The sequence below is a fragment of the Microbulbifer sp. SE14 genome (assembly GCF_059834885.1).
Genome location: NZ_JCBAJA010000016.1, coordinates 1 through 108,418, shown reverse-complemented (window position 1 = coordinate 108,418; position 108,418 = coordinate 1). Strand labels below are relative to the sequence as shown.

The window sequence follows — 108,418 nt, the reverse complement described above, 5'->3', positions numbered from 1 at the left end:
TGCCCTCACGCAGCGCCTTGACAGCGGCATCCATATCGAACGTAGGTTTGGTCATGAGTCATCTCTTTTTTGCGTATGGTAAAGAAATGACACAGAATTCTGAACACTACCTACAATGATGACAATTTTGACGATTACGAAAATGGATACTATTTCAAACGCAGAGAGACGGAACAGTTGACCATCGGTGGCGGTTATCACTGGCTGTGGCCGTCCGGTTGGAGTGTCACCGCCAGTGCAGGGCTGCAGTATCGACGGGATAGCTACAGAAATAACTACGCTCCTTGGCGTTATGGGCCGGGCGCTATGGATAAAGAGACGGTAGAGCTGGTCTTGGGGCTTGCGGGAGGATACGCCTTCTAATTGTATTGAAAGATCGCGATCAACGTCCGCCATCAAGGAAGCGCCAATACATAGAATGTTACCGGAATATGCAGGCCTCCGCCTCGTCATCGTAGCGGCCACCGGCATCCAGGCAGCGGTCGACCTGCCAGAACTCCGCGTATTGCATCCGCACCAGCAGCAGCGCGCCCAGGGCTATCAGCACCAGTCCGGCCAGGGTGGCCTTGCTGCTCCATCGCAGGCGGGCAAAGATCAACAGCAGCAGGCCGGCGGGGATCAGCAGTATGCCCGCCAGGACCAGCAGGTGTTCGAGAAGTGATTCGATCATCCCAATGGGTATAGCACCCACCGGCGTAGACGGGCTTACTACGGCAGAGGCCGGGTGCGCCCGCGGTCGTCTATGGCCACGAACACGAACTCGCCCTCGGTGACCTTCGCCTGCTCGCCGGAGTCCACTCGGGTCAGCCAGACCTCCACCATGGTGCGGATGGAGGAGCGGCCCACTTCGAGGGCCTCGGCGTAGCAGCTGACGGTGGAGCCTACCGGTACCGGGCGCAGAAACACCATGCTGCCCACCGCGACGGTGGTGACGCGGCCGCGGGCGATACTCTGGGCCAGGATGGCGCCGGCCAAGTCCATCTGCGACATCAGCCAGCCGGCGAATACGTCTCCCTGGGGGTTGGTGTCCCGGGGCATGGTCTGGGTCTGCAGGGTCAGGGTGCCTGTGGGCTGGGGGTTCTCATCGAGTGCGGACATCGACTGCTCACGAATTGTTAGATTTATTGGCTTCCGCGGCATTGCGGGTGGCGCATTCTAGCACAATCTGGCCAGCTTTTAGCCAGTCGCCGAATGCAAAAATCCGGCTCAGTCGATGATCTGTTCGAGCAGCTGGTCCCAGTCGATCGCGATGCCGGGCAGCTGGATTGTCTCCGTCCGGCCCTGTAGCTCACTGATGTGCGGGCGGCCGTAGCGCCCGTCTTCCAGCCGGTAGATGGCCAGTGTTTTGTCGGTGGGGTGCACCAGCCAAACTTCCGGCACGCCGGCGCGTTCGTAGGCGGTCAGTTTGCGGGTCTGGTCGTAGCCGGCGGTGCCGGGAGAGAGGATCTCGACTATCCAGTCGGGGGCGCCGCGCAGGCCTTTTTCATCCACTTTGTCCCTGTTGCAGATTACCAGCAGGTCCGGCTGCACCACCGTGTCCACCAGCTCGTCCGCCTCGTCTCCCTTGGGCAGGCGCACGTCGAAAGGAGCAATGTAGACACGGCAGGGTTTGTCCTCCAGAGCGCTGCGCACCTGAAAGAGCATTTCCACAATGAATTCCTGATAGAGCGGAGCGGGCGCAGGCGACATTGCCTCGGGCGAAGACAGCAGATACGCGACTCCATCGATCAGCTCATAGCGCACGTCATCCGGCCAGGTCAGGTAGTCGGCGTAGGTGTGATATTCGTTGTCGCGCCGTTGCAGGGCCATGAATACACCTCCGGTGCGGGTATCACCTAAAGCCTAAGGGCGCCCCGCCCCTAAGACAAGCGCTCCGGCAGCCAGGTCGCCAGCTCCGGCCACAGCGCCAGGGCGCAGAGCAGCAGCAGCTGTATCGCGATAAAGGGCACCACCCCGCGGTAGATGGCCCCGGTGGCCACCTCCTCCGGCGCCACGCCGCGCAGGTAGAAGAGCGCGAAGCCGAAGGGTGGCGTCAGGAAGGAAGTCTGCAGGTTGATCGCGATCATGATGCCGAGCCACACCGGGTCCAGGCCCATGGCCAGCAGCACCGGGCCGACGATGGGCACCACGACGAAGGTGATCTCGATAAAGTCGAGGATAAAGCCGAGCAGGAAGATCACCACCATCACCAGCAGGGTCGCGCCGACCACGCCGCCGGGCAGGCTGTGGAAGATGCCGGTCACCAGCTCCTCGCCGTCGTAGCCGCGGAATACCAGTGAAAACAGCGAGGCGCCGATCAGTATCGCGAACACCATGGCGGTGACCTGCAGGGTGCTGCGCCCCACCTCGCCGGCGCGGGCCCAGTTCAGGGCGCCGCGGCTGTAGGCCAGAATGCCGGCACCCAGGGCGCCGACTGCCGCCGCCTCGGTGGGTGTGGCGGCGCCACTGATGATCGAGCCCAGCACCAGCAGCATCAGGGCGATCGGCGGCAGCAGGCTCTTCAGGGTCTCCCCCAGATCCACGGATTGGCTGTCGCCGGCCGGTGCCGCGGCCGGCTCGCGCCGGGCGACGAACAGCAGGTAGACGATATAGGCGGCTACCAGCAGCAGGCCGGGCACAATCGCGCCGATAAACAGGTCGCCGACGCTGACCGGCTGCGGGTTGAAGATGCCAGCGGACAGCTGCGCCTGCTGGTAGGCGTTGGAAAGGGTGTCGCCGAGCAGCACCAGGGCGATGGACGGCGGGATTATCTGCCCCAGGGTGCCGGTTGCGCAGATGGTGCCGGTGGCGAGCCTGGGGGAATAGCCGCGCTTGAGCATGGTGGGCAGGGACATCAGCCCCATGGTCACCACCGTGGCGCCGACGATTCCGGTGCTGGCGGCCAGCAGTGCGCCGACCACCACCACGGATACCGCCATGCCCGCGGGTACCCGCGCGAAGACCCTGGCCAGGTTGACCAGCAGCTCCTCGGCGATGCGCGCCCGCTCCAGCATCACACCCATCAGCACGAACAGCGGCACCGCCATCAGGGTGCCGTTCTGCATGATGCCCCAGAGTCGGTCGGGAAAGGCGCGCAGCAGCTCCGGGTCGAAAATGCCGGACACTATGCCGAGACCCGCCGCCAGCAGCGCCGTGCCGCCGAGGGTGAAGGCCACCGGGTAGCCGAACATCAGCGCCGCGCAGACAGCGGCGAACATCAGCAGCGGAATCAGCTCCATCACGCGCTGGCCTCCTCTATCTCGGGGCGGGAGGCCGCGGCGGGCGTCGCCGGTGGCATACCGTCAGCCGGCTCCATCATCAGCTGCGCCAGGGCGCGTAATATTTGGGCCAGGCCGGCCAGGGCCAGGGTCAGGGCGGAAAGCGGAATCAGGCTCTTCAGCAGGAAGACCCCGGGCAGGCCGCCGGCGCTGGAGCTGGACTCCAGCACCGCCCAGCTGCTTGCGGCGAACTGCCAGCTGCCCATCAGGATGAAGGCGCACACGGGCAGCAGGAACACCAGGGTGCCCACGGCGTTGACCCAGGCCTTGCCGCGCGCGCCCATACGGCGGTAGAAGACATCCACACGCACATGGGCATCCGTGAGCAGCGCATAGGCCAGGCCCAACATAAAGGCGGCGCCGTGCAGGTAGACGACAGCGTCCTGCAGGGCCACCGAGCCGCCGCTGAAACCGTAGCGCAGTATCACCACGGCGCTCTGCAGCAATACCATCGCCAGGGTGAACCAGCCGAGCAGCCGGCCGGCACCGCTGGCCAGCCGGTCTAGGGCGCGCGCGCCCCGGAGCAGTAGGGACATGGGGAGATCTCTCAGTACATCTTATTCTTGTCAGTCAAAGCCTACCGCCTCGGCGGATCCGGCGCCAGCTGTGCAATCCTGCGATTTGTAACCTTTTTGTCATCTTTCATTCATAGAATCGTCACCCGTTGTTCCTAGCATCGCCGCGTGAAACAAATACACACACTGGAGTTATCCATGAACAAACGCCCCGTTGCCAAGAAAATAGTGGCCACGTCCCTGGCGGCACTGACCATCGCCGCATCCCAGGTGGCCCTGGCGGCCCGCGATCATATCAGCATCGTCGGCTCTTCCACCGTATACCCCTTTACCACCACCGTGGCCGAACGCTTCAGCCGCGTGACCCAGTTCAAGACTCCGGTGGTGGAATCCACCGGCACCGGCGGTGGCATGAAGCTGTTCTGCCAGGGCGTGGGCGAGAGCACCGCCGACATCACCGGCGCCTCCCGCCGTATCAAGCAGTCCGAGCTGGACATGTGTAAAGACAACGGCGTCGAAGTGGTGGAAGTGCAGGTCGGCTACGACGGCATTGTGCTGGCCAACGCCAAGAGCGCCGAACCCTTCGAGCTCTCCCGCAAGGACATCTTCCTGGCCCTGGCCAAGGAAGTGCCCAACCCGGACGGCTCCCAGACCCTGGTTGAGAACCCCTACAAGACCTGGAAGGACGTGAACCCGGCCCTGCCCGCGCACAAGATCGAAGTGCTGGGCCCGCCCCCGACCTCCGGTACCCGCGACGCCTTTGCCGAACTGGCGATGGAGGGCGGCTGCAAGACCTTTGATTGGATCGCGGCCAAGAAGAAGCAAGACAAGAGCGCCTACAAGGCGATCTGCCACAACATCCGTGAAGACGGCGCCTATGTGGAAGCCGGCGAGAACGATAACCTGATCGTGAACAAGCTGGCGGCCAACCCGAATGCCCTGGGCATCTTCGGCTTCAGCTTCCTGGACCAGAACGCCGATAAGGTGCAGGGCTCCCTGATCGAAGGCAAAGAGCCGACCTTCGACTCCATCGCCGACCAGAGCTACCCGGTGTCCCGCCCGCTGTTCATCTACGTGAAGAAGGCCCACGCCGACGTGGTTCCGGGCATCAAGCAGTTCCTGGCCGAGTTCACCAGCGAGCGCGCCTGGGGCGAGGACGGCTACCTGGCTGACAAGGGCATGATTCCGCTGCCCGCCGCCAAGCGCCAGCAGGTGGCCACGGATGTGCGCAAGATGAACGCGCTCTCCAACCTGGCGAAAAAATAAGTCGGGAACAAGACGTAAATGGATTTACCGGCCAAGCCCGAGAGGGCTTGGCCTTTTTATGTATCTGCCGTTTCAGAGCGGCCATGCAAACGCAATAAAAAGTCCGGATAATGCCGGCAAACTCATTGTTTGAGCGAATCGATGCAAACCCCGACCCTGTTCGCCCTGCTGTTGCTGCTCATTCTGGTAGCCTACGGTACCGGCTTCAGCCGCGCACTGGCGGCGGCCCGCAGCCGCGGCGGCATGCGCAACCTGTCCTCGCTGCCCAGTTATTACGGGCTGCACACGGCGCTCTGGTGCGGCCTGCCGGCGCTGCTGCTGCTGGGCGCCTGGCTCGCCTTCGACGATGCGATCATCCGCGCGCTGGTGATGAACGGCATCGCTGACAAGCCGGACACCATCGCCGGACAGAACCTGCTCTACGCGCAGATCCAGAACCTGGCCGCCGGCCACCTGTTCGGCGAGGCGCCGCCGGAGGTGCAGGCCGCCGCCGAGCGCCTGAGCAACCTGCAGAGCGGCTCGCGTAACCTGCAGGCGGCGCTGAGCCTGATCCTCGCCACCGGCCTGGGCGCCTTTGCGGCGCTGCGCTTCTCGCCGGAACTGCGCGCGCGGGAGAAGGTGGAAAAGGTATTGCGCGGCGTGCTGATCACCTGTGCCTGCGCGGCCATCTTCACCACCATTGGCATACTGCTGTCGGTGCTGTTCGAGTCCCTGCGCTTCTTCCAGTCGGTGCCGATTACCGAATTCCTGTTCGGCCTGCACTGGAGTCCGCAGATGGCTCTGCGTGCCGACCAGGTGGGTTCCAGCGGCGCCTTCGGTGCCGTGCCCCTGTTTACCGGCACCCTGATGGTGTCGGCGATAGCGATGTTCGTGGCGGTGCCGGTGGGCCTGATGTCGGCCATCTACCTGGCCGAATACGCCAGTAAACGGGTGCGCGCCCTGGCCAAGCCGGTCATCGAAATTCTCGCCGGTGTCCCCACGGTCGTTTATGGCTTCTTCGCCGCCCTGACGGTGGCGCCCTTCATCCGCGACCTGGCGAATGCCATGGGCCTGCAGGCCTCCAGCGAGAGCGCCCTGGCCGCGGGTCTGGTGATGGGCATCATGATTATTCCGTTCGTGTCGTCCCTGTCCGACGACGTGATCAACGCGGTGCCCCAGTCCCTGCGCGACGGCGCCCTGGGCCTCGGCTCCACCCGTTCGGAGACGGTGCGCAAGGTGGTCATTCCCGCCGCCCTGCCCGGCATCGTCGGCGGCGTGCTGCTGGCGGTGTCCCGCGCGATCGGCGAGACGATGATCGTGGTGATGGCCGCCGGCCTGGCCGCCAACCTGACCGCCAACCCGCTGGAATCCGTTACCACGGTGACGGTGCAGATAGTCACCCTGCTGGTAGGGGACCAGGAGTTCGACAGCCCCAAAACCCTGGCCGCCTTCGCCCTGGGCCTGATGCTGTTCCTGTCCACCCTGGTACTGAACTTTATCGCCCTGCACGTAGTGAAAAAATACCGGGAACAGTATGACTGATTCGACCCAAAGCAATCTGACGCAGGAGCAGGTGCGCGAGCGCATAGCGCAGCGCCTCGCCAGCCGCCACCGCAAGGAAAAACTCTTCCGCGGCATGGGCATCGCCAGTATCGCCTTCGGCGTGCTCGCGGTGGTGGTGCTGTTCACCGACATCATCTCCAAGGGCAGCGGCGCTTTCGTACAGAGCGCGATCGAATTGCGCGTGCACTACGACCAGCAGGTGCTGGGCATCGACAAGGTGGACGGCGAGAGCCTGGCCTGGGCCAATTTCGATGGCGTGATCCGCGAGGCGCTGCAGCAGCGTTTCCCCGAAGTGAGCGGGCGCCGGGACAAGCGCGAACTCTACAGCCTGGTCTCCACCGGGGCGCCCTTCACCCTGCGCGATCGCCTGGCGGCCAATCCGGAACTGCTCGGCAAGACCGAGACAGTCTGGCTGGCCGCCGACGACGATGTGGATACCTTCGTCAAGAGTCTGGACGACTCCAAGGAGGGCTTCCGCGGCCGCACCTCGGAGCAGAAGGCCGGCTGGATACAGCAGCTGCTGGGCAGCGGCGAACTGAAGAAGCGCTTCAACAGTACCTTCTTCACCAACGGCGACTCCCGCGAACCGGAGCAGGCCGGCATCCGCGCCGCACTGATGGGCTCCCTGTTCACCCTGCTGGTGACCCTGGCGCTGTCCTTCCCCATCGGCGTGGCCGCGGCCATCTATCTCGAGGAGTATGCGCCCAAGAACCGCTGGACCGACCTGATCGAGGTGAACATCAACAACCTCGCCGCTGTGCCGTCCATCGTCTTCGGCCTGCTGGGCCTGGCGATCTTCATCAACTTCTTCGAACTGCCGCGCTCGGCGCCGCTGGTCGGTGGCCTGGTGCTGACGCTGATGACACTGCCCACCATCATCATCTCCAGCCGCGCCGCGCTGAAGGCGGTGCCGCCGTCCATCCGCGAGGCGGCCATGGGCATGGGCGCCTCGCGCATGCAGGTGGTCTTCCACCATGTGCTGCCGCTGGCCATGCCCGGCATGCTCACCGGCGCCATCATCGGCATGGCCCAGGCCCTGGGCGAGACGGCGCCGCTGCTGATGATCGGCATGGTGGCCTTTATCGTCGACGTGCCCGGCGGCATCACCGATCCGGCCACGGTACTGCCGGTACAGATTTTCCTCTGGGCCGACAGCCCCGAGCGCGCCTTCGTCGAGCGCACCTCCGCCGCGATCATGGTGCTGCTGAGCTTCCTGATCGTAATGAATACCAGCGCTGTGCTGCTGCGCAAGAAACTCGAGCGCCGCTGGTAGCGGCCGGTGCTAAGATAACGGGATTGTTTATGAACACCATGACCCTGGACGCCGCCGGGCAGGCCGAGCCGGCAAAACCCGAATCAGTGGAAAGAAAAGCTGTGGATACCCGGACCAAGGTGCGCGAAACCGTCGGCAAGCCGCTGTGCGACGACGCCAAGCTGCGCATGCGCAACGTCAATGTCTTCTACGGCGAGACCCAGGCGATCCACGATGTCAGCCTGGATATCGGCCGCAACGAGGTGGTGGCGATGATCGGCCCGTCCGGCTGCGGCAAGTCCACCTTCCTGCGCTGCCTGAACCGCATGAACGACACCATCGAGGGCTGCCGCGTCGAGGGCGAACTGACCCTGGACGACGAACCCATCTACGGCCCCAGGGTGGATGTGGTGCCGCTGCGCGCGCGGGTGGGCATGGTGTTCCAGAAGCCGAACCCCTTCCCCAAATCCATCTACGACAACGTCGCCTACGGCCCCAAGATCCACGGCATCGCCAGCCGCCGCGCGGAACTGGACGAGATCGTCGAGAACAGCCTGCGCCGCGCCGGCCTGTGGAACGAAGTGAAGGACCGCCTCGACAAGCCGGGCACCGGCCTCTCCGGCGGCCAGCAGCAGCGCCTGTGCATCGCCCGCGCCATCGCCGTCAGCCCCGAGGTGATCCTGATGGACGAGCCCTGCTCGGCCCTGGACCCCATCGCCACTGCGCGCATCGAGGAGCTGATCGACGAGCTGCGCGAGAACTACACTATTGCGATAGTGACCCACTCGATGCAGCAGGCCGCGCGGGTCAGCCAGCGCACCGCCTACTTCCACCTGGGCCACCTGGTGGAGGTGAACGATACCGAGACGGTATTTACCAACCCGCAACACGAATTGACCGAGGCCTATATCACCGGCCGTTTCGGCTGATTTAGAGGGAGACCATTATGGAAATGCATTTCGATCAACACATCTCCCGTCAATTCAACGAGGACCTGGAAAGCATCAAGACGGAGATGCTGGAAATGGGCGGCATGGTCGCCCGCCAGGTGGCCGACGCCGTGGACGCCCTGTCCAATGCCGACAGCGAGCTGGCGGAAAAGGTGCTGCGCGTCGAGGAGGAGATAGACCGGCGCGAGATGGCGCTGGACGAGCACGCCACCCTGATCATTGCCAAACGCCAGCCTGCCGCCTCGGACCTGCGCATGGTATTGTCGGTCACCCGTATCGCCCGCGACCTGGAGCGCATCGGCGACGAGGCCAGCAAGATCGCCAAGATGGCCATAGCGCTTACCGACGAGGGCACCGCGCCGCGGGGCTACACCGAGATTCGCCATATAGCCAATGCCGTGCGCAAGATGCTCAACGACTCCCTCGACGCCTACACCCGCTTCGATGTCGAATCGGCGATGGACACCCTGGCAGAGGACGAACAGGTGGATATGGACTACCGCACCGCGGTGCGCGAGCTGATCACCTATATGATGGAAGACCCGCGCAGCATCTCCCGCGTGATCAACGTCCTCTGGACCCTGCGCTCCCTGGAGCGCATCGGTGACCACGCGAAGAATATCTGCGAGCAGGTGGTCTACCTGGTAGAGGGCGCCGATATCCGCCACGGCCACGAGGACAAGCTGAAAAAGGCCTGATAATTTTCGGGACTCGGGACTCGGGACTCGGGACTCGGGACTCGGGACTCGCTGTAGGAGCCTGCTTGCAGGCGAATTAAAATGGCCGCGCTACGCGGCCATTTTTTATGGGAGAAGGCGCATGAAATATATCTTCGAGGTTCGCGTCAAAGAGGGCCACACCGCCGAGGAATACGCTAGAGCCTGGGTGCGCGCCTCCGAACTGATCCAGCGGGCCCCGGGAGCCTGCGGCACCGAACTGCGCCGCAAGATCGGCGACCCCAACACCCTGATCGCCATCGCCAGCTGGGAAAGCAAGGCGCACCGGGATGCGATGGAGACACAGCACGATTCAAAAATCGACGAGATCATCCGCAGCGCCGCGCCCTTCGTCGAAGTGCGCCCTATCGGAGAGTTCGAGGAGCCGGAGTGGGTGGTTACACCGCCGGCCGGGAAATGAAAGCGGTCGATAACAAGTAAACTGGGGCACCGTAACTGCAAGCCCGGCAATTCAACGCGGTTTTGCGACCTGCGTCTCGGTTGCGACGCGCCCGAGTCTACAGTTTGTAAACTGCAGCAGCTAGAATCCCCCCTTCGCTAAAAACAATCCAATAAACGGTGGAGTTCTTATGAAAAAGTTGCTTTTGCTCTTGGGGTTGGCAGGTCTTCTCGGCGGTTGTGCAGCAAATCCGCCGGTATCCGAACTGCGCCAGGGCGTTCAAAATGTCGTATTCGTTCAGAATGGCACAGAGCCGGTACGCTATTCCACCGGTGTTATCGACACCTCAAGCTTCTGGGCCAACTACGGCGGTGGAATGAACGGCCTCATGTGGGATGCCATAGCCGCAAAGGAACAGAAAAAACAACTGAGTAAAGCGGAACAGAACGCGCTGATGGTCAAATCCCTGTACGGCGAGCACGATCTGGCGCCGACCGTCTACCGGGAAATCATGCCGAAACTCGCTCAGGCCTGGGGCCAGCCCTACGATCCGGTCGAACTGGTGGTGCTGGACAAAGAACTGGCCGTTGTGGAAGAGGGCCAGCTGAAAAACTTCAAGACCGATGCCGACCTGGTACTGATGCTGGAAGTGAACAATATCAACCTCACCGAGCGGTTTTCCATGGGAGGCGCCTTCGCTGCCGGTTTGACCATGGGCACCAACACCAAGTCCCTGACCACCGAAGCCAGCGTGGTGATGCGCGCTTTCAAGCCGTCGCAAACCAGTCCCGGCAGCTACGAGATGGCCTGGGAGCGGGCCTGTGGCCCGAACTACACCACCATGAAGACCTCCTACACCATGGAGGAACTGCAGGAAAAGCCGGCCCTGATGCAGGAGGTTCTCGACGAGGCCAAGGCCCAGGCCGTCGAGGGATGTACTAATATGCTGGCAAGTCTGGAGTAGCATTGTGAGCATCGAGAACAGGCCCCGCTCGGGGCCTTTTCTTTTTGTGCACACACTTTCTTGCCAGTTCATTTACCGTTCAGGAAAAATCATTACAATGCGCGGCTCCTGTTGGAAACAAGGTAAAACAAGGAAATTGTGATGAAATTCAAATTTGCCGCCCTGCCCCTGATGGTCTTCGCCGCTTCCGCCGCCGCGGAGCAATACACCTCCATCTCAGAGGCCAACTACACCAATACCGAATATTCTTCCACCGATACCGATCAATTCGATATTGGCACCACTTATTTCTTTGCTCCCAAGGAAAGCCTGGGCCCGCTGAAGGAATTTGAATACATCAACAAGGTAACCAACATATCTGCCGGTTACAGCTACCTGGATTTCGAAGGCGGTGACGCAGATGTCCTGGCCGTCGGCGGCGAATACTTCACGGCCAGTGGCTTTGTTTTCGGAGGTTCCTATTCCGATGCCAGTTTTGAATCTGAGTTTCAATCGGAAGATTCGGACAGCCACACCCTGTCAGCGGGCTACCTGTTCACCCCGGACTTCCTCGCCCAGGTGCACCGTGTGAAGGCCGAAGGTGGCGATGCCGTTTATCTTGCGGACCTTCGCTACAACCATCGCCTGAGCGGCAACGACTATATCGGATTCAACTTCGTCGCCGACGACGAATTCGACAGCCGCACCCTGTCTTCCAAGCTCTTCAAGGACCTGGGCGGTGACACCTGGTTTGTAGCCGATGCCAGCTATACCAGCAACGATGACTTTGAAAATGCCTGGGACATCGGTGCCGAGTACTACTTCAGCAAGGAGACTTCCGTTTTCGCCGATTACAACAAGGCCGAAACCTTCGAGCTGGGTGTATCCCACTTCTTCAACCGCAATGTCGCCGGCAAGCTGGCCTACAGCACCAACAGCGATACCGACGTTGATGCCTTCCAACTGGGCGTAACCGTTCAGCTCTGATCGCCGGCTTCCGTCGGAAACAAAAAGGGCCGCATCGCGCGGTCCTTTTTTGTTTTTGCTGTTGCGCTATCCCCTGTTGCTCAGCGCCTGCATCCGCGCCTGCGCCTTGCTGCCGATATCCCCGCCGGCACTGGCCGCGGTCTGGTAGTGGCTGTAGGCATTTTTCACATTGCCCTGTTTTTCGTACACCTGGCCCAGGTAGTAGTGGGCGTGGGGCGTCTCCAGGTAGCGCAGGGAGCGGTTCAGGTCCCGCTCCGCGGCGGTGTAGTCATTGAGCTGGGCGCTGATCATGCCGCGCTTGAGCCAGTTGGAGAACAGGCCCGGGTTCTTCTGTACCGCGCGGTCGTAGGCGGTGTGTGCACTCCGGTACTGCTTCTTGTGGGCGAGCAGGTCGCCCTCCAGCGCGTAGAAGGCCGCCTCCTGGGGTTGCTGCTTCTGTGCCTGACGCGCAAGGACCAGGGCGCGGTCGTATTGCTTGTCGTTGATGGCCGCCATGGCGTCGTCGTAGCTCTTGTAGGCGTCGGCGTCGCGTTTCAGCTGCCCTATGGCCTTCTGGTAGGCGGCGCGGTTGGTGGCTCCGCCCTTCGGCAGCTGTCGGGCGTGTTCGATATTCGCATCCACCCGCGCCTGGGACGGCGGGTGGCTGGCGAAGAGTGCCTGCAGGCCGCCGGCCTGCCTGCCCTTGGACAGCTCGACAAACTTGCGCTGCAGCCGCACCGCGCCCTGGGGATCGTAGCCGGCGGCGGCCATATATTTCATGCCGTACCGGTCCGACTCCAGTTCGTTGCTGCGCCCGTAGCGGGCGATATAGGCGGAGCCGCCCAGCTGGCCGCCGAGGGTCACCAGGTCGCCGTAGGCGGTCTCCCTGGTGGCGGCGCCGAGCACGGCCAGGCCGGCGCCCAGCACCTGCTGTTGGGACATGGCGGCGGCGGCGTGGCGCGCGGCGGCGTGGACTATCTCGTGGCCGAGCACTGCGGCCAGTTCCGCCTCGTCCTCCAGCAGTACCAGCAGGCCGCGGTTGACCGCTATCTTGCCGCCGGGCAAGGCCCAGGCATTGGGTACCGAGTTGTTCAGCACCACGAACTCGTAGGGCAGCTGCGGCTGGTCGGATACCTTTGCCAGCTTCTGGCCGACCCGGTTCACATAGGTCTGCAGTGCCGGATCTATGACGTACTGGCCGCCCTGCTGCTGCTGGTTGATCGGGTACTGCTGCTCGCCCAGCGCCAGTTCCTGGCCCGGCGACATCAGCGACAGCTCCTTCTCGCCGGTGACCGGGTTGACCGCGCAGCCGGCCAGCAGTGATGCGGCCAGAGCGGCTGTGGCTGCGGTGAATTTGAGTGCGCGCGAGATCATCGCCTCCTCCCTGTATACTATTCGGTTTTACAGCGATCCATTTTACACGGTCCGGGAAGCAAGGTTATGACGACACTGCAGGTTATCGAGTTGTTCGCCGGTATCGACCCCGACGGCGAGCCGGTGGTGGAGCGGCTGCAGGTGCGCGTCAACGAGGACAACAGCTGCCAGCTGGTGCGCTCTCCGGCCTTTATCAAGGGCATTGCCAGCGGCGACACCATCAAAGTAGACAGGGACAAGCAGCAGTTCGAGCTGGTCAGGCGCTCCGGCAACCTGGCGATCCGCGTCTTCTGTCGCGGCGACAGCACGGCCCTGTCCGACCAGCTGACACCGCAGCTGGAGAAGCTCGGTGGCGAGCTGGACATGGAGAGCCCGCGCCTGCTGGTCTACTCGATCCACGTCAGCTGCGGCTTCGACAAGATCGAGGAAATCCTCAACAGCGCCTGCGATGGCGCCAACAGTGTCTGGTACTACGGCAATGTCTACGACCCCCAGGACGGCCAGACGCCACTGAACTGGTGGCAGGACATCCTTAAGCCGGAATAAGTTCAAGTCCGAGTAGCTATTTCAACTAAGGAATCCGATGTTAATCGTTATCTCCCCGGCCAAGACCCTCGACTACGAGAGCGATATTCCATCCCTCGAAACCACCCAGCCGGACTTCCTGAAGGAATCCGCGGCGCTGATCAAGGAGTTGCGGGAGCTGAGCCCGCAGCAGATCTCCAGCCTGATGAAGATCTCCGACAAGCTGGGCGCGCTGAACTACGACCGTTTCCAGCAGTGGAAGCGCCCCTTTACCGGGAAGAACGCCCGCCCCGCCCTGCTCGCCTTCAAGGGCGACGTCTACACGGGTCTCGAGGCGGAGACCATGGGCAAGCGGGATTTCAATTACGCGCAGAAGCACCTGCGCATGCTGTCCGGCCTCTACGGCCTGCTGCGACCGCTGGACCTGATGCAGCCCTACCGGTTGGAAATGGGCACCAAATTCGAAAATAGCCGCGGCAAAAACCTGTACGACTTCTGGGGCGACAGAATCACCAAAGCGCTGAATGAGCAGCTGCGCAGCCTCAAGAGCAGGGAGCTGGTCAACCTGGCCTCCAACGAGTACTTCAAGTCGGTGCGGCCCGACGTGCTGGATGCGGACATCATCACCCCGCACTTCAAGGACCTGAAGAACGGCCAGTACAAGATGATCAGCTTCTTCGCCAAGAAGGCCCGCGGCATGATGAGCCGCTGGGCCATCGACAATCGGGTGAAGAAGGCCGAAGCACTGAAAGGCTTCGACGTGGCCGGCTATGTATTCAATGCCGAGATGTCCAGGGGCACCGACTGGGTCTTTACCCGCGACGAGGCGCAGTGATGGAGCTTCCTGACGCGCCGTCCTGCGCGCACAACCGCGAACCGATACTGGAGCAGCTGCGCCGCCTGCTGACGGACAGCCGCCAGGTGCTGGAAATCGGCAGCGGCACCGGCCAGCACGCGGTCTACTTCGCGCCCAGGCTGCCGCACTTGACCTGGCAGACCTCCGACCGCGCGGAAAACCTGCCGGGTATCCGCGCGTGGCTCGAGGCGGAGCCGGCGGACAACCTGCCGCAGCCGCTGGAACTGGACGTGAACGGCGACTGGCCGCGGATCGGCGTCGACACTATTTTTACCGCTAACACCCTGCACATCATGTCTGCGGACTCGGTGCGGCAGTTCTTTGACAGGTTGCCCCGGGTTTTGCAGCCGGGTGGGCTGTTGCTAGTCTACGGACCGGTGAAAATCGGCGGCGAATACATAGGCCCGACCAATGCGGACTTCGACCTGTGGCTGAAGGGGCGCGATCCCGCAAGCGGCATCCGCGACCTGGAGTGGTTGGACGAACTGGCACTCGCCGCCGGCCTGGCGCGCGAGGAACTGAATTACCTGCCGGCCAACAACCAGCTGCTGGTCTGGCGCAAAACAGAAAAGGGGAGCTGAAATGCCCGAGTGGTTTGAAACGACTGTCGTCATCGCCTTTGCCATAGCGGCGGTATTTTTCTTTGCCAAGTACCGCGAGACGGCCGCCGCGTTGCACGAGAGCGAGCGCATGAAGAAACGCCTCTCCAACGATCTGGATCGCTACCGCGACATGCCGCGGCTGCGGGCCCTGCGCGATGCCCTCGTGAGCGTCGATGCCCTGCCGGTGGACGACGAGGGCCACGAGCACCTGCTGCTGCGCGACGGCGACCTGCAGCTGCACCACCTGACCCTGCGCCGCCAGTGCAATGCGGTGGGGGAGGGGGAAAAGGTCACCTATACGAAAGACGGTGAGGAAGTGGTGCTGGAGGAGTTGCAGTAACACTCCGCCGTAAACAGTAGGAGCGGCCGTTGGCCGCGATTGGATTCCAGAGGGGGCTGAAAGATCGATCGCGGCCATCGGCCGCTCCTACATTGGGTTCCCGGGTCTCGGGAACCTTCAGGCGGCGGTCACCGATCCCAGCTTCCGCGTCGGGAAGTGCAGGGTAAAGGTGCTGCCACGCCCCGGCGTGCTGTCGACGCTCATCTCGGCGCTGTGGCGCAACAGCACGTGCTTGACGATGGCGAGGCCCAGTCCGGTGCCGCCGCTGTCGCGGGAGCGGCCGGCGTCGACGCGGTAGAAGCGCTCCGTCAGGCGCGGGATATGGATGGGGTCTATGCCGATACCGCTGTCCCTGACCGAGAAATGCCCCCCTTTCCCATCCACCCACCAGCGCAGTTGCACGGGCCCGCCGGCGGGGCTGTATTTTACCGCGTTCAGCACCAGGTTGGCGAAGGCGCTGTGCAGCTCGGTGGCATCGCCGGTGATGGTCGCGTCCTGTTCGCAGTCGACACTGATCTCGTGGCGCCCGCCGCTGAAGCTGCGGGCCTCCCGCGCCACCCGCTCCATCAGCTCACTTACCGGCACCCGCTCGCGGCCGCTGTCCCGCTCCGAAGTCTCCAGGCGCGCGAGCAGCAGCAGGTCGTTCACCAGGGTCGTCATGCGCGCGGTCTGCTCGCCCATCTGCGCCAGCGGCCGCCGCCAGCTCTGCGGCGCCTGGCCGCTGCCCTCCAAGGTCTCCAGGTAGCCGGCGATCACCGTCAGCGGCGTGCGCAGTTCGTGGGACACATTGGCGACGAAGTCGCGGCGCATCTGCTCCAGGTTGTGCAGGCGGGTGATGTCGCGGACGATCACCAGAGCCTCGTCCTGGCCGTAGCGGGTCACCTCCAGCTGCAGGATGCGCGCGTCGTTACCCGGGGCCGGCAGAGTCAGGGGCCCGCGCGCGTCCCGGCGGTGCATATAGCTGACGAAACCGGGATCGCGCACGAAATTGACCAGCGGCTGGCCGGCGTCGCCGGGCTGCAGCCCCAGTAGTTCACCGGCAGCGGGGTTCCACCAGGCCAGGTTGCCGTCGTCCTCAAGCGCCACTATGCCCTCGCGCAGCGCGCTGGTGCTGTCCTGCACGCGGCGCAGCATCGCGTGCAGCTTCTGCTTCTCGCGCCGGTGGCGGCGCTGCAGGCGATAGAAGTCGTCGGAGATTTCGCCCCAGATGCCAAAGGCGGTGGGGGCGGGGCCGCGGCGGCCGTTGGCCAGCCAGCGGTTGAAGCGGCTCTGCTGCCAGAGTACCCAGCCCAGGTAGACCGCCAGGGCGACGGCCAGGGACAGCAGCCAGTGCCCGCTGGCGAAGCCGAAGATGGTGCAGCCGAGGGCGATCACCAGGAAGCGCGAGAACTCGCCGATACTGCGATCCAGCATAGAGGTGCCGTTCTAGTTTGTAGATGAATAGCACTAAGTTAAGCTGCCGAAGCCTCCGAGTTGGCACGATGCAAGGCCCTGCTGCCGGTGGCCGCCCGGCAAATATTTACCGATGAGGTTTTTTGTCGGGCGGCCACCGGCAGCAGGGCCGATCGGAGTCTTTCACCTGTCGGCACTCGCGGCCTAGCTTAGTGTGTTCAGTTTGTGGACAAGTGCGAATTTGCGCGAAATCTTACACTTTTTCCGCGGTCTGCACAGAAAAGCGGTAGCCGGTGCCGCGCACCGTCTGGATATAGCGGTCGTGGCCGTCCACGGCCAGCGCCTTGCGCAGGCGGCGGATATGCACGTCCACGGTGCGCTCCTCCACATAGACATTGCCGCCCCAGACGTGGTCCAGGAGTTGGGTGCGGGTATAGGCGCGCTCCTGATGGGAGAGGAAGAAGGTCAGCAGTCGGAACTCGGTCGGCCCCATATCTACCGCCTGGCCGTTGATTGTGACCCGGTGGCTGAGGGGGTCCAGCACCAGGCCACCGGCGGTCAGCGGCTCCTCCGGCGCGGCGGGGCCGGCGCGGCGCAACACGGCCTTCAGGCGCGCGACCAGTTCCCGCGGAGAGAAGGGCTTGGTGATATAGTCGTCGGCGCCCGTCTCCAGGCCCTTGATCTTGTGGTCCTCCTCGCCCTTGGCGGTGAGCATGATGATCGGCAGGGCCGAGGTCAATTCATCGCGCTTCAGACGGCGGGCCAGTTCCACGCCGGATACGTCCGGCAGCATCCAGTCCAGCAGTATCAGGTCGGGCTTCTCGTCGATGACCAGGGCGTGGGCCTCCTGGGCGTTCTCCGCTTCGATAACGCGGTAGTCCGCCATCTCCAGCGCCACCCGCAGCATATCGCGCACCGGGGCCTCGTCGTCGACTATCAGGATCGTCTTGCTTTGCATCTGCCTGCCATATCCGCCAGATTCTTTCTGTTTATGGCCGAGGATTTAACGGCATTTTCGTTACAAATATATGACGGGTGTAAAGCGATCCCCAGCATGGTGCGCTAAACGAGCAGGAAGTGGAAGAAAATTCCCGAAAATATCGCCGCACCGACCCAATTGTTACTCAGGAAGGCGCGAAAGCAGGCATCTCTTTCCCTATCCCGCACCAGCCACTGCTGGTATGCAAACAGGGCTGCGGCGGCGGCAAGGCCGGCATGGAAGGCAGTGCCCAACTCGAAACGCTGGCCCACCAGCAGCAGCGCAAACAGCACCATCAGCTGCAGGGCGCCGGTCATGGCCCTGTCCAGCTCGCCGAACAGCACGGCGGTGGACTTGACCCCTATCCTGAGGTCGTCGTCCCGGTCCACCATCGCGTAGAAGGTGTCGTAGGCGACGGTCCACAGCAGATTGGCCGTGTACAGCAGCCAGGCCAGGGGCGGCACCTCACCGGTGGCGGCGAAGGCCATCGGGATGCCCATGCTGAAGGCGGCCCCCAGCACCACCTGTGGCAGGTGGGTGTAGCGCTTGGCGAACGGATAGCAGAAGGCCAGCGCCACCGCCGGCAGCGACAGCAGTACCGTCAGTCTGTTGGTGGTCAGCACCAGCGCAAAGGCGACCAGGCTGAGCCCCGCGAAGAGCGCCAGGGCGCCGCGCGGCGTGACACTGCCAACGGCCAGCGGGCGCGCTGCGGTGCGCTTCACATGGCCGTCGATATGGCGGTCGGCGTAGTCGTTGACGGCGCAGCCGGCGGCGCGCATCAGCAGTACGCCGAGGGTGAAGACCGCAAACAGGTGCAGACCCGGCCAGCCGCCGGCGGCCAGCCACAGGGCGGACCAGGTGGGCCACAGCAGCAACAGCGAACCTATGGGTCTGTCCAGGCGCGCCAGCTGCCAGTAGGGCAGTGCGGCGGGCCAGCGCTGGGATAGTTGTTGGCTGATCACGGCAAACTCTCTTTATATTCTCTCTGCTTGTTCTGTCTCGGCGGCTGCAGTTTTCACCTGCGGCCCCTGCGCGGGGCGGAAAGCACTGAGGAAGGTCTCGGCCACCAGCAGCGGCTTGTCCCGCAGCCAGAAAGTGGAGCGGCGCCCCCAGGCGCTGTCGCCCTCCCCGGCCAGTTGGCCCAGCTGGCAGCGCGGATTGCGGCTCTGCTGGTTCAGCACTATAGGTCCGCGGCGGATATCCGGCTCGCTGAACAGCAGTTCCCCCAGTGGGCGGCTGTCGAGGCTGCGCAAATAGCGGGACCTGCCCTGCAGGCAGCGCTCCGGCAGCACGCTGCGGGCGTAGACCCAGGGCCGGCCGCAGCCGTACAGCAACACCTCCCGCACCAGTGCGCGGCTGCGGTCGCGCAAGTCCAGCGCGCGCCGCTCCTCCAGCCGCGGCTGCTGCCAGCGCTGGCTCAGCACCTGTACGCGAAAGTCGCCACCGGACAGTTGCTTCAGCGCCGCGGTCAGCGAGCCGGGGTGCAGCAGCCAGGGCAGCAGCGCCGGCGGCGGCTGCCGGTGCAGGGATTCCAGTGGCTGGGCCAGCCAGTCGCCATTCGGCTCGAAAGGCGATTCAAAGGGAGATTGGTACAACTGCAACTCCGCGATTTTGCAAAGGGGCATTGTAAATGCGGAATGCGGAATGCGGAATTGGGGGTTGCTCATTCCGCATTCCGCATTCCGCACTCATCATTTGATATAGTGCTCGGCTGCTTTATAACAACGAAACCGAAGAGAGTCTGTCCATGGGTCTCACCACCAGAATCCTGATCGCAATGCTGGCCGGCATTGTCGTCGGTGTACTGTTCAACTTCCTCAATACCAGCCAGCTGCTCGGCAGCGGCGTCACCGGTGCCATCAACAGCTACCTGACCGGGGGGCTGTTCGATATCGCCGGCCGCATCTTTATCGCCTCGCTCAAATTGATGGTGGTGCCGCTGGTGCTGGTGTCGCTGGTGTGCGGCGCCTGCGCCCTGTCCGAAGGGCACCGCATGGGCCCGCTGGCCGGCAAGACACTGGTTCTGTACCTGTTCACCACCGCCGCTGCCATCACCCTGGCCCTGTGCATGGCGCTGATCATCCAGCCGGGTGTGGGTGTGGACGTGGCTCCCGGTGGTGCCTTCGAGCCGAAGGAGTCGCCGCCCCTGTCCGATGTGCTGGTGAACATATTTCCCACCAACCCGGTGGCCGCGATGGCCCAGGGGAATATGCTGCAGATCATCGTGTTTGCGCTGTTGATGGGCTATGCGATTTCCCGCTGCGGCGAGCCGGGCCGGCGCGTTGCCAGTTTCTTCAATGACCTCAACGAAGTCATCCTGCGCATGGTGGGTGTGCTGATGGTCTTCGCTCCCTACGGCGTCTTCGCGCTGCTGGCCAAGACCTTTGCGGAACTGGGTGTGGAATTCATCCTGGACCTGGGCGTGTACTTCCTGGTGGTGCTGGGCACCTTGCTGCTGCACGCCTTCGGCGTCTACTCGCTGCTGCTGAAGCTGCTGTCCGGTCTCAATCCGGTGGAGTTGTTCAAGAAGATGCGCCCGGCGCAGGTGTTCGCCTTCAGCACCGCCTCCTCCGCGGCCACCCTGCCGGTGACCCTGTCCACGGTGGAAAAGCGCTTGGGCGTGGACAACAAGGTGGCGGCCTTCACCATTCCCCTGGGGGCCACCATCAATATGGACGGCACCGCGATCATGCAAGGGGTGGCCACGGCCTTTATTGCGCAGATGTATGGCATAGAGATAGGCCTGGCGGGTTACCTGACCGTGATACTGACCGCGACCCTGGCCTCCGTCGGCACCGCCGGCGTGCCCGGGGTGGGCCTGATCATGCTGGCGATGGTGCTGCAGCAGGTGGGCCTGCCGCTGGAGGGCATCGCCATTGTGATGGGGGTGGACCGGCTGCTGGATATGGTGCGCACCGCGGTCAACATCACCGGCGATGCAGTAGTGAGCACCATCGTCGCCAGGAGCGAGGGTGCCCTGTCTGAGGAGACATTCAACGACCGCAATTACAACAGCGTCGCCGACGGCGGCGGTGCGGTGAGCCCCCAGTAGCGGGCAACTACAGGGGGCGCTTTGCGCCCCGGCTCAACCGGACAGCAGATCCCGCAGTTCGTCGGCCTCCAGGTCGTCCTCAATTTCCTCGACAATCTCCTCCACCATCTGCGACAGCGCCAGCTTGATGGCCTCCTCGGTACTGTCCTCGGTCGCGCCGCCATTTTTCGGCGACATGACCCGGTATTTTTCCCGGATCCTGAATTTGGCGATATCCAGTCTCTGTTCGCGCAGCGGGCGCTCGGCAAAGCTCTTCAGCTGGTAGCGGAAGCTGCCGGACAGTTCCACCGTGCCCCGCTCCAGGTCGTAATCGTCCCCGGTCTGCAGGTCGCTGAGGTGCTTGATTACGGTCAGGTCCAGCGCGCTGTGCAGGGACAGCAGGCCCTCTCTTTCCACCAGTGGCACTTCCTCCTCGACGAAAAACGCCCGCAACCGGGAGTAGAGTTCATCGTGCAGGTGCTGCTGGTACTTGCGCAGCGCGGCATCCTTCATCGAACTCAGGCTGCCGCCTTCGCCTGCCTGGGCCAGCAGCAGTGCCAGGTTGGCGCTGTTGACCGGCATGGGCACGTCGAGGTGGATCTCGGCGGGGGCAATAGTGAGGCTGGGGCTCTGGCCATCGGCCAATCCCGGGAAACCGTCCTGGGCGGCGGCGGAGAAAGAAAAGTTCAGCAGGCCGGCCAGCGCCAGTGCGCGGGCAGTCAATCTCATCATCGGACTCTCCCTGAGTTTTATTTTTATACCGGGCGAATCGATTTCGCTCCGCAATGCCTTCTAAGGCAGCCTAAGGCTGCCACTACCCTGGAGAGAGAGCAAAATATTTGATGATTTTGGCGCCATTTTTACGCTTCTGTGACTCTCTGTATTGAAAGGTCGGGGGCTTTCCTGTCGCCCTATTCCGGGGCCGCCATTTCGCGCAGCCGGTCCGCCTCCAGCTGGTCCTCGACGCGATCCAGCAGCCGCTGCACCATTTCCGCCAGCGCCCGCTCTATCGCGGCATCGGTGCTGTCCTCGGCCTCGCCGCCGTCGCGGGGGGTCTTCACCCGGTACTTTTCCCGCACGCGCAGGTCGGCGATATCTAAGCGCTGGCCCTGCAGGATTGTGCCGGCGGTGTTCTTCAGCTGGTAGTGGAAGTCGCCGGACAGCTCCAGTGTGCCCCGCTCCATCTCGAAGCTGCCGGAGGATTTCAGGTCGGTGAGCTGTTTGCTGACGGAGATATCGAGAAAGCTGTGCAGGGTCAGGAAGCCATCCCGCTGCACCAGTGGCACTTCCTCGTCGACAAAGAATTCCTGCAGGCGGTCGTGCCATTCCCGTTGCAGTCGGGAATTGAACTTGCGCGCCGCCTCCTCCTTGAGCGCGCTGAGGCTGTTGCCGCTGCCCGCCTGGGCCAGCAACAGGGCCAAGTCGTTGCCCTGTACCGGCGTGGGCACATCCACGGCGATTTCCGCCGGCGCCAGGGTCAGGCTGGGATTTTTTTCGTTGCCGCCAAAGCCGAGGAAGCCACCCTGGGCATAAACGGCGCTGTCCGCGGAAAAGAACAGAAAACCGGCAATGAGCAGTCTGCGCAGTAATCGGTATTGCACGAGGCTCTCCCTGAGATCTCTCATCGTTATCGCTGTTTTACTCGAAACGTGAGTTTGAGTACTGGCGTTTTTATTTTTATCGGGTCGATGATATCAGGCTGCCATTGGAGCGGGTACAGCGCAAAAGTTTTGGTGACTGGAAGGGGGGGTGGTTTTGAGTCGGGACCTGCGGGTCGGCGGTGAAAGGCGTTGATGCGATAGCTGGCTGCACGGTGTGAGGGCCTGTCACTGGAGGCCATTTGGCAAATGTTTACCGATGAGGTTTTTTGGCCAAATGGCCACCAGTGGCAGGGCCGCTCGAAGCCCTGGCAGCAGGTCAGGCCTCGGCGAAGCGCGGCTTGTTCTGCAGCCAGCGCCGGATCAGCTGGCGGCGCTGGTCGTCGGTCAGTTTCGGGGAGGCGGCGATCCGCTGTACCTGGGGCAGCAGCTGCGCGTCCCGCTGCAGGTCGGCGATGCGGTGCTGTATCTCGCCGGTCTGGCGGGTGCCGAGTATCTCGCCGGGACCGCGCAGGCGCAGGTCCTCCTCGGCGATGGCAAAGCCGTCGCTGTGCTGCCTCAGCGCTTGCAGGCGCGCGCGGCCGTTCTGGGATAGGGGCGTGCCGTACAGCAGCACGCAGTGGCTGGCGATGGAGCCGCGGCCGACGCGGCCGCGCAGCTGGTGCAGCTGCGCCAGGCCCAGGCGCTCCGGGTTCTCGATAATCATCAGGCTGGCGTTGGGTACGTCCACGCCCACCTCGATCACCGTGGTGGCCACCAGCAGGTCCACCTCCCCGGCCTTGAAGGCGTCCATGACCCGCTCCTTCTGCTCCGGCTTCAGCCGCCCGTGCACCAGCGCCACGCGCACGCCGTCCAGGGCCTCGGCCAGCTCGCTGGCGGTGACCTCGGCGGCCTGGGCCTGCAGGCTCTCGGACTCTTCGATCAGGGTGCAGACCCAGTAGGCCTGGCGGCCCTCGGCCACGGATGCCGCCACCCGTTCCACCACCTGGTCGCGGCGCTCGTTGGAGATGGCCACCGTGTTGATCGGCTGGCGCCCCGGGGGCAGTTCGTCGATCACCGAGCAGTCCAGGTCGGCGAAGGCGGACATGGCCAGGGTGCGCGGAATCGGCGTCGCGGTCATGATCAGCTGGTGCGGCTGCAAGCGGCCTGACAGACCGCTGGCGGCGCCCTTCTCGCGCAGCTCCAGGCGCTGGCGCACGCCGAAGCGGTGCTGCTCGTCGATAATCACCAGGGCCAGGTTGTGGAATACCACTTCAGGCTGGAAGAGTGCGTGAGTGCCCACTATCAGTTGCGCCTCGCCGCTGGCTATCGCCGCCAGTTGGGCGCGGCGCTCGGCGGCCCTGAGACTGCCGGTCAGCTGGGCGACGCCGATACTCAGCGGCTCCAGCCAGCCGCTGAAATTGCGCCTGTGCTGTTCGGCGAGAATCTCGGTGGGGGCCATCACCGCCACCTGGGCGCCGGCGCCTATGGCCTTCAGGGCCGCCATGGCCGCCACCAGCGTCTTGCCGGCGCCCACATCCCCCTGCAGCAGCCGCATCATCGGGCGGCTCTGGGCCAGGTCTCCGGCAATCTCCGCGCAGACCCGCTGCTGGGCGCCGGTGAGCGAAAACGGCAGCCGGGCGAGGAAGTCCCGCTCCAGGGCTCCGTTGGCCGGCAGCGGCAGTGCGGAGACGGCGGCGCTGCTGCGCCGCAGTTCCAGCAGGCTCAGGTGATGGGCCAGCAGTTCCTCCAGTGCCAGTCGCTGCTGGGCCGGGTGCACCCCCTCCGCCAATTGGGCCAAGTCGGCACCGGCCGGGGGCGAATGCAGATACTGCAGCGCACCTTTCAGTGGGTAGCGCATAGACACCGGCAGGAGTTCCGCCGGCAGTAGCTCTGGTAAGGGTAGCGCGACGCCGCCGCTGTCGAGCATGGCCAGCGCCTGCTGCACCAGGCCGCGCAGGCGCAGTTGGGTGACGCCCTCGGTGAGTGGGTAGACAGGGGTCAGCGTGTCCGGCCTCTCCTGCGTCTCGGCGCCGACGATTTCGGTCTCAGGGTGGTATAGCTCCAGGCCGGCGGCACCGCGGCGCGCCTCGCCGAAGCAGCGCAGGCGCACGCCGCGGGCGAAGCGGTTTTTCTGTGCGGCGGTGAAGTGGAAATAGCGCAGGGAGATGGTGCCGCTGCCGTCCTGCAGTTTGACCATCAGGCTGCGGCGGCGGCCGAAGACCACATCGGCGGCGCGTACCTCGCCCTCGATCACCGCGTCCACACCGGGCATCAGCGCGGCGATGGGTGTAATCCGCGTGCGGTCCTGATAGCGCAGTGGCAGGTGGAACAGCAGGTCCTGCACGGTGGCGATATGCAGCCTGGCCAGCACCTGGGCGAACTTGTCTCCCACGCCCTTGAGCGCGGTGATCGGTGTCTCGGCAAGGTTGTTTACCCGTCGCTCTGTGGGCACTGGTCTCTCTTCCTCACTCCATTGGCGCTGGCCTGGGTGCCCCCAAGTCAGCGCTCCGATTGACCCCGCTGCCGGTGGCCTTCCTGTTTCTGTTTATTCCTCGCTCAATTGGCACTGGCCTATGGCTTCGCGCAGTATGTCGATGGCCCGGTGGCGCGGGAAGCTGGCGCGCCAGGCCAGGGCCACGGTGCGTTGCGGGCTGGGCGGCGCGAAGGGGCGGGTTTCCAGCAGTCCGCTGGCGTACTGGGACGCGGTGGCGGCGGACAGGGGCAGCACGGTGATGCCGAGGCCGGAGGCCACCATATGCCGCAGCGTTTCGAGGGAGCTGCCATCGGCGGCAGTGCGGATATGACCATTGCCCGCCTCCCGCTCGATCGACTGCTGCAGTTGTGGGCAGGCTTCCAATACCTGGTCGCGGAAGCAGTGGCCCTCGCCGAGCAGCAGCACATTGTCCCGGGACAGCTGCTCGGGGGTGATAAATTCCTCCGCCGCCAGCGGGTGGTCGGACGGCATCAGCACCACGAAGGGCTCGTCGTAGAGCGGCTGGGTCACCACGTCCGGCTCGGTGAAGGGCAGCGCTATGATGATCGCATCCAGCTCCCCCTTGCGCAGCCGCTGGCGCAGCGTGGCTGTGTAGCCCTCCTCCACATAGAGCGGCATGTCCGGAGCCAGTTTCTGCAGCTGGGGGATAAAGTGCGGGAACAGGTAGGGGCCTATGGTAAAGATGGCGCCCACCGACAGCGGGCTGGCCAACTGGTCCTTGCCGGCGCTGGCGATATCCTTGATCGCTGCGGACTGCTCAAGCACCAGCTGCGCCTGGGCGACGATGCGCTCCCCCAGCGGTGTCGCCTGAACCCGGGTCTTGGAGCGTTCGAACAGCGCAACGCCCAGTTCTTTCTCCAGCTTCTTGACCGCGATCGACAGGGTCGGCTGGCTGACGAAACAGCGCTCGGCGGCGCGGCCGAAATGCTGCTCCTGGGCCAGGGTCACTATGTAGCGCAATTCATTGAGAGTCATGGCATAGACAATTAGCTGCTTGCAGGTAATAGCAATTATTCATAAATAATAGCCGCTGGCCAACGGCGAAATGTGACTGGGGATATTCACGGTGTCGATTAGAAAATTTTGCTATTTGCGGGACTGATTCGGCGATAAAGGCGCATTTTTTTGCTATATGTGTAGGGACACATCGACTGGAGTATCGCCATGGGCATTCTCTCCTGGATCATTCTCGGGCTTATCGCCGGCGTGCTGGCGAAATGGATCATGCCGGGTCCGGACCCCGGCGGCTGGATAGTGACTATCGTGATCGGCATAGTGGGGGCCTTTATCGGCGGCTGGCTGGGCTCCCTGGTGGGTATCGGCGGACCGGTAACCGGTTTTGCCCTTGGGGACATAGTGACCGCCACCGTCGGTGCCATCATATTGCTGTTCATCTATCGCATGCTCAAGCGGCGCAGTCACTAGGTAGATGGTTTTCTCAGTGCCGGTCCGGGTTCCGGATCGGCACTTGTAAATCACAATACCCGCGTGGAAAAAGCGGGATTACTTTTTTCGCAGAAGTCGCCAAGCCGCGGACTATACTGACGGGGCTTTTTCTTGGGGTAAGGACAGCTCTGCGGGGTTACATAGGACAACAATAGGGGAATATGGCAGGGGGGCGCTGGACCGGCCCGCATCCCTGCCCGGACTGTTATGGAACAAGAAAAACTTTGGATTTTCGGCTGCGGCGATCTCGGCGCTCGCCTGGCACTGCAGCTGAACCGGCAGGAGTACGCAGTTTACGGGGTGCGCCGCAATCCGCTGGTGGCCCTGGCGAGCAAGCGCCGCGCGGATGTGGTCAACTGGCGCCGCGGCGACGCCACAAAAAAGGAAGACATAGAGCGGCTGCTGGCCGACGGCGCCGATGTAGTGCTGGCCACCTTCACTCCCGACGAACACACCCAGAGTGGCTACCACCGCGCTTATATCGATACCGCCACCGCGCTGGCCGAGGCCCTGCCCCACCTTCCGCGCCCACCGCGCCTGCTGATCTGGGTCTCCTCGACCCGCGTCTACGGCCAGTGTGGCGACTCGTTTCTCGACGAGCAGACCCCGGCCATTCCCAGCGGATTCCAGGGCGATATCCTGCTGGCGGCGGAGGAGATCATCCGCCGCGCCGTGCCCACCACCTGCGTGGTGCGCTTCGCCGGCATCTACGGCCCGGGGCGCGACCGGCTGCTGTCCCAGGTGCGCGCCGGCCGCTGCGCGCCGCCGCAGCCGCCGCAGTTCAGCAACCGCATCCACGTGGACGACGCTATCGGTTTCCTGATTCACCTGATGGAGAAACACAAGCGGGGCTGGTCGCCGGAAACGCTCTATATCGGCGCCGACTGTATGCCGGTACCCATGTACGAACTGCAGCAGTGGCTGGTCAAGGCCATGGGCTACACCAGTGCCCACCTTCGCGAGATTGTCGAGACCAGCGAGCGCCGCTCGAAGAAACTCAGCAATAAGCGCATGCTGGAGAGCGGCTACGAGATGAAATACCCGGACTACAAGACCGGTTACAGCGCCCTGCTGGAGTCGGAAGGCTGAGAGCCAGGCCTTCCGACGACAATGACCGACCGCACCTTCTGGCAAACCCCCAGGGCCGGCAATATCGCCAGGCTCAGCCAAAAAAGCGAACCGCTGGGCCCCCTGCCCGCCGGTCGCGTGCGCGTCGAAGTGGCGGCGGTGGGGCTCAATTTCGCCGATATCTTTGCCCTCACCGGGCTCTACTCCGCCACACCGAGCGGTGCCTTTACTCCCGGCCTGGAGTTCGCCGGCAGGGTGCTGGAAACCGCTGACGACACGGGTTTTGCTCCGGGGGACAGGGTGATGGGGGTGACCCGCTTCGGCGGCTACGCCTCGGCCATCGACAGTGAACCCGACTACCTGATCCCCCTCCCCGCTGGCTGGGACTTCGCCCAGGGCGCGGCCTGGCCCGCCCAGACCCTGACCGCCTGGTATGCACTGACGCGACTCGGTGCCCTGCAACCGGGCCGGAGAGTCCTGGTCCACAGCGCCGCCGGCGGTGTGGGGCTGCAGGCGATGAAGCTGACCCGGGCGCTGGGCGGCACGCCAGTGGGAACCGTCGGCAGTGAAGACAAAGTAGAGCTGCTGGGCGAGTTGGGATTCGGCGAGGTGCTGGTTCGGGAAAGGGATTTTGCCCGGCAGTTGCGGCGCGAGGGGCTGCACTTCGACCTGGTCCTGGATGCGATCGGCGGCAGTGTGCAGAAAGCCAGCTTCGATGCGCTCAATCCGATGGGGCGGCTGGTGGTGTTCGGTGCGGCCGAATTCACCCCGCAGGGAAACCGCCCCAATTACCTGAAGGCGGCCTGGCGCTACCTGCGCCGTCCCCGCTACGACGTGATGGACATGATCAGCAGCAACCGCTCGGTGCTGGCCTTCAACCTGATCTGGCTGTGGGAACAGAAGGTCGAGATGAAAGCGCTGCTGGCCGAGTTGGAAAGGGTTCCGCTGCCGCCACCGCTGGTGGGGCACCGCTTTGCGTTCGGCGAGGCCCACGCCGCCCTGGATCTGCTGCGTTCGGGGCGGTCAGTGGGCAAGGTGGTGTTGGAGATGCGGAATCATTCCGCATTCAGATGACCATTACCCCTTCCGCCTCAAACAGCGCCCCCTTGGGCAGCTCCTTCACACCCACCGCCGCGCGCGCCGGATAGGGCTGCTGGAAGAATTCCGCCATCACTTCGTTGACGGTGGCGAAGTCGCTGAGGTCGGTCAGGTAGAGGTTCAGCTTGACGATATGTCCAAGGGAGCCGTTGGCCGCCTCGCACACCGCCTGCAGGTTGGTGAACACCTGGCGCGCCTGGGCGGCGAAGTCGCCGGGGACTATTTCCATGCTCTGCGGATCCAGCGGAATCTGCCCGGACAGGTAGACGGTGTTGTCGACCTTGACCGCCTGGGAATAGCTGCCGATAGCGGCCGGGGCCTTGTCGGTCTTGATCACGGCGCGGTTGGGCATGGGGTGCTCCAAAATACTTTCCAGAAAAAGAAAGCGGGGGAATATATCGCGGTTTGCCGGGAATTGGGAGTGCGTAGGTTGGGGTGAGCTCCGCGAACCCCAACCTACGCTTGAGAGTCCCGAGTCCCGAGTCCCGAGTCCCGTCTTTACGGCCTGGCGATACGAATCACCGACGGCAGGTTGCGCAGCCGCTTCATCACCCGTGCCAGGTGCACGCGGTTGCTGACTTCCAGGGTCATGGCGATGACGCTGTTGTGGGCGTCCTTCTCGTCCACGTGGATCTGCTCGATGCTGGCGCCCTCCTCGGTGATGCGGGTGGCCAGCCGCGCGATGATGCCGCGCTCGGATTCCACCTCCACGCGCACGTCGCCGAGGAATTCCCCCTTCACGTCCGGCGACCAGTTCACCAGCATGATGTTTTCCGGGTGCTCGCGGAATTCGATGGTGTTGCGGCAGGTATCCCGGTGCACCACCACGCCCTTGCCGGAGCTGATGTGGCCGATGATGGTGTCGCCGGGGATCGGGCGACAGCAGCGGGCGAAGCTGATCAGCATGCCCTCCTGGGCGTCGATGGTCAGCGGCGAGGAAATGTGACTGGCCTCGGCCTCCTCACTGCCGGCAGGCGCCAGCAGCTTGGCCGCGGAAAAGGCCACCTTGTTGCCCAGGCCTATCTCCTCCAGCAGCTTCTCCAGGGTCGCGCACTTGGTCTCGCGCAGGCCGTGCTGCAGCTGCTCCTCGGTCAGGTCGTCGAGGCGCGTGTTGAACTTGCCCAGGGCCTTGTCCAGCAGGCGCCGGCCCAGGGCCACGGAATCGTGGTGGCGCTGGTGCTTGAGGAAGTGGCGTATGGCGCTGCGCGCCTTGGCGGTGACGACGAAATTGAGCCAGTTGGGATTCGGCTGCGCGTTCTTGCGCGTCAGTATCTCCACCTTCTGCCCGCTCTCCAGCGGCTGCGACAGGGGCGCCAGGCGCTGGTTGATGCGCACGGCGACGCAGGAGTTGCCGATATCCGTGTGCACCGAGTAGGCGAAGTCCACCGCGGTGGCGCCTGCGGGCAGGTCGACGATCTCGCCCTTGGGGGTGAAGACGTAGACCTCGTCCGGGAAGAGATCGATCTTCACGTTCTCGATGAATTCCAGTGAGTCGCCGGCGCGCTGCTGCATCTCCAGCAGGCCCTGCACCCAGCGGCGCGCGCGCACCTGGCTGGTGCCGCCGGTGTTGATCACCTCGTCGCCGGAGGCCTTGTACAGCCAGTGGGCGGCGATGCCGCTGTTGGCCATCTCGTCCATTTCCTTGGTGCGCACCTGCACCTCGATGGGCACGCCGTGCATGCCCAGCAGCACCGTGTGCAGCGACTGGTAGCCGTTGGATTTTGGGATGGCGATATAGTCCTTGAACTCGCTGATCACCGGCTTGTACAGGTTGTGCATCACTCCCAATACCCGGTAGCAGGCGTCCACGCTGTCGACGATGATGCGAAAGGCGTAGACGTCCATGATCTCCTTGAAGGATTTTTTTTTGGCGCGCATCTTTTGGTAGATGCTGTACAGATGCTTTTCGCGGCCGATCACCAGCGCGTCTATGCCCTCCCGCTGCAGGCGCAGTTCGATGGCATTCTGGATTTTTTCCAGCAGCTCCTTGCGGTTGCCGCGCGCCGCTACCAAAGCCGCGCGCAGGCGGCTGGCGCGCAGGGGGTAGATGGCAAAGAAGGCGCGGTCCTCGAACTCGATGCGCACGTCGTTCATGCCCAGGCGGTTGGCGATGGGCGCGTAGATCTCCAGGGTCTCGCGGGCGATGCGCGCGCGCTTCTGCGGCTTCAGTGCGCCCAGGGTGCGCATGTTGTGCAAGCGGTCGGCGAGTTTGACCAGTATCACGCGGATATCCCGCGCCATGGCCAGGGCCATCTTCTGGAAGTTCTCCGCCTGCTTCTCCGCCGGGCTGTCGGTCTCGAACTGGGTCAGCTTGGAGACGCCGTCCACCAGGTCCGCCACCTCGTCGCCGAACTGTTCCGCCAGCGCCGGTTTGGGGATGCCGGTGTCCTCGATCACGTCGTGGAGCATGGCCGCGGCCAGGCTCTGGTGATCCATATGCATACCGGCCAGTATGGTGGCGACCGCCAGCGGGTGGGTGATATAGGGTTCGCCGGAGCGGCGCTGCTGGCCGTCGTGGGCCTGCTCCGCGTAGAAATAGGCGCGGCGGACAATCTGGATCTGGTCGGTGGGCAGGTACGACGAGAGGCGGTGGGCCAGACTATCGATGGTGTGCAAAGCCGCGCGCGCCTCTCAGTAAATGCAGTCGGTGGAAGGGATAGGTCAGATATCCTGCTCGGACAGGTAGGCCGGTGCGGCCATGGACTGCGCCGGAGCCCGCTCCTCTTCCGGCTCGTCGAGGATGCTGGCGTCCACCAGGCCTTCCTCGATCTCGCGCAGGGCGATGACCGTGGGCTTGTCGTTCTCCTCCGCTACCAGCGGGTCCCTGCCGCCGGTGGCGATCTGGCGGGCGCGCTTGCTGCCCACGATAACGAGTTCGAAGCGGTTGTCGACGTGTTCGAGGCAATCTTCAACGGTGATACGTGCCATAAACTTTCGGTTCCATTAACAGTGCATAGGGTGCCCGGTGGGGCGAATTCGGTACGGGGGACCGGCTATTTTACCGGACCGCGGAGTGTACGCAAATCGATCAATCGGCTCAATGGCGCAACAAGCGGTTCAGTGGCGTAAAAGGGCCTGCAACAGCTCGCCGTGGCGCTCCTGCTGGTGCTTCAGGCGGCTCCGCTGGGCGCTGACGATGGCGCGCAGTTCATACAGCGCCTGGTCGAAGTTGTCGTTGATCACCAGGTAGTCCGCTTCCACATAGTGGGACATCTCGTCGATGGCCTGTTCCATGCGCCTGTCGATCACGCTCTGTTCGTCCTGGCCGCGACCGGTCAAACGCTCGCGCAGGGCCTGCTGGGACGGCGGCAGTATGAAGATGCCCTGCGTCTCCGGCAGCAGCCGGCGCACTTGGCCGGCGCCCTGCCAGTCGATCTCGAGGATCACATCGCGGCCAGCCGCCAGTGTCTCCCGGACCCACTCCTTGGAGGTGCCGTAGTAGTTGTCGAATACCTGCGCGTGCTCGAGGAAGGCGTTCCTGTTCAGCATTTCCACGAACTCGTCGCGGCTGACGAAATGGTAGTTGACCCCGTCCTGCTCGCCCGGGCGCATGGGTCTGGTGGTGTGGGACACGGAAACTGTTACCTGGCTGTCGCTGTCCACCAGCGCCTTTACCAGGCTGGTCTTCCCCGCGCCGGAGGGCGCGGACACGGTAAAGAGGGTTCCTGTTTGCACGACTGATCCTGCTGTTCCTATATCTGGCGGGCAAAGCGGGCATTATAACGGAAGCAGCTGGATAAGGCGGGCAAAAGGCTGAACCCCGGCCGGGTTGGGGGGGAGTGTTGGGATTTTTCAGGGACACGGTACTGCATTGTATGCCCCTGAGCCCGGCCGGGATCGCCCGGCAGAAGCTTCCCCGATCACCACCTACCCCCTGTGATCGGGTTCAACTTCCTGTTGCTAATCGCTAACGAGGGCGACTGTATCCTCTTTGTTGGTAAAAGCCAACCACCACCATGCGAGCGCGCTGAGCAATATATAGCCGGACAGAACGGCGGAAAGCGCCGTCGGCAACAGGGGAGCGAGCGGGATCAGCCCCCCCAGGCGTACCAGTTCTGCGGCACCGGCCAGGCGGTGGCCGTCGAGGATGCGGCCGTTGACGATCAACCCGAATGACAGCAGTAGTACCGCGATCAGCTGCTGCGAGTAATCCATCGTCTGCGCGTACCAGAGCAGCGCCAGGGTCGCGGCGGAGTAGCACAGGTGCTGCACCAGCGCGTAAATGCGCCTGCCGCGGCCAATCTGCGGATCGAAGCGTTGGAAGTCGTCCAGGTCGCAGGAGGGTACCGGCATGGCCGCTTCCGCGTCCGCCGGGCGGTAGCCGGTGCGGCGGAACCAGAGGGTGAGCTTGTCCCACCAGCTCTTCGTGTACCAGGCGTCCAGGGCCATGCGCTTGTAGTGCTGCAGGTTGGCCGCCAGTGGATCGAAACTGTTCAGCGGCTTGCGCACCCCGTAGATGCAGGGCTCCTCTTCCAGTTCCTCCTGGTAGCTGCCGAACAGCCGGTCCCAGATGATCAGGACACCACCGTAGTTCCTGTCCACGTAAACCCTGTTCTGGGCGTGGTGTACCCGGTGGTTGGAGGGGGTGACGAAAATCCACTCCATCCAGCGTACTTTGGGGAACTTCTGCGTGTGCACCCAGAACTGGTAGATCAAGTCGATGGCGCCTGCGGTGATCATCAGTTCCGGCGGCATGCCGATCAGCAGCAGCGGCATATAGAAGATCCAGCCGATCGGCGGGCCGCCCGCCGGCTGGCGCAGGGCCGTTGTCAGGTTGTAGTCCTCGCTCTGGTGATGCACCAGGTGATCGGCCCAGAAGAGATTGACCTCATGGGCGAAGCGGTGCTTCCAGTAGTAGCAGAAGTCGTAGGCCACCACCGCCAGCAGCAGGTGCCAGCCGCTGTCCGGCGACCAGTTGAAACCCACCACTTCATAGTAGGGCGTGAGAAATTCGTAGACCGGGATATAGATCAACAGCCCCACACCCGCGCGCACCAGGCCGGAAAGGCGGCTCAGTATGCCTGCGCTGAGGCTGCCGATCGCGTCGTTCAGCCGGTACAGGCCCCAGCCGCGCCAGCGGTCCAGTGCCAGTTCCACCAGCACGGCGATCAGGAAGAAGGGAATGGCCAGGGTGACGAGACTCACGGGTACCTCTTTAATATTGTTATCAGGTCGAATTCTGGCCACTTTGCCACAGACCTCCGGTGGCGCCCAGGCGCCGAAGGGCCTGATTTTAAAATCCGTTAGCAGTTTTTGTTCCGCGCATAAAAAAGGGGCGGCCGATTGGCCGCCCCTTGTGTCTGCTGCAGGCAGTTACTGGCTCTGCGCATCCAGGGTCACGCCCGAATAGGCGTCGTAGCCGTAGATACTGATATACCAGGTGCCCTCGGAGGGGTTGCTGAAACTGCAGCTCTCGTCATTGCCCCACTTGTAGGGACGGCAGTCGTAGCTGCTGGACGTCGGCTCAGCGCCGTAGCGCACGTACAGGTCACCGTCGCCACTGCCGCCGGACATCTGCACATCCAGGGAGGACATGCCGGCGTTCACCTCCAGGGTGAAGTGTTGCCAGGAGCCCTGGCTGCCGGACAGGTCTGTCTCGGTCCAGCCGGTGGCTCCGCTGCCGCCGCCGCTCTCGTCGTAGCTGCCCACCAGGCTGACGCCGGAGAAGCTGCTGTAGGCGCGCACCATCACATAGTAGGTGCCCTCCTGTACATTGGAGATGCTGCAGGTCTCCTCATTGCCGTTCAGGTAGGGACGGCAGTCGTAGCTGGAGGTGGTGGGGGCGGAGCCGAACTTCACATACAGGTCGGCGTCGCCGCTGCCGCCGGAGATCTGGAACTCCAGGTTGGAGGCGCCCGCCGGTACGTCCAGGGTGTAGTGCAGCTCCTCGCCGGTGCTGGCGGCCAGGTCCGTCTCCACCACACCGTTCTCCAGCACGCCGTCGCCCGGCTCGGTGCCGCCGCCGCTGGCCGCCTCCACTGCCGCCGCCGCGTCGACGATACCGGCGCCGCAGCCGCTGCAGGAAGCGGGGAAGCTGCGCGCGGTGTTCGCCAGGATGGACTCAACCTCAGACGGGGTGATACTCGGGTTGACCGAGTAGAGCAGCGCCGCGGCACCGGCCACGTGGGGCGCGGCCATACTGGTGCCCTGGTAGAAGGCATAGCTGTCATTCTCCGGACCCTGGCTACCGCTGTTCAGGGTGGACAGAACGCCATTGCTGGTGGTGGAGGTGTCGCCGCCGGGAGCCGCCACTTCCACCACGCTGCCGTAGTTGGAGTACCAGGCGCGGCCGCCGGACCTGTCCACCGAGGCCACGGTGACGACGCCGTCACAGCTGGCCGGGGAGTAGCCGCCGGCGTCGTCGTTGGAGTTGCCCGCGGCGACCACCACGGTGGCGCCGAGGTTGCGGGCGGTGTTAATGGCGTTCTGGGTGGTGCTGCCACAGCTGCCGCCACCGCCGAGGCTCAGGTTCAGCACCTGGGCCGGGTTGGCGTTGTCGGGAACACCGCTGACGGAACCGCCGGCACCCCAGATGATCGCATCGGCGATATCGGAGGTGTAGCCCCCGCAGCGACCCAGAACGCGGATGGGTACCACCTTGGACTTGTAGGCGACGCCGGCAACGCCGCTGCCGTTGTTGGTGACCGCCGCCACTGTGCCAGCCACGTGGGTGCCGTGCCAACTACTGTTGCTGGCGGGGGAGCCGGAGTAGCAGGCGTCGGCCGGGGCCCAGTCGCCCGGATCGCTGGCGTCGCTATCGCGGCCGTCGCCGTCCTGGGCCACGTCCGAGTCGGAGATCATGTCGTAGCCGGGCAGCAGGTTGTCCGCCAGGTCGGCGTGCGGCAGGTAGCCGGTGTCGATCACCGCCACCACCACGCCCTCGCCCTGGGTGGTGTCCCAGGCGGTCGGTAGATTCAGGCCGGCGGTGGACTCGAAGTAGTGCCACTGCTCGTCGTAGCGGGTGTCATTGGGTGTGGCCATTGGCTGCAGCAGCAGGTCCGGTTCGACATACTCCACGTCGGGATCCTGCTGCAGGCGACTCACGATCGCCGCCAGTTCCGTCTTGCCCTTGCGGCCATCGAGGCGCATCAGCTGTGCACCGGTGGCCAGGCGCCGCATATGCGTGAGGTTCATCCCGGCCATGCGCGAGGCGTGCGCCAGGGCCGCCTGGGACATGCCCGGACCGTTGCCCATCTGCGCGGAGTCCTTGTACTTGACGATAATGCGATCGGTTATCGGTGCGGCGCTGGTTGTCAGTGCCGAGGGGGCGTTCTTCTCCACTGCTGTGGCGAAGGGTGCACCGGCGAACAGCGCGGCGGCACCTACCAGCGCGGATTTCCGCAGTAGTTTGTTAAATGGTGATTTCATTGTTGCTAGGTTCTCCTAATTATTTTCGGAAGCGCTTTATCGTTTTTTTGCGCTGCCGGTTTCGTTCAGGCTTTTATTTTTTTAATTGACTCTCCTTGTTTTTCTCGTGATGGGTGGTCTGTGAGATTCGATTGGTCGCGCACCAATTTGGCGCAAGAGCAGCCGTAATTTCTATCCTATGTATCTCCTATAACGGTAATTTCTCTCCTCCCCTCAGTTGAAAAACATCGCATTAGGTGACATTTTGCGCCAGAAAATAGATCTTTTTAGTATAAGGATAAGCCCGTATGGAATACGCGAAGGAGGCCGCAGCAGTTCTGCCAAGTACGGCAGAAACACTTGGGGTATATGGGATAAAAAGGAGTTCAGACAGTTTGTCGGGATTGAATGGACGGTATTTGTCGCGGTGGAATTATTTAAATTCTTTATGCAAATAAAGTTTATTAATATCTGCTGTCGCACAGATGCATCTTGTGGCGCCCAGATGCCACTGGGATACTGTGGAATAACCGGCTGCACTCAGCCGGCCTGAAGAAATAACAATACAAAGGAGATTTCATGACTGTGACCGTCAACCCCTATGCATCGCCGGAGACGGCCGATCTGGTTCAGCAGGAGCCGGACGCGCAGCCGGTAGAACCGAAAGTCTTCGCGTTCTCCGGCCGCCTGGGCCGTATGCGCATGGTGACCTACCTGTTTTTCGCCTCGCTGCTCAGCCTGGCGATCGCCATGCCGTCGATGGCGTTCATGTTTTCCGGCAATTTTGCCCTGGGCGGGTTGCTCTACATCGCCGCGATATTGTTCAGCAGTATCTACAGCGTTTCACTGTATGCGCGCCGCCTGCACGATCTGGATAAATCCGGCTGGTGGATGCTGCTGTTCCTGGTGCCGCTGGCCAATATCGGCCTGTTGCTGTACCTGCTGTTCGCGGGCGGTACCCAGGGGGCCAATCAGTACGGCGCGCCGACCACGCCCAACTCCACCGGTGTCAAAGTGGGATTTGTTATCAGCCTGATATTTGCGCTGGTGCTGCCGATACTGGCGGCAGTCGCAGTTCCCGCGTACCAGGACTATGTGGAGCGCGCGCAGCAGGGGCAGATGCAGTAGGACATTGGGAAGGGATTCGGAGCCGCTCACTGGAGCGGCTTTTTTGTTTGGTGCGGGGGTGCCGGATTACTCGATGTTCTGCACCTGCTCGCGCATCTGCTCGATCAGCACTTTCAACTCCACCGCCGCCTGGGTGGTGTCGGTGACCACGGACTTGGACGAGAGGGTGTTGGCCTCGCGGTTGAATTCCTGCATCAGGAAGTCCAGCCGCCGGCCTATGGCGCCGCCGCCGGCGAGGACGCGGCGGGTTTCTGCGACGTGGGCGTCGAGGCGGTCCAGCTCCTCGTCCACGTCGGCCTTCTGGGCCAGCAGTACGATTTCCTGCTCCAGGCGGTCCTTGTCCAGTTCGCCCAGCAGTTCCTCCAGGCGCGTGCGCAGCTTCTCCCGCTGCGCCTCCAGTATCTGCGGCAGCAACTCGCGCACGCCGACCACCTGCTTCTCGATGCTCTCCAGGCGCGCCTCGATAAACCTGCGCAGCTCCGCACCCTCCCGCTCGCGGTTGGCGCTGAGCTGTTCCAGCGCCTCGCCGAAGGCCTGCAGGACAGCGGCGGACTGCTGCTCCACATCGGTTTCCGGTTCCGCGATCACGCCTGGCCACTGCAGTATCTGCAGCGGGTTGAGCGGCGCCGTGTCGGGGCCGGGGGACACCTGCTTCGCGGCCTGTAGCAGCGCCTGTACCAGCGGCTGGTTGATTTCCAGGCCGGTGGTTTCCATGTTGTTGGGTTTCAGCGTCAGGGTGAGTTCCACCTTGCCGCGGGACAGGGTCTTGCGCAGGGTTTCGCGCAGCTGGGTTTCCAGCGGGCGCGCGGCTTCGGGCAGGCGGAAGTGGGGTTCCAGGTAGCGGTGATTCACCGAGCGCAGTTCCCAGATGGCATTGCCGGTGGCGTAGGAGGCCTCGGCGCGGCCGAAGGCGGTCATACTGCGCACTTTGTCATTAACCCTGGCCATAGCTGCTCTCCCCCGCAGGCGTTTGCTGTTGTTCGGCTGTTATTTAGGATCGGCGGCCGGGCATCATAGCACAGGCACCCCGACACTCTGTGTGCGGCTATAATGCAGCGCTTTGAGCCCAAATCCGAAAACAACAGAACTGAGGTGAAACATGCAGCGTCCCAGCGGCCGCCAGCCTGCGCAACTGCGCTCCGTCCGTATTACCCGCAACTACACCCGCCATGCGGAGGGTTCGGTGCTGGTGGAGTTTGGCGATACCAAAGTGCTGTGCAATGCGTCGGTGGCCGATGAGGTGCCGCGCTTCCTGCGCGGCCAGGGCAGCGGCTGGATCACCGCCGAGTACGGCATGCTGCCCCGCTCCACCGGCTCACGCATGCCCCGCGAAGCGGCCAAGGGCAAGCAGAGCGGGCGCACCGTGGAGATACAGCGCCTGATTGGCCGCTCCCTGCGCGCAGCGGTGGACCTGAGGCTGCTGGGGGAGAACCAGATCACCTTGGACTGCGATGTGATACAGGCGGACGGCGGCACCCGCACCGCGGCGATCACTGGCGCCTGCGTGGCCCTGGTAGATGCGCTCCGTTACATGCAGCGGGAAAAAATCATTACCGCGGATCCGCTGGTCAACATGGTCGCGGCGGTGTCCGTGGGTATCTACGATGGCGAGCCGGTACTGGACCTGGACTACCCGGAGGACAGCAGCGCCGACACCGACATGAACCTGGTGATGGCCGAGGACGGCGGCATGATCGAAGTGCAGGGCACCGCCGAGGGTGCGCCCTTTACCGAGAAGCAGTTCGCGCAGATGCTGGCGCTGGGCAAGGCGGGGATCGATGAGCTGACTGCGCTGCAGAGGAAGGCGCTGGCGGAATAGTATTGAATGCGGAACGGTAGCCTTGTTCTTTAGGGCTTCCGCTGCCAGCCGCCAGCCTGTTCGCGGCCGACGGCCGTTCCCGCAGCGGTGAACCAGCCCGCGTATTCCGCATTCCGCATTCGTCAAACCTCCAGGTCGTAATCCATGATCACCGGCAGGTGGCTGGAGAAGTCGACGTTCTTGTTGATGGCGCCGTACTCGATGCGGTTTTTCAGGGTGTGGGAGACTATCTGCATGTCCGTGCGCCAGCCGTCGCCCTCACCCACCACGCCGCTCGGCCACCAGGTGAACTCGTCCGCGTCCTTGACCACCTTGCGGAAGGCATCCACGTAGCCGATCTCGTTGAACAGCTGGTCCAGCCAGCGCTGCTCGTGGCGCATGAAGCCGGGGGTGTCCTGGTGGTCCTGCCAGTTCTGTACGTCGGCGCGGCGATGGGCCATGCCCCAGTTGCCGCAGAAGATGAAGTCGCGGCGCTTGCGGCTGATCTTGTGCAGGTGTGCCTGCATGTCGTCGAAGAACTGCACTTTCTTTTCCAGGGATGCCTCGTCGCTGGCCACCGGTGCCAGCAGCGAGCCGACGCTGAGGCGCTCGAAGTCCGCCTGCAGGTAGCGGCCGTACATATCCTCGCCGTTGGCGAAGCCCATGCCGAAGATGATCGCCTTGGGCTGGCTGCGGGTATAGATGGCCACGCCGTTCTCGTGGGGCGTACCGGAATCGAAGAAGTAGCTGTAATAGCCGTCGGGATGGAAGATCGGGTGATCCAGTTCCGGCTCCAGGGAGCGCAGGTCCTGCAGGCAGATGATATCCGCGTCCTGTTCCGCCAACCAATCGTAGAGGCCGCGCTGCGCCGCCTGATGAACGCCGTCTACCGACAGACTCACTATTCGCATTATTAGCCCCTTACCAGCGAGCTGTGTATCATTAATAACATTATGTGCACACCTCTCCCCCTTGGTTCCCGTGGGGGAGGTCTCCCTTCACCTTAGCCAATAGTTAACAAATTTCCATGCAGCAGTATCAGCGCGACTTTATCCAACTGGCCCTGAACCATCAGGTTCTGTGTTTCGGTGATTTCACCCTGAAGTCCGGCCGCCAGAGCCCCTACTTCTTCAATGCCGGCCGCTTCCACACCGGCGCCGCACTGGCGGCGCTGGGACAGGCCTATGCCGAAGCGATAATTGCCTCGGGAGTGGAGTTCGATGTCATTTTCGGGCCGGCCTACAAGGGTATACCGCTGGGCGCGGTGACTGCCGTGGCGCTGGCGCAGAAAGGCGTGGACAAGCCCTTCTGCTACAACCGCAAAGAGGCCAAGGATCACGGCGAAGGCGGAACCTTAGTGGGTGCGCCGCTCGTTGGCAAGGTTTTGATTATCGATGACGTGATTACCGCCGGCACCGCGGTGCGCGAGGTGATGCACATCATCGGCCAACACGGGGCCGAGGCGGCCGGCGTGGTCATCGGCCTGAACCGCCAGGAGAAGGCCGGTGAGGACTGTGAACTCTCCGCTATCCAGCAGGTGGAGAGACAGTACAATATCCCGGTCGTCAGTATTGTGCAGCTGGATCATATCATCAGCTACCTGGAGGAGGAGTCGCAGGACAGCGACACGGTAAGGAAAATAGTGGATTACCGGCAGCGCTATGGCGTCTCGGGGCATTAGTGCCGGGATCGCCGGCGCGCCCGACCTTTGAGCGAGAAGCGCGATGAAAGTCGCCCCCCAGTCAAATTCCCTCACGGCAGCCCTGCTGTTCGTTGCCCTGGCGCTGCCCCTGGCCCCCGCCCAGGCAAAACCGGGCGGCGAGATCAGTGGCAGGGTGCTCTACCGCTATACCGATGAGAAGGGCATCCAGGTGCTCGACGACCAGGTGCCGCCGCGCTATGTGGCCAAGGGATACGAGATACTGAGCCTCTCCGGCCAGGTCCTCAAGGTGGTGCCGCCGCAACTGAGCGGCGAGGAACTGGCCGAGAAACGGCGCCGCGAGGCGCAGCGGGAGGCAGACCTCCAGCTGCTCAAGCGCTACAACAGCGTCGCCGACATCGAGAGCGCCCGCTCGCGCAAACTGGCGATCGTCGAGCAGGATATGGCGATCATGCGCTCCAACATCTCCAGCCTGGGCCGGCAGATCGAGCAGGAGGAAGTGGCGGCCGCACGCACCCAGCGCAATGGTGGCAAGGTGGCGCCGGAACTGCTGGAGCGCATCGCCGACCTGCGCGAGGAAGTGGCGGTTCTGCAGGAGCGCCTGGGCCGGCGCGAGGCGGAGGCGGAGGCGATCAACGCCGAGTTCGATAGGGCCGCCGCGCGCTACGCACAGATCGCCCAGTAGGGTGCGCCGTGCGCACCGCCAGTCCCGGTGCGCACGGCGCACCCTACGTCAGCGCTGTCTCGCGAAAGAATCCCGCCATCAGCACCGGCCACTGTTCCGCCCAGTACTCGGTGGGCTTGCGCTTGAAGCCGCTGCGCACGTACTGGACGATGCGTCCCTCGGCGCTGGCCAGCAGCAGGTTGGCGGCGCCGCCCAGGGGAATGGCCGGGCGCAGCTGCTCGCGCAGCTCCGCCTCGCGCAGAATCTGCTTCAGCTGGGTCTCCAGCCGGTCGAAGAACTGCAGTATGCGCCCGTGCAGCCGCTCGGTCTCGCCGGTCAACGCGTCGCCGGTGAGCAGCCTGGTGATGCCCGGGTTGCGCTCGCAAAAGGCCAGCAGCAGGTGCAGTATCTTCTGGCAGCGCACCAGCGCCGAGGGTTCGTCCTGCAGTATCAGCGACACGCGGCTGAATACCGTCTCTTCGATAAACTCGATCAGTCCCTCGAACATCTTCGATTTGCTGGGGAAGTGGCGGTAGAGCGCCGCCTCGGAGAAACCCACCTCCTTGGCCAGGGCCGCGGTGGTGATGCGCGCTCCGGGGCTGGCTTCCAGCATGTGTGCCAGGGCCTGGAGTATCTGTTGACGGCGGTTGATTTTTTCGCTGCTCATTCGCTGCCTTTGTCCGGCGCAAGCGCCGGATAACTATTGTTTTTGCCGCGCGAATCCTACCCATTCGCCGGGACCGCTTCAATTATTAATCCGCCCGCGGGGGATTAACCGAGTTGGTGATCAGGGTGCCCACGCCGGTATCGGTGAATATCTCCAGCAGCACCGCGTGGGGTACGCGGCCGTCGATGATATGGGCAGAGGTCACGCCGGCCTTCACCGCCTCCAGGGCGCAGGCGATCTTCGGCAGCATGCCGCCGTAGATGGTGCCGTCGGCGATCAGGCCATCCACCTGCAGGGTGGAGAGGCCGGTCAGCACCTCGCCCTTCTTGTCCTGCAGGCCGGCCACGTTGGTCAGCAGCATCAGCTTTTCCGCCTTCAGGTACTCGGCGATCTTGCCGGCCACCAGGTCGGCGTTGATATTGTAGGAGGCACCGTCCTCGCCCACGCCGATGGGGGCGATCACCGGGATGAAGTCGCTGTGGATCAGCATGTCTATCACATCGGTGTTGACGCTCTCCACCTCGCCCACGTGGCCGATATCGATGATTTCCGACGCGTGCAGGCCGGCAGTCTCGTTCTTGATCCTGAGTTTTTTCGCCTTGATCAGCAGGCCGTCCTTGCCGGTCACGCCCACGGCGCGGCCGCCGTTCTTGTTGATCAGGTTGACTATCTGCTTGTTTACCGTGCCGCCGAGCACCATCTCGACCACATCCATGGTCTCGCTGTCGGTCACGCGCATGCCGTCGACGAAGCGGGATTCGATGCTGAGCTTGTCCAGCAGCTCGCCGATCTGCGGCCCGCCGCCGTGCACCACCACCGGGTTCATGCCCACCAGCTTCATCAGGATGATGTCGCGGGCGAAGCTGTTCTGCAGCGCCTCGTCCACCATCGCATTGCCGCCGAACTTGACCACTATGGTCTTGCCGGTGAAGCGCTGGATATAGGGCAGCGCCTCGTTCAGTACCTGGGCGACGCGCAGGGCGGATTTGCTATCCAATGACATAAATCGAGATTCCTTCTTATACGAGTTGCCAGTCCGGCACTGCGAGTTTGGGGTCCACTTTTTTCAGTTCGGCCATCACCTGCCGGCGGATACGCTCCAGGGCCTCATCGTTTTCCGCCTCGAAGCGCAACGTCAGCGCGGCGCCGGTATTGGAGGCGCGCACCAGGCCCCAGCCGTCGGCGTACTCTATGCGCAGGCCGTCGATGGTATTGACGTCGGCTTCGCCGAAGTCGCCCAGCTCTTTCAGCTTCTCGACCAGTGCGAACTTTTCCCGCTCCTCAACCGGCAGCAGTATTTCCGGGGTGCTGGTCATCTGCGGCAGCGACTCGAGCAGATCGTCCAGGCTCTGTTCCCGCAGTGCCATGATCTCGAGAATGCGCGCGGCGGCGTAGATGCCGTCGTCGAAACCGAGCCAGCGGTCCTTGATAAAGATATGGCCGGACAGTTCGCCGCCCAGGATCGCCCCCGTCTCCAGCATTTTGGTTTTCATCGGCGCGTGGCCGGTCTTCCACATGATCGGGCGGCCGCCGTACTGGTTGACCAACTGCGCCAGCGCGCGGCTGCTCTTGACGTCGAAGACGATATTCTCGCCCGGATTGCGGGCCAGTATGTCGCGGGCCAGCAGCATCACCAGCTGGTCCGCCCAGGCGATACGGCCGGAGGCGGAAACCAGGGTGACGCGATCGCCGTCGCCATCCAAGGCCACGCCCAGGTCGGCCCCGGTTTCGGCGACCTTCCCGATCAGCGCCTGCAGGTTTTCCGGGCGCGAAGGGTCGGGAGCGTGATTGGGGAAGTTGCCGTCTATCTCGCAGAAGAGCGGCGTCACCGCACAGCCCAGCTGCTCGAACAGCCGCGGCGCCAGCAGCGAGGTGGCACCGTTGCCGGCGTCCACCACCAGGTGCGGCTGCCCGGCCAGGGCCACATCGTTGAAGATCTCGTCGATGTAATTTTCCCTGATGTCCTGCTCGCGGTTACTGCCCTGACCGCTCCTGAAGGGACCCTTCTGCATCAGCTGGTGCAGGCGCTGCAGCTTGTCCTCCGCCAGCGGCCGGCCTTTCAGAACTATTTTGAAGCCGTTGTACTCCGCCGGGTTGTGACTGGCGGTCACCATCACGCCGCTGCTGGTGTTTTTGCCCTTGGCGCAGGCGTAGTAGAGCAGCGGCGACGGTACCAGCCCCAGGTTTACGGCGTTGCAACCGCTGTCGAGAATGCCCTCCACCAGGCAGTTGCCGAGCAGTTCGCTGCTGTTGCGGCCGTCGCGCCCCACCAGCAGTATCTCCTCGCCGGCGTGCTGGGCCAGGCTACCGAGGGCACGGCCCAGCTGGTATGCGAAGGGTTCATTGATTTCCTTGCCGGCAATACCGCGGATATCGTAGGCACGGAACACCTGGCGAGGGAAGTTCGCGGGCTGCAATTCGGATTTCTGCGGCGCCTTGCTCTCCGGCTCTGGCTTGTGGCCTACGCTGGGCGCCGCCGTGGATTGGGGCTCCGGCTCGCTGTTCATCCTCGATGACAGCTCGGCCAGCTTCTCTTCCAGTTCTTCGCGGTCTTCGCTGTCGTAGTCTCTGCTGCGCCGCTCCTTTTTTTCACTTCGTTCCCAGGGTGCCAGGGTGTTGCGGGGCATAAAACGCAGCAACAAAAGCAGGGACGCCAGCAGGCCGACAGCGGCGCCGATGTAAATCCAGCGCGCGGAAAGGCCGTGCTCCCGGGCGAAGGCCGCGGAGGGCTTGAATTCCACGGACAGATGGCTGCCGCCTATTTTCGCGCTGGCCGGCTTGCCGCCGCCCTGCCCCGCCTGCCACAGGGGCTGTTGCGGTCCGTCCGGGAATTTCTGCAGCAGCCTGAGCTGTCCGCTGCCGCTGTCGAATTTTTTCAGCGCGGACTCAAAGGTGGTGAAGGGTTGGGTTACCAGCATCAGCTTTTCCCGCAGGGGTGCGGCGCTGTGCAGCTGCCAGCCGTTGTCGCTGCCGGTGCGCAGGAACTCCACCGGTTGCGGGGCCTTCTCGCCGCTGCGCTTGAGCAGGTCCACCAGGGCGAAGTTGAGTGCAGGGTTTGCGCCGGCGCCCACCCGGACCTGGTCCGCGGCAAAAACCTGTATGGAGGCGTTTTCCGGCAGTGCGGCTGTCTGCAGCAGTTCCGCTGTCGGTCTCTCATCCGCGTCCAGACGCTGCAGCTGCTGCGCGCGCTTCGCCAGGTACAGCTGCAATTCTGCGGCGTAGGTCTGCGCCTTCTGTTGCGCGGCCTGTTCGACCCGGGCGGCGCTGTGCGGGGCTAAGATACTGCCCTCTATATAGTAGGCCCCGCCCAGCCAGGCTGCGGCTGCCAGTAGCGACGGCAGCAGCAGGCCGCTGTGGAATGGGGACTTGAAGTCGCTCTGTTTGCGTGAAGTCACGGGATTATCTGTAACCTTCCTGCTGTAACCTTTCAGTAACGCGAATTGTTATTGTGTGAGTTTTTAAGGCGCCGGCGCCCGGGCGGCGATGATCTCTACCAGCTGATCCGCCAGTTCGGTCTTCAGTGCCGGCGGCAGCTCCTGGCAGCCGGCGGCATCAATCACGGTGACGGCGTTGCGGTCGCTGTCGAAGCCGCTGTCCGCGGCGCTGACATCGTTGGCGATGATCATGTCGAGCTTCTTGCGCGCCAGCTTGTCCCGGGCGTGTTCTATGACCTTTTCCGTCTCCGCGGCAAAGCCGACGGTATAGGGTCGCAGTTTACTGCGCGCGGCTATGCCGGCGACTATGTCGGGATTCTTGACCAGCGCCAGGATTTCCTCGCCCCTGTCCTCCCGCTTCTTGATTTTCTGTTGCGCCACCTCCGCAGGGCGGAAGTCCGCCACTGCGGCAGCGCCGACAAATATATCGCAGAGGTCGGCGGCGCGTTCGGCGGCGTCGCGCATCTCCAGGGCGCCGGTCACGTCCACGCGCCTGACACCGGCGGGTGTGGGGAGATTCACCGGGCCGGCAATCAGGGTTACCTCGGCACCGGCGCGCTGCGCCGCCGCGGCCAGGGCGAAGCCCATCTTGCCGGAGCTGTGGTTGCTGAGGAAGCGCACCGGATCCAGCGCCTCGCGGGTGGGCCCGGCGGTGATTGCCAGTTTCCTGCCGGCCAGGGACTGGCGTGGCCGGAGTAGTGTTTCCACCTCGGCCACCAGTGCGTCCGGCTCCAGCATGCGCCCGGGGCCCACGTCGCCACAGGCCTGGCTGCCGGCGGCGGGGCCCCAGAGGAGCACGCCGCGACCCAGCAGCGTCTGCACATTGGCCGCCGTGGCCGCGTGGCGCCACATGGCCTGGTTCATCGCCGGTGCCAGTGCCAGCCTGGCCTCGCTGGCGAGGCACAGGGTTGAGAGCAGGTCGTCGGCCATGCCGCAGGCGAGCTTGGCCAGAATCTGGGCGCTGGCCGGGGCGATCAGGATCAACTCGGCCCACTTGGCCAGTTCGATATGGCCCATGGCCGCCTCGGCGGCCGGGTCCAGCAGGTCGGTGTGCACCGGGTTGCCGGACAGCGCCTGGTAGGTCAGCGGCCTGACGAACTCCTGTGCGCCCGCGGTCATGACCACCCGCACCTCGGCGCCGCGCTCCTTGAGGCGCCGCACCAGGTCGGCGCTCTTGTAGGCGGCGATGCCGCCGCTGACGCCCAGCAGTATGTGTTTTCCGGCCAGGGAGGACATAGGCGCTGTTTCCGAGATTGGGAGAGCGGGTAAGATTAGCATTTCTGCGCCTGTTGGTACTAAGGCAACGGAACTGGAACCACAGAGACTTCATGGAGGAAGGGATGCGGATTACGGACTGGCCGGCGGCGGAGAGGCCGCGGGAAAAGTTGCTGGAAAGGGGCGCGGAGGCGCTGTCGGACGCGGAACTGCTGGCGATCTTCCTGCGCACCGGGGTGACCGGCCTGTCGGCGGTGGACCTGGCGCGCCAGTTGCTGGCGGATTTCGGCGGCCTGCGCCCGCTGCTGGAGGCGAAGCGGGAGGAATTCTGCGCTGGCCGTGGCCTGGGCGATGCCAAGTATGTGCAGCTGCAGGCGGTGCTGGAGATGGCCCGTCGCCACCTGGCGGAAACCCTGCAGCGCACCGACGCCCTGTGCAGCCCCCGGGCCGTGCGCGACTACCTGTCCGCGCAGCTGCGCCACCGCCGGCGCGAGGTCTTCTGCTGTCTCTACCTGGACAGCCAGCACCGGGTGATCGCCTTCGAGGAGCTGTTCGAGGGCACCCTCAACGCCGCCAGCGTCTATCCCCGCGAGGTGGTGCAGGCCGCCCTGCAGAAGGGCGCCGCCGCGGTGATCCTTGCCCACAACCACCCCTCCGGCGTCAGCGAACCCAGCCAGGCGGACATCTGGATCACCGAGCGCCTGACCCAGGCGCTGGAGCTGGTGGATATCAAGGTGCTGGACCATATGATCGTCGGCGAGGGCGAGGCGCTGTCTTTTGCCGAGCAGGGGCTGATTTGAATCGGTGCTTCGCATTATTAAGGTTCGGTACTCTTTCCCGAGTCCCGAGTCCCGAGTCCCGAGTCCCGAGTCCCGAGTCCCGGCCAATGCTGTACAAAACTTGCCCCCCAAGGCCTCTTCTGGTATAAAACGCCGCTCTTTGCGGCCGGGCCAGATTCTGAACAGTTTCCGCCGCCGCCCAGGAACCGGATTAGAATCCCGAATTGATGTCCCCGCATCCCCTGACGCGGGCACGAGAGAGTTTTGAAGAGGCCAACAGATGTCCAAGGTATGTCAGGTAACCGGTAAGCGCCCGGTCACCGGTAACAATGTATCCCACGCCAAGAACCGCACCAAGCGTCGCTTTGTGCCCAACCTGCACAGCCACCGTTTCTGGGTAGAGTCCGAGAAGCGCTTCGTGAAGCTGCGGGTTTCCGCCAAAGGCATGCGCGTTATCGACAAGAAAGGTATCGAAACCGTGCTGAGCGAGCTGCGCGCCCGCGGCGAAAAAGTGTAACTGGCGGCGAGCCGCTGAGAGATCGGAGACAGAACGATGCGTGACAAGATTCGTCTGAATAGCAGTGCCGGCACCGGCCACTTCTACACCACCACCAAGAACAAGCGCAACATGCCGGAAAAAATGGAGATCAAGAAGTACGATCCCGTTGTCCGCAAGCATGTGATGTACAAGGAAGGCAAGATCAAGTAATTGCCTTTCTTGCTCAGTTCGAAAAAACCCGGTTTTTACCGGGTTTTTTTGTGGGTTAAAGATAAAGTTCGAAAAGAATGCGGATGTCGACGCGAAGGCGCCACTGAGCCTGCTGGAGAATCGGAGGCCTGATGCCAGAACTACCGGAAGTAGAAACCACCCGCCGCGGCCTGGCTCCCCACCTGGAGGGCCACGTGGTGCGCTCGGCGCAGGTGCGCCAGCGCCAGCTGCGCTGGCCGGTGGACAGGGGCTTCGAGAAGCGCATCGCCGGTGCGCAGATACTGCGCCTGGAGCGCCGCGCCAAATACCTGCTGGTGCACACCGACCGCGGCTGCGCCATCTGGCACCTGGGTATGTCCGGCAGCCTGCGTCTCGTCGGCAGCGAATGCGCCGCGGAAAAGCACGACCATATCGACTGGGAACTGGATAGCGGCCTGATTCTGCGCTACCGGGATCCGCGCCGCTTCGGCGCCCTGCTGTGGACCGACGCCGACCCCGCTGCCCACGACCTGCTCGCCCACCTGGGCCCGGAGCCCCTGTCGGACGACTTCAGTGGTGACACCCTGTTCGAGGCCTCCCGCGGCCGCCGCCAGTCGGTGAAGACCTTGATCATGGACGGGCGCATCGTCGTCGGCGTCGGCAACATCTACGCCAGTGAATCCCTGTTCCTCGCCGGCATACGCCCGGACAAGGCCGCCGGCTCCATCTCCCGCGTTCGCTACCAGCGCCTGGCCTCCGCCATCAAGCAGGTACTGGCGCGCGCGATAGAACAGGGCGGCACCACCCTGCGCGACTTTATCGGCGGTGACGACCAGCCCGGCTACTTCGCCCAGCAGCTCAACGTTTACGGCCGCGCCGGCCAGCCCTGCCCCAGTTGCGGGCGCCCGGTGCGCGACCTGGTGCTCGGCCAGCGCAATACCTTCTTTTGTGTCCGCTGCCAGCGCTGACTCCCTTTCTATACTTTCCCCAAGGCTTCGATCCGTGCTCGGAGGGAAAATGAAAATCGTCTGGCTGGTCTGCACCGTCGCGCTCTTGGCCGCCTGCGGGCGCCCGGAGGCGCCGGCGGGCAAAGGGAGTGAGTCCGGGCCCGCCACCGGTACTGCGGAGGCGCCGCCCGCCAGGCCGCAGCAACCCGCGCCGGAACAAGAGCCCCTGCGCCTGCCCGGCGTCGAGCGGCTGCTGGATCTGCGCGACGGGCGCAGTCCGGCGGACTATGTGCAGGCGGTGGAGAAATTCATGCGCAACAATCCGGACCTGCAGGTGATCGTGGGCAAGGGGTGGGACGCCGCCGCCTTTGGCGCATCGCTGCCGCACAAGGCGCAGCTGGACCAGGTCAGCGATTTTGTTCCCATAGTTCTCATCTCCCGTGACCACCACAGTATCTGGACCAACTCCGAGGGCCTCGCCGCCGCCGGTATCAACAGCGATACGCCCAATCCCGAGGGCGGTGTGATCGAGAAGGATGACAACGGCCTCGCCATCGGCCTGCTCCGCGGAGAGGGCGCCGTGGAACTGCTGGAAAAAATCATTCCGCGCTCAGGGGGAAGTCAGCTTCAGGCCGATGATGCCCGCCACGATCAGCCCGATACACAATAGCCGCGGCAGCGCAGTGGACTCGGAAAACAGCACTATGCCGAGAATCGCCGTGCCCACGGCGCCGATGCCGGTCCACACCGCGTAGCCGGTGCCCACCGGAATCACCTTCAGTGCCTGGGCGAGAAAATAGAAGCTGGCGATCATCGCCAGTACCGTCAGGCTGCTGGCCAGCGGGCGGGTGAAGCCCTGGGTGTACTTGAGGCCTATGGCCCAGCCGATTTCCAGCAGGCCGGCGATAAACAGGAAGAACCAGGGACTCGTCATCATTTTCCCCTGAGTTTATTTGCCGGCCGCGCTGCCCTCCCGCCGCGGGTCGGCGCCGCCCTGCAGCCGGCCATCGATCAGCGCGATGGCGTGAACGCCGCTGTTGAGATCGCGCTGCACTACCCTGTGTCCGAGTTTTTCCAGTTCTCTTACAGTGTCATCGGAAAAAAAGCCGGGCTCCAGCTCCACGCGGCCGCCGATAGCGCCGATATTGCCGGCGGCGATGGCCTCGGCGATCGGCAGCTCCAGCGCCAGGTGGTAGAGAATGGTGCGCGCAGTGTAGTCGATGATCCGCGAGCCGCCGGGGGAGCCCACCAGCAGGCGCATGCTGCCGTCTTCGTCGAACACGATCGTCGGCGACATGGACGAGCGCGGCCGCTTGCCGGGCTGGATGCGGTTGGCCACCAGGGCGCCGTCCGCCTTCTTCGGCACAAAGGAGAAGTCGGTCAGCTGGTTGTTGAGCAGGAAGCCCTTCACCAGCAGGCGCGAGCCGAAGCCGGTCTCGATGCTGGTGGTCATGCTGACCCCGTTGCCGTAGCGGTCCACGATCACCAGGTGGCTGGTGTTGGGCAGCTCCGGCGACCGGGCCGTCAGTCTCTTTTCCGCGAAGGTCACCGGATCGCCGGGCACCGCTTCAGTCGCCGCCCTGGGATCTATCAGTTCGGCGCGCTCCGCCAGGTAGCCCGGTGCCACCATGGAGCGGCTGGGCACCTCGACGAAGTCCGCATCCGCCGAATAGGTGTTGCGGTCCGCAAACGCCAGCTCGGATGCCTCGACAAACAGGTGCGTGAGTTCGCTGCCACCCACCTCGTAGTCCCGCAGCGGGAACTGATCGAGCATGCCGAGAATGGAACCCACGGTGGTGCCGCCGGAAGACGGCGCATCGGCGCCGCACACGCGGTATTCGAGGAAGGCCGAACACAGCGGCTCGCGCACCTTGGCCCGGTAGCTGGCCATGTCTTTGGTGGTGAGCAGGCCCGGATTGACCGGGTCTTCCGTCACCGCGCGCACTATGGCCTCGGCGATCTCGCCCTTGTAGAAGGCATCGGCCCCCTTGGATGCGAGCAGGCGCAGTGTCTGCGCATACTGCGGGTTTTTCAGCCGGTGCCCTACCGGCAGAGGCCCGCCGTTCTTATCGAAAAAGTAGGCCGCGATCGCCGGGCGCGCGGACACCTGCGGCAGCCTGTCCAGCAGCTGGTATAGCCGCGGGCTGATTTCAAAGCCGGACTCCGCCAGTGCTATGGCCGGCTGGAAGAGTTCCTTCCAGGGCAGCTTGCCGTCGCGCTTGTGCGCCAGCTCCAGCATGCGCATCACCCCCGGCACGCCCACGGAATAGCCGCCGATCACCGCCTGCAGGAAGGGGCGCGGCCGGCCGTCCACCACGAAGTAATCCTCGTCCACCGCCGCCGGCGCGGTTTCGCGGCCGTCGTAGTACAGGAGTTCCTTCTTGTCGGCGCGATAGCTCAGCATAAAGGCGCCGCCGCCGATACCGGAGGACTGGGGTTCCACCAGTCCCAGCACCAGTTGTGCGGCTATGGCGGCGTCCACCGCGGTGCCGCCGCGGGCGAGTATCCGCTCCGCGGCGCGGCTGGCGTGGGGGTTGGCGGTGACCGCCATATAGTCCGTGGCAGTGGCGGACTTGATTTCGCCGCGGCCGGTGGCGACTTCCGGCTGGGCTTCCTGTGTGGCTGCGGCGCTCTGTACAGCCGGGGCCCCGGCGGTAACGGCAAGGACGAGGATGGCGAGAGTCAGGTAACGCACGAAACACTCCGCGGATTGTGGAAAATCCGCCCGAGTGTAACAGAATGGGGTCGAGACCAGGTCGAGGTCGGGAAGGTTGCGGGTTAGCACAAAGCAAGGCCCTGCTGCCGGTAGTCACTTGCAAATGTTTGCCGATGAGGCTTTTTGCCAAGTGACTACCGGCAGCAGGGCCGATCGAAGTCCTTAACCCGGCGGCTTTCGGGGGCGAACTACTGGCGGAACTTCTCCTGCAGCGCCTCCTGTACCGCCGGCGGTACGAACTTGGCCACGTCGCCGCCGAGGGAGGCGATCTCGCGCACCAGGGAGGAGGAGATGTAGGACAGGTGCTCCGCCGGGGTCAGGAAGAGGCTCTCCATCTCCGGCGCCAGCTGGCGGTTCATGTTGGCGAGCTGGAATTCGTACTCGAAGTCGGACACCGCGCGCAGGCCGCGCAGCACGCCGTAGGCGTCCACCTGGCGCACCAGGTCGGCGAGCAGGATATCGAAGCCGATCACTTCCACATTGGGCAGGTGCCCCAGCACCTTCTGCGCCAGCTCGACCCGCTCGTCCAGGGTGAACAGCGGGTTCTTGCGGCTGCTCGCCGCCACCGCGACGATCACGTGGTCAAACAGGCGGCAGGCCCGCTCCACCAGGTCCATATGACCGTTGGTGATGGGATCGAAGGTTCCGGGGTAGACGACTTTTTTCATAGCCAGGTTTCATTGCGGGCCGAATGGGACGCGCATGGTAAACAATTTGTGGGGTGGGCTCAAAATCCGCGAACTAGCCGCCAACGCGCAGCAACCGCATACACACCTGCCCCGCCCGCTTCTCCTTTTCGATCTGCCAGCCTTCGGGAAATGTGAGGATCTTGTCCCGGGGCGCCTCCACATAGACCAGGGCCCCTTCCGCGAGGTGATCTGCCAGCGCGGCCAGGGCCTGCTGCCAGAGGTCGCCGGCAAAGGGCGGGTCCACGAAGGCAATATCGTAGCGGGACTGCGTCTGGGTGAGGAAGTCGACCGCACTGGTGCAGTGCACCCGGCCCTCCTCCGCCCCCAGCAGCTTCAGCTGCGCCGTCAACGTCTGCGCCGCACCGCGGTTCAGCTCGACGAAATCCACCGCCGCCGCGCCACGGGACAGGGCCTCCAGCCCCAGGGCGCCGGAACCGGCGAAGAGATCCAGGCAGCGGGCGCCGGGCAGGTGGAACTGCAGCCAGCTGAACAGCGTCTCGCGCAGCCGGTCGCCGGTGGGCCTGAGCCCCTCCACGGTTGCAAACTGCAGTTTGCGCCCGCGCCAGCGGCCGCCGATGATGCGCAGCTGGGACAGGGGTTGTGGAGCGGGTTTGCGCGAGGGGCGTCTGGACAAGGTAACTCTCTACTCGGCTCTCTACTGTGGGTGGGAGCGGTGCTAAGATTAGCGCCTTTCTGCAAGCGGTACACCCGGACCCACGAATGATCTTTGACTTCCTGCGCAAAAAGAAGCCCAAGCCCGGCGAGACGGAGGCGCCCGCGACCCCTGAATCGGTGCCCGAGGCCCCCGAAGCGGCGCCTGCGGCCCCCGAATCGGGGACCGCGGCCACAGAGCCGGCGGAGGCAGCCGCCGGCCCCGAGACCGTCGAGACAAACGCTGAGCCGGTTGCCGAAAGCGAGCCCGCCATCGCGGAGCCGGTTCCGGTAGAGGCGGAAAAGCCGGCGAGGAAAGAGGGCTTCTTCGCCCGCATCCGCCGCGGGCTCAGTCGCACCAGCAGCCAGTTCGCCGAGGGCATGGGCAACCTCTTCCTCGGCGCCAAGGAGATAGACGAGGACCTGCTGGAGGAGCTGGAGACCCAGCTGCTGGTGGCGGATGTCGGCGTCGAGGCCACCGGCGAGATCGTCGACCGCCTGACCGAGCGGGTGTCCCGCCGCGAGCTGGCGGACGGCGAGGCCCTCTACCGGGCCCTGCAGGAGGAACTGGCGGAGCTGCTGCACCAGGTGGAGGCGCCGTTGGTCATCGACAGCGGCAAGAAGCCCTTCGTGATCCTGGTGGTCGGCGTCAACGGCGTCGGCAAGACCACCACCATCGGCAAGCTGGCGCACCGCTACCTGAGTGAGGGCAAGTCGGTGATGCTGGCCGCCGGCGACACCTTCCGCGCCGCCGCGGTGGAGCAGCTGCAGGTCTGGGGCCAGCGCCACGATGTGCCGGTGGTGGCCCAGCACACCGGCGCGGACAGCGCCTCTGTCATCTACGACGCGGTACAATCGGCCCAGGCCAGGGGCGTCGATGTGGTGATCGCCGATACCGCCGGCCGCCTGCACACCAAATCCAACCTGATGGAAGAGCTGTCCAAGGTGCGCCGGGTCATGGGCAAGCTGGATGCCAGCGCCCCCCACGAGGTGCTGCTGGTGCTGGACGCCGGCACCGGCCAGAACGCCATCAGCCAGGCCCAGCAGTTCCGCGATGCCGCCGGCGTCAGCGGCCTGGTACTGACCAAGCTGGACGGCACCGCCAAGGGCGGTGTGATCTTTGCCCTGGCGCGCAAGTTCGGCATTCCGGTACGCTTTATCGGTGTCGGCGAGCAGGCGGAGGACCTGCAGCCGTTCAAAGCGAAGGAGTTCGTCGCCGCGCTGTTCGGCCGCGAACCGGCCTGATTTCCGTTTATGCGTAGGAGCGGCCGTTGGCCGCGATCGGATTCCAGAGGATTCGGAGAGATCGATCGCGGCCACCGGCGGATGGCCGCCCCGCCGCTCCTACAGTACAGTGAATAACAAGAACAAACTGCCCGCATGATTACCTTCGACAGTGTCAACAAGCGCTACGAATCCGGCCAGGACGCCCTGGGGCGCGTCAGCCTGGAGATTGAGCGCGGCGACATGGTGTTCCTGACCGGGCACTCGGGCGCGGGCAAGAGCACCCTGCTGAAACTGCTCACCGCGATAGAGCGCCCCACCCGCGGCAGCATCCTGGTGGGTGGGCAGAACCTCAACCGGCTGCGCAACGGCCAGATCCCCTACTACCGCCGCAACCTCGGCATTGTCTTCCAGAACCACCAGCTGCTGTTCGACCGCAGCGTCTTCGACAATGTGGCGCTGCCCCTGCAGGTGGCCGGCTGCAACAGGCGCGAAGTCGGCCGGCGGGTGCGCGCGGCGCTGGACAAGGTGGGGCTGCTGCACAAGGAGAAGCAGAACCCGATAGTGCTGTCCGGCGGCGAACAGCAACGGGTGGGCATAGCCCGCGCGGTGGTGAACAAGCCGGCGATACTGGTGGCGGACGAGCCCACCGGCAACCTGGACCCGCAGCTGTCGGCGGAGATCATGCAACTGTTCGCCGACTTCAACGCCGTGGGTGTCACCGTGCTGGTGGCCAGCCACGACCTGGAACTGATCGCGCGCATGAGGCGGCGCGTGCTGACCCTGCAGGCGGGCCAGTTGATCTACGATGGAATCCCGAGTCGTGAAGCAGCCTACTAGTTACAGACAGAGCAGCCGCCGGCCGGCCCCGGAAACCAAGCCACAGCGCAGCGCCGGTGCGGTGACCGCCCGTAGGGGGTTGGGCGACCGCTGGCACAGCTGGCTCGGCCACCACCGGGAAATGGCCGCCGAGTCCCTGCGCCGCTTCTTCGCCACGCCACTGGCCAGCGGCATGACCGTCCTGGTGATCGCCATAGCCCTGGCGCTGCCGGCGGCGTTGCAGTTGGGGTTGGTGAACTTCCAGCGCGCGGTGGCGGGCTGGGACGGACAGCCGCAGATCTCGGTATTCCTGCACAGGGATGCCCGCGAGGCCGCGGTGCAGTCCTTCGCCGACAAGCTGCGCGCCGATCCGGCGATTTCCGCGGTCACCTATATCTCCCCGGAGGAGGCCCTGGCGGAATTCCAGCAGGCCTCGGGTCTCGGCGACGCCCTGGCCGGCCTGGACGCCAACCCGCTACCGGCGGTGCTGCTGCTGCGACCGCGGGACACCGCCAGCGACAAGCTGGAGGCGCTGGCCCAGAATCTGCGCGAGAGCGCCATGACCGACGCGGTGGTGCTGGATATGGCCTGGGTGCAGCGCCTGGCCCAACTGACCGACCTGGGGCGGCGACTGTCCGCCGGCCTGGCCCTGCTGCTGGCACTGGGGGTGCTACTGGTGGTGGTCAACACCATCCGCCTGCATATCGAGAACCGACGCGAGGAGATTCTGGTGGTCAAGCTGGTGGGCGCCACCGACGCCTTCGTGCGCCGCCCCTTCCTGTACAGCGGCCTCTGCTACGGCTTCTTCGGCGGCCTGCTGGCCTGGCTGCTGGTGGCCGCCGGGGTGGCGCTGCTGTCCGGCCCGGTGGCCGGGCTGTCGTCTTCCTACGGCAGCGGCTATGCGTTGCGGGGTCCCGGCATCACCTACCTGCTGGGGCTGACCCTCGGCGCCGCCCTGCTCGGACTGATCGGTGCCTGGCTGGCGGTGGCGCGGCATATCAAGGCCATCGAGCCCCGCTGACCCGTTGCAGACCAACTGGTCGGGTAAAGAAGCGCAAAGGCGATTCAGTTGCGGAACCCGAGCTGTGGATAACCCCTCTAAGGGCCCGGAATACAAGGTATTGGAACGCATTGCGCCGCCGCCGCCCGGACTTCCTAAGGCGGTCGCGCTAGTGCTACACTCCCTACCAATTTGCCGCAAGCGGCGGCCGGGAAGACCGGCAAGCGAGATTTCAGAGGAGAGACCTGAATGGGAACCAGCCTGCAGCCAGTACACACGCTGTCTCCGGGTGCCAACCTGGGCGCCTATATCCAGACGGTCAGCAGCTTCGAGGTGCTGTCCGCCGAGGAGGAGAAGCGGCTGGCCGAAGACCTCTACTACCGCCAGGACCTGGACGCGGCGCGCCAGTTGGTGATGTCGCACCTGCGCTTCGTGGTGCATATCGCCAAGTCCTACTCCGGATACGGCCTGAACCAGGGCGACCTGATCCAGGAGGGCAACGTCGGCCTGATGAAGGCGGTCAAGCGCTTCAACCCGGAGAAGGGCGTGCGCCTGGTGTCCTTCGCGGTGCACTGGATCAAGGCCGAGATTCACGAATTCATCCTGCGCAACTGGCGCATCGTCAAGATCGCCACCACCAAGGCGCAGCGCAAGCTGTTCTTCAACCTGCGCGGGCAGAAGAAGAAACTTGCCTGGCTGACCAACGACGAGGCCAAGGCCGTGGCCGCGGACCTGAACGTCGACGTGGCCCAGGTGCACGAGATGGAAGGCCGGCTGGCCGCCCACGACGCCGCCTTCGACGCCGGTGTGGATGACGACGATGACACCGCCTGGCAGGCGCCGGCCCACTACCTGGAGGACCGCCGCTACGACCCGGCCATGCAGCTGGAGCAGGACAACTGGCAGGAAACCAGCCTCAACAGCCTGGCCGCTGCAATGGAGCAGCTGGACGAGCGGAGCCGCGACATCATCGAGGCGCGCTGGCTGTCCGAGGAGAAGTCCACCCTGCACGAGCTGGCGGACAAGTACGGCGTCTCCGCCGAGCGCATCCGCCAGTTGGAGAAGAACGCGATGAAGAAAGTGCGCGTGGCTATGGAGGCCTGACAGAGCGCACTTTTTCACCGACTGAAAGAAACCGCGCGGCTGCGCGGTTTTTTTATGGCACAGTGGTTTCGGGACTCGGGACTCGGGACTCGGGACTCGGGACTCGGGACTCGGGACTCGGGACTCGGAAAGAATAGCGCCCCTCCCCCGCCGACGGAAAAAAACAATGGCAAAGCTCTATTTACTGATCGCCGCCCTCCTCGGCGGAACCGGCGTAATCCTCGGCGCCTTCGGCGCCCACGGCCTGCGCGGGAAAGTCGCGGAAAACCTGCTGGAGGCCTACAAGACCGGCGTACACTACCAGATGGTCCACGCCCTGGCCCTGTTCGGTATAGCGTTGTTGGTGCAGCACTGGGGCGAGAGAACGGCGCTGCTGGTAAGCGGCGCTCTCTTCGCCCTGGGCGTACTGCTGTTCTCCGGCAGCCTCTACGGCCTCACCTTCGGCGGCCCGCGCTGGCTGGGCCCGGTGACGCCGCTGGGCGGCCTGCTGATGATCGGCGGCTGGGTGGCGCTGTTCGTCGCCGCGCTGAATTACTCCAAATAATTTCTACGCTGTAGGAGCGGCCCGTGGCCGCGATCTATCTGTGCAGGCATTGCAACCCGGTCGCGGCCATGGACGGATGGCCGCCCCGCTGCTCCTACAGGATTCGCATACGAGGTCGCGAATAATGCAAGACGAATCCGCGGAAGAGTTTCCCTACCGCACCGAGTACAAGAAAAAATCCATCCGCAGCTATGTGATCCGAGCCGGGCGCATGACCGAAGGCCAGCGCCGCGCCTTCGACAACTACTGGGGCACCTACGGCCTGTCCCTGTTCGACGGCCCGTTGAATCGGCAGGAAGTATTCGGCCGCGAGGCGCCGCTGGTGCTGGAGATCGGTTTCGGCATGGGCGACTCGCTGCTGGCGATGGCCGAGGCGGAGCCGGACAAGGACTTTATTGGTATCGAAGTGCACCCGCCCGGTGTCGGCCGGCTGATCAACAACGCCGGCAAGGCGGAGGTAAAAAACCTGCGCGTCTATATGGCCGACGCGGTGGACGTGCTGAACGACTGTATCGCCGACGGCTCACTGGACCGGTTCCAGCTCTATTTCCCCGACCCCTGGCACAAGAAGAAGCACCACAAGCGCCGCATAGTGCAGCCGGAATTCGTGCGCCTGATCTGCAGCAAACTCAAGCCCCACGGCCTGCTGCATATGGCCACCGACTGGGAGAACTACGCCGAGCACATGCTGGAAGTGCTGGAGGCGGAGCCGGACCTTACCAACACCGCCGGCAAAGGCAACTATGCTGAGCGGCCGGAGTTCCGCCCGGAGACCAAGTTCGAACGCCGCGGCCAGCGCCTCGGCCACGGGGTCTGGGATCTGCTTTACCGGCGGCGCTAGTCCACGCGCTTGACCGGCGGCGGTGCCCAGGTGCCGTCGAGCGCTTCCAGTCTGGGCCAGTAGAGGCGCATGTTCATGGTGAAGTCGCCGCTCGCCGGGGTCGGCAGCCAATTGGATTCCTTTTCCGGCCCGGGATTCTCGCGCTGGATATACAGATCCAGGGAGCCATCGGGATTGAAAGTGAGTTTGTCCCTGTCGCCGATGGCATAGCGGTCTATGGGATTGTCGGCAAACAGCTGGCGCTCGTTGTACATGGCCAGCGACCAGAAGGCGCGCACTGGCGGCAGCTGGTCCTTGGCGAAGTGCATCACGTAGCGCCTGTCGCTGCGTAGCGGCTTGCCTTCGGAGTCCGCAAAGGCGCTGGGATAGATGGCGTCCTCGGGGGTGTTGGCGCCCAGGCCACCGTAGGCGACGCCCGCCCGGCGCAGATAGTCGGTGCCATAGGTGCCGATGGCGGTCAGGTTGATACGCCAGCCATTCATCAGCTCACCGGATTCCTGCCACGCTTTCTTGATTCTCGGCAGTGCGTCCGCGGGCGCCGCCCTGAGTGCGTCCTGCACCACCTTCGGCTGCGCGCCGGGGGAGAAGCTCTGCCCCGGCACTATGCCGATGCGTTTCATGCGATCGATGATCGGGTAGTCGTTGGCGTGGGGCGGGTTGCTCTTCATGCGCTCGGCAAACAGGGTGAAGAAGCTCTGTGCATCCATCTTCTCCACCTGATCCGGCGGCGCGCTCATATCCTGCTGCGGATTCACCTTGCCCTTGGGCGGTGCATAGGACTTGCCGTAGGCGCTGAGCGGCACCGCTTTCATGCCCTGCTGGAATTTGTGCACCGCCGCATAGTCCTGCACACCGTTGGTCTGCACGCGCCCGATCATCAGGCCGGAGTTGGTGGGGCTGTCGTAGCGCGTCACGCCCTCCGGCAGTTCCCCCTCCCAGCCCGGCCCCGCGATAGCGAAGGTCTGCGCGCCCGTGCCGGTGGTGCGCTCGCCGGGGACGGTGAACACATCGGTCCATCCGTCGAGAAATGGCAGCAGGTAGTAGCGCCCGCCGGAGTCGGGCACGCTGACCACCAAGGGCTCTTTGGAGACATCGAAATTCATTGAGGTATAGAGGGTGTCCGCATTCGGGCGCACCACGATGGTGAAGGAGGGATCGGGAAAGGCGCGCGCATGCGCCAGCTGGTTGATGGGCGCATTGGGAAACGCGGGCTCTTCCACGTTCACCGCCACCTGCTTGCTCACTTGCATCAGCACCAGCGGATAGGCGTAGATGTAGGCGTCGCGCGCGATTTCCCTGGCGTCCTCAGCCGAGATTGTCTCTGCCCCTGTCGATTCCGCCGCTGTCAGCAGAGAGGCGGTCAGGATGATGCGGCGCATCAGGTTCTTCATAAGTTCATTCCTCAATGCGTACCAGATTTTTACTGGCGGACCTTCCGCGGCGGCGGGAGATTCGGGCCACGGAAGCCCCGGGTGTCATACATGGTGAGCGACTAGAAGACGCCCGCCGCCGCTGAGTGTTCACACCACTTCCGGCGGTGGAACGGTGAAGGGTTTCGCCGCCTCGAACTGTTTCGAGGTGTCCCCCTCCCGGTCCGGGGCGCTGAACGACGACAAGAAGGGCTCCCGGGCGAATGGATCTGTCTCCTGGTCGCACTTACCGAGAAGATTAGACGGCAGTGCCCTGCGGGACCGTAATCGATGTGCCGTGCCTCCGCATCCGGCCCCTGCTCTACCACCGCATTCGAATGCCGCGCTGGCGCCTCGTTGCGCCGCCCCATTGTCTGCTATCTTCAATCACACCATCGCCGGTAAAAGGAACTTCCGGAGCAAACAATGAAAAAACGCCGCCAGTCCCCCGCGCTTATTTCCTGCATTTTTCTGTCGCTCGGTCTGGGCAGCACCGGGGCTCTCGCGGATCTGGAGGGAACGGCGACCCTGTACCTGAACGGCGGCCAGTACTGGTTCGACAGCGACCGGTTGGACGGCACGCCCTTCAAGGGGCTGGAGCTGGAGGACACCACCGGTGGCGGTGGCGGCTACGGTTTCATGATCACCGATCGCTGGGCCATGGAGGCCGTACTCGACTATTTCAGCGTGAGCGTCAAGGATGTCGATGAGAAGGTCGAGGTCTACAACTATCACCTGGATCTCTTCTACCAGTTTGGCGGCCAGTTCTGCGGCAACTACTGCTGGCAGCCCTACGTGGCCTTCGGCGCTGGCGAGATCCGCGTGGACTTTGATGATTCTCCCGACGATACCTTCAACTGGCACGACCGCCAGACGATGGTGAACCTGGGTCTCGGCGTCAAATATCGGCTGGGTCCGCGCTGGCAGGCGCGCGCCGACGCACGCGCCTTCCAGGGGGTGGAGGAAGGCGGCCTGGATGGCTTTGTCAGTGTGGCCATCGGCTATCAGTGGACCGAGTACCCGACCGTGTGGCGCGACCGGGATGCCGATGGCGTTCTCGACGACATGGACCACTGTCCGCAGACGCCACCGGGCGTCGGTGTGGGGGGGGACGGTTGCCCGATAGATTCCGATCGGGACGGTGTGCCGGACTATCTCGACCAGTGCCCCGTCACGCCCTTTGGCACCGCGGTGAACGAGAGCGGCTGTCCCTTGTAGGGTGCGCCGTGCGCACCGTTTCGGGACCGACAAGGATTTCGGGCCTTTCGGTGCGCACGGCGCACCCTACGAACGCAAACGGAATCATCCCCCGCGCGCCTCTTCCAGCTGCTCGGAAATTTCCAGCCACTGCATTTCCAGCGCTTCCAGCTCCTCGCGCTGCTGCGACTGTTCGCGGTTGAGGCGCGCTATCTCATCCTGCTGGCCACCGTTGTAGAGGTTCTCGTCGGCGAGTTTATTTTCCAGTTCGGCGAGTTTCTTTTCCGCGCGGGCCATCTGCTGCTCGACGTTCTTGAGCTTGTTGGTGAGCGGCTTCAGTTGTTCGCGCAGTGCCGCTGCGGCGCGACGCTGGGCTTTTTTGTCCTCGGCGGATTTTTCAGTGGCCGGGGCTTTCTCCTCGGCTTTTTCGCTGCGGCGCCTTTTATCCCGATCCTTTTTATCGCGGTTAAAGCCCAGCAGCCACTGCTTGTAGTCTTCCAGGTCGCCATCGTAGGGCTCGGCCCTGCCGTCGGCCACCAGGATAAATTCGTCGGCGGTGTTGGCCAGCAGGTGGCGGTCGTGGGACACCAGCACCACGGCGCCGGGAAATTCCGCCAGTGCCAGGGTCAGCGCGTGGCGCATCTCCAGGTCCAGGTGGTTGGTGGGTTCGTCCAGCAGCAGCAGGTTGGGTTTCTGCCAGGCGAGTATCGCCAATGCCAGCCGCGCCTTCTCGCCACCGGAAAACCCTTTCACAGTCTCAAACACCCGGTCTGCCCCGAAGCCGTAGCCGCCGAGGAAATCCCGCAGTGACTGCTCGCTGGCTTCCGGCGTCAGCCGTTGCAGGTGCAGCAGCGGCGAGGCGTTGCCGTCCAGTGCCTCCAACTGGTGCTGGGCGAAGTAGCCGGTCGCCAGGTGTTCGCCGCACTGGCGCTCGCCGCTGAGCGGTGGCAGCTCGCCGGCGAGGGTCTTGATCAGGGACGACTTGCCGGCGCCGTTGGGGCCCAGCAGGCCGATGCGGCGCCCGGGCTGGATACCCAGCTGCACCTTGTGCACGACGATCTTGTCGTCCCCCGCCTTATCGACATAGCCGATATCCGTGTCGCGCAGGTCGATCAGCGGATCGGAGGTCTTGTCCGCGGCGGGCAGCGTAAAGCGAAACGGCGAATCGATATGCGCAGGGGCGATGGTTGCCATGCGCTCCAGCGCCTTCAGGCGGCTCTGTGCCTGCCTGGCCTTGGTGGCCTTGGCGCGGAAGCGGCGCACGAAGTCCTCCATATGCGCGCGCTCCGCCTGCTGCTTCTCGTACTGGGCCTGCTGCTGTGCCAATCGCTCGGCGCGGGTGCGCTCGAAGGCGGTGTAGTTGCCGCTGTACAGAATCAGTTGCTGCTGTTCGAAGCTGACGATGCCGTCCACCACTGCATCGAGGAAATCCCGGTCGTGGGAGATGATCAGCAGGGTGCCGGGGAAGCGCTGCAGCCACTGCTCCAGCCACAGGGTAGCGTCCAGGTCGAGGTGGTTGGTGGGCTCGTCCAGCAGCATCAGGTCTGCCGGGCACATGAGCGCGCGGCCCAGGTTGAGCCTGATGCGCCAGCCGCCGGAAAAGCTCTTCACCGGGCGGCTCTGTTCGGCGTGGGAAAAGCCGAGGCCGTCGAGCAGCTGCGCCGCGCGCGCGGGGCCCGAGTAGCCGTCGATGGCGGCCATGCGCTCGTGCAGTTCCGCCAGCCTGCGCCCGTCGCCACCGGCTTCCGCCTCTTCCAGATCCCGCTGCAGCTGGCGCAGCTCGACATCTCCGTCCAGTACATAGTCCAGAGCCGTCTGCTCGCTGGCCGCCACCTCCTGCGCCATATGGGCGATGCGCCAGCCGGAGGGCACCTCCGCCCGGCCACTGTCGCTTTCCAGCTGTCCCAGCAACAGCTTGAACAGGGTCGACTTGCCGCAGCCGTTGGCGCCGATGACGCCCACCTTGTGGCCGGGGAAGATACGGCAGTCCGCATTGTGCAGCAGCTCGCGCCCGCCCCGCTGCAGGGAGACGCCTTGCAAATTGATCAAGGGAAATAACCTCTTGGACCCAGCCGGTGCTAGGCTATCGGAATAACAAACGGTCGGGATTCTAACGTGACAAAATCCGCACCTCCATCCTCTCCTACGGAAAACCCCCTGTGGCAGTTCAGCCTGGATTTCTATGGTCACAATGGTGTGGAGGAGTTCCTGCTCGACTGCCAGGAGCGGAAGGGCGCGGATGTCTGCCTGCTGCTATGGGCCAGCTATGTTGCCGCCTGCGGCCGGCAGTTGAGCGAGGAGAGCTGGCGCGTGGCCGATCGCGGTCTGGCGCCGCGGCGGCGCATGATTGCCAGTGTGCGCAATATGCGCCGCTGGCTGGGTCGGCTGCGCCCGCGCACCCAAGGGGTGTACGAATACTGCAAGCGCTATGAACTGAAACTGGAGCAGCGCCAGCTGGCAGCGCTGTGGAAACTGCAGGGTGAAGACTGGCCGGAGGATCGCCCGGCGCTGGAACTGGCAGGACAGCAGTACGGCCTGCTGCAAAAAGAACAGGCCCGCTGGGCGGGCCTGATCGACAGCTACAAAGCCAATAACCTGGAATAAGGAGGCTTATTCGTCGCTGCCCCGGTTCTCCGTGGAAAACAGGCTGTTCGGCGGTGTGACCGGAGTAATGGTAGGTGTCGGCCTGGGTGTTTCGACCGGCTTGCTCTCGGCTGGGGTGCCGAAGGGACCTGGCTCCGGGGTTTTGCCCAGGATCGGGGCGCTGCTGGACGGAGTTTCCTGCGGTTTCTGTTCCACCGGTGCGGTCGGCTTTTTCTCTACCGGTGCAGCGGCAGCCTTGGGTTCGGCCGGTTTGCTGGCGACTTTCGGAGCCACCTTTTTGGCCGCTGCTTTCTTGGTCGGGGCTTTCTTTGCCGGAGCTTTTTTCGCTGCCGCTTTTTTTGCGGTGGGCTTGGTGGCGGGCTTCTCAGCCGACGCAGCCTTGGCACTGCTGGCTTTCTTGGCCGGGGCCTTCTTGGCCGCAGTTTTCTTGGCGGGGGCCTTCTTGCCAGCCGCTTTCTTCTTCGGAGCGGCCTTGGTGGCACTGGCCTTTTTCGCAGTCGCCTTCTTGGCGCCCGCTTTTTTCTTCACGGCTTTTCCGGCGGCCTTCTCCGCCTTGGCAGCCGCCTTGCCGATGGACTCGGCCAGCTTCAGTTCCATCCTGGCTGTCGCTTCCGCCTGCTTGGCTTCAGCCGCGGCGTCCTTCGCCTGCTGCGCCGCATCGGTCAGCTTTTCCACGGCGGCCTTGGCGGCATCCACGCGCTTTTGCGCCGCTGCGGTCTTGCTCTTTTTCGCCGCGGCGCGGGCGGCGGTGAGTTTGGCCTTGGCTTTGGACAGCTTGTCCTGGGCGGCAGTCAGTGCTTTAGAGGCCTTCTGCGCGGCCTTGCCGGCATCAGCGACCTGCTTGGCCCGGGCCTTGTCCAGTTGATCGGTGAGCTTGGCGATTTGTGCTTCCAGTTCTGCGACCGGATTGACAGCTTTTGGTTTGGCAGCCATGAGTAAATATCCTGAGGTTTATTATCGATTCGGCGCACCCGGGCGGTATATCCACCCGGCATTAGTGCGGTCGACACCGCTATCACAGATTCATGCACCGATCGGTTGCGGCGGAAGCGGCAGACCACCCCTGAAAATTCCGCGGCAACAACCGGTGGAAGACCGATAATAGCGCTGTTTTCTTGAAAAATGTATGCCGCAACCGCGGAAAAAAAGTGCCTGTCCGCAAATTTTGTTGTTTCACTGGGGAACTATCGCGCAAATGTGATGCCCCGGATATGTGAATTCCGTCGGTATGCACCGCGAGTCGCCATGGGTTAGACTTGCTGGGCGCTGGCGATCGGCATTGGGGGCGGGCGGACAGCTTCTGCCCGGAAATGCCTGAAAAGCCGCTTCAGGAGTCGCAAAGGTTGGCCCGCAGGCCGGGCGCGAATCGACAACACATACGGACAAAGAGACAACTCTCATGAATAAATATCCTTTGGCTGCAGCAGTTGCCCTGGGCCTCGCGCTGGCCGGCTGTAACAAACAGGAATCCAAACAAGAGGCCGCCGAGGTCACCCTGGACACCCAGGAGAAGAAGGTCAGCTACATCATTGCCGAGGACATGGCCAAGCGCTTGGAATCCCAGGGTGTGGAGCTGGATTCGCAGGTGGTGCTGATGGCCCTCGACGACGTGGCCCAGGGGCGCGAGTCGCGCCTGTCCGACGAAGACAAGCAGCAGGTCATCGCCGTCTTCCAGGAGAAGATGCAGGCCAAGCAGCAGGAGATGCTGGCCAAGCAGGAGGAGGAGTTCAAGGCACAGGCCGAGAAGAACCTCGCCGAAGGCAAGGCATTCCTCGAGGAAAACGCCAAGAAAGAGGGTGTGGTCACCACTGAGTCCGGCCTGCAGTACAAGGTCATTACCGAGGGCAGCGGCGATACCCCCAGCGCCGACAGCACCGTAGAAGTAGACTACAAGGGCACCCTGATCGACGGTACCGAGTTCGACAGCTCCTACGCCCGCGGCGAGCCGGTGCAGTTCCCGGTGGGCGGCGTGATCAAGGGCTGGACCGAGGCCCTGCAGTTGATGAAAGAAGGCGCCAAGTGGGAGCTGTATATCCCCTCCGACCTGGCCTACGGCCCGGGCGGCGCCGGCGGCCTGATCGGCCCCAACGCGACACTGATTTTCGAGGTGGAGCTGCACAAGGCCAATGTGGGCAGCGGCGAAGAGGGCGAAAAGAAAGAAGAGAAGCAGGAAGAGGCCGAGCAGGAATAAGCGGTTTCCTCGCGGCCGTAAAAGAAAGGGCGATCCTCGGATCGCCCTTTCTGTTTCATGTGTCAGGCCAGCTGGTTCTTGTGCGCCGTATGTAGCAGCGCGATCATCTGGTCTTCGGAACTGAAGCGGGTTTCCAGCGCCTCGCCCAGTTGTGAAAGGTCCCGCACCAGGCTGGAGAGATCGTCGGTCTCCTGGTACTTATCGTTGAAATCCACCGCTATGTCGGTGGTCTCGTCGATTTCCCTGTAGAGCTGGCGGGCCTGCTCCAGGCCCTGTTTGTCGTCAAACGCCTGGCCCTCGCGGATAAGCTGTTCGTAGACCTCGAAGTGGCCGGCGGAGACATAATCCACCAGCTGCTGGCACAGCTGGCGCAGGCTGTCCTCGGTTTCCGCGTCCCCCTCGGAAAACGCTTTTTTCTCTGACAGGCCGCAGAAGCGCACCAGCAACGACTGCCGCGACTGCAGCCAGCGATCGATGATCTCGCTCACGCCGCCCCAACGCTCCCGCGCCGACTTACAATTTTCCAGCATCTCCAGGCTTCCTTTTGTTACTGTTACCGCTTTCTTCAGAACAGTCATTTGTTCTTACAGGCGTTCATATGCCCTTATGGCAAGATAGGAGATTCCCCCGCCGCGGGCAAGAACAGCAGCGCATTGCACGCCAAAATGCCGCTGGATATTATGCGGTGCTCCCAGTGCAGTCGTAGCGGAGCGACCGATGTACCCCCCCAAGTATTTTCAAAACGACGATACGGACACCCTTTTCCGGCTGATTTGCGCAAACCCGCTGGCCACCCTGGTCACCGGTGGCGGTGAAAACCTGCGTGTCGATCATATACCGATGGTGCTGGATGCCGGCAGCAGGGTGCTGCGCGGCCATATCGCGCGGGTCAACCCGTTGGCGCAGTGTGGGGATGGTGTGCCCGCGCTGGCAGTGTTCAGCGGTGCGGACAGCTATATCTCACCGGGCTGGTACCCGGCCAAAGCCCAGCATGGCAAGGTTGTACCCACCTGGAACTACACTGCCGTACACGTCGGCGGACCGTTGCGGCTGGTGGACGATCCCGACTGGCTGATGGCGCAGCTGCGCGCGTTGACGGAGCAGGAGGAGAAGGACTCCCCCATCCCCTGGGCGCTAGAGGATGCGCCGGCCGCTTTTGTCGAGAAACTCAGGGCGGCCATCGTCGGCGTGGAGCTGCCGATCGAAACGCTCGAGGGCAAGTGGAAAGTGAGCCAGAACCAGAACGCGGAAACCCGTGCTGCCGTTGTCCGCGGTCTGCGCGAGCGCGGCCGGGGAGGTGATCTCGCCATGGCGGCGCTGGTGGCTGGAATCTGAACGCGCTGCGGCGTCGGCCCATCAGCCGGGCGCGCCGACCAGCAGCGGCAGCACCAGTGCCGTCAGCGCGCCGCACAGGCCCATGGCCAGGGCGGCGAAGGCGCCGCAGAGGGCGCTGATTTCCAGGGCGCGGGCGGTGCCTACCGCGTGGGCGTTGATGCCCAGCGCCAGGCCGATGATGCGGTGGTCGTCGATCTTCAGCCGCGCGAGCAGCGGCGGCCCGAACACCGCACCCACCACGCCGGTAAACACCACGATGCCCGCGGTGAGGCTCTGGGCCGCGCGGGTCTTTTCCGCCAGCGCCAGGGCGATGGGTGTGGTGATGGACTTGCCGGTAAGTGCCAGCAATACCGGCTCGGCGGCGCCGAGCAGAAAAGCAATCACCACCGCCACCACCGGCGCCAGCAGCGCGCCTACCGCGATGGTCACCGCCAGCGGCCAGGGGTTGCGGCGGATAATGGCCAGGTTCTGTTTCAGTGGCACCGCCAGCGCGACCACCGCCGGCCCCAGCAGCGCGTACAGGAGTCCGCTGGATTGCTGGTAGTCCCGGTAGGGGATATCCAGGCTCCACAGGGCGGCGGCCACAATCAGCCCGGCGCCGACGATCGGGTGCAGTAGCGCCGTGCCGCTGCGGCGATAGATGGCGACGCCGAGCAGGAAGGCGCAGAGATTCAGCGGCAGCACAAACAGCGGGCTCTGCAGCAGCTCAGTCACCGGAAACCTCCCCGCCGTTTTTGCCCAGCAGTTTCTTCAGCAGCAGCGCGCAGAGAACCAGGCTCAGTAGTGTGCCGAAGACGGTGGCGGCGAGCAGCCCCAGCCAGTCCAGCGCGGACAGGTCGCGCAGGTAGAAGACGCCCACTGCCGCGGGCAGGAACAGCAGCGCCAGCAGGCGCAGCAGCTGCCCGCTGACTTTCTCCAGGCCGCGGGGCACGCCGCCGTAGATCATCAGGCCGAGCAGCAACAGCAGCATGCCCAGCACCGAGCCGGGCACCGGCAGCGAGAGGGCCGCGCTGATTTTGCGCCCGGCGAATTCGCAGCCCAGCAGTAGTGCCGCGCCGCCGAGCCAGTGCGCTATCTGTCGAAGAGAGTCCATTCAGGGTGGGGCAAACAGATTTCTCAGTGGACTAAGTTAAGGGCTCCGAACGGCCTCCTGCCGGTGGCCGCCTGGCAAAAAACCTCATCGGTCTGTTTACCAGCGCAGGCGCTTTTCCCTGGCGGCCACCGGCAGGAGGACCTCGCATCGAGTTGGTTCAGTGCTTGCGGAATGCCTGCCAGCCCCCGAACACGATCAGCCCGGCGAAGCCCACCGCGGCCCAGCCGGGGATGCTGAGGCCCAGCCAGGTCCACTGCACTTCCGCGCAGTTGCCGTCGCCGGTCAGCAGTGTCTTGATCACTTCCGCCATCGGGAAGGCGTCCAGCATATAGGTGATGCCCGGGCCGCAGGCCGGCACCTGGTCCTCCGGCAGGCTCTGCAACCACAGCTGGCGGCCGGAGAAATACAGGCCACCCATGGCCCACAGGGAAACCAGCAGTCCGTAGACGCGCCGGCCGATGGTGGCCGGGTTGTGCAGGAAGGCGATCAGCGATACCAGGCCGACTCCCAGCAGCATCACCCGCTGGGTGATACACAGCGGGCAGGGTTCCAGTCCCTTCACATACTCGAGGTAAAAGGCGGCGCCCAGCAGAAAGACGACGGCGAGGAAAACCAGCAAAAACGTAATGCGCGGGTTGGGTAGACTCATGGTTTATCGGGTCCTGCTATTTATTCGCTGCTACTTTTTCGGTAATTCGTGCTGTCGAAACCGGGCGGCCTCGTGCTGCAAGTCGGCAAACAATTTCTCGAAGTTGTGTTCCAGTGTGTCCGCGGCGGCAACCAGTTCGGGCAGCGCCTCGTGCAGCGGCACCGGCCGGCGCAGCCGCTGGCCGACCCGCTCCAGGGTGCGCGCTATCACCTGCTCATCGCGGTAACTCTCGAGCAGCTGGAACTGCTCGGCGCGCTGCATAAACGCCCGGGCGCGGGGCGGAATATACCGGCTGCGGGCGTGAAAGTCCCGCCAGCATTGGTCACAGAAATCCTCCAGCGGCTGCGAATGCCAGCGGGACCACTGGCGGCTGAGCAGGTGGTCGAACCAGATATCCAGCACTATGCCCGCGTAGCGCCGCCAGCGGGGGTGCAGTAATACCAGGGAATCGCGGTAGGCGGGGTGGTCGTCGGTGCTGGCGTCAATGCGCCGGTGCAGGCGGATGCCCGCCTCTATCGCCGCCGGCCGCTCTCCGGTCAGCGGGCCCTTGACGAAGTCCCCCAGCAGCCCGCCCAGGCGCCAGTCCGGGTCGGGGCCGGAGAGCAGCAGGTGGGCTAGATAGTTCATGGTGACTCACTTCGGTGCGTGCTACCTCTGGCAAAAGATGTACTGCGCATAGTAATGGCCGAGAAAATCCTCGAAAGTTCCCCGGTCCGCCTCTTCCACCAGCTGCTGCTTCTGCAGCGATTCCTCGGCCAGCCGCGCGAAGTGGCGCTGGGTTTCCGCGTCCAGGGGCCGCTCGACAAAGTAGCGGCGGTGCTGCTCGGCCTTGTCGGAGGCCCACTGGAAGAAGCCCTGCCCGCGCTCGCGCATTTCCGCCAGGATGTGCGCCGCCGGGGTCGGCGCGGTGCCCGCGACCTTGGCGCGCTGGCCCTGCAGCGCGCGGCGATAGCTGTCGCCGCCCCAGGCACTGTCGAGCAGCGCGGCTATGGGGGCCATTTCGTCCAGCAGGCGCGCGGCCCAGTCGGTCAGCCTGATTTCGCCGCCGCCGCCGTTCTGGGGCAGGTTGATCAGCTGCAGCTCCGGGTCGCGGCCGCGGTAGACGATGCGGTTCTGGTTTTCCTGCACCGCGCGGTAGTCGGCGTCGTCGGTCTTGGGGCTCTTCTCCAGCAGGCAGTGCAGCAGGAAGCTGTCGAGAAAGCGCATCTGCGGCGCGTCTATGCCCAGCGGCGAGAAGGGGTTCAGGTCGAGGCAGCGCACCTCGATGTATTCCACCCCGCGGTTGTCCAGCGCCGACAGCGCCGTCTCGCCCATCTTGGCCGGGTTCTTCGGCCGGATCGGCGAGTAGAATTCGTTCTCGATCTGCAGCAGGCCGGTGGAGAGCTGCTGGTAGTTGCCGTCCGCGTCTTTGGTGCCCAGTTCGTGATAGGGGCCGTAGGGGCGGCTGATGGCGGAGCAGAGAGTGGAGAGGTAACTGGGCAGGTCGTTGTAGCAGACGATCAGCGACTGCTGCGCGTCGCTGTTGTAACCCAGGTCGCCCATGCGCAGTGAGGTGGCGTAGGGCGCGTGCAGGGTGCGGCCGTTGCCGTCAAAAGGCTCCAGGCTGTGCTCGCGGCCCTCGACGAAGGAGCCGCACACCGCCGGCGCCGCGCCGAACAGGTAGATCAGCAGCCAGTAGTGACGGCGGAAATTGCGGATCAGGTCGAAGTAGCGGCGGGTCTTGAAGTCGCCCAGCGGCTCGCTGCTGCCCTCGTGCTCGTGCAGCCACTTCCAAAGTTCGTCGGGCACCGAGAAGTTGTAGTGGATGCCGGCGATGGTCTGCATGGCGCGGCCGTAGCGCAGTCCCAGTCCCAGGCGGTAGACGGTCTTCATGGTGCCGCTGTGGGAGCTGCCGTAGCGGGCCACCGGTATGTCCGCATCGGTGCCGATGCGGCAGGGCATACTGTTGACCCACAGCCGCTCGTCGCCGATCTGGCTGTAGGTGTAGCGGTGGATGCGGTCGAGTATCTCCAGCGCCTCCTCCGGCGTGGCTACTGGAGGAGTGATGAACTCCAGCAGCGCCTCGGAGAAGTCGGTGGTGATGCAGTCGTGGGTCAGGGCCGAACCCAGGGTCTGGCCGTGGGGTGTCTGCGCCAGGGAGCCGTCGGGAGTGACCCGCAGGCTCTCCTTCTCGATACCGCGGCGAATGCCCTTCAACAATTGCAGCGTCTCTGGTTGTGCCAGCGCGGCGTTGGGCTGGGCCAGTGCGGCCAGGTGGGAAGTGGGCACTCGAATCTCCTTGAACTGCCGGCGCCTTTTCGTGAGGCTGGCGGCACCTTGTGTGGGGCTGTAGGCACCTGCCGCGATTCGGGCGATATGGGGGCGGCCGGGGCTAACTCAACCGCTTTCCCGCTCTGCGGCTTTCGCCTCGCCTGCCCCAGCTTTCGATTCGTCCCCTTCCAGTTCGTCCGGTTGTTGTGGCTCGATTTCCGGCGGCTCCCCGGGCTCGACTTCCGGGGGCTCTTCCGGTTCGACTTCGGGAGCCTCTTCCGGGCCCACTTCGGGGTTGCTCTCGGGGGGCATTTCCTCGGGAGAGCCGGGTTCAATCTCCGGCTCGCCCTGGGCGGTCTCTGCGAGCACCGCCCTTTCGCCCAGGGCCTCCTCGGGGACCTGCGGCTGGCCCTTGGCGTTCAGTTCGCAGGCGAGCAGCTCGATGCGCAGGCTCACATCGCGGGTGTTGGCTTCGAACATCTGGTTGATGGCGACATCCTTGTGTTCGCTGCGAAACAGCCGGTTGGCGTCGCGGCCGTCGATCCACTCGTTGCTTTTGCTCAGGAACTGCTTGTGCTGGTTGGTCAGCACGTAGACATGACTCATGCGGTAGGGGACTTTTAACGCTGTGACAGAGGGGCAGTGTAGCGACGGCGGCTGTGTGGCTCAAGGATGTGTAGGGGCGAACACAAGGTTCGCCCCTACAAACAAATTAAAGGGGTGCCAGCGGGTAGTGCTGCGGATAGGGCAGCCGCGCCGCGCCGCTGTCCACCGCCGCGCGCGCCACCGCCGCGGCCACTTCCGGCAGCAGGCGCGGGTCCGTGGGCTTGGGCAGTATGTAGTCGGGGCCGAAGCTCAGCTCGACACCGCCGTAGCCCTCGCGCACCGAATCCGGCACCGGCAGGCGGGCGATCCTGCGGATGGCCTCGATGGCGGCCAGCTTCATCTCCTCGTTGATACGCGTCGCGCGCACGTCCAGGGCGCCGCGGAAGATGAACGGGAAACAGAGCACGTTGTTGACCTGGTTCGGGTAGTCCGAGCGGCCGGTGGCCATGATCAGGTCGTCGCGCACGCTGTGGGCCAGCTCCGGGGCTATCTCCGGATTGGGGTTGGAGCAGGCGAAGACGACCGGCTTCGGGGCCATGCGCTTCAGCTGCTCGGCGGACAGCAGGTCCGGGCCGGACACGCCGAGGAACACATCGGCGCCCTCGATGGCGTCGTCCAGGGTGCGCATCTCTGTGTCGCGCGCCCACTCGCCCTTGTAGGCGTTGATATCGGTGCGCCCGGAGTGGATCACGCCGCGGCTGTCGAGCATGGTGATCTGCTCTTTCTTGGCGCCGGCGGCCAGCATCAGCTTGCAGCAGGCGGTGGCGGCGGCGCCGGCGCCCAGGCAGACCATGCGCACTTCGCCGATCTTCTTGCCCTGTATCTCCAGCGCGTTGAGCATGCCGGCCACGGTGACTATGGCGGTGCCGTGCTGGTCGTCGTGGAACACCGGCACCTGGCAGCGCTCGATCAGCGCCTCCTCGATGTGGAAGCACTCCGGCGCCTTGATGTCCTCCAGGTTGATGCCGCCGAAGGTGTTGGCGATATCGGATACCGTCTGGATGAAGCGCTCGGGGCTGGGGCTGTCCACCTCGATATCCACCGAGTTGATGCCGGCGAAGCGCTTGAACAGCAGCGCCTTGCCCTCCATCACCGGCTTGGACGCCAGCGGCCCCAGGTTGCCGAGGCCGAGGATGGCACTGCCGTTGGAGATCACCGCCACCAGGTTGCCCTTGCCGGTGTAGAGGTAGGCTGCCTCCGGATCCTTGGCGATTTCGCGCACCGGTTCGGCGACGCCCGGGCTGTAGGCCAGGGAAAGGTCTTCCTGGGTCTGGGCGGGAGTGGTCACTTCTACCGAAAGCTTGCCCGGGGTCGGCAGCGCGTGGTAGTCGAGCGCGGCCTGGCGCAATGAATCCGTCATCTTGGAAATGGTCTCTCGAATACAGCGGGGGAGTCTCTGCGGATTCCGCCCTGGTTACTGCGGGGGGCGGAGAGAATAACCGACAGCGCCCTGTCGCCACAAGCGCAAAAATCGAGCGGGACCGCTAATTCCTACTAATTTTGATGGTCAATTGCGAGTCGGCAGCAATAAAAAAGCGCTTATTTTGTGGAAAGCGAGATGCGCATTTCGATCCTCGGTCCGTCAGCCAGCCTTTCACCTCGATTTGCGCCCCTTGCCAATCGCGCCGGTCCGGCTGGCCAAAATCCCCCGTCAGCGGGAGCCAGGCATTAAAAAAGGTACCGAGGGAAACCCAGGGTACCTTTTTCCAAGTCGTTGCACTGCGCCTGAAGCGCGCGCCGGACTTACTTGGCGATACGGCTGCCGAAACGCTTCTTGAAGCGGTCCACGCGGCCGCCGGTGCTCGCTTCGCGCTGCTTGCCGGTATAGAAGGGGTGGCACTGGGAGCACACGTCCAACTGGATGTCCTTGCCCAGGGTGGACTTGGTCTTGATGACGTTGCCGCAGGAGCAGGTGGCGGTAACTTCGGCGTAATTCGGATGGATATCTGCTTTCATGATGGCCTCTTTTCGAATCCGCCACCCGATCTGTCGCCGGGCACGGAGTCGTCGTTGGTGCAGGAACCGCGGGGGCTCCGGGCTGTTTAAAAAGTCGGCGCATACTATCAGATTAGCGCGGCGGTTCAAGCATAATGTGCCGGGACCGGGGACCGGGGACCGGGGACTGGGGACTCTACCGCGAAGCCGGAGCGAATAGCTCCCCTCTCCCGCTTGCGGGAGAGGGGCCGGGGGAGAGGGTGGCGAAGAGGGCAACTGCGCTATCATGCGTCCCTTGATCCAGCAGTACGGGAGGGGGCACTTGGCGAGCGACGGCGCAAATCCGGCAATTCTGCGGCTGGCGGTACCGGTACCGCTGCGGCGCCTGTTCGACTACCTGCCGCCGGAAGGCGTGGATCCGGCCGGCCTGATGCCGGGCCAGCGCCTCTGGGTGCCCTTCGGCGGGCGCAAGTTGGTGGCGGTGCTGGTGGATACTGTCAGTGAGTCCCCACTCGCGCAGCTGAAGCCGGCGCTGGAACTGATCGACCGCGAGCCCCTCTTCGACGGCCGCAGCCGCGATTTCCTGCACTGGGCCGCCGACTACTACCAGGCGCCGGTGGGGGAACTCTACGCCGCCGCCCTGCCCGCCGCCCTGCGCAAGGGCAGACCCGCGGACCACTGGGCCGAGCAGTGGCTGCAGCTGACCACCGAGGGCAAGGGCCTGCCGGAGTCCGCGCTCTCCAGGGCACCCAAACAGCAGGCCCTGCTGCAGCTGCTCCTGAGCCGCGGCCGCCAGAGCCGCACCCAGTTGAAAGCCCTGGAGCACTCCACCGCGACCATACGCGCGCTGCAGGATCGCGGCCTGGTGGAGTGGGTCTCCGGCCCGACAGTCCCACCTCCCATTCCCGTGGCTGAGGCAACGGCACCGCCCGAGCCCAATAAAGAGCAGCAACAGGTGCTGGACGCCATCCCGCCGGATCGCTTCTCCGCCTCCCTGCTCGAGGGCACCACCGGCAGCGGCAAGACCGAGGTCTACCTGCGTCTGATGGAGCGAGTGCTCACTGACGGCCGGCAGGCCCTGCTGCTGGTGCCGGAAATCGGCCTGACCCCGCAGACGCTGCGCCGCATCGCCGCGCGCTTCCCGGATCACAGCATCGCCGCCCTGCACTCCGGCCTGGCCGAGGGCGAGCGCGCCCAGGCCTGGCTGTCCGCGGCCGCGGGCCAGGCGGATATCGTCATAGGCACCCGCTCCGCGATACTCACCCCCCTGCCCCGCCTCGGTGCGGTGATCGTCGACGAGGAGCACGATGGCTCCTTCAAACAGCAGGACGGCGTGCGCTACTCAGCCCGCGACCTGGCGATGGTGCTGGGGCGCAACGCCGGCGTGCCGGTGCTGCTGGGCAGTGCGACCCCGTCCCTGGAAAGCCTGCACAATGCCCTCAGTGGCCGCTACCAGCACCTGCGCCTGAGGAACCGCGCCGGCAATGCGCGCCCGCCGCAGATCCATGTGGTGCCGACCCTCGGCCAGCAGCTGGAGGAGGGCTTCGCGCCCCAGGTGCTGCGCCATATCGGCGACACCCTGGCCCGCGGCGAGCAGGCGCTGGTGTTTATCAACCGCCGCGGCTTCGCCCCGACCCTGGCCTGCGACGACTGCGGCTGGCTGGCCGACTGCCCCCACTGTTCCAGCAAGCTGACCATGCACCGGCGCAGCCGCCAGCTGCGCTGCCACCACTGCGACTACCGCCGCCCGCTGGTGGACAGCTGTCCCCAGTGCCACAGCCGCTCCCTCAGCGCCCTCGGCGGCGGCACCGAGCGCAGCGAGGAACTGCTCGCCCGGCGCTTCGCCGACTACCCGGTGATCCGCGTCGACCGCGACACCACCGCCAGCAAGCAGGCCCTGGACAAGCTGCTGGCCCCGGCGCGGGACGGCAAACCCTGCCTGTTGCTGGGTACCCAGATGCTGGCCAAGGGCCACCACCTGCCGCGGGTCACCCTGGTGGTGATCCAGGACGCCGACGGCGGCCTCTTCAGCGCCGACTTCCGCGCCCCCGAGCGCACCGGCCAGCTGCTGGAACAGGTGGCCGGCCGCGCCGGCCGCGGCGACCTGCCCGGCCGGGTGCTGGTGCAGAGCCGCTACCCGGAACACCCGCTGCTGCAGCTGCTGCTGGAGAAGGGCTACGGCGCCTACGCCCGCCAGCTGCTGCGCGACCGCACCCTGGCCCAGCTGCCACCGCTGCGGGCCATGGCGCTGGTGCGCGCCGAGTGCGAGGAGCCGAAATGGGCGGAGGAATTCCTCGAGGCGGCGCGGGCGCATATGCAGTCGCTGGCGCCGCCGTCGCCGCAGCTGGCGTACCTCGGCCCGGTACCCGCGCTGCTGGAGCGCAAGTCCGGCCGCTTCCGCTTCTATGTGCAGGTCACCGCGGAGAAACGCGGCCAATTGCAGCCGCTGCTGGCGCGCCTGTGCCAGTGGGCCGAGGGCTACAGGAACCGCCGCCTGCGCTGGGCGGTGGATATGGATGCGCAGGAACTTTCCTGAATGACGTTTTGACGCTATAGCGTCACAACGCTATAGTGCCTTTCAACATAGAGGCGCGAAGAGCGTTGCGGTATGAGCAATCTATCCAAGAGATCCACGGTCTATTTCGACCCGGACATCCACCGGGCACTGAAGTTGAAGGCGGCTGCCAGCCAGCAGTCGCTATCCGAGCTGGTGGACGAGGCCGTGCGCCTGCTGATGCGGGAAGATCGGGAGGATCTGCAGGCCTATGCGGACAGGGCTGCCGAGCCGGAGATTTCCTACGAGGCCCTGCTCGACGACCTCAAGAAGCATGGCAAATTATAAAATTACCTTCAAAAAGTCCGTCGCCAGAGATCTGCGGGTCATTCCCAACCGGGATGTGAAGCGCATTTTGCAGCGCATAGACGCGCTGGCGGAAAACCCCCGCTGCGAAGGCTGCAAGAAGCTGAGCGGCCGGGAGCTCTATCGGGTCCGGCAGGGAAATTACCGCATCATTTATGAAATAGTCGACGACAGGCTGGTAGTCTGTGTCATAAAGGTCGCCCACAGATCCGCCGTCTATAACTGATCCAAAAAAGAACTGATTTAAAAGAGAGTTTCATGAGCCGTCGCAACGCCAGCCGCCGCAGCAGCAGTTCCTCGGGCAAGCCCGCCTGGGTCTGGTTCGTCCTGGGCAATTTTGTCGGCGGTTTCGTGGTCTTCATGATCTTCCTGCACGGCCTCAAGCAGGACGGCAAGCCCGCCGCAACCGCCAAGCGCCAGCCGCCGGCAAAGCAGGCGGAGGACAAGCCGGAGCAGCCGCGCTTCGACTTCTACACCCTGCTGCAGGAAAACGAGGTATCGGTGCCGCCGCCCAAAACCGCGCAGCCGGCGCGGCGCCAATCCAGCGATACCGAATCAAAGAATACGCGCGCGAATACCGCCGGCGACGAGCCGGCACTGGTCTACATACTCCAGGCCGCCTCCTTCCGCGACGCCGCCGAGGCGGAGCGGCTGCGCGCCCAGCTCACCCTGGCCAACCTGGACGTCAAGGTGGAAACCGCGAGCGACAGCCGCGGCACCTGGCACCGGGTACTGGTCGGCCCCTACGGCAGCCGCTCTCGGGTGGCCAAGGCGCGCGAAGTGCTCGCCGACCACAAGCTGATGCCGCTGGTCCTGAAGCGCCCGGCGCGCTAGCTCTCAGTCTTCACCAGCCTGCGCGTCAGCCGGTGCGCCAGCGGCGCTATCACCGACACCAGCGGGAAGGCCACTATCCAGGCCACCACCCAGGCGCGCAGCCAGCGCAGCGGGAAGCCGGCATCCAGGCCGGTGTTGATAAAGGTGATCACCCCGGACATCAGCAGCGACATCAGGCACGACATGATCAGGGCGAATACCAGGGTGTAGTAGCGCGAGGACAGGGAGGGCAAATCGATTCTCCGCCAGGTTACAGCAGCGCGCATTATAGCCATCCCGGTTGAAATTCCGCCCCACCGGCCTCACTTACTGAATCTCAACCGAATCCCTCTTGTAGGAGCGGCCCATGGCCGCGATCGGACTTTCCGATAACACCGGCCCTCGATCGCGGCCATGGGCGGCCTTCCGCCCCGCCGCTCCTACAGACACAACACGCAATTTCGAGGCGTTTACGTGGAACAGTATCGCGGAACCACCATTCTCTCCTGCCGCCGCAACGGCAAAGTCGTGATCGGCGGCGACGGCCAGGTCTCCATGGGCAACACCATCATGAAGGGCAACGCCCGCAAGGTGCGCCGCCTGCACGACAACAAGGTCATCGCCGGTTTCGCCGGCGGCACCGCCGACGCCTTCACCCTGTTCGAGCGCTTCGAGGCCAAGCTGGAGGCCCACGGCGGCCAGCTGACCCGCGCCGCGGTGGAGCTGGCCAAGGACTGGCGCACCGACCGCGCCCTGCGCCGCCTCGAGGCCCTGCTGGCCGTGGCCGACGCCACCGCCAGCCTGATCATCACCGGCAACGGCGACGTGATACAGCCGGAAGACGACCTGATCGCCATCGGTTCCGGCGGCCCCTTCGCCCAGTCCGCCGCCCGCGCGCTGCTGGACAACACCGACCTGGACGCGCGCGCCATCGTCGAGCAGGGCCTGAAGATCGCCGGCGATATCTGTGTCTACACCAACCAGAATCACACCATCGAAGAATTGAGTTACTGAGGAGCGGGCTAAGAACCACTTCTGTCATTCCGGCGAAGGCCGGAATCCAGGTGCCACTGGGCTGGATACCGGCCTTCGCCGGTATGACGAGCGCAGAGGACCTGATGGACAGCAGCGTAGCGCCAGCATCAGTTTCGGTTTTACACACGAGAATCCCCATGTCCCAATCCCAAATGACCCCCCGCGAAATCGTCCACGAACTCGACCGCCATATCGTCGGCCAGCAGGACGCCAAGCGCGCCGTGGCCATTGCGCTGCGCAACCGCTGGCGGCGCATGCAGGTGAGCGAGGACCTGCGCGCGGAAATCACCCCGAAGAATATCCTCATGATCGGCCCCACCGGCGTCGGCAAGACCGAGATTGCGCGCCGCCTGGCCAAGCTGGCCGGCGCCCCCTTTATCAAGGTGGAAGCCACCAAATTCACCGAGGTGGGCTACGTGGGTCGCGACGTCGAATCCATAGTGCGCGATCTGGTGGAGATGGCCGTGAAGCTCGAGCGCGAGAAGGCCATGGCCGGTGTCGAGCAGCGCGCGATGGACGCCGCCGAGGAGCGCATCCTCGACGCCCTGCTGCCGCCGGCCCGCTCCACCGAACCGGGCGACCGGGATACCAGCACCCGCCAACTGTTCCGCAAGAAACTGCGCGAGGGCCAACTGGCCGACAAGGAAATCGAAGTGGACGTCTCCGCCGCACCCATGGGGGTGGAAATCATGGCGCCCCCCGGCATGGAGGAAATGACCAACCAGCTGCAGGGCATCTTCTCCAACATGGCCCAGGGCAAGACCAAGAAGCGCAAGCTCACCGTCAAGCAGGCGCTGAAGCAGCTCACCGACGAGGAGGCGGCCAAGCTGGTCAACGACGAGGAAGTGAAGGCGCGCGCCATCCAGTCCGCGGAGCAGAACGGCATCGTCTTCCTCGACGAGATCGACAAGGTGGCCAAGCGCCAGGAAACCGGCGGCGCCGATGTGTCCCGCGAGGGCGTGCAGCGCGACCTGCTGCCGCTGATCGAGGGCTGCACCATCTCCACCAAGTACGGCATGATCAAGACCGACCATATCCTGTTCATCGCCTCCGGCGCCTTCCACCTGTCCAAACCGTCGGACCTGATCCCGGAACTGCAGGGCCGCCTGCCGATCCGCGTGGAACTGAGCTCGCTCACCTCCGGGGATTTCCAGCGCATCCTCACCGAGCCCAAGGCGTCGCTGACCGAACAGCAGAAGGCGCTGCTGGCCACCGAGGGCACCCAGCTGGAATTTTCCGAAGACGGCATCCGCCGGATCGCCGAAGTGGCCTTCGACGTGAACGAGCGCACCGAGAATATCGGCGCGCGCCGCCTGCACACTGTGCTGGAAAGGCTGCTGGAGGAAATCTCCTTCGACGCCGGCGACAGCGGCAAATCGATCACCATAGACGCGGCCTATGTGGACGACCACCTGGGTGAACTGAGCCAGAACGAAGACCTGTCCAGGTTCATCCTTTAGCGCGCCTTCGCCCCACTCTCCCCTCTCCCGCTTGCGGGAGAGGGTGCCGGAAGCGGCCCCGAAATCCGATAAATATGAAGCCCCCCAAAAAAATCCGCCTAAACCGCGCCGAAAAAAACCTGCAGCTGGTATTCGACGATACCGAATACACCCTGCCGGCCGAATACCTGCGCGTCTTCTCCCCCAGCGCCGAGGTGCGCGGCCACGGCGCGAGCGAACCGGTGCTGGTCAGCGGCAAACTGCACGTCGGCATCGACAGCGTCGAGACCGCCGGCCGCTACGCACTGAAAATCGTCTTCGACGACGGCCACGACACCGGCATCTACACCTGGGACTACCTGCGCGAGCTGGGAGAAAAGCGCGCGGCCAACTGGGAGGACTACCTGCAGCGCCTGCGCTCTGCGGGAAAGGGCCGCGATCCGGACGAGAGCGCGGTCAAAATCATCGGCTGAGAAAAACGAATTTAATCTGGCGTTAATTCCCCTGTCACACTTCCGGTCTTAAATGCGCGGCAAATAAATGCATACCGGAGGCCCTCCATGGCAAAGCGACTCGCCCGCGCACTCGCTGCGTCCTGTCTTTTCCCCCTGGTCCCCGCGGCCCAGGCCGCCGAACTGCCGGACTACCAGAGCAACAGCCCCTGGTTCACCGACGGCGCCGGCCGGGTCGAATCCAGGGCGGCGGAATCCCGCAGTGAGAAAACCGCGAAGAACGTAATACTGTTCGTCGGCGACGGCATGGGCGTCTCCACCCTGACTGCGGCGCGCATTCTCGAGGGCCAGCTGCGCGGCGAGAGCGGCGAGGAAAACAGTCTTTCCTTCGAGGAATTTCCCCACAGCGCCCTGATCAAGACCTACAACACCAACCAGCAGACCCCGGACTCCGCCGGCACCATGACCGCGATGATGACCGGGGTGAAAACCAAAGCCGGCGTGATCAATATCGACAGTGACACGTTGCGCGCGGACTGCGCATCCAGCCAGGGCAACGAGCTGAACACCTTCCTCGAGCTGATGGAGAGCCGCGGCCGCTCCACCGGCATCGTCTCCACCGCCCGCATCACCCACGCCACTCCGGCGGCCACCTACGCGCGCAGCCCGGAGCGCAACTGGGAATACAGTGCCGACGGCGACTGTGTGGATATCGCCGCGCAGCTGGTGGAACTGCAAGCCGGCGACGGCCTGGACGTGATCCTGGGCGGTGGTCGCCGCAACTTCATCACCGCCGACAACGGCGGCAAGCGCGAAGACGGACGCGACCTCACCGCCGAGTGGCTGGACCGCTACGACGGCGAGCAGCAGGCCGCCTACCTGCAGAGCGGCTCCGAACTGGCCGCGCTGGACCTGGCTTCCACCGACAAGCTGCTGGGGCTCTTCACCAGCAGCCATATGAGTTACGATGCGGATCGCGTGGCAAAGGGCGCCGACGAGCCGAGTATCGCCGAGATGACCAGCGCGGCCATCGACCTGCTGCAGAAAAACGAGGACGGCTACTTCCTGATGGTGGAATCCGGCCGCATCGACCACGGCCACCACGCCGGCAACGCCTACAACGCGCTGCACGATGCCATCGCCTTCTCCGATGCGGTGCAAGCCGCGCTGGAGAAAGTCGACCTGGAGGACACCCTGATCCTGGTGACCGCGGACCACAGCCACGTGATGACCATCGCCGGCTACCCGACCCGCGGCAACCCGATTCTCGGCAAGATGGTCACCAACGACAGCAGCGGTGCGCCCCAGGCAGAGGCCGGTGCAGCGCTGGACGGCTGGCCCTACACCACACTCTCCTACGCCAACGGCTTCGGCTTTGCCGACCTGGGCGCGGAGACGGACGCCGACGCCATCTACGCGTCAACAGCGACGAATAGCGGGCGCAAGGACCTGAGCGGCGTGGACACAGAGGCACCCGGCTTCCACCAGGAGGCGCTGGTACCCCTGGGCTCCGAGAGCCACGCCGGCGAAGACATCAGCCTGCACGCCACCGGCGCTGGCGCACAGCTGGTGCAGGGCACGCTGGAGCAGAGCGCGGTATTTCACCTGATGGTCGGCGCCACCGGCCTGTCGGTAACAGCGGAATAACTTGGGGGTTTTGGCAATGAAACAATTCAACAAACTGGCGCTGGGCCTTTCCATCGCCCTGCTGGCCGCCGGCTGCAGCAACGACAATTCAAACCCTGACGACCTGGCGGTGCTGCCGGAGCCCCAACAACCGGAGCAGCCGCTACTGGGCCTGTCCCAGGCGCAGATGGACAGCAGCTGGTTCAAAGACGGCCAGCAGGCAGTGGAGCGCGCCCGGGCCCAGACCATCAACAACACGCCCGGCGCGGCCAAGAACATCATCCTGTTTGTCGGCGACGGCATGGGTATCTCCACCGTCACCGCCGCGCGCATCCTCGCCGGCCAGCAGCAGGGTCTCGACGGCGAGGAGTACCAGCTCAGCTTCGAGAAGATGCCCTTCGCCGGCCTGGTGAAGACCTACAACACCAACCAGCAGACCCCGGATTCCGCCGGCACTGCCACCGCCCTGATGAGCGGTGTGAAAACCAAGGCCGGTGTGATCAACGTGGACGAGACCGTGGCCCGCGGCGACTGCGCGGCCAGCAAGGAGCGCCCGCTGACCACCGCGCTGGAACTGGCCGAGGGCCTGGGCAAGAGCACCGGCATCATCAGCACCGCGCGCATCACCCACGCCACCCCGGCGGCCACCTACGCCAAGGCGCCGGAGCGCGGCTGGGAATACAAGGCCGGCGGCGACTGCGTGGATATCGCCTCGCAGCTGGTGGCGCTCGCCGCCGGTGACGGCGTCGACCTGATCATGGGCGGCGGCCGCTACAGCTTCCTGCCCAACACCGTCACCGACCTCGAGGGCAAAGCCGGCAAGCGCGAGGACGGCCGCAACCTGGTGGAAGAGTGGCAGCAGCGCTACAACGACGGCGTCACCAGCGCCGCCTATATCGAGGACCAGACCGGCTTCGATGCCCTGGATATCGCCGCCACCGACAAGCTGCTGGCCCTGTTCAACGCCTCGCACATGCAGTACGAGGCGGACCGCGGCAATGACGTGGCCGGCGAGCCGTCGCTGTCCGAGATGACCGCCAAGGGCCTGGAATTGCTGAGCAAAAACGGCAAGGGCTACTTCCTGATGGTGGAGTCCGGCCGCGTAGACCATGGCCACCACGCCGGCAGCGCCTACAGCGCCCTGACCGACGCGGTGGAACTCGCCGAGGCGGTGCAGGTGGCGATGGACAACACCAGCGCCGAGGACACGCTGATTATCGTCACCGCCGACCACAGCCACGTGATGACCATCGCCGGCTACCCAACCCGGGGCAACCCCATCCTCGGCAAGGTGGTGACCAACGACGGCAGCGGCCAGCCGGAGGAGACCCCGACCCTCGCCGCCGACGGCCTGCCCTACACCACCCTCACCTACGGCAACGGCTTCGGCTATGCGGACCTGGGCGGGGAGACGGACGCGGACGAGCGCTACGGCCACGAGGTGGACGCCGGCCGCAAGGACCTGACCCACGTGGACACCACCGCACCCGGCTACCACCAGGAGGCGCTGGTGCCCCTGGCGTCCGAATCCCATGCCGGCGAGGACGTGGGCGTCTGGGCCCGCGGCCCCGGCGCGCACCTGGTCAGCGGCACCAACGAACAGAGCTACCTGTTCCACGTGATGGCCCGCGCGGGTGGTCTGCTGGGCAACTGACCCGGCTGGCCAGCCGTCAACGAGCCCCGGCAGTGGTGACATTGCCGGGGTTTTTTAATTTGGCCTGGGAGCTGCCTCGGGCCACTGCCGGCAGCAGTCGCGCTTCCAGAATACTTGGAAATAATTGAGATCAGGTCAATGTCCTTCACTCAATCGTCATGCCACTGATCCAGGCCCACGAGGTTAACAGTGTGCCCATCCAGTGATTGTGCGATGACCTTAATGCTGCTTCGAGCCTCAGGTGTCATCACAGTGACACGCCCTTGTCTATGTGCATTTCTGGTCAGCTTCTTGCCTGCGGCCGCAGAGCCGTGATCCCTTTTCCACTGCCAGCCTCCGGAAGATGTTGGAACACCGATCCTCCCTGAATACTTGGGGTGGGCAACCGTAACAAATCCTGCGTAGCCGGCAATCATCGGCGTCATCGGGTAAAGCGCCCGGCAGAGAGAGCCGATATAACTTTGATTGATGTCCGTCTGAACGCCTTCCTCTGCCGCGCTCTTCAAGCTGTTGCCCGTGTTGCACGCAACCAGGCAGAGCTTACGAATTGCTGTAAATCCAAGCTCCTGGATAAGGGCCGCCAAGTGCACAGCACTCAACCCCCCCACATTGTTTCCCGATCCGTGCGAGACGATGTAAACCCCAATATCCCCACCCGCTATGGACTGAATATCCCGCTTATCGAGAGAATGCCCGGTGGCAATGTAACTCCTCCAGTTGCTGCTTGACGGAAATCCGGCTATCGACACGTATATAGGACCACCTTCATCGTGAATTTTCCCTAAAAACAGGCCTACCATCGAGTCAATCACTTCGGACTCATCGCCGCCCTGCAGCCCGATGACAATCGTATACTTGGTTTTCATTGCGTTCCCTTCGCCTCCCTTGCTCTATGAAACAAACCTTCCGAATGGACCTCCCGCTTCACGCCGCAATTGGTACGAATTTGGCGAAAAGATACTGGAGTCAGGAGGGCTATCAATCTTATAGGCGAAAAAGCAGGTTTGACAGCTATGGGGAAAAGAACGCTCTATGCATCGGTAAGATTTGACGCCAAAATTCTACTCTGGTCCGAACGGTACCAAGTTAATCCGGGCACAACGATTTTCGTAGGATGGGCAAAGCGCAGCGTGCAAATCAGCACCGAGGAAAATGGGCACGTCGCCACGCTCCTTTGCCCATCCTACAAGAGAGTAGCCTTAACTTAGAGTCATTTCACCCTGAGCAAAATAACCACTTTTGCCCGAATGCAAACAATGTTCCGGCTGCTGAAAAACTCAGACTCCCACAATCCGCGCGCGGAACTTACGGCCTTTGATTTTTCCACGGGCAAGCTTGTCCAGGGCTCTTTTGGCAACCCCCCGCTCCACCGCGACAAAGGTGGAGAAGTCGAAAAGCTGGATCCTGCCGATCTGTGGTCCGTCGATGCCACCGTCGCCGGTCAGGGCACCGACAATATCACCGGCGCGCACCTTCTGCTTCTTCCCGCCATCGATCTGCAGGGTGGACATCAGCGGTCGGGCAGGCGCAAACCCCCTGGGCAGGGGCGGGATTTCCTGCAGCGTTATCGGTTGCTGCATCAGTTCTTCCAGCCGCTCCAGCTTGTAGGTCTCCTTCTTGCCGACCAGTGTCACCGCCACGCCCTTCTGCCCCGCCCGCCCGGTGCGGCCAATCCGGTGTACATGGACCTCCGGATCGCGGGAGAGATGGTAGTTCACCACCATGGGCAGCTCCTCGATATCCAGGCCGCGCGCAGCCACGTCCGTTGCCACCAGGATGGAAGCACTGCCGTTGGCAAAGAGCGCCAGGGTGCGGTCGCGATCCTTCTGCTCCATATCCCCGTGCAGCGCCAGCGCGGCAAAGCCGGCGCGCTTCAATGCCTGGGCGGCCTCATCGGTTTCCCGCTTGGTGTTGCAGAAAACCACCGCCGATGAAACGTCGTAACTGGCCAGCAACTGGTACAGCGCCGCGGGCCGCTGCTCGTTGCTTTCCACCCGGTAGAAACTCTGCTCAATCGTGCTCTCGGTGTGCGCCGCGGCCACTTCCACCTTCACCGGGTCGCGCAGCACCCGGGTCGCCAGCGCGTCGATGGTGTTGGGATAGGTGGCAGAAAACAGCAGCGTCTGCCGCTCCCGCGGCAGTTCCGCCAGAATCTGGTCCAGCACCGCCTGGAAGCCCATATCCAGCATGCGGTCCGCCTCGTCCAGCACCAGCGTCTGCACCCCGCCCAGGTCGAGGTTGCCCTTGCGCAGGTGATCCTCGATGCGCCCGGGCGTACCCACCACGATATGGGCACCGTGCTTCAGCGAGCCGATCTGCGGCCCGAACGGCATACCGCCGCACAGCGTCAGTATCTTGATATTGTGAATGGCCCGCGCCAGCTTGCGCAGCTCCCGCGCCACCTGGTCCGCCAGCTCCCGGGTGGGACACAACACCAGCGCTTGCACCCGGAACCGCTCCACCTGCAGCTTGTGCAGCAGGCCCAGGCCAAAGGCCACTGTCTTGCCCGAGCCGGTCTTGGCCTGGCCGATAACGTCCCTACCCTCAACAATCGCCGGCAGCGCGGCGGCCTGGATTTCCGTCAGGCGCTCGTAGCCGAGGTCCTGCAGGTTTTTTAGCAGGGGCTGTTGCAGTGGCAGCGACTGGAAATCGCGGGGGTGGTCGGTGTCAGGCTTAGTCACAACGGGAGCTCAATTGGCGGGATAGCGGGGCATTGTAGGCAAGCGCGGGCCGATTTCCTAATGGAAACCGGCAGGCCCCATTACTTGTGGGTGGGCAGAGTCGAACTGGAGACTGTCATCGGGTGCGTCTAAGACGCAGATCCGATGCTCAAGGGCACCTCTAAAAACTCGTTTTTCGTCACCCCCGCGAAGGCGGGGGTCCAGTGGCCACGGGGTTTCTGGATTCCCGCCTTCGGGGGAGTGGCGATTTCTAGAGGTACCCTTAAGAGAGGCTTTTGGCGGGCAGTATGTGATACTTCTACTGGGCCATGCCCAGCTGCAAACCGGAATACTCTTTCTCGATCAGATAGCTCGCTATCCGCAGTCTGTCCGCGAACGAATTGCCGAGAACGAGATAGCGGCCGTTGATAAGGATAGAGGGCGTGCTGCGGACTTGGCTGCGCTGCATATGCTCGGTGGCGCGGCGCACCTTGGATTTGATGCTGAAGCTCTGCATGGTGGCGAGAAACTTCTGTGCGTTAGCACCGTAGCCGGCATAGAATTCAGCAACCTTTTCCTCGTTGGGTGTCTGTCCCTCGGCCGGAAGCTGGTTCGTTTTGTGTATGGCGTCGTAGGCTGCCTGGTGTGTCTTGTCGGCGAGACCGAAAATCCGTGCCGTGTAGTAGGCATGGGCGTAGGGAACGAAATCCTTGCGGAAGGCGGCCGGAACATGGTCCACCTTTACATAAGGTGGCAATTTTTTCGTCCAGGCCACGAACTGCGGCTCGAATTTGTTGCAGGCCGGGCAGATATAGTTGAAGAACTCTTCGACGACGACCTTGCCTTCTTCGGGTGCGAGGGGCCGGCTGTTCGGGATCTCGATGTAATCTTTCCCAGCCACTGGAGGTTCTGACTGAGCGTGTGCTGGAAAAAATACACTGCCAGCAAAGAGCAGTAGTGAGAAGGCAAATAAACGCTTCATTAAATTCTCCATTGATAAAAATAGAATAACCTTGGCCGAGTATTCTGTGACGCTTAGTTTCGAAGCTGGAAGGCAGGAAAACGAAGCCGGAGTATTTGTTAGGCTGATATCGTCCGCTTGATTTATATTCTCCATATTTCGCTATATGCGACGTTAGCCATCTCATCTGAGTGTTCAAAGACGACAGAAGGATTCCATTCATTCGATTTAAGAATAAAATTCGGCAATGAGTATCCCTTTTGTTTGAGAAGGTTCTTTTTCTCTTGAAAATCTTTCGTATCTAGTTCGCCGTTCATTTTTTGGTCAATAAAGATTAAATTGCCTAAACAGCCAACAGAAGATTCTGTCCACTTATCTTTTCCTATATTGGTTTGTGGGCAGAGGTGCTCGATTGTTAGTTCGTCAAAGTCCACCGGATATTTGTATGAATAATGCAGAGAAAATTTTTCAAGAATATAGCGAACAAGATTTTTTTGTTTCGAGTTAGAATTCGTATAAACAACCTCTCTAAATGCAACTTCAAATTCTTCAAAAGAAGGCTGTTTTTCACGCAATTTAGCTATGAAGGTTGTTATTAGTGTGGCTGCTTCTTGTGAATCTTTTGCTTCAAATAGCTTGATTGCAAAAGAAGAGTACATAGCAGAAATACCACCAGAAGATCGTGATGACGTAATTGCTGTAAAAACAAAATGAAATTTCTCTATAGCGCTTAACGCATCTCGAAGTTTTCTATATTTAATTTTTTTATCTCTATAAGCTCTTACCAGTGCCATTGTTGCTGGTGTTGGTTGTGAAAGTTTAAACATCTGTAGTGCGTATAGAGAGTCTGAAACTTCAGTTTCATTTTTGTTCCAATCGAAGCTTGGCTCATGAATTGATCGGTATATCTTTGCATCAGATACCAAATCATCTAGATAGGCCTTTGCTTTTGCTTTGGTTACCTCTTTCTTAATTTTCGGGAAAAGTTTCTTGAGAGGTACAGCTTCATATCGAGACGACCAAAAATGGTAGATGAAATTATCCGAGGAAATGTCTGCAGAGGAGTTGTGTATTATATCAAGCATGGTCTCCCATTTAAGCCTCGCATGATCTACAGCTCCCTTAGCTTTAAGATGCTTAGAAAAATGGTTTTTAACTAAATCTGTTAATGCTAGATCTTTACCCCTTGTATTCAAAGTTTCAAATATTAAATATGCATCATCCTCATTGTCTAGGGTAATAAAGATCAAATTAAGATTTAGTATGGCATCTCTTACGTCTATAAGTTTAGATATTTTAAGTTCGCTTCGGTCATCTGGATTTAAAGATTGGTCTATGTCAATAGATTGAAGTATTGATCCGACTAGCTTGTTAAACCTGTTATGTGCGTTCTTAAGATTTTTCTCTTCCAACTGAATATCAATGTCCAGCTCCGGATCATCGTTAAATTTTTGGATGTGCTCTTGAAAATATGGAAATGAAGTTTCTGTTTTTAATACATATTCATTCTTGTTGCTTCGATCTTTGCGTTCAATTAGCTGATGAATTCCTTTTGCAAGATCGCTTGAATCAAGTTTTAAAAAATAATCTCTTATTACACATAAAAGTATCGTGATTGTTGTTAATCGTTGCTGGCCATCAACCACTCCGAAATGCTGTTTTTCCTTTTTGAAGACAACCATTGATCCAATAAAATAGTCTTCTGATTGATTGACTACGACATCATTCCAAAAGTCATTTAAATTTTCATCATCCCATGAATAAGGTCTCTGAAATCTGGGGATGTGGAAATATGAGCCCACTAATAAGCTTTCAATATCCGTATCTTTTGATTCTATTTTCACTTTATGTCTCCGCATTTCTTATTATATCTGGATTGCTCAATATGCAGCTCTGGAGCCTCTTGGTTAGACTCATCTCTAAATAACTGAAAGTAGCCCTTTGTATGCTGACTTGTGAAATAATTCCCACGCAAGCTGCCGTCGAATTTCAAGATTGCCGCGCCCTCATACGGTGAGCCAGAGCTATTATCTAACTGCTTGGGGACAACTCGATAAACGTAATACAGAATAGGACGACCTGATTCCGGGTCCTTCTTTGGATGAGCGATTAAGGTCTCCGAATCAGAGTGGTCAGACTCCACTTCCATACTTATTTTCAGGAAATCTTGCTTTATGGTCGCAACCGCCTTTGCCACACCATCCCCACTGGGGCTGCAGAAGTGGATCTTCATACCCCATACTCCATTGAGATCTGGAAATAGAAGAGAGTTAAGTTTGGGAAAGCGACTCCATAAATGCCTCCAGCCAAAATAAACTAAGAAAATAAGTAACAGCTCTACAGCTGTTGCTCCCCAAAGCGAAATCTTTAAGCTTTTACTTATGCTTGGCTGAGAACTAAAACTCCAGGAAAAAAACAAAAGCACGCTAACAAAACAGCCGTAACTAATTGCGAAAAAAGAAATAATTTTAGTTATTGGTGTCAATGTAATCATTCAGTTCTCTCAAAGTGAACTTCTTCGCCCAACCTAAAAACTGAAAGGCCAAAGTTATTGCTAGCTATACCACTTAGATAAACACCTGGAAGTAGAGATCCAAACTGTGCTGCAAGATAGCGACCGCCAAACTTCTTGTTTCTATCAACACTTACACTGTACACAATAGGGGGAGAAAAATATTGCGCAACATGCGTTATTATCCAATTAGGTAAAAGGAAATGAAAGCCATCGTGAAATTCACTTTTTATTGAAGCCAAGCTGGCTAGAGAATCCTCAACACTACCCTTCAATGAAGGCTCATAATCTCTGAGCGGAAAGATCGGCAGTTGTGCATCCGCCGAATGAATAATTAGACCGATCCCAGAAAAATCCTGTGCGGATGATTTTCGTACAGAAAGAAGACTTTCGATCAGTCGGTTTTTCAGTGCGGTTATATCGGGTTCCAAATAATTGCTCACTCGAATAATTATAAAATAGGAAGATCTTATAGCTTCTTTAAAAGATGCTGTTTAATAATTCATGCTGTATGAGTCTTCGCAAGGTTTGGGTATTTCTTGCCGATCGATCGAATCTGCCAGTAAATCCGCAGCAGTGATGGTCCGGGTTTGATCTCCCCTACCGATTCAACAACCCCTTAACCGCCTGCGGCAAGTCCGCCGGCAAGATCACATTCTTCGCATTGTCAGACCGCGACAGCTCCGACAGCGCGCCGATATAGCGCTCACCCAGCAGGTACATCACCGGCATCTCCTTGTCGCCGATGGCAGAGGAAACGCGCTCGATGGCCTCGCGGCTGGCGTCGGCCAGTACCACCTGGGCCTTGGCGTCGCGCTTGGAGGCTTCCAGGCGGCCGTCGGCCTCGAGGATGGCGGCCTGCTTTTCGCCCTCGGCGCGGGTGACGGTGGCGCGGCGCTGGCGTTCGGCGGCGGCCTGCTCTTCCATCGCCTTCTGCATCGTCTGGGAGGGGTTGATATCCTGGATCTCGACGGTCTTCAGGTTGATGCCCCAGTCGGCGATATCGTCGGAGATGCCCTCTTTCAGTTTCGCCTTGATCAGGTCGCGGGACGACAGCGCCGAGTCCAGGGACATCTCGCCGACGATGGAGCGCAGCGCCGTCTGCACCAGGTTCTGGATGGCCACCGTGTAGTCCTCGACACCGTAGACGGCCTTTTCCGGCGAGACGATATTGATGTAGGCCACGGCGTTGGCAATGATGGTGGCGTTGTCCTGGGTGATCACTTCCTGCGAGGGAATATCCAGCACTATGTCCTTGGTGGTCACCTTGTAGGGCACCTGGTCCACATAGGGGATGATCACGTTCATGCCCGGTGTCAGTGTCTTGTGGTATTTGCCCAGGCGCTGGACGATATGTTTGGAGCCCTGCGGCACTATGCGCACGCCCATGGCGATGGTGACGATGATCAGTACCACCAGCGCCAGGATTACCGATAAACCTTCCACTGCTTTTTTCCTCTCCAGAAGTTATTTAAAAGTGTTGTGGCTGTTCTGCCCTTCCTCGCTCGCTGGCGGGGACCCCCTCTCCCTAACCCAGTGACTCGCGCCATCCATGGCACTCGGCCTTCGGCCAGCTAGCGCTGCCCAAATCCGCTCCCGGCGGATTTGTCCCCGGGGGAGAGGGGACTGGTTTGTGCCTGGATTGAGGCCCGGTGGGGATCAGACGCGGGTGACGATCAGCGAATTGCCGGAGATGTCCGTCACCTTCACCCGGTCGCCGATGGCGACTTCCTCGGTGCAGATAAACAGCCACTCCTCCTCGCCCAGGATGGGCGCGGGGAACTTGAGTCGGCCGCGGTTGCGGCCCGCGTTGGATTCGAGCACCAGGCCCACCTGTCCCACCAGCGCCTCGGCCCCCATGCCGGACAGCGTGCGGTCCTTCCAGCGGGGCTTGATGCTCTTGACCCAGATCACCAGGAAGGCGATGGAGGCGGTCGCCCAGAGAATCAGTTGCAGGGTGAAGGGTATGTCCACGGCCAGGGTGAGTACCCCTACCAACAGGGCGGCGAGGCCGAACCAGAAGAGAACGAATCCGGAAACGAAGATTTCCGCGGTGACCAGCAGCAGGCCGAGGACCAGCCAGTGCCAGTAGGCGATATGTGTGTTTAGCCAGTCCAACATATTGGCCGAATCTCCCTTTTTGAGTGCCACTCGACACCGATTATGCCAAAACTTTCGCGTTCGGCACGGAAAATTGCGGTTTCTGCTGTGGAGGGCTGTGCGGGGAGAGCGTCAATCGTCGTCGAATGCGAATTTCCTGTGGGCAAACAGTTTCCGGTTCAGGCGCTCGATATCCCGCCGCAAGGCGTCGAGCCGCTCCTTTGCGGCATCCAGCAGCGGTATCAGTTCGCCGGAAAATTCCCCGCTGTGCTCGGCGAGCAGGCTGCACAGCAGGCGCAGGTCGCGCCAGTCGCCGAGGGCCTGGGCCAGTTTTTTCAGCGGCTTGCGGCGCGGTTTGATCCGGTCTTTGTACTTTTTCTCCAGCAGGCGGCTGTGGTACCAGTGGTCCTTCACCCGCTTGCGGAATTCGTGAAAGCTGGCCGCGTCCTCCCCGGCAAAGGCCTCGTTCATCGCCTTGAAGGCCCGCCGGTAGTAGTTTTTGTAGCCCTTGCGCGCGTGCTGCCATTTCAGCGGGTCCAGCGGCCAGTCGTCGATGCGCTCGCCGCCCTGCTTCAGCAGCGCCCTGGTGTCCTCCAGCGCATCCGGGTCCCGGTGGCTTTGGGCTCGCTCCTCGAGGAACTGCTGAACCTGTGGATAACTTCCGCCCGGCGCCAGTGCCAGCAGGGCATCGCGCATGGACACGGCGTCGCGGCTGCCGGCGAGGGCGTTGGCCAGGGTGCGGTAGTGGGCGTTCTCGTAGCGGTAGCGGTCGCCGATCTCGGTGCGCACCAGGCGCAGCAGCGCGCGCAGCTTCTTGCAGTGCTTGCGCAGCTCGTGCACCGCCTCCTCTTCGGGCAGTGCCTCCAGGTCCGCCAGCGCAGCGGCCAGCTCCCTGCGCGCGGTGTCGCGCAGGGTCTCCGCCAGGGGTTGGTTGTCGCTCAGTCGGTAGGCCATGGCCGCTCCTCGGTGACGTCCATTAAGTTTAGTGAGCGGCGGTGCCGCGGCGGCCCGGTCAATGTACAATGTGGCCCCAGATTTTTGGTTCAGCAGGCACAGCATGAAGGATCGCAAGACCACCCACTTCGGCTATCAGGAAGTACCGGTGGAGGAGAAGGCCGGCCGCGTGGCGGAGGTTTTCCATTCGGTCGCGGCGCGCTACGACGTGATGAATGACCTGATGTCCGGGGGCATCCACCGCCTGTGGAAGCGTTTCACCATCGAGCTGTCCGGCGCCCGCCCGGGGCAGGCGATCCTGGATATCGCCGGTGGCACAGGTGACCTGACGGCGCGCTTCTCGCGCATCGTCGGGCCGAAGGGGACGGTGGTGCTGGCGGATATCAACGAGTCGATGCTGAGGGTGGGTCGCGACCGCCTGCTGGACCGCGGCATCGCCGGCAATGTGGTGCCGGTGCAGGCGGACGCCCAGTACCTGCCCTTCCCCGACAATACCTTCGACTGCATCACCATCGCCTTCGGCCTGCGCAATGTCACCGACAAGGACCTGGCGCTGTGCTCGATGCTGCGGGTGCTGAAGCCCGGCGGCCGCCTGCTGGTGCTGGAGTTCTCCAAGCCGCAGTCGAAGCTGCTGGAGAAGGTCTACGACCAGTATTCCTTCCGCCTGCTGCCGTTCATGGGCAAGCTGGTGGCCAACGATGCCGACAGCTACCGCTACCTGGCGGAGAGTATCCGCATGCACCCGGACCAGGAGACCCTGAAACAGATGATGGAGGATGCCGGCTTTGTGGACTGCGAGTTCCACAATATGACCGGCGGTATTGTTGCGCTGCACAAGGGCATCAAGCCCTGATGCGTGGGTGGAGTTTCGTGGCGGCGCCGCTACCGGTAGCTGTTTGCGGGACACGCCGTGAATCCATCCCTGGAGGCTTGGCAGCGAGGTCCCTCTCGCTGACAGTCCCGCAAACAGCTACCGGCATCGACGCCTTCGCATTGGCCCCCGATGCCCGAACGGACTATGACTGACCCCACTTTTCGCATCGGCTTCGACGCCGCCCTGGAAACCGCCATCAACGCCGCGCTGAAATACGACCCGGCCACCCGCGCGCGCCTGCAGAAGCTGGACGGCAAGGCGCTGGAACTGGACCTGACCGCGCCGCGCATGACCTTCTGCCTGGGTGTGGAGGGCGAGCAGGTGTGCGTGCACCACCAGTGGGAGGGGGAGATATCCACCCGCCTGAGCGGCTCGGCCATCGCCCTGGTGCGCCTGCTGCGCGATCCCGCCGCGACCCCGGCCGGGGTGGGCGTGAGCGTCAGCGGTTCCAGCGCGCTGCTGGCGGATCTGCAGGCGATCGTGCGCGACCTGGATATCGACTGGGAGGCGCCGATTGCGCAGCTGGTCGGCGATGTGCCGGCGCACGCGGTCGGCGAGGCGCTGCGCAGCGTCTCCGGCTGGTTGCTCGACAGCCTGGGGCGCGCGCCGGCGGCCGCGGCCGAGGCGGTCAGCGAGGAGTGGCAGCTGACGCCGCCGCAGGCCCAGTTCGAGGCCTTTGTCGAGGACCTGCAGGATCTGTCCCTGGCCACCGAGCGCCTGGAGGCGCGGGTCAATCTGTTGAAGGAAAAATTCTCGCGGCGGGGGGTGGAATAGCCTTGCCGGTCTTACGCAGTTTCACCATCGCGCGGGTCTTCCTGCGTTACCGCCTCGACCGGCTGATGCCCGTGTCGCGCCGGCCCCTGTGGCTGCGCGGCCTGTTGAGCCCGCTGAAGTTGCTGCCGAAATCCAAACTGGGCCGCGGCGAGCGGCTGCGCCGGGCGCTGGAGGAGCTGGGGCCGATCTTCGTCAAGTTCGGCCAACTGCTGTCCACCCGCCCGGACCTGCTGCCGCCGGATATCGTCGAGGAGCTGGACCGGCTGCAGGACCGGGTGCCGCCCTTCCCCAGCGATGAATGCGTGGCACTGATCGAGGAGGCGCTGGGCGGCAGCGTCGACGAGCTGTTTGCTTCCTTCGACCGCGCGCCGCTGGCATCGGCCTCGGTGGCCCAGGTGCACGGCGCCGTGCTGCCCTCCGGCGAGCGGGTGGTGGTCAAGGTACTGCGCCCGGGCATCGATAAGGTGATCGAGCAGGACCTGCGCCTGCTCGCGGTGATCGCCCGCTGGATAGAGCGCTGGGTGCCCGACGGCCGCCGCCTGCGCCCGGTGGAGGTGGTAGAGGACTACCGCCACACCATCGAGGGGGAATTGGACCTGGTGCGCGAGGGCGCCAACGGTACCCAGCTGAAGCGCAATTTCTCCAACTCGCCGCTGCTCTATATCCCCGAGGTCTACTGGGACTATACCCGCGTGAATGTGCTGGTGATGGAGCGCATCGACGGTATCCCGGTCACCGACCTGGCGCAGCTGCGCGCCCAGAACACGAATATGAAGCTGCTCGCCGAGCGCGGTGTGGAGACCTTCTTCAAGCAGGTGTTCGAGCACAACTTCTTCCATGCCGACATGCACCCGGGCAATATCTTCGTGTCGCGCCAACACCCGCAGCGGCCCCAGTACATCGCCATAGATACGGCCATCGTCGGCAGCCTGACCCGGGAGGACCAGTACTACCTGGCGCGCAACCTGCTGGCGATGTTCCGCCGCGACTACCGCATGGTGGCGGAGCTGCACGTGCAGAGCGGCTGGGTGCGGCGCGACACGCCGGTGAACAACTTCGAGGCGGCCATCCGCGCGGTGTGCGAGCCCATCTTCGAGAAACCCATGGGCGAGATCTCCTTCGCCCGGGTGCTGATCAGCCTGTTCCAGACGGCGCGGCGCTTCGATATGGAAGTGCAGCCGCAGCTGGTGCTGCTGCAGAAGACGCTGCTCAATATCGAGGGCCTGGGGCGGCAGCTTTATCCGCAGCTGGATCTGTGGAAGACTGCCCATCCATTCCTGGAGCGCTGGATGCGCGAGCGCATCCACCCGAAGACGATCATCGGCGAGATCAGGCGCTACGGCCCGGAGTGGCTGGAGAAGTTTCCGCAGCTGCCGCAACTGGTGTTCTCGTCGCTGGAGCAGGCCCGGGAGCTGGCGCCGCAGCTGGACAACATCGGCGACAAGCTGGCCCACGGCCACCGCCGCGGCCGCCGCCAGTACCTGCGCCGGGTCGCCGGCGTGCTGCTGGCCCTCGGCGCCACCGCCCTGGCCGCGCCCGAACTGACGGCACAGCTGCCCCCGGCCGCCTGGGCCATGGGCGCCGCGGCCCTGGTACTGCTGCTCTGGCCCTGAACCCCGGGGGCCGGAAAAAATGTAGGGTGGATAAGCGCTAAGCGCATCCACCGACCCGGGCCTGCGCCAACCTACAATAGGAAGTCCGAAGGAAGAGACATTGACCACCGCAGATACGAGCAACGGCTTCATCGACCAGGTCGCCTGGAACGGCGACGGCCTGGTGCCCGCCATAGCGCAGGATTTCAAGACCGGGCGCATACTGATGATGGCGTGGATGAACCGCGAGTCACTGGCCATCACCGCCAGCGAGGGCTACGCCGTCTACTGGTCCCGCTCGCGCAACAAGCTGTGGCGCAAGGGCGAGACCTCCGGGCACCTGCAGCAGGTGCGCGAGATACGCCTGGACTGCGACGGCGACGCGGTGCTGCTGCTGGTGGAACAGCAGGGCGGCATCGCCTGCCACACTGGGCGCGCCAGCTGCTTCTACCGCCTGCTCGCCGACGGCGAGTGGCAGGTGAAGCAGCCGGTGATTGAGGAACCGGGTAAGATTTATGGGTGACCTGCTGCAACAACTGGACGCGGTGCTGGAAAGCCGCAGGCTCGCGGGCGACGCCGACAGCTCCTATGTGGCCAGCCTGCACAGGAAGGGCCTGAACAAGATCCTGGAAAAGGTCGGCGAGGAGGCCACCGAGGTGATCCTCGCCGCCAAGGACGTGGAGGCCGGCGGCGACCGGCAGGCGATGATCGCCGAGACCGCCGACCTCTGGTTCCACTCCCTGGTGATGCTCTCGCACCTGGGGGCGGATTCGCGGGATGTACTGAACGAACTTGCGCGCCGCTTCGGCCTCTCGGGCCTGGAAGAGAAGGCCTCGCGCGCGAAAGACGAATAACGCTTTAAACTGCGGCCCCGGCCGCGACTGAACTGGAGAAAATCATGGGATTCGGTGGAATTAGTATCTGGCAGCTGCTGATTGTTCTGGTCATAGTGCTGCTGTTGTTCGGCACCAAGCGCCTGCGCAACCTGGGCAGCGACCTAGGCGGCGCCCTCAAGGGCTTCAAGAAAGCAATGAAGGACGAGGACAAGGAAAAGGAAGAGGAGAAGGAGCCGGAGAAGCTGGAGCACGACGAGCAGGAAAAGCCCCAGCAGAAGGAGTCCGTGCGGGAAAAGGACAAGCAGTCCCAGGACAAGTAAACCCGCAACCAATCCTGAAGCAACACCCGAAAAGACAACCAGCGCGAGTACCGGTCCGTGTTTGATATCGGCTTTTTTGAGCTACTGTTGGTCGCCATAGTGGGCCTGCTGGTCGTGGGGCCGGAGCGGCTGCCGGATGCGATCCGCACCACCGCGCGCTGGTGGTCCGGCATCAAGCGCACCCTGCACAATGCGCGCGAGGAGCTGGAAAAAGAGGTGGGCGCCGACGATATCCGCCGCGAACTGCACAACGAGCGCATCATGCGCGAGCTGGAGGAGAGTCGCCGGGAAATGGAGCAGGCCTTTAGCGAGGTGGACGCCGAAAAGGAAAAGATACCCTCTTCGCCCTCGCCGCAACCTGAGCCGGCCCGCGATCCCAGCCACCCGGCGGCGGATGCGGACGACTACCTGCCGGAACAGGACGAGGACGCCGAGGAGCTGCAGGACCCGGAGTACCCGGAGCACTGGCACGACTACGGCGACCCGGAGCTGAACCCCCACCACCCGGATCACGCCGCCCACGCCGCCAAAGACCTGCCTCCGCAAAAAACGCCGCAGGAAAAAGACGAGCAGCCGTGAGCGAAGGTAAGCAGTGACATGAGCGATCAGCGCGAAAACAACGACCCTCAGCCCGAGGACGGGAGCCCTCAGCGCGACAATAACGGCCCTCAGCCCGAGGACGAGAGCCAGCAGCCTTTTATCGACCACCTGATCGAGCTGCGCGACCGCCTGCTCAGGACCCTGCTGGTGGTGGTGGCCATCTTCGCCTGCATGGTGCCCTTCGCCGCGGAGATCTACGACTTCGTCGCCGAACCGCTGCAGGCGCGCCTGGTGGAAGGCGCCGGCATGATCGCCACCGAGGTCACCTCGCCCTTCTTCACCCCCTTCAAGACCACCTTCGTGCTGGCCTTCTTTATCGCCATCCCGTTCGTGCTCTTCCAAGCCTGGGCCTTTATCGCCCCCGGCCTGTACCAGAAGGAAAAGCGCTTCGCCCTGCCGCTGCTGGTCTCCAGCGTGGTCCTCTTCTATGCCGGCATGGCTTTCGCCTACTATGTGGTCTTCCCGATCATCTTCGAATTCTTCGTCAGCTCCGCCCACGCGGATATCAAGGTACTGCCGGATATCAGCCGCTACCTGGACCTGGTGCTGAAGCTCTTCTTTGCCTTTGGCTTCGCCTTCGAGATTCCCATCGCCACGGTGCTGCTGATCTGGAGCGGCGCGGTGGATGCCAAGACCCTGGCGAGCAAGCGTCCCTACGTGATCGTCGGCTGCTTCGTGGTGGGCATGCTGCTGACACCGCCGGATGTGATCTCCCAGTCCCTGCTGGCGATCCCCATGTGGCTGCTGTTCGAGATAGGCATCCTGCTCGGGCGCTGGATAAAATCCAGGCCCAGGGAAGAAAACGCCTGATCGCAACCTCGTCATTCCGGCGCAGGCCGGAATCCAGGTGCCACCGAACTGGATTCCGGTACGGAATCAAATCCGGTATGCCGTGAATGGCACTAAGTTAAGCCTACGAAAATCGCTGTGTCCGGTTTAACTTGGTACCATTTCGGTATGACAAAAATTAACGAATAAAAATCAGGTTACACATGGACAGCGGACTCATAGACTCCCTGAAAACCGCCCTCGACGCCTCCCCGGAAAACACCGCCCTGCGCCTGGCCCTGATCAAGGCGCTGGCCGGTGCCGGCGAATACCCGGAGGCGGGCAAATTCATCGGCGACCTGGCCCCGGAAAATATCGAAACCGAGGACCGGATACTGCTCGCCGATATCCACCACCGAAATAAACAGCACCAGAGCGGCCTGCAATTCCTCGACTCCGACGAGCCGCGGGCGCTGCTGCTGAAGGCGAAGATACTGTCGGAACTCGGCAACGGCGCCGAGGCGCTGCGCCTGTACGAATCCGCGGTGGCGAGCAATCCGGCGCTGGAAGACCCGGCCCTGAAGGCGCGGCTGGGGGCGAGGACGGTCGAGAGCGAACGCGGGCCAAAACTGCGCGTGATCGCCAACGACGACACCGATAAAGAAGAAGTCGCGCGCATACTGCACCCGGAGACCGAAGTGGTGAAGTTCGCCGACGTCGGCGGCCTCGACCACGTCAAGAAACAGATCAACAAGAAAATCATACTGCCCTACCAGAAGCCGTCCCTGTTCAGCCGTTTCCGCAAGAAGGTGGGCGGCGGCATACTGCTGTACGGCCCGCCCGGCTGCGGCAAGACACTGCTGGCCCGCGCCACCGCCGGTGAGTGCAATGCGCAGTTCTTCAATGTGGCCATCTCCGACATCCTCGATATGTATATCGGCGAATCCGAGAGCAAGCTGCACGCGGTCTTCGAGCAGGCGCGGGCGCAGAGCCCAGCGGTGATCTTCTTCGACGAGGTGGAGGCCCTGGCGGCCAAGCGCCAGCACAGCCGCGAGGCCACCTCGTCCAAACTGGTGAGCCAGTTTCTCGCCGAGCTGGACGGCTTCTCCCAGAATAACGGCGGCGTACTGGTGCTGGCGGCCACCAATGTGCCCTGGGCCCTGGACCCGGCCTTCCGCCGCCCCGGCCGCTTCGACCGCATCATCTTCGTGCCGCCGCCGGACAAACCGGCGCGCGAGGATATCCTCAGGGGCCTGCTCCGGGAGCGCCCCGGCGGCGAATCGGTGGATGTAACGGGACTCGCGAAAATCACCAGCGGCTACTCCGGCGCCGACCTGGTCAACCTGGTGGAGACCGCGGTGGACGAGGCCATCGACGAGACCATAGCGACCGGCGAAGAGGTGCCGATCCGCAGCGAGCATCTGTTCGAGGCGGCGAAGACGGTACGCTCCACCACCCTGGAGTGGCTGTCCACCGCGCGCAACTACGCCAGGTACGCCAACGACGCCGGCCAGTACACAGAAGTGCTGGAATTCCTGAAGAAACACGGAAAATAAATCGTGGCAATCACTTACCAGATCATCGACGAGCCGAGCCCGGGAAAGCTGTCCCGCTTTACCGTGGACCCGATGTGGCCGCTGTTCGCCTTTATGTTCGGCGGCCCCTTTATCAGCTGGGCCTGGTCCCTGTTCAACGGCTTCGCCCTGGGCAGCCCCAGCCGCGGACGCGAAACCGTCGCGGTTCTTTTGGGCGTGATCGCCTATATCGCCGTGCTGATCGGCATGGCCGCCGGCGGCCTGCTGCAGCAACTGAGCCCGGTCTATGTGCGTACCGCGCTGGTGGTGGTGGGCCTGGCCGCCTGTTATTACCTTTATTTAAAGCAGAGCGTCGCCTGCGAAATCTACCAGCATTTCGACGGCACCCTGATGAACGGTATTCCCGGCGTGATCCTGGCCTATTTCGTCGGCAGCAAAATGGAAATGTTCGTACTGACCCAGGTACTGGCGGGGGTGCAACAGTGGATATCCTAGACGGACAACTGCAGCGGCTGATCGACAGGGCCGCCCAGCAGTACCGCTACGGCGACTACGCCGGCGGCGTCGAGTCCCTGCGCGAGGCGCTCACGCTCGACCCACAGCATTATTTCGCCCACAGTTTTCTCGCCATAGGCCTGCTGAACATGAAGCGGCTGGCGGCGGCGGAATACGAGGCGCGCACCGGCGTGCAGCTGGAACCGGAGGCGCCCTTCGCCCACTACGCGATGGGCGAGGTGCTGAAGGCGCAGCTGAAATTCAAGCAGGCGCTGCAATACCAGCAGCAGGCCATAGCCCTCGAGCCCACCGATGCGGACTACCACGGCGCCATTGCCGAAACCTGTGCACTGATGGGTCGGGAAAAGGACGCAAAAAATTATCTGGACAAGGCCCTGCAGCTGGACCCGGAAAGTGCTGGCACCCTGGCGCAGCTGGGCAACTGGCACCTGCGCAACAACCAAAAGGAAAAGGCCGCGCACTTCTTCGACGAAGCCCTGGCCCTGGAACCGCAGCACGCCCAGGCCCTGACCGGCAAGGGCCGGCTGCTGCTGGCCCGCGGCAATATCGACGAAGCCTACGACCACGCCGTCTGGGTACTGCAGCAGGACGCCAACGACATCGGCGCCCTGCAACTGCTGGCCGCGATCAAGACCCGCCGCAACCCGCTGTTCGGCCTCTGGTTCCGCATGAACGCCTGGCTCACCGCCGGCGGCAACCTGCGCACCATCATGTTATTGATTGGAGCCTATGTGCTCTTCCAGATCGGCTCGCAACTGCTGCAGGAGCGCGGCCTCACCGAGGCGGCAACTACGTTGCGCTACACCTGGCTGGGAATCGTCATCTACTCCTGGGTGGGGCCGGCCTGGTTCCGGGCCAAGCTGGAGGAGGAGTTGAAGGCGGTGAGTCTAAGGCCCGGCTTTTAAAGATTGGTCAATTTCTAGTCGCCTTGTAATGGCGTGTGATTGAACCGTTATCGGGGGGCATGATAAAACCGCCAGCATTTGTAAAAGTACTGCTGGGGAGAAAAATGCGCCGTTCCATTCTGGCTATCCTGCTTTGCCTAACTACTGCAGTTGCTTCTGTCTTCTCTTATGCAGAAAGCCACCCTTGGTTCACTACCTACCCGACGTCCACTGACAAGGATGGAGCTTATACACTGGGATGGCACAGCATCACGGGCTCCGGAATCAATTTTTATATCAATGAATATAAAAATGGCACTTACACCCAGCAGGTCGCAAAATCAGGTACTTCCGTATCACTCTCTGGGCGTGGGGATGGGACCTATCGTTACGACTTGTGGATTCGCCAGAGATACTGGAATGGCTCCGAATGGGTACATGTGCCGGCCCAGAAGCAAGACAGTGTAACAGTTACCGTACTCAAGGTTCCCGGAACGCCCAGTCTCAGCGGCACAGCCAATCACAATACAAGCACCTACTCCTTATCCTGGGGAGCCGCATCTGGCACCGTTTCGAGCTACAAAATAGTCAAAGAGCTGAATAACAGCGGTAGCTGGACATCAGCTGGGACCTCATCCACAACTTCCAAGAGCATAACCGGCCTAACCACTGGCGAGTGGGACTTTAAAGTGCAGGCCTGCAACGCCAGCGGCTGTAGTGGCTATTCGGGCCAGAAACGTGTCAACGTAGCTATTCCCCCGAATACTCCACCCAGTATTTACTTCGATGCGACCACTGTGGAAGAGGGAAGTACAGATCGAGATGGCATGTTTACAATTGAATGGGATGCTTCGACCGAGCCGCCATTGGTCAGTGGCTACCAGCTCTGCCAACAAAAAGACGGCGTATGGGAAAAAGAGTTGGATTGTCCGAAGCTTGGGAAGAGTCCTCGAGAAAAGGATATTTCTGCTAGTGATCAACTGACCAACGGCAATTACCGCTACAAGGTACGCGCCTACGCCAAGGCCGGTACCCATTATCAGTACAGCGCTTGGCGCTATTCGCCCACGATCACAGTCAATCGCAAGCCGGATGCTGTGACCTATTTCTCTCAGCCCTCTGCTTATGAAGTCGAGAACGAAGTATTTACAGTAGCCTGGTCAGTACCCACAGGTGCCTTTGATCCGGTAGATGATTACGAACTGGAATGGAGCATCAATGGTGGCGGATTTGTGCAGGTTCCGGGCAGCGAAGCGCTGGATGGAAACTCTTCCTGGCCCATTCAGTTGCCGAAAGGCACCGAGGGCACATACAGATTCCGCGCCCGCGCCCACAACAGCCAGGGCTGGGGCCCCTGGACAGAGGCAGCTGACCAGAAAGAGGTTTCGGTAAACATCCCCTACGATGCCCCGGATGATCCGGCCTTCTTCAACCTTCCGGAAAGTAGTGAGGACGGCGACTATACCATCGATTGGCTTGAGCCTAATGACGGCGTGTTTACCTATTTCGAATTGCAGGAAGAACGCCTCAACGATCCCAATGCAGATCCCGATTGCGTGACCCCCGGCCAGGAAGCCTGCTGGACCCTGGTGGCAACCACTGACGCGGAGACTACCGAGGAGCCCTTTGGCGGCCGGGTCGAAGACAAGTATCGTTACCGGGTGCGTGCCTGTAACCCGGACGACTGCTCCGACTGGATCACGAGCACCTGGATCAATGTCTACAACCTGGAAGGCATAGCGCCCGCGGTCGGCTTTACGCCCGCCAATGCCGCCGGATCCACACCCTATACCACCGACGTCAACTTCCAGGGCGACGCCACAGTTACGATTCCGGTGCAGGCCGCCCCAGGTGTCAATGGCCTGGAGCCCAATATCGCCATCCGCTATTCGGGCGCCCGCTATCGCGAGAGGCAAAACGAAGCCCTGCCGGAAGATATACTGGGTTACGGCTGGCGCCTGAGCGGTTTCAGTGAAATCCGCCGTTGCGTCATCGGACGTCCCAATGCCGACACCATCCAGTTGGACAAAAACGATTCACTGTGCCTCGATGGCGAACCCCTGGTGCTGGTGGGGGGCACCAGCTGGCAGGCCGGTGCCCGCTACCGCACCCTGCGGGAAACCTTTCAGTTGATCCAGTTGCAAGAAACCGACGGCAAGATTTGGTTCCGGGTCTATTCTCCGGATGGCCGCATCAGCGAATACGGCTCCAGCCCGGACAGCCGCCTGCGCGTAGGGGACAGTGCCCACTTTGCCTGGAGTGTAAAACGGGTAACCGATCCCTTCGGCAATACCATCGACTACAATTACCACCGCAGCACGGTGCAGGGTATCAACTATCCGCTGGAAATCCTCTATGGGAACGCCGGCGATGCCAGAATCGAGTTCCAGTACGGTACCCGAACCGATGCTCCGCCCCAGCCCCTGGTGCCGGGTGAAATCGACCAGGAACAGCTGGTGCTGCTGCACCATATCAACGTCTACCGCGACTGGAATATTGACGCCGATAGCGGATTGCTGGTGCGAGACTACCGCCTGATTACCGAGAAGGAGCCGCTAAATCCGGAGGAAGAGCACTATCGGCGCCTGACCGATGTGCAGCTCTGTGGCTACGACCAGTTCGGTACCAACGCCCAATGCCTGCCATCGCTGTCATTCGAATGGATGGAGGAGGGCGAGCAGCCACTCGAACCCATAGATGCCAAAATGGGCATCGAGCAGGTCACCGACAGCCTGGGCAAAGTCACCACCTTCGAACATACCCTGATGGTAGAGGATTCGCAGGTTGGCCCCTACGGCGGCCTGTTTACGGAACGGCCATTCGGCACTGAGATAACACCGGCCGGCGCCTCCCCACTGGAACCCATCAATGGTGAGTACCGCTACGTAGTCACCAAGGTCAGCCGCTCCAACGGCCTGGGTGGTATCCATGATACCGAGTACCGCTACCAGGGCGTGGGTTACATGAGCGATAACCACTGGGGCTTCCTCGGCTACGCGGCGCAGAAAATCCACGATATTGAATCGGGTATCGTCACCTACCGCCAGTTCCGCCTGGACTTTCCCCACTTCGCCAAGGTCGCCCGGCTGCAGCAGTACCAGGGCAGCTACGGCAGCCATGCCCAGGTGCTGACCGCACAGCAGTTTGTACACAGCGACTTTGTCCTGGATGCCGGTGCTAACAATACCCATTACCCGGCCACTTCGGAGGTACTGGAATCCATTTACGAGTGGGACAAGGACCTTCAGCAGGAACAGTTGCTCGGTTACCGGCGTACGACCACTGTCTACGATAAAGCCGACTATTCCGCTGGCGGGGCTCTGATCGACGGAGAACTGATCAGCGGTGTTGTAAGGACACACAAGACGGCTACCGGGGCGAATTTCTCTACAGGCCAGAGCTTCTGGGGCGAGGTGCTGCCCGCTGAAATCAGCGGTATACAGCGCAGTTCGGATACCACCACCAGTTTCGACAACCGCGTGGGCGCCGGCTGGTTGGTTGGCTTTGTCGATCTGGAGCAGGTACGCTACTTTGACGGCGATATAGCGGGAGAGCCGGACCAGCTGCAGACGGTGACGGCTACGCCCTACGCAAACAGTAACAAAATCGATGTATTGACCCGTTTCCCCGGCGATCCGGACCTTGAGCTGGTGGTGGACTACGCCTACGACGGCCAGGGCAACCTGAGCGGCGAAACCACCAGCGGTGCCAATATCGAGACCCGCAGCACCAGCGCCTCAAACTTCCTCGACAAGCGCTACCCGCAGACCCTGACCAATGCGCTCGAACAGAGCATTGCGCTGGAATACGACGAGCGCTTTGGCAGCGCGTCCAAAATTACCGATGCAAACAGCCGAGTTGTGGAGGTGGACTACGACCCCTTCGGACGCGAGTCCACCCGCACCAATGCCGATTCGGTCGTTTTCACTACCACCTACTCTTCCTGCGTAGGGGGCAGTTGTACAGACGGTGGGGTACTCGCTGCGCTCAAGGTGAGTACGAATTCCCCGATCACACCGGCCACGGATCGCTATTACGACAAGCTGGGCCGTTTGGTGCGGCAGTACATGGCCTCCTTTGGGGGCGGTGAGCGTATTCGCCGGGAATATGATTACAACCCCAAAGGGCAACTCTATCTGGAGACCTTGCCCTTCTATGAGAATGACGATAAATCCGCGACGATTTATGGTTATGATATCCGCAACCGGGTCACCAGCATCCAGAAAGCCAACGGCGGCCATGTCGGCATCACCTACAAGCCGCTGTCTGCCACTAACCAGGTACAGGTAATCGTCAAGGAAGATATCTTTGCCTCGGCCGGTTCGGGTGGTGGTTGGGTAGAAACCCAGGAGCGCCACAGCTTTTACAGCCTGACAGGCGATCTGGTCAAAACCCTGGACGGCGTCGGAGCAATCGATCCGGACGCCGGGCCGGTGGTCACAACCTACGAATACTACGGCAGCGGATTGCTGAAGTCCGTGATGCTGGACGAAAACCCCGCGACCGAGTCCAGTTTTACCTACTACGACTCCGGCCTCCGCAAGACCCTGACAGATCCGAACCTGGGTACGGTAACCACCAAATACACTGCCCTGGGCCAACTGAGGGAGCAGAAAGACAACAAGCAACAGACCACTAGCTACCTCTACGACAAGCTGGGCCGCCTGGAACAGCAGACCGATGCCGATGGCGGCATCGCCGAGTGGCACTACGACCCGGCCAACGGCGTCGGTGCTCTGGACTACCGCAGCTATACGCTCGGCGGTATAGAGATATTCCGCGAAAGCCATCAGTACAATGCTGAGGCCAAGCTGGATACCCTGACTACTGTCCTGACCGCAGGCGGTGAGACCCGCAGCTACCAGCACGACTACAGCTACTACGGTATCGGCGATGGCCGCCTCCAGGAGGTAACCTATCCCAGCGGCTCCGTGGCCCACTATGATTACAGTGGCGCCTATCTGTCTGCCATCACAGACGGCAGCACTGCACTCAAGACCTTCAGTCGCCTGAACGCCTTCGGCCAAGTGGAGGAAGAGGTCTACGGCAACAGCGTGGTCACCACCCGCAACTACGATCCCACCACCGGCCGCCTGGAGTCCGTAGACACCAGTCACGACACCACGGCGATCCAGGATAACGACTACCGGTGGCGCTCAAACGGCACCCTGGAGAGCCGGCTGGTCAACCATGGCGGTATCGTCAAGCAGGAGAGCTTTACCTACGATGCCCTCAACCGCCTGACGGAGGCAAAAACCCTGTTCGACGGTGTAACCCAGCGCACTCTGACCACCCAGTACAACAAGCTGGGCAACATCACCGCCAAGACCAGCAGCCACCCCGGCGATACCGAAGTAACCGGCTACCAGTACGGCGAGTTCGGCAACGCCGGCCCCAATGCGGTCAGCGATGCCATCATCGGCGGCGAGGTCTACAGTCTGCACTACGACCTGAACGGCGCCATCGAGCACTACAACGCCGCCAGCGGCAGCGACAAATGGATCACCTGGAACGCTCGCCAGCTGCCCACCGAGATAGTGGTGGGCGACAGCCAGTTCACCACCCAGCCCAAGGCCCGGGACAGATTCCAATACGGTCCCAACGGCCAGCGTTTCTACCGGGAGACCAGCTGGTGGGATGAGGATGCACAGGTGCTCAGAACCGAGAAGGCGTTTATCCTCGGCAACTACGAGGACCAGCTGCCGGCCAACGATCCTGATTACCAGCGTATCCAGAAGACCCGCATCGACGACAATGTGGTCCACATCGTAGTGACGGACAACCTCGGCCTGGAGGTGGGTTTCCACGAGTATGTGCACCGCGACCACCTGGGCTCTATCGAGAAGGTGACCCGCGGCGAAGATGGCTCCGTCATCGACCTGAGCACCGCCTTCGACCCCGACGGCCGGCGCCGGAACACGGACTGGTCCGGCCAGCTGCAGCAGGCGGAACTGGAACAGCTGCTGGAGGCCCAGGGACTGACCACCCGGCGGGGCTTTACCGGCCACGAGCACCTGGACAGGACCGGCCTGATCCATATGAACGGGCGTATCTACGACCCGACACTGGGCAGGTTCCTGAGCCCGGATCCGCTGGTACAGGCGCCGTCCTACAGCCAGAGTTGGAATCGGTATACTTACGCCTTCAACAATCCGTTGGCGTTTGCGGACCCAACTGGCTACTCCGCGGACGATGCCAAAGGTGACCAGATAAAGTGTGTAGGGGACTGTGGGCAAAATATGGGATCGGCAGCTGGTGCGGGGTTGTCAGGGGGATTTGGAACAGCAATAGAACATGTTACCGTAATCGGAACGCGCCCCACAGGCCCAAGTCTGGACAGTTCCATGTATCTGTCATTGCCTGGGGCTTCGGGATCTGCCAGTGTGCCCAGAGCACCGGAAGGTGGTGGCGGAGCAGCCGGTTCCTCAAACAACACGAAATCCGAAAAATCAAAAAATACAGAGAAGGGGAAGGAGCCGGCGGATGAAAATTGCGGGGTTGAGTACGAGTGTGTGGAAGTTACGGCCACAAAAGAGGGAAGATTGTTCAGCAATTTACCGTTAGTTTTCCGAGGGGCGCGGTCTTTAATACGAGACATAGGGCATACGGCTGGTTATGGTGTGGTTTATTGGTATTCAAAGGCATGTGCTGCAGCTGGTTCTTCGGAATGTGCAGCCGTCCACCAGATGGCGAGTGATGATTCCGGCCGAATAGGTTTGGCTCTCTACGATTATGTCAACGATCCCGAAATTAGAGCCGATGTGAATTTGCAAATGGGGCCGTGACTGCTGCCTTTGCAGTCGCAATGCAAGCTGCGGCTCAATCTGGCCAAAAAACTCCTGACTTTGACAGTATGTCCGATCAAGAGCTGGTCGAT

General features: G+C 62.9%; 108 protein-coding genes. 56 read left to right on the top strand and 52 right to left on the bottom strand.

The window, feature by feature from the left end:
• Positions 1-421 precede the first annotated feature (421 nt).
• The 5 genes from AC6R19_RS12990 to AC6R19_RS12970 form a co-directional block, all read right to left on the bottom strand.
• Positions 422-670 carry a hypothetical protein gene (locus AC6R19_RS12990; protein ID WP_500580247.1) on the bottom strand — a complete coding sequence of 83 codons (249 nt, stop codon included), beginning with the start codon at positions 668-670 and terminating at the stop codon, positions 422-424.
• Between the two features lie 38 nt (positions 671-708).
• The gene (locus AC6R19_RS12985; protein ID WP_500580246.1) at positions 709-1,098 is read right to left on the bottom strand and encodes an acyl-CoA thioesterase; all 390 of its coding nucleotides are present in this window, start codon (positions 1,096-1,098) and stop codon (positions 709-711) included.
• A gap of 108 nt (positions 1,099-1,206) precedes the next feature.
• Positions 1,207-1,809, bottom strand: a complete 603-nt coding sequence (locus AC6R19_RS12980; RefSeq protein ID WP_500580245.1) for a Uma2 family endonuclease — start codon at positions 1,807-1,809, stop codon at positions 1,207-1,209.
• Between the two features lie 50 nt (positions 1,810-1,859).
• A complete protein-coding gene (locus tag AC6R19_RS12975; protein ID WP_500580244.1) occupies positions 1,860-3,221 on the bottom strand; it encodes a TRAP transporter large permease in 1,362 nt (453 codons plus the stop codon).
• Positions 3,218-3,793, bottom strand: a complete 576-nt coding sequence (locus AC6R19_RS12970; RefSeq protein WP_500580243.1) for a TRAP transporter small permease subunit — start codon at positions 3,791-3,793, stop codon at positions 3,218-3,220. Before AC6R19_RS12970 ends, AC6R19_RS12975 begins: the two co-directional genes overlap by 4 nt.
• 177 nt (positions 3,794-3,970) lie before the next feature.
• Between AC6R19_RS12970 and AC6R19_RS12965 the strand changes: the two genes are divergently transcribed.
• From AC6R19_RS12965 to AC6R19_RS12930, 8 genes are all read left to right on the top strand, one after another.
• Positions 3,971-5,038 carry a PstS family phosphate ABC transporter substrate-binding protein gene (locus tag AC6R19_RS12965; RefSeq protein ID WP_500580242.1) on the top strand — a complete coding sequence of 356 codons (1,068 nt, stop codon included), beginning with the start codon at positions 3,971-3,973 and terminating at the stop codon, positions 5,036-5,038.
• Positions 5,039-5,179: 141 nt separating this feature from the next.
• Entirely contained in the window at positions 5,180-6,559 is a 1,380-nt protein-coding gene (gene pstC, locus AC6R19_RS12960; protein WP_500580241.1) for a phosphate ABC transporter permease subunit PstC, read from the top strand.
• Positions 6,552-7,853 (top strand): phosphate ABC transporter permease PstA, encoded by a 1,302-nt coding sequence (gene pstA, locus AC6R19_RS12955; RefSeq protein WP_500580240.1) that lies wholly within the window; start codon positions 6,552-6,554, stop codon positions 7,851-7,853. Before pstC ends, pstA begins: the two co-directional genes overlap by 8 nt.
• 167 nt (positions 7,854-8,020) lie before the next feature.
• Entirely contained in the window at positions 8,021-8,761 is a 741-nt protein-coding gene (gene pstB, locus AC6R19_RS12950) for a phosphate ABC transporter ATP-binding protein PstB (protein ID WP_500580249.1), read from the top strand.
• 17 nt (positions 8,762-8,778) lie between these two features.
• On the top strand, positions 8,779-9,480 hold the full coding sequence (gene phoU / locus AC6R19_RS12945; RefSeq protein ID WP_500580239.1) for a phosphate signaling complex protein PhoU: 702 nt from the start codon (positions 8,779-8,781) through the stop codon (positions 9,478-9,480).
• A 121-nt stretch (positions 9,481-9,601) separates the two neighbouring features.
• Entirely contained in the window at positions 9,602-9,919 is a 318-nt protein-coding gene (locus tag AC6R19_RS12940) for an antibiotic biosynthesis monooxygenase family protein (protein ID WP_500580237.1), read from the top strand.
• A gap of 169 nt (positions 9,920-10,088) precedes the next feature.
• Positions 10,089-10,862 carry a hypothetical protein gene (locus AC6R19_RS12935; RefSeq protein ID WP_500580236.1) on the top strand — a complete coding sequence of 258 codons (774 nt, stop codon included), beginning with the start codon at positions 10,089-10,091 and terminating at the stop codon, positions 10,860-10,862.
• Positions 10,863-11,003: 141 nt separating this feature from the next.
• Positions 11,004-11,828, top strand: a complete 825-nt coding sequence (locus tag AC6R19_RS12930) for a putative porin (RefSeq protein ID WP_500580235.1) — start codon at positions 11,004-11,006, stop codon at positions 11,826-11,828.
• A gap of 66 nt (positions 11,829-11,894) precedes the next feature.
• Here AC6R19_RS12930 and AC6R19_RS12925 read toward each other — a convergent pair whose 3' ends face one another.
• Positions 11,895-13,181, bottom strand: a complete 1,287-nt coding sequence (locus AC6R19_RS12925) for a M48 family metalloprotease (RefSeq protein ID WP_500580234.1) — start codon at positions 13,179-13,181, stop codon at positions 11,895-11,897.
• Between the two features lie 66 nt (positions 13,182-13,247).
• Between AC6R19_RS12925 and AC6R19_RS12920 the strand changes: the two genes are divergently transcribed.
• Genes AC6R19_RS12920 through AC6R19_RS12905 form a run of 4 tightly spaced genes read left to right on the top strand, consistent with a single transcriptional unit; the run spans position 13,248 to position 15,504 of the window.
• On the top strand, positions 13,248-13,727 hold the full coding sequence (locus AC6R19_RS12920) for a DUF4265 domain-containing protein (protein WP_500580233.1): 480 nt from the start codon (positions 13,248-13,250) through the stop codon (positions 13,725-13,727).
• 37 nt (positions 13,728-13,764) lie between these two features.
• Entirely contained in the window at positions 13,765-14,541 is a 777-nt protein-coding gene (yaaA, locus tag AC6R19_RS12915) for a peroxide stress protein YaaA (RefSeq protein WP_500580232.1), read from the top strand.
• Complete coding sequence (locus AC6R19_RS12910; protein WP_500580248.1) at positions 14,541-15,143, top strand: DUF938 domain-containing protein; 603 nt, start codon at positions 14,541-14,543, stop codon at positions 15,141-15,143. The genes yaaA and AC6R19_RS12910 overlap by 1 nt, the downstream gene beginning before the upstream one ends.
• 1 nt (position 15,144) lies before the next feature.
• Positions 15,145-15,504 carry a hypothetical protein gene (locus AC6R19_RS12905; protein WP_500580231.1) on the top strand — a complete coding sequence of 120 codons (360 nt, stop codon included), beginning with the start codon at positions 15,145-15,147 and terminating at the stop codon, positions 15,502-15,504.
• A 117-nt stretch (positions 15,505-15,621) separates the two neighbouring features.
• On the opposite strand, the gene phoR is transcribed toward AC6R19_RS12905, so the two are convergent.
• The 4 genes from phoR to AC6R19_RS12885 form a co-directional block, all read right to left on the bottom strand.
• On the bottom strand, positions 15,622-16,917 hold the full coding sequence (gene phoR, locus AC6R19_RS12900; protein ID WP_500580230.1) for a phosphate regulon sensor histidine kinase PhoR: 1,296 nt from the start codon (positions 16,915-16,917) through the stop codon (positions 15,622-15,624).
• A gap of 232 nt (positions 16,918-17,149) precedes the next feature.
• Complete coding sequence (phoB, locus tag AC6R19_RS12895) at positions 17,150-17,854, bottom strand: phosphate regulon transcriptional regulator PhoB (RefSeq protein WP_500580228.1); 705 nt, start codon at positions 17,852-17,854, stop codon at positions 17,150-17,152.
• A 104-nt stretch (positions 17,855-17,958) separates the two neighbouring features.
• A complete protein-coding gene (gene ubiA / locus AC6R19_RS12890) occupies positions 17,959-18,837 on the bottom strand; it encodes a 4-hydroxybenzoate octaprenyltransferase (protein ID WP_500580227.1) in 879 nt (292 codons plus the stop codon).
• 12 nt (positions 18,838-18,849) lie between these two features.
• Positions 18,850-19,470, bottom strand: a complete 621-nt coding sequence (locus AC6R19_RS12885) for a chorismate--pyruvate lyase family protein (RefSeq protein ID WP_500580226.1) — start codon at positions 19,468-19,470, stop codon at positions 18,850-18,852.
• Between the two features lie 152 nt (positions 19,471-19,622).
• Between AC6R19_RS12885 and AC6R19_RS12880 the strand changes: the two genes are divergently transcribed.
• Positions 19,623-20,927: a dicarboxylate/amino acid:cation symporter gene (locus AC6R19_RS12880; RefSeq protein ID WP_500580225.1), complete on the top strand. Its 1,305-nt coding sequence runs from the start codon at positions 19,623-19,625 to the stop codon at positions 20,925-20,927.
• 33 nt (positions 20,928-20,960) lie between these two features.
• On the opposite strand, the gene AC6R19_RS12875 is transcribed toward AC6R19_RS12880, so the two are convergent.
• The 4 genes from AC6R19_RS12875 to AC6R19_RS12860 form a co-directional block, all read right to left on the bottom strand.
• Positions 20,961-21,638, bottom strand: coding sequence for a hypothetical protein (locus AC6R19_RS12875; RefSeq protein WP_500580224.1), 678 nt, complete (start codon positions 21,636-21,638; stop codon positions 20,961-20,963).
• Between the two features lie 179 nt (positions 21,639-21,817).
• The gene (locus AC6R19_RS12870; RefSeq protein WP_500580223.1) at positions 21,818-22,507 is read right to left on the bottom strand and encodes a hypothetical protein; all 690 of its coding nucleotides are present in this window, start codon (positions 22,505-22,507) and stop codon (positions 21,818-21,820) included.
• Positions 22,508-22,823: 316 nt separating this feature from the next.
• Positions 22,824-24,938 carry an ATP-dependent DNA helicase RecG gene (gene recG, locus AC6R19_RS12865; protein ID WP_500580222.1) on the bottom strand — a complete coding sequence of 705 codons (2,115 nt, stop codon included), beginning with the start codon at positions 24,936-24,938 and terminating at the stop codon, positions 22,824-22,826.
• Between the two features lie 93 nt (positions 24,939-25,031).
• Complete coding sequence (locus tag AC6R19_RS12860) at positions 25,032-25,955, bottom strand: hydrogen peroxide-inducible genes activator (protein WP_500580221.1); 924 nt, start codon at positions 25,953-25,955, stop codon at positions 25,032-25,034.
• A 189-nt stretch (positions 25,956-26,144) separates the two neighbouring features.
• Here AC6R19_RS12860 and AC6R19_RS12855 point away from each other — a divergent pair, with 189 nt between their 5' ends.
• From AC6R19_RS12855 to AC6R19_RS12845, 3 genes are all read left to right on the top strand, one after another.
• Positions 26,145-26,405: a GlsB/YeaQ/YmgE family stress response membrane protein gene (locus AC6R19_RS12855; protein WP_500580220.1), complete on the top strand. Its 261-nt coding sequence runs from the start codon at positions 26,145-26,147 to the stop codon at positions 26,403-26,405.
• Between the two features lie 228 nt (positions 26,406-26,633).
• Positions 26,634-27,515, top strand: coding sequence for an NAD-dependent epimerase/dehydratase family protein (locus tag AC6R19_RS12850; protein WP_500580219.1), 882 nt, complete (start codon positions 26,634-26,636; stop codon positions 27,513-27,515).
• A 21-nt stretch (positions 27,516-27,536) separates the two neighbouring features.
• A complete protein-coding gene (locus AC6R19_RS12845; protein WP_500580218.1) occupies positions 27,537-28,568 on the top strand; it encodes a zinc-binding dehydrogenase in 1,032 nt (343 codons plus the stop codon).
• On the opposite strand, the gene AC6R19_RS12840 is transcribed toward AC6R19_RS12845, so the two are convergent.
• From AC6R19_RS12840 to AC6R19_RS12815, 6 genes are all read right to left on the bottom strand, one after another.
• Complete coding sequence (locus AC6R19_RS12840; protein WP_500580217.1) at positions 28,561-28,944, bottom strand: RidA family protein; 384 nt, start codon at positions 28,942-28,944, stop codon at positions 28,561-28,563. The two genes, AC6R19_RS12845 and AC6R19_RS12840, sit on opposite strands and share 8 nt — an antisense overlap.
• 146 nt (positions 28,945-29,090) lie before the next feature.
• Positions 29,091-31,208, bottom strand: coding sequence for a bifunctional GTP diphosphokinase/guanosine-3',5'-bis pyrophosphate 3'-pyrophosphohydrolase (spoT, locus tag AC6R19_RS12835; RefSeq protein WP_500580216.1), 2,118 nt, complete (start codon positions 31,206-31,208; stop codon positions 29,091-29,093).
• A gap of 45 nt (positions 31,209-31,253) precedes the next feature.
• Positions 31,254-31,520: a DNA-directed RNA polymerase subunit omega gene (gene rpoZ / locus AC6R19_RS12830; protein ID WP_500580215.1), complete on the bottom strand. Its 267-nt coding sequence runs from the start codon at positions 31,518-31,520 to the stop codon at positions 31,254-31,256.
• Positions 31,521-31,649: 129 nt separating this feature from the next.
• Entirely contained in the window at positions 31,650-32,267 is a 618-nt protein-coding gene (gene gmk / locus AC6R19_RS12825) for a guanylate kinase (protein ID WP_500580214.1), read from the bottom strand.
• 225 nt (positions 32,268-32,492) lie between these two features.
• Positions 32,493-33,737: a sterol desaturase family protein gene (locus tag AC6R19_RS12820; protein ID WP_500580213.1), complete on the bottom strand. Its 1,245-nt coding sequence runs from the start codon at positions 33,735-33,737 to the stop codon at positions 32,493-32,495.
• Between the two features lie 168 nt (positions 33,738-33,905).
• Positions 33,906-35,960 carry a S8 family peptidase gene (locus AC6R19_RS12815; RefSeq protein ID WP_500580212.1) on the bottom strand — a complete coding sequence of 685 codons (2,055 nt, stop codon included), beginning with the start codon at positions 35,958-35,960 and terminating at the stop codon, positions 33,906-33,908.
• Positions 35,961-36,518: 558 nt separating this feature from the next.
• On the opposite strand from AC6R19_RS12815, the gene AC6R19_RS12810 reads away from it, so the two are divergent.
• The gene (locus AC6R19_RS12810; protein ID WP_500580211.1) at positions 36,519-37,067 is read left to right on the top strand and encodes a DUF805 domain-containing protein; all 549 of its coding nucleotides are present in this window, start codon (positions 36,519-36,521) and stop codon (positions 37,065-37,067) included.
• Between the two features lie 66 nt (positions 37,068-37,133).
• Here AC6R19_RS12810 and AC6R19_RS12805 read toward each other — a convergent pair whose 3' ends face one another.
• On the bottom strand, positions 37,134-38,015 hold the full coding sequence (locus AC6R19_RS12805) for a YicC/YloC family endoribonuclease (RefSeq protein ID WP_500580210.1): 882 nt from the start codon (positions 38,013-38,015) through the stop codon (positions 37,134-37,136).
• Between the two features lie 151 nt (positions 38,016-38,166).
• Between AC6R19_RS12805 and rph the strand changes: the two genes are divergently transcribed.
• A complete protein-coding gene (gene rph, locus AC6R19_RS12800) occupies positions 38,167-38,886 on the top strand; it encodes a ribonuclease PH (RefSeq protein WP_500580209.1) in 720 nt (239 codons plus the stop codon).
• Between the two features lie 122 nt (positions 38,887-39,008).
• Here rph and AC6R19_RS12795 read toward each other — a convergent pair whose 3' ends face one another.
• On the bottom strand, positions 39,009-39,776 hold the full coding sequence (locus tag AC6R19_RS12795) for an exodeoxyribonuclease III (RefSeq protein WP_500580208.1): 768 nt from the start codon (positions 39,774-39,776) through the stop codon (positions 39,009-39,011).
• 116 nt (positions 39,777-39,892) lie between these two features.
• Here AC6R19_RS12795 and pyrE point away from each other — a divergent pair, with 116 nt between their 5' ends.
• Both pyrE and AC6R19_RS12785 read left to right on the top strand, forming a co-directional pair.
• Positions 39,893-40,546 carry an orotate phosphoribosyltransferase gene (gene pyrE, locus AC6R19_RS12790; RefSeq protein ID WP_500580207.1) on the top strand — a complete coding sequence of 218 codons (654 nt, stop codon included), beginning with the start codon at positions 39,893-39,895 and terminating at the stop codon, positions 40,544-40,546.
• 43 nt (positions 40,547-40,589) lie between these two features.
• Complete coding sequence (locus tag AC6R19_RS12785) at positions 40,590-41,210, top strand: hypothetical protein (protein WP_500580206.1); 621 nt, start codon at positions 40,590-40,592, stop codon at positions 41,208-41,210.
• Between the two features lie 43 nt (positions 41,211-41,253).
• On the opposite strand, the gene slmA is transcribed toward AC6R19_RS12785, so the two are convergent.
• The 4 genes from slmA to coaBC form a co-directional block, all read right to left on the bottom strand.
• Positions 41,254-41,856, bottom strand: a complete 603-nt coding sequence (gene slmA / locus AC6R19_RS12780; protein WP_500580205.1) for a nucleoid occlusion factor SlmA — start codon at positions 41,854-41,856, stop codon at positions 41,254-41,256.
• An 85-nt stretch (positions 41,857-41,941) separates the two neighbouring features.
• A complete protein-coding gene (argB, locus tag AC6R19_RS12775) occupies positions 41,942-42,859 on the bottom strand; it encodes an acetylglutamate kinase (protein ID WP_500580204.1) in 918 nt (305 codons plus the stop codon).
• 16 nt (positions 42,860-42,875) lie between these two features.
• A complete protein-coding gene (locus AC6R19_RS12770; protein ID WP_500580203.1) occupies positions 42,876-45,251 on the bottom strand; it encodes a phosphomannomutase/phosphoglucomutase in 2,376 nt (791 codons plus the stop codon).
• A gap of 63 nt (positions 45,252-45,314) precedes the next feature.
• Complete coding sequence (coaBC, locus tag AC6R19_RS12765) at positions 45,315-46,526, bottom strand: bifunctional phosphopantothenoylcysteine decarboxylase/phosphopantothenate--cysteine ligase CoaBC (RefSeq protein ID WP_500580202.1); 1,212 nt, start codon at positions 46,524-46,526, stop codon at positions 45,315-45,317.
• A 104-nt stretch (positions 46,527-46,630) separates the two neighbouring features.
• On the opposite strand from coaBC, the gene radC reads away from it, so the two are divergent.
• The 5 genes from radC to AC6R19_RS12740 all read left to right on the top strand — a co-directional run bounded on the left by radC (position 46,631) and on the right by AC6R19_RS12740 (position 49,589).
• Entirely contained in the window at positions 46,631-47,305 is a 675-nt protein-coding gene (radC, locus tag AC6R19_RS12760; protein ID WP_500580201.1) for a RadC family protein, read from the top strand.
• Between the two features lie 259 nt (positions 47,306-47,564).
• Positions 47,565-47,801 carry a 50S ribosomal protein L28 gene (rpmB, locus tag AC6R19_RS12755; RefSeq protein WP_323846226.1) on the top strand — a complete coding sequence of 79 codons (237 nt, stop codon included), beginning with the start codon at positions 47,565-47,567 and terminating at the stop codon, positions 47,799-47,801.
• 36 nt (positions 47,802-47,837) lie between these two features.
• Entirely contained in the window at positions 47,838-47,993 is a 156-nt protein-coding gene (gene rpmG / locus AC6R19_RS12750) for a 50S ribosomal protein L33 (RefSeq protein WP_069946430.1), read from the top strand.
• 131 nt (positions 47,994-48,124) lie between these two features.
• The gene (gene mutM / locus AC6R19_RS12745; RefSeq protein ID WP_500580200.1) at positions 48,125-48,940 is read left to right on the top strand and encodes a bifunctional DNA-formamidopyrimidine glycosylase/DNA-(apurinic or apyrimidinic site) lyase; all 816 of its coding nucleotides are present in this window, start codon (positions 48,125-48,127) and stop codon (positions 48,938-48,940) included.
• A gap of 49 nt (positions 48,941-48,989) precedes the next feature.
• The gene (locus AC6R19_RS12740; protein ID WP_500580199.1) at positions 48,990-49,589 is read left to right on the top strand and encodes an amidohydrolase family protein; all 600 of its coding nucleotides are present in this window, start codon (positions 48,990-48,992) and stop codon (positions 49,587-49,589) included.
• On the opposite strand, the gene sugE is transcribed toward AC6R19_RS12740, so the two are convergent.
• The 4 genes from sugE to rsmD form a co-directional block, all read right to left on the bottom strand.
• Positions 49,530-49,853: a quaternary ammonium compound efflux SMR transporter SugE gene (gene sugE / locus AC6R19_RS12735; protein ID WP_500580198.1), complete on the bottom strand. Its 324-nt coding sequence runs from the start codon at positions 49,851-49,853 to the stop codon at positions 49,530-49,532. The two genes, AC6R19_RS12740 and sugE, sit on opposite strands and share 60 nt — an antisense overlap.
• A gap of 15 nt (positions 49,854-49,868) precedes the next feature.
• Positions 49,869-51,614 (bottom strand): gamma-glutamyltransferase, encoded by a 1,746-nt coding sequence (gene ggt, locus AC6R19_RS12730; protein WP_500580197.1) that lies wholly within the window; start codon positions 51,612-51,614, stop codon positions 49,869-49,871.
• A gap of 209 nt (positions 51,615-51,823) precedes the next feature.
• Positions 51,824-52,303: a pantetheine-phosphate adenylyltransferase gene (gene coaD, locus AC6R19_RS12725; protein ID WP_500580196.1), complete on the bottom strand. Its 480-nt coding sequence runs from the start codon at positions 52,301-52,303 to the stop codon at positions 51,824-51,826.
• Positions 52,304-52,376: 73 nt separating this feature from the next.
• A complete protein-coding gene (rsmD, locus tag AC6R19_RS12720) occupies positions 52,377-52,958 on the bottom strand; it encodes a 16S rRNA (guanine(966)-N(2))-methyltransferase RsmD (protein ID WP_500580195.1) in 582 nt (193 codons plus the stop codon).
• Positions 52,959-53,044: 86 nt separating this feature from the next.
• Here rsmD and ftsY point away from each other — a divergent pair, with 86 nt between their 5' ends.
• The 6 genes from ftsY (at position 53,045) to trmB (ending at position 58,507) form a co-directional block, all read left to right on the top strand.
• Entirely contained in the window at positions 53,045-54,220 is a 1,176-nt protein-coding gene (gene ftsY / locus AC6R19_RS12715; protein WP_500580194.1) for a signal recognition particle-docking protein FtsY, read from the top strand.
• 135 nt (positions 54,221-54,355) lie between these two features.
• On the top strand, positions 54,356-55,039 hold the full coding sequence (gene ftsE / locus AC6R19_RS12710) for a cell division ATP-binding protein FtsE (RefSeq protein ID WP_500580193.1): 684 nt from the start codon (positions 54,356-54,358) through the stop codon (positions 55,037-55,039).
• A complete protein-coding gene (gene ftsX, locus AC6R19_RS12705) occupies positions 55,023-56,039 on the top strand; it encodes a permease-like cell division protein FtsX (protein ID WP_500580192.1) in 1,017 nt (338 codons plus the stop codon). Before ftsE ends, ftsX begins: the two co-directional genes overlap by 17 nt.
• Before the next feature lie 228 nt (positions 56,040-56,267).
• A complete protein-coding gene (gene rpoH, locus AC6R19_RS12700) occupies positions 56,268-57,122 on the top strand; it encodes an RNA polymerase sigma factor RpoH (RefSeq protein WP_500580191.1) in 855 nt (284 codons plus the stop codon).
• 166 nt (positions 57,123-57,288) lie between these two features.
• Complete coding sequence (locus tag AC6R19_RS12695; protein ID WP_500580190.1) at positions 57,289-57,666, top strand: DUF423 domain-containing protein; 378 nt, start codon at positions 57,289-57,291, stop codon at positions 57,664-57,666.
• Between the two features lie 124 nt (positions 57,667-57,790).
• Positions 57,791-58,507, top strand: coding sequence for a tRNA (guanosine(46)-N7)-methyltransferase TrmB (gene trmB, locus AC6R19_RS12690; protein ID WP_500580189.1), 717 nt, complete (start codon positions 57,791-57,793; stop codon positions 58,505-58,507).
• On the opposite strand, the gene AC6R19_RS12685 is transcribed toward trmB, so the two are convergent.
• Positions 58,504-59,898, bottom strand: a complete 1,395-nt coding sequence (locus tag AC6R19_RS12685) for a DUF1254 domain-containing protein (protein ID WP_500580188.1) — start codon at positions 59,896-59,898, stop codon at positions 58,504-58,506. The genes trmB and AC6R19_RS12685 overlap by 4 nt on opposite strands.
• 444 nt (positions 59,899-60,342) lie before the next feature.
• Here AC6R19_RS12685 and AC6R19_RS12680 point away from each other — a divergent pair, with 444 nt between their 5' ends.
• Entirely contained in the window at positions 60,343-61,134 is a 792-nt protein-coding gene (locus tag AC6R19_RS12680) for an outer membrane beta-barrel protein (RefSeq protein WP_500580187.1), read from the top strand.
• Positions 61,135-61,218: 84 nt separating this feature from the next.
• Here AC6R19_RS12680 and AC6R19_RS12675 read toward each other — a convergent pair whose 3' ends face one another.
• Entirely contained in the window at positions 61,219-63,162 is a 1,944-nt protein-coding gene (locus AC6R19_RS12675) for an ATP-binding cassette domain-containing protein (RefSeq protein WP_500580186.1), read from the bottom strand.
• 66 nt (positions 63,163-63,228) lie between these two features.
• On the opposite strand from AC6R19_RS12675, the gene AC6R19_RS12670 reads away from it, so the two are divergent.
• Positions 63,229-63,717, top strand: a complete 489-nt coding sequence (locus AC6R19_RS12670; RefSeq protein ID WP_500580185.1) for a TIGR02444 family protein — start codon at positions 63,229-63,231, stop codon at positions 63,715-63,717.
• A gap of 6 nt (positions 63,718-63,723) precedes the next feature.
• On the opposite strand, the gene AC6R19_RS12665 is transcribed toward AC6R19_RS12670, so the two are convergent.
• Complete coding sequence (locus AC6R19_RS12665; protein ID WP_500580184.1) at positions 63,724-64,650, bottom strand: histidine kinase; 927 nt, start codon at positions 64,648-64,650, stop codon at positions 63,724-63,726.
• A gap of 466 nt (positions 64,651-65,116) precedes the next feature.
• Here AC6R19_RS12665 and bamJ point away from each other — a divergent pair, with 466 nt between their 5' ends.
• Positions 65,117-65,908, top strand: a complete 792-nt coding sequence (gene bamJ, locus AC6R19_RS12660) for a BamJ family beta-barrel-assembly machinery protein (RefSeq protein ID WP_500580183.1) — start codon at positions 65,117-65,119, stop codon at positions 65,906-65,908.
• Between the two features lie 62 nt (positions 65,909-65,970).
• On the opposite strand, the gene rsd is transcribed toward bamJ, so the two are convergent.
• A complete protein-coding gene (rsd, locus tag AC6R19_RS12655) occupies positions 65,971-66,438 on the bottom strand; it encodes a sigma D regulator (protein WP_500580182.1) in 468 nt (155 codons plus the stop codon).
• A gap of 187 nt (positions 66,439-66,625) precedes the next feature.
• Here rsd and AC6R19_RS12650 point away from each other — a divergent pair, with 187 nt between their 5' ends.
• Positions 66,626-67,243: an FMN-binding negative transcriptional regulator gene (locus tag AC6R19_RS12650; protein ID WP_500580181.1), complete on the top strand. Its 618-nt coding sequence runs from the start codon at positions 66,626-66,628 to the stop codon at positions 67,241-67,243.
• Between the two features lie 21 nt (positions 67,244-67,264).
• Here the strand turns inward: AC6R19_RS12650 and AC6R19_RS12645 are convergent, their stop codons facing one another.
• The 8 genes from AC6R19_RS12645 to rpmE form a co-directional block, all read right to left on the bottom strand.
• Positions 67,265-67,957: an LrgB family protein gene (locus AC6R19_RS12645; RefSeq protein ID WP_500580180.1), complete on the bottom strand. Its 693-nt coding sequence runs from the start codon at positions 67,955-67,957 to the stop codon at positions 67,265-67,267.
• Positions 67,950-68,336, bottom strand: coding sequence for a CidA/LrgA family protein (locus tag AC6R19_RS12640; protein WP_500580179.1), 387 nt, complete (start codon positions 68,334-68,336; stop codon positions 67,950-67,952). Before AC6R19_RS12640 ends, AC6R19_RS12645 begins: the two co-directional genes overlap by 8 nt.
• 157 nt (positions 68,337-68,493) lie before the next feature.
• A complete protein-coding gene (locus AC6R19_RS12635; protein ID WP_500580178.1) occupies positions 68,494-68,985 on the bottom strand; it encodes a disulfide bond formation protein B in 492 nt (163 codons plus the stop codon).
• Positions 68,986-69,015: 30 nt separating this feature from the next.
• Complete coding sequence (locus AC6R19_RS12630; protein WP_500580177.1) at positions 69,016-69,612, bottom strand: acyl carrier protein phosphodiesterase; 597 nt, start codon at positions 69,610-69,612, stop codon at positions 69,016-69,018.
• A gap of 21 nt (positions 69,613-69,633) precedes the next feature.
• On the bottom strand, positions 69,634-71,253 hold the full coding sequence (gene gshA, locus AC6R19_RS12625) for a glutamate--cysteine ligase (RefSeq protein WP_500580176.1): 1,620 nt from the start codon (positions 71,251-71,253) through the stop codon (positions 69,634-69,636).
• A 108-nt stretch (positions 71,254-71,361) separates the two neighbouring features.
• The gene (locus tag AC6R19_RS12620; protein ID WP_500580175.1) at positions 71,362-71,841 is read right to left on the bottom strand and encodes a hypothetical protein; all 480 of its coding nucleotides are present in this window, start codon (positions 71,839-71,841) and stop codon (positions 71,362-71,364) included.
• 106 nt (positions 71,842-71,947) lie between these two features.
• On the bottom strand, positions 71,948-73,201 hold the full coding sequence (locus AC6R19_RS12615; RefSeq protein ID WP_500580174.1) for a malic enzyme-like NAD(P)-binding protein: 1,254 nt from the start codon (positions 73,199-73,201) through the stop codon (positions 71,948-71,950).
• A 383-nt stretch (positions 73,202-73,584) separates the two neighbouring features.
• Positions 73,585-73,797 (bottom strand): 50S ribosomal protein L31, encoded by a 213-nt coding sequence (gene rpmE / locus AC6R19_RS12610; protein ID WP_500580173.1) that lies wholly within the window; start codon positions 73,795-73,797, stop codon positions 73,585-73,587.
• A gap of 265 nt (positions 73,798-74,062) precedes the next feature.
• Between rpmE and AC6R19_RS12605 the strand changes: the two genes are divergently transcribed.
• The 4 genes from AC6R19_RS12605 to AC6R19_RS12590 all read left to right on the top strand — a co-directional run bounded on the left by AC6R19_RS12605 (position 74,063) and on the right by AC6R19_RS12590 (position 77,470).
• The gene (locus AC6R19_RS12605) at positions 74,063-76,312 is read left to right on the top strand and encodes a primosomal protein N' (protein ID WP_500580172.1); all 2,250 of its coding nucleotides are present in this window, start codon (positions 74,063-74,065) and stop codon (positions 76,310-76,312) included.
• Between the two features lie 72 nt (positions 76,313-76,384).
• Complete coding sequence (locus AC6R19_RS12600) at positions 76,385-76,618, top strand: RH3 domain-containing protein (protein WP_500580171.1); 234 nt, start codon at positions 76,385-76,387, stop codon at positions 76,616-76,618.
• Positions 76,605-76,862 carry a type II toxin-antitoxin system RelE family toxin gene (locus AC6R19_RS12595; protein WP_500580170.1) on the top strand — a complete coding sequence of 86 codons (258 nt, stop codon included), beginning with the start codon at positions 76,605-76,607 and terminating at the stop codon, positions 76,860-76,862. Before AC6R19_RS12600 ends, AC6R19_RS12595 begins: the two co-directional genes overlap by 14 nt.
• 32 nt (positions 76,863-76,894) lie before the next feature.
• Positions 76,895-77,470 carry an SPOR domain-containing protein gene (locus AC6R19_RS12590; RefSeq protein WP_500580169.1) on the top strand — a complete coding sequence of 192 codons (576 nt, stop codon included), beginning with the start codon at positions 76,895-76,897 and terminating at the stop codon, positions 77,468-77,470.
• Here AC6R19_RS12590 and AC6R19_RS12585 read toward each other — a convergent pair.
• Positions 77,467-77,736, bottom strand: a complete 270-nt coding sequence (locus tag AC6R19_RS12585; protein ID WP_500580168.1) for a DUF2798 domain-containing protein — start codon at positions 77,734-77,736, stop codon at positions 77,467-77,469. The genes AC6R19_RS12590 and AC6R19_RS12585 overlap by 4 nt on opposite strands.
• 187 nt (positions 77,737-77,923) lie before the next feature.
• Between AC6R19_RS12585 and hslV the strand changes: the two genes are divergently transcribed.
• The 5 genes from hslV to AC6R19_RS12560 all read left to right on the top strand — a co-directional run bounded on the left by hslV (position 77,924) and on the right by AC6R19_RS12560 (position 83,655).
• Positions 77,924-78,463, top strand: coding sequence for an ATP-dependent protease subunit HslV (gene hslV / locus AC6R19_RS12580; protein WP_500580167.1), 540 nt, complete (start codon positions 77,924-77,926; stop codon positions 78,461-78,463).
• Positions 78,464-78,621: 158 nt separating this feature from the next.
• Positions 78,622-79,944 (top strand): ATP-dependent protease ATPase subunit HslU, encoded by a 1,323-nt coding sequence (gene hslU / locus AC6R19_RS12575; protein WP_500580166.1) that lies wholly within the window; start codon positions 78,622-78,624, stop codon positions 79,942-79,944.
• Between the two features lie 74 nt (positions 79,945-80,018).
• Positions 80,019-80,396: a gamma-butyrobetaine hydroxylase family protein gene (locus tag AC6R19_RS12570; protein ID WP_500580165.1), complete on the top strand. Its 378-nt coding sequence runs from the start codon at positions 80,019-80,021 to the stop codon at positions 80,394-80,396.
• A gap of 87 nt (positions 80,397-80,483) precedes the next feature.
• On the top strand, positions 80,484-82,022 hold the full coding sequence (locus AC6R19_RS12565; protein WP_500580164.1) for an alkaline phosphatase: 1,539 nt from the start codon (positions 80,484-80,486) through the stop codon (positions 82,020-82,022).
• 16 nt (positions 82,023-82,038) lie between these two features.
• Positions 82,039-83,655: an alkaline phosphatase gene (locus AC6R19_RS12560; RefSeq protein WP_500580163.1), complete on the top strand. Its 1,617-nt coding sequence runs from the start codon at positions 82,039-82,041 to the stop codon at positions 83,653-83,655.
• 149 nt (positions 83,656-83,804) lie between these two features.
• Here the strand turns inward: AC6R19_RS12560 and AC6R19_RS12555 are convergent, their stop codons facing one another.
• The 9 genes from AC6R19_RS12555 to AC6R19_RS12515 form a co-directional block, all read right to left on the bottom strand.
• A complete protein-coding gene (locus AC6R19_RS12555) occupies positions 83,805-84,521 on the bottom strand; it encodes a hypothetical protein (RefSeq protein WP_500580162.1) in 717 nt (238 codons plus the stop codon).
• Between the two features lie 411 nt (positions 84,522-84,932).
• Positions 84,933-86,336: an ATP-dependent RNA helicase DbpA gene (gene dbpA, locus AC6R19_RS12550; protein WP_500580161.1), complete on the bottom strand. Its 1,404-nt coding sequence runs from the start codon at positions 86,334-86,336 to the stop codon at positions 84,933-84,935.
• Positions 86,337-86,634: 298 nt separating this feature from the next.
• Positions 86,635-87,297 (bottom strand): thiol:disulfide interchange protein DsbA/DsbL, encoded by a 663-nt coding sequence (locus AC6R19_RS12545; protein WP_500580160.1) that lies wholly within the window; start codon positions 87,295-87,297, stop codon positions 86,635-86,637.
• Between the two features lie 122 nt (positions 87,298-87,419).
• A complete protein-coding gene (locus AC6R19_RS12540; protein ID WP_500580159.1) occupies positions 87,420-89,120 on the bottom strand; it encodes a DUF262 domain-containing protein in 1,701 nt (566 codons plus the stop codon).
• Positions 89,117-89,770, bottom strand: coding sequence for a Cap15 family cyclic dinucleotide receptor domain-containing protein (locus AC6R19_RS12535; protein WP_500580158.1), 654 nt, complete (start codon positions 89,768-89,770; stop codon positions 89,117-89,119). The genes AC6R19_RS12540 and AC6R19_RS12535 overlap by 4 nt, the downstream gene beginning before the upstream one ends.
• Positions 89,767-90,219: a hypothetical protein gene (locus AC6R19_RS12530; protein WP_500580157.1), complete on the bottom strand. Its 453-nt coding sequence runs from the start codon at positions 90,217-90,219 to the stop codon at positions 89,767-89,769. The genes AC6R19_RS12535 and AC6R19_RS12530 overlap by 4 nt, the downstream gene beginning before the upstream one ends.
• 169 nt (positions 90,220-90,388) lie before the next feature.
• Positions 90,389-91,234: an SPFH domain-containing protein gene (locus AC6R19_RS12525; protein ID WP_500580156.1), complete on the bottom strand. Its 846-nt coding sequence runs from the start codon at positions 91,232-91,234 to the stop codon at positions 90,389-90,391.
• Positions 91,235-91,447: 213 nt separating this feature from the next.
• Positions 91,448-91,909 (bottom strand): NfeD family protein, encoded by a 462-nt coding sequence (locus tag AC6R19_RS12520; protein WP_500580155.1) that lies wholly within the window; start codon positions 91,907-91,909, stop codon positions 91,448-91,450.
• A 111-nt stretch (positions 91,910-92,020) separates the two neighbouring features.
• Positions 92,021-92,842, bottom strand: coding sequence for a CHAD domain-containing protein (locus AC6R19_RS12515; protein WP_500580154.1), 822 nt, complete (start codon positions 92,840-92,842; stop codon positions 92,021-92,023).
• 103 nt (positions 92,843-92,945) lie between these two features.
• Here AC6R19_RS12515 and ubiE point away from each other — a divergent pair, with 103 nt between their 5' ends.
• The 12 genes from ubiE (at position 92,946) to AC6R19_RS12455 (ending at position 108,326) form a co-directional block, all read left to right on the top strand.
• On the top strand, positions 92,946-93,695 hold the full coding sequence (gene ubiE / locus AC6R19_RS12510; protein WP_500580153.1) for a bifunctional demethylmenaquinone methyltransferase/2-methoxy-6-polyprenyl-1,4-benzoquinol methylase UbiE: 750 nt from the start codon (positions 92,946-92,948) through the stop codon (positions 93,693-93,695).
• A gap of 165 nt (positions 93,696-93,860) precedes the next feature.
• Entirely contained in the window at positions 93,861-94,490 is a 630-nt protein-coding gene (locus tag AC6R19_RS12505; RefSeq protein ID WP_500580152.1) for a ubiquinone biosynthesis accessory factor UbiJ, read from the top strand.
• 2 nt (positions 94,491-94,492) lie between these two features.
• Positions 94,493-96,103 (top strand): ubiquinone biosynthesis regulatory protein kinase UbiB, encoded by a 1,611-nt coding sequence (ubiB, locus tag AC6R19_RS12500; RefSeq protein ID WP_500580151.1) that lies wholly within the window; start codon positions 94,493-94,495, stop codon positions 96,101-96,103.
• A 100-nt stretch (positions 96,104-96,203) separates the two neighbouring features.
• On the top strand, positions 96,204-96,605 hold the full coding sequence (gene hisI / locus AC6R19_RS12495; RefSeq protein WP_500580150.1) for a phosphoribosyl-AMP cyclohydrolase: 402 nt from the start codon (positions 96,204-96,206) through the stop codon (positions 96,603-96,605).
• Positions 96,598-96,936, top strand: coding sequence for a phosphoribosyl-ATP diphosphatase (locus AC6R19_RS12490; RefSeq protein ID WP_500580149.1), 339 nt, complete (start codon positions 96,598-96,600; stop codon positions 96,934-96,936). Before hisI ends, AC6R19_RS12490 begins: the two co-directional genes overlap by 8 nt.
• A gap of 44 nt (positions 96,937-96,980) precedes the next feature.
• Entirely contained in the window at positions 96,981-97,238 is a 258-nt protein-coding gene (gene tatA, locus AC6R19_RS12485; RefSeq protein ID WP_500580148.1) for a Sec-independent protein translocase subunit TatA, read from the top strand.
• 57 nt (positions 97,239-97,295) lie between these two features.
• Positions 97,296-97,817, top strand: coding sequence for a Sec-independent protein translocase protein TatB (gene tatB / locus AC6R19_RS12480; RefSeq protein ID WP_500580147.1), 522 nt, complete (start codon positions 97,296-97,298; stop codon positions 97,815-97,817).
• Between the two features lie 18 nt (positions 97,818-97,835).
• Positions 97,836-98,648 (top strand): twin-arginine translocase subunit TatC, encoded by an 813-nt coding sequence (tatC, locus tag AC6R19_RS12475; protein WP_500580146.1) that lies wholly within the window; start codon positions 97,836-97,838, stop codon positions 98,646-98,648.
• Positions 98,649-98,830: 182 nt separating this feature from the next.
• Positions 98,831-100,162 carry an AAA family ATPase gene (locus AC6R19_RS12470; protein WP_500580145.1) on the top strand — a complete coding sequence of 444 codons (1,332 nt, stop codon included), beginning with the start codon at positions 98,831-98,833 and terminating at the stop codon, positions 100,160-100,162.
• Positions 100,163-100,165: 3 nt separating this feature from the next.
• Positions 100,166-100,636, top strand: a complete 471-nt coding sequence (locus AC6R19_RS12465) for a hypothetical protein (RefSeq protein ID WP_500580144.1) — start codon at positions 100,166-100,168, stop codon at positions 100,634-100,636.
• A complete protein-coding gene (locus AC6R19_RS12460) occupies positions 100,624-101,562 on the top strand; it encodes a tetratricopeptide repeat protein (RefSeq protein ID WP_500580143.1) in 939 nt (312 codons plus the stop codon). Before AC6R19_RS12465 ends, AC6R19_RS12460 begins: the two co-directional genes overlap by 13 nt.
• A gap of 806 nt (positions 101,563-102,368) precedes the next feature.
• Positions 102,369-108,326, top strand: a complete 5,958-nt coding sequence (locus AC6R19_RS12455; RefSeq protein ID WP_500580142.1) for an RHS repeat-associated core domain-containing protein — start codon at positions 102,369-102,371, stop codon at positions 108,324-108,326.
• Positions 108,327-108,418 lie beyond the last annotated feature (92 nt).

Coding starts and splice junctions, on each gene's coding strand:
- AC6R19_RS12990 (WP_500580247.1), bottom strand. CDS start 670: ATGATCGAATCACTTCTCGAACACCTGCTGGTCCTGGCGGGCATACTG.
- AC6R19_RS12985 (WP_500580246.1), bottom strand. CDS start 1,098: ATGTCCGCACTCGATGAGAACCCCCAGCCCACAGGCACCCTGACCCTG.
- AC6R19_RS12980 (WP_500580245.1), bottom strand. CDS start 1,809: ATGGCCCTGCAACGGCGCGACAACGAATATCACACCTACGCCGACTAC.
- AC6R19_RS12970 (WP_500580243.1), bottom strand. CDS start 3,793: ATGTCCCTACTGCTCCGGGGCGCGCGCGCCCTAGACCGGCTGGCCAGC.
- AC6R19_RS12965 (WP_500580242.1), top strand. CDS start 3,971: ATGAACAAACGCCCCGTTGCCAAGAAAATAGTGGCCACGTCCCTGGCG.
- pstC (WP_500580241.1), top strand. CDS start 5,180: ATGCAAACCCCGACCCTGTTCGCCCTGCTGTTGCTGCTCATTCTGGTA.
- pstA (WP_500580240.1), top strand. CDS start 6,552: ATGACTGATTCGACCCAAAGCAATCTGACGCAGGAGCAGGTGCGCGAG.
- pstB (WP_500580249.1), top strand. CDS start 8,021: ATGCGCAACGTCAATGTCTTCTACGGCGAGACCCAGGCGATCCACGAT.
- phoU (WP_500580239.1), top strand. CDS start 8,779: ATGGAAATGCATTTCGATCAACACATCTCCCGTCAATTCAACGAGGAC.
- AC6R19_RS12940 (WP_500580237.1), top strand. CDS start 9,602: ATGAAATATATCTTCGAGGTTCGCGTCAAAGAGGGCCACACCGCCGAG.
- AC6R19_RS12935 (WP_500580236.1), top strand. CDS start 10,089: ATGAAAAAGTTGCTTTTGCTCTTGGGGTTGGCAGGTCTTCTCGGCGGT.
- AC6R19_RS12930 (WP_500580235.1), top strand. CDS start 11,004: ATGAAATTCAAATTTGCCGCCCTGCCCCTGATGGTCTTCGCCGCTTCC.
- AC6R19_RS12925 (WP_500580234.1), bottom strand. CDS start 13,181: ATGATCTCGCGCGCACTCAAATTCACCGCAGCCACAGCCGCTCTGGCC.
- AC6R19_RS12920 (WP_500580233.1), top strand. CDS start 13,248: ATGACGACACTGCAGGTTATCGAGTTGTTCGCCGGTATCGACCCCGAC.
- yaaA (WP_500580232.1), top strand. CDS start 13,765: ATGTTAATCGTTATCTCCCCGGCCAAGACCCTCGACTACGAGAGCGAT.
- AC6R19_RS12910 (WP_500580248.1), top strand. CDS start 14,541: ATGGAGCTTCCTGACGCGCCGTCCTGCGCGCACAACCGCGAACCGATA.
- AC6R19_RS12905 (WP_500580231.1), top strand. CDS start 15,145: ATGCCCGAGTGGTTTGAAACGACTGTCGTCATCGCCTTTGCCATAGCG.
- phoR (WP_500580230.1), bottom strand. CDS start 16,917: ATGCTGGATCGCAGTATCGGCGAGTTCTCGCGCTTCCTGGTGATCGCC.
- phoB (WP_500580228.1), bottom strand. CDS start 17,854: ATGCAAAGCAAGACGATCCTGATAGTCGACGACGAGGCCCCGGTGCGC.
- AC6R19_RS12880 (WP_500580225.1), top strand. CDS start 19,623: ATGGGTCTCACCACCAGAATCCTGATCGCAATGCTGGCCGGCATTGTC.
- AC6R19_RS12875 (WP_500580224.1), bottom strand. CDS start 21,638: ATGATGAGATTGACTGCCCGCGCACTGGCGCTGGCCGGCCTGCTGAAC.
- AC6R19_RS12860 (WP_500580221.1), bottom strand. CDS start 25,955: ATGACTCTCAATGAATTGCGCTACATAGTGACCCTGGCCCAGGAGCAG.
- AC6R19_RS12855 (WP_500580220.1), top strand. CDS start 26,145: ATGGGCATTCTCTCCTGGATCATTCTCGGGCTTATCGCCGGCGTGCTG.
- AC6R19_RS12850 (WP_500580219.1), top strand. CDS start 26,634: ATGGAACAAGAAAAACTTTGGATTTTCGGCTGCGGCGATCTCGGCGCT.
- AC6R19_RS12845 (WP_500580218.1), top strand. CDS start 27,537: ATGACCGACCGCACCTTCTGGCAAACCCCCAGGGCCGGCAATATCGCC.
- AC6R19_RS12840 (WP_500580217.1), bottom strand. CDS start 28,944: ATGCCCAACCGCGCCGTGATCAAGACCGACAAGGCCCCGGCCGCTATC.
- rpoZ (WP_500580215.1), bottom strand. CDS start 31,520: ATGGCACGTATCACCGTTGAAGATTGCCTCGAACACGTCGACAACCGC.
- AC6R19_RS12815 (WP_500580212.1), bottom strand. CDS start 35,960: ATGAAATCACCATTTAACAAACTACTGCGGAAATCCGCGCTGGTAGGT.
- AC6R19_RS12810 (WP_500580211.1), top strand. CDS start 36,519: ATGACTGTGACCGTCAACCCCTATGCATCGCCGGAGACGGCCGATCTG.
- AC6R19_RS12805 (WP_500580210.1), bottom strand. CDS start 38,015: ATGGCCAGGGTTAATGACAAAGTGCGCAGTATGACCGCCTTCGGCCGC.
- rph (WP_500580209.1), top strand. CDS start 38,167: ATGCAGCGTCCCAGCGGCCGCCAGCCTGCGCAACTGCGCTCCGTCCGT.
- AC6R19_RS12795 (WP_500580208.1), bottom strand. CDS start 39,776: ATGCGAATAGTGAGTCTGTCGGTAGACGGCGTTCATCAGGCGGCGCAG.
- pyrE (WP_500580207.1), top strand. CDS start 39,893: ATGCAGCAGTATCAGCGCGACTTTATCCAACTGGCCCTGAACCATCAG.
- AC6R19_RS12785 (WP_500580206.1), top strand. CDS start 40,590: ATGAAAGTCGCCCCCCAGTCAAATTCCCTCACGGCAGCCCTGCTGTTC.
- slmA (WP_500580205.1), bottom strand. CDS start 41,856: ATGAGCAGCGAAAAAATCAACCGCCGTCAACAGATACTCCAGGCCCTG.
- argB (WP_500580204.1), bottom strand. CDS start 42,859: ATGTCATTGGATAGCAAATCCGCCCTGCGCGTCGCCCAGGTACTGAAC.
- coaBC (WP_500580202.1), bottom strand. CDS start 46,526: ATGTCCTCCCTGGCCGGAAAACACATACTGCTGGGCGTCAGCGGCGGC.
- radC (WP_500580201.1), top strand. CDS start 46,631: ATGCGGATTACGGACTGGCCGGCGGCGGAGAGGCCGCGGGAAAAGTTG.
- rpmB (WP_323846226.1), top strand. CDS start 47,565: ATGTCCAAGGTATGTCAGGTAACCGGTAAGCGCCCGGTCACCGGTAAC.
- rpmG (WP_069946430.1), top strand. CDS start 47,838: ATGCGTGACAAGATTCGTCTGAATAGCAGTGCCGGCACCGGCCACTTC.
- mutM (WP_500580200.1), top strand. CDS start 48,125: ATGCCAGAACTACCGGAAGTAGAAACCACCCGCCGCGGCCTGGCTCCC.
- AC6R19_RS12740 (WP_500580199.1), top strand. CDS start 48,990: ATGAAAATCGTCTGGCTGGTCTGCACCGTCGCGCTCTTGGCCGCCTGC.
- sugE (WP_500580198.1), bottom strand. CDS start 49,853: ATGACGAGTCCCTGGTTCTTCCTGTTTATCGCCGGCCTGCTGGAAATC.
- coaD (WP_500580196.1), bottom strand. CDS start 52,303: ATGAAAAAAGTCGTCTACCCCGGAACCTTCGATCCCATCACCAACGGT.
- ftsY (WP_500580194.1), top strand. CDS start 53,045: ATGATCTTTGACTTCCTGCGCAAAAAGAAGCCCAAGCCCGGCGAGACG.
- ftsE (WP_500580193.1), top strand. CDS start 54,356: ATGATTACCTTCGACAGTGTCAACAAGCGCTACGAATCCGGCCAGGAC.
- rpoH (WP_500580191.1), top strand. CDS start 56,268: ATGGGAACCAGCCTGCAGCCAGTACACACGCTGTCTCCGGGTGCCAAC.
- AC6R19_RS12695 (WP_500580190.1), top strand. CDS start 57,289: ATGGCAAAGCTCTATTTACTGATCGCCGCCCTCCTCGGCGGAACCGGC.
- trmB (WP_500580189.1), top strand. CDS start 57,791: ATGCAAGACGAATCCGCGGAAGAGTTTCCCTACCGCACCGAGTACAAG.
- AC6R19_RS12685 (WP_500580188.1), bottom strand. CDS start 59,898: ATGAAGAACCTGATGCGCCGCATCATCCTGACCGCCTCTCTGCTGACA.
- AC6R19_RS12680 (WP_500580187.1), top strand. CDS start 60,343: ATGAAAAAACGCCGCCAGTCCCCCGCGCTTATTTCCTGCATTTTTCTG.
- AC6R19_RS12665 (WP_500580184.1), bottom strand. CDS start 64,650: ATGGCTGCCAAACCAAAAGCTGTCAATCCGGTCGCAGAACTGGAAGCA.
- bamJ (WP_500580183.1), top strand. CDS start 65,117: ATGAATAAATATCCTTTGGCTGCAGCAGTTGCCCTGGGCCTCGCGCTG.
- rsd (WP_500580182.1), bottom strand. CDS start 66,438: ATGCTGGAAAATTGTAAGTCGGCGCGGGAGCGTTGGGGCGGCGTGAGC.
- AC6R19_RS12650 (WP_500580181.1), top strand. CDS start 66,626: ATGTACCCCCCCAAGTATTTTCAAAACGACGATACGGACACCCTTTTC.
- AC6R19_RS12640 (WP_500580179.1), bottom strand. CDS start 68,336: ATGGACTCTCTTCGACAGATAGCGCACTGGCTCGGCGGCGCGGCACTA.
- AC6R19_RS12635 (WP_500580178.1), bottom strand. CDS start 68,985: ATGAGTCTACCCAACCCGCGCATTACGTTTTTGCTGGTTTTCCTCGCC.
- AC6R19_RS12630 (WP_500580177.1), bottom strand. CDS start 69,612: ATGAACTATCTAGCCCACCTGCTGCTCTCCGGCCCCGACCCGGACTGG.
- AC6R19_RS12620 (WP_500580175.1), bottom strand. CDS start 71,841: ATGAGTCATGTCTACGTGCTGACCAACCAGCACAAGCAGTTCCTGAGC.
- AC6R19_RS12615 (WP_500580174.1), bottom strand. CDS start 73,201: ATGACGGATTCATTGCGCCAGGCCGCGCTCGACTACCACGCGCTGCCG.
- rpmE (WP_500580173.1), bottom strand. CDS start 73,797: ATGAAAGCAGATATCCATCCGAATTACGCCGAAGTTACCGCCACCTGC.
- AC6R19_RS12605 (WP_500580172.1), top strand. CDS start 74,063: ATGCGTCCCTTGATCCAGCAGTACGGGAGGGGGCACTTGGCGAGCGAC.
- AC6R19_RS12600 (WP_500580171.1), top strand. CDS start 76,385: ATGAGCAATCTATCCAAGAGATCCACGGTCTATTTCGACCCGGACATC.
- AC6R19_RS12595 (WP_500580170.1), top strand. CDS start 76,605: ATGGCAAATTATAAAATTACCTTCAAAAAGTCCGTCGCCAGAGATCTG.
- AC6R19_RS12590 (WP_500580169.1), top strand. CDS start 76,895: ATGAGCCGTCGCAACGCCAGCCGCCGCAGCAGCAGTTCCTCGGGCAAG.
- AC6R19_RS12585 (WP_500580168.1), bottom strand. CDS start 77,736: ATGCGCGCTGCTGTAACCTGGCGGAGAATCGATTTGCCCTCCCTGTCC.
- hslU (WP_500580166.1), top strand. CDS start 78,622: ATGTCCCAATCCCAAATGACCCCCCGCGAAATCGTCCACGAACTCGAC.
- AC6R19_RS12570 (WP_500580165.1), top strand. CDS start 80,019: ATGAAGCCCCCCAAAAAAATCCGCCTAAACCGCGCCGAAAAAAACCTG.
- AC6R19_RS12565 (WP_500580164.1), top strand. CDS start 80,484: ATGGCAAAGCGACTCGCCCGCGCACTCGCTGCGTCCTGTCTTTTCCCC.
- AC6R19_RS12560 (WP_500580163.1), top strand. CDS start 82,039: ATGAAACAATTCAACAAACTGGCGCTGGGCCTTTCCATCGCCCTGCTG.
- AC6R19_RS12555 (WP_500580162.1), bottom strand. CDS start 84,521: ATGAAAACCAAGTATACGATTGTCATCGGGCTGCAGGGCGGCGATGAG.
- AC6R19_RS12545 (WP_500580160.1), bottom strand. CDS start 87,297: ATGAAGCGTTTATTTGCCTTCTCACTACTGCTCTTTGCTGGCAGTGTA.
- AC6R19_RS12535 (WP_500580158.1), bottom strand. CDS start 89,770: ATGATTACATTGACACCAATAACTAAAATTATTTCTTTTTTCGCAATT.
- AC6R19_RS12520 (WP_500580155.1), bottom strand. CDS start 91,909: ATGTTGGACTGGCTAAACACACATATCGCCTACTGGCACTGGCTGGTC.
- AC6R19_RS12515 (WP_500580154.1), bottom strand. CDS start 92,842: ATGGCCTACCGACTGAGCGACAACCAACCCCTGGCGGAGACCCTGCGC.
- ubiE (WP_500580153.1), top strand. CDS start 92,946: ATGAAGGATCGCAAGACCACCCACTTCGGCTATCAGGAAGTACCGGTG.
- AC6R19_RS12505 (WP_500580152.1), top strand. CDS start 93,861: ATGACTGACCCCACTTTTCGCATCGGCTTCGACGCCGCCCTGGAAACC.
- AC6R19_RS12490 (WP_500580149.1), top strand. CDS start 96,598: ATGGGTGACCTGCTGCAACAACTGGACGCGGTGCTGGAAAGCCGCAGG.
- tatA (WP_500580148.1), top strand. CDS start 96,981: ATGGGATTCGGTGGAATTAGTATCTGGCAGCTGCTGATTGTTCTGGTC.
- tatC (WP_500580146.1), top strand. CDS start 97,836: ATGAGCGATCAGCGCGAAAACAACGACCCTCAGCCCGAGGACGGGAGC.
- AC6R19_RS12470 (WP_500580145.1), top strand. CDS start 98,831: ATGGACAGCGGACTCATAGACTCCCTGAAAACCGCCCTCGACGCCTCC.
- AC6R19_RS12455 (WP_500580142.1), top strand. CDS start 102,369: ATGTTTACAATTGAATGGGATGCTTCGACCGAGCCGCCATTGGTCAGT.